This is a genomic window from Nocardia sp. NPDC046763 (assembly GCF_040645495.1).
GTDB lineage: Bacteria > Actinomycetota > Actinomycetes > Mycobacteriales > Mycobacteriaceae > Nocardia.
In genome coordinates, this window is the sequence record NZ_JBEYYI010000007.1 from 57190 (window position 1) to 170964 (window position 113775).

111 protein-coding genes, 1 tRNA gene and 1 pseudogene (2 of these 113 cut by a window edge) are annotated in these 113775 nt (G+C 68.1%); 73 read left to right on the plus strand and 40 right to left on the minus strand.

The features are described 5' to 3' along the window. The 3 genes in view from ABZ909_RS13850 to ABZ909_RS13860 are tightly spaced (at most 20 nt apart) and all read right to left on the minus strand, a layout consistent with a single transcriptional unit that may run on beyond the window. A protein-coding gene (locus tag ABZ909_RS13850; RefSeq protein WP_356998648.1) for a PfkB family carbohydrate kinase crosses the window boundary here: on the minus strand, positions 1-295 show its beginning. Its footprint begins 599 nt before the window's first position; 295 of the gene's 894 nt are visible here — the first part of the coding sequence; its start codon is at positions 293-295; the stop codon falls past the left edge of the window. 20 nt (positions 296-315) lie between these two features. After that, positions 316-1146 carry an SDR family oxidoreductase gene (locus ABZ909_RS13855; protein WP_356998651.1) on the minus strand — a complete coding sequence of 277 codons (831 nt, stop codon included), beginning with the start codon at positions 1144-1146 and terminating at the stop codon, positions 316-318. Continuing rightward, positions 1146-2801, minus strand: a complete 1656-nt coding sequence (locus ABZ909_RS13860; protein WP_356998653.1) for an aldehyde dehydrogenase family protein — start codon at positions 2799-2801, stop codon at positions 1146-1148. Before ABZ909_RS13860 ends, ABZ909_RS13855 begins: the two co-directional genes overlap by 1 nt. 158 nt (positions 2802-2959) lie before the next feature. Here ABZ909_RS13860 and ABZ909_RS13865 point away from each other — a divergent pair, with 158 nt between their 5' ends. Continuing rightward, the gene (locus tag ABZ909_RS13865; RefSeq protein WP_356998656.1) at positions 2960-4207 is read left to right on the plus strand and encodes a helix-turn-helix domain-containing protein; all 1248 of its coding nucleotides are present in this window, start codon (positions 2960-2962) and stop codon (positions 4205-4207) included. 11 nt (positions 4208-4218) lie between these two features. Here ABZ909_RS13865 and ABZ909_RS13870 read toward each other — a convergent pair whose 3' ends face one another. Beyond that, positions 4219-4488, minus strand: coding sequence for a DUF2277 family protein (locus ABZ909_RS13870; RefSeq protein ID WP_356998658.1), 270 nt, complete (start codon positions 4486-4488; stop codon positions 4219-4221). 216 nt (positions 4489-4704) lie between these two features. On the opposite strand from ABZ909_RS13870, the gene ABZ909_RS13875 reads away from it, so the two are divergent. After that, positions 4705-5529 carry a DUF1266 domain-containing protein gene (locus ABZ909_RS13875; protein ID WP_356998660.1) on the plus strand — a complete coding sequence of 275 codons (825 nt, stop codon included), beginning with the start codon at positions 4705-4707 and terminating at the stop codon, positions 5527-5529. A 56-nt stretch (positions 5530-5585) separates the two neighbouring features. On the opposite strand, the gene ABZ909_RS13880 is transcribed toward ABZ909_RS13875, so the two are convergent. Further along, on the minus strand, positions 5586-6452 hold the full coding sequence (locus ABZ909_RS13880) for a hypothetical protein (RefSeq protein WP_356998663.1): 867 nt from the start codon (positions 6450-6452) through the stop codon (positions 5586-5588). A gap of 368 nt (positions 6453-6820) precedes the next feature. Here ABZ909_RS13880 and ftsH point away from each other — a divergent pair, with 368 nt between their 5' ends. The 20 genes from ftsH (at position 6821) to ABZ909_RS13980 (ending at position 26635) form a co-directional block, all read left to right on the plus strand. Further along, the gene (ftsH, locus tag ABZ909_RS13885; RefSeq protein ID WP_356998666.1) at positions 6821-9184 is read left to right on the plus strand and encodes an ATP-dependent zinc metalloprotease FtsH; all 2364 of its coding nucleotides are present in this window, start codon (positions 6821-6823) and stop codon (positions 9182-9184) included. A gap of 177 nt (positions 9185-9361) precedes the next feature. Further along, a complete protein-coding gene (gene folE, locus ABZ909_RS13890; RefSeq protein WP_356998669.1) occupies positions 9362-9961 on the plus strand; it encodes a GTP cyclohydrolase I FolE in 600 nt (199 codons plus the stop codon). An 11-nt stretch (positions 9962-9972) separates the two neighbouring features. Further along, complete coding sequence (gene folP, locus ABZ909_RS13895) at positions 9973-10902, plus strand: dihydropteroate synthase (protein WP_356999233.1); 930 nt, start codon at positions 9973-9975, stop codon at positions 10900-10902. Beyond that, positions 10899-11315 carry a dihydroneopterin aldolase gene (gene folB, locus ABZ909_RS13900; protein WP_356998671.1) on the plus strand — a complete coding sequence of 139 codons (417 nt, stop codon included), beginning with the start codon at positions 10899-10901 and terminating at the stop codon, positions 11313-11315. The genes folP and folB overlap by 4 nt, the downstream gene beginning before the upstream one ends. Before the next feature lie 4 nt (positions 11316-11319). After that, on the plus strand, positions 11320-11853 hold the full coding sequence (folK, locus tag ABZ909_RS13905; protein ID WP_356998674.1) for a 2-amino-4-hydroxy-6-hydroxymethyldihydropteridine diphosphokinase: 534 nt from the start codon (positions 11320-11322) through the stop codon (positions 11851-11853). 16 nt (positions 11854-11869) lie between these two features. Continuing rightward, positions 11870-12340, plus strand: coding sequence for a DUF3180 domain-containing protein (locus ABZ909_RS13910; protein WP_356998676.1), 471 nt, complete (start codon positions 11870-11872; stop codon positions 12338-12340). Between the two features lie 69 nt (positions 12341-12409). Next, positions 12410-13462: a DUF6779 domain-containing protein gene (locus ABZ909_RS13915; RefSeq protein ID WP_356998679.1), complete on the plus strand. Its 1053-nt coding sequence runs from the start codon at positions 12410-12412 to the stop codon at positions 13460-13462. A gap of 123 nt (positions 13463-13585) precedes the next feature. After that, positions 13586-14590: a DUF2520 domain-containing protein gene (locus ABZ909_RS13920; RefSeq protein WP_356998682.1), complete on the plus strand. Its 1005-nt coding sequence runs from the start codon at positions 13586-13588 to the stop codon at positions 14588-14590. 5 nt (positions 14591-14595) lie between these two features. Continuing rightward, positions 14596-15522 (plus strand): pantoate--beta-alanine ligase, encoded by a 927-nt coding sequence (gene panC, locus ABZ909_RS13925; protein WP_356998685.1) that lies wholly within the window; start codon positions 14596-14598, stop codon positions 15520-15522. A 13-nt stretch (positions 15523-15535) separates the two neighbouring features. Beyond that, positions 15536-15955 (plus strand): aspartate 1-decarboxylase, encoded by a 420-nt coding sequence (gene panD, locus ABZ909_RS13930; RefSeq protein ID WP_356998689.1) that lies wholly within the window; start codon positions 15536-15538, stop codon positions 15953-15955. Between the two features lie 10 nt (positions 15956-15965). Then, the gene (locus ABZ909_RS13935; protein ID WP_356998692.1) at positions 15966-16781 is read left to right on the plus strand and encodes a type III pantothenate kinase; all 816 of its coding nucleotides are present in this window, start codon (positions 15966-15968) and stop codon (positions 16779-16781) included. 192 nt (positions 16782-16973) lie between these two features. Then, a complete protein-coding gene (locus ABZ909_RS13940; protein WP_356998695.1) occupies positions 16974-17582 on the plus strand; it encodes a cysteine dioxygenase family protein in 609 nt (202 codons plus the stop codon). A 5-nt stretch (positions 17583-17587) separates the two neighbouring features. After that, positions 17588-18010: a rhodanese-like domain-containing protein gene (locus tag ABZ909_RS13945; protein ID WP_356999236.1), complete on the plus strand. Its 423-nt coding sequence runs from the start codon at positions 17588-17590 to the stop codon at positions 18008-18010. A 159-nt stretch (positions 18011-18169) separates the two neighbouring features. Beyond that, complete coding sequence (gene lysS, locus ABZ909_RS13950) at positions 18170-19636, plus strand: lysine--tRNA ligase (protein ID WP_356999239.1); 1467 nt, start codon at positions 18170-18172, stop codon at positions 19634-19636. Between the two features lie 116 nt (positions 19637-19752). Continuing rightward, positions 19753-20115, plus strand: a complete 363-nt coding sequence (locus ABZ909_RS13955) for an Lsr2 family protein (RefSeq protein WP_354831422.1) — start codon at positions 19753-19755, stop codon at positions 20113-20115. A gap of 253 nt (positions 20116-20368) precedes the next feature. Beyond that, the gene (locus ABZ909_RS13960; RefSeq protein WP_356998697.1) at positions 20369-20929 is read left to right on the plus strand and encodes an FHA domain-containing protein; all 561 of its coding nucleotides are present in this window, start codon (positions 20369-20371) and stop codon (positions 20927-20929) included. 151 nt (positions 20930-21080) lie between these two features. Continuing rightward, the gene (locus tag ABZ909_RS13965; RefSeq protein WP_356998700.1) at positions 21081-21734 is read left to right on the plus strand and encodes an anthrone oxygenase family protein; all 654 of its coding nucleotides are present in this window, start codon (positions 21081-21083) and stop codon (positions 21732-21734) included. Positions 21735-21929: 195 nt separating this feature from the next. After that, positions 21930-22877, plus strand: a complete 948-nt coding sequence (locus tag ABZ909_RS13970) for a lipase (RefSeq protein WP_356998703.1) — start codon at positions 21930-21932, stop codon at positions 22875-22877. Positions 22878-23135: 258 nt separating this feature from the next. Next, positions 23136-25694, plus strand: coding sequence for an ATP-dependent Clp protease ATP-binding subunit (locus ABZ909_RS13975; RefSeq protein WP_356998706.1), 2559 nt, complete (start codon positions 23136-23138; stop codon positions 25692-25694). A 152-nt stretch (positions 25695-25846) separates the two neighbouring features. Further along, positions 25847-26635, plus strand: coding sequence for a phytanoyl-CoA dioxygenase family protein (locus ABZ909_RS13980; protein ID WP_356998708.1), 789 nt, complete (start codon positions 25847-25849; stop codon positions 26633-26635). Positions 26636-26733: 98 nt separating this feature from the next. Here ABZ909_RS13980 and ABZ909_RS13985 read toward each other — a convergent pair whose 3' ends face one another. Both ABZ909_RS13985 and ABZ909_RS13990 read right to left on the minus strand, forming a co-directional pair. Next, a complete protein-coding gene (locus ABZ909_RS13985; RefSeq protein WP_356998711.1) occupies positions 26734-27396 on the minus strand; it encodes a response regulator transcription factor in 663 nt (220 codons plus the stop codon). A gap of 22 nt (positions 27397-27418) precedes the next feature. Beyond that, positions 27419-28645, minus strand: coding sequence for a histidine kinase (locus ABZ909_RS13990; protein ID WP_356998714.1), 1227 nt, complete (start codon positions 28643-28645; stop codon positions 27419-27421). 125 nt (positions 28646-28770) lie between these two features. On the opposite strand from ABZ909_RS13990, the gene ABZ909_RS13995 reads away from it, so the two are divergent. After that, on the plus strand, positions 28771-29667 hold the full coding sequence (locus ABZ909_RS13995) for an ABC transporter ATP-binding protein (RefSeq protein ID WP_356998717.1): 897 nt from the start codon (positions 28771-28773) through the stop codon (positions 29665-29667). Beyond that, positions 29664-30512 (plus strand): ABC transporter permease, encoded by an 849-nt coding sequence (locus ABZ909_RS14000; RefSeq protein WP_356998720.1) that lies wholly within the window; start codon positions 29664-29666, stop codon positions 30510-30512. The genes ABZ909_RS13995 and ABZ909_RS14000 overlap by 4 nt, the downstream gene beginning before the upstream one ends. Before the next feature lie 60 nt (positions 30513-30572). Here the strand turns inward: ABZ909_RS14000 and ABZ909_RS14005 are convergent, their stop codons facing one another. Then, positions 30573-30695 (minus strand): hypothetical protein, encoded by a 123-nt coding sequence (locus tag ABZ909_RS14005; RefSeq protein WP_356998723.1) that lies wholly within the window; start codon positions 30693-30695, stop codon positions 30573-30575. A 143-nt stretch (positions 30696-30838) separates the two neighbouring features. After that, a complete protein-coding gene (locus ABZ909_RS14010; RefSeq protein WP_356998726.1) occupies positions 30839-31654 on the minus strand; it encodes a hypothetical protein in 816 nt (271 codons plus the stop codon). A 418-nt stretch (positions 31655-32072) separates the two neighbouring features. On the opposite strand from ABZ909_RS14010, the gene ABZ909_RS14015 reads away from it, so the two are divergent. The 3 genes from ABZ909_RS14015 (at position 32073) to ABZ909_RS14025 (ending at position 33419) form a co-directional block, all read left to right on the plus strand. Beyond that, positions 32073-32309 carry a hypothetical protein gene (locus tag ABZ909_RS14015; RefSeq protein ID WP_356998729.1) on the plus strand — a complete coding sequence of 79 codons (237 nt, stop codon included), beginning with the start codon at positions 32073-32075 and terminating at the stop codon, positions 32307-32309. Between the two features lie 87 nt (positions 32310-32396). Beyond that, the gene (locus tag ABZ909_RS14020) at positions 32397-32837 is read left to right on the plus strand and encodes an SRPBCC domain-containing protein (RefSeq protein WP_356998731.1); all 441 of its coding nucleotides are present in this window, start codon (positions 32397-32399) and stop codon (positions 32835-32837) included. Between the two features lie 138 nt (positions 32838-32975). Beyond that, the gene (locus ABZ909_RS14025; protein WP_356998733.1) at positions 32976-33419 is read left to right on the plus strand and encodes an OsmC family peroxiredoxin; all 444 of its coding nucleotides are present in this window, start codon (positions 32976-32978) and stop codon (positions 33417-33419) included. 98 nt (positions 33420-33517) lie between these two features. Here ABZ909_RS14025 and mhuD read toward each other — a convergent pair whose 3' ends face one another. Further along, positions 33518-33829 (minus strand): mycobilin-forming heme oxygenase MhuD, encoded by a 312-nt coding sequence (gene mhuD / locus ABZ909_RS14030; RefSeq protein ID WP_356998735.1) that lies wholly within the window; start codon positions 33827-33829, stop codon positions 33518-33520. 73 nt (positions 33830-33902) lie between these two features. On the opposite strand from mhuD, the gene ABZ909_RS14035 reads away from it, so the two are divergent. The 3 genes from ABZ909_RS14035 (at position 33903) to ABZ909_RS14045 (ending at position 36758) form a co-directional block, all read left to right on the plus strand. Continuing rightward, on the plus strand, positions 33903-34646 hold the full coding sequence (locus ABZ909_RS14035) for an alpha/beta hydrolase (RefSeq protein WP_356998737.1): 744 nt from the start codon (positions 33903-33905) through the stop codon (positions 34644-34646). A 78-nt stretch (positions 34647-34724) separates the two neighbouring features. After that, a complete protein-coding gene (locus ABZ909_RS14040; RefSeq protein WP_356998739.1) occupies positions 34725-35897 on the plus strand; it encodes an acyl-CoA dehydrogenase family protein in 1173 nt (390 codons plus the stop codon). 48 nt (positions 35898-35945) lie between these two features. Next, on the plus strand, positions 35946-36758 hold the full coding sequence (locus tag ABZ909_RS14045) for an enoyl-CoA hydratase/isomerase family protein (RefSeq protein ID WP_356998741.1): 813 nt from the start codon (positions 35946-35948) through the stop codon (positions 36756-36758). 59 nt (positions 36759-36817) lie between these two features. Here the strand turns inward: ABZ909_RS14045 and ABZ909_RS14050 are convergent, their stop codons facing one another. From ABZ909_RS14050 to carD, 6 genes are all read right to left on the minus strand, one after another. Next, entirely contained in the window at positions 36818-37096 is a 279-nt protein-coding gene (locus ABZ909_RS14050; RefSeq protein WP_356998743.1) for a DUF4190 domain-containing protein, read from the minus strand. A gap of 114 nt (positions 37097-37210) precedes the next feature. Continuing rightward, entirely contained in the window at positions 37211-38194 is a 984-nt protein-coding gene (gene rlmB / locus ABZ909_RS14055) for a 23S rRNA (guanosine(2251)-2'-O)-methyltransferase RlmB (protein ID WP_356998745.1), read from the minus strand. A 308-nt stretch (positions 38195-38502) separates the two neighbouring features. Beyond that, a complete protein-coding gene (gene cysS, locus ABZ909_RS14060) occupies positions 38503-39903 on the minus strand; it encodes a cysteine--tRNA ligase (protein ID WP_356998747.1) in 1401 nt (466 codons plus the stop codon). Positions 39904-39948: 45 nt separating this feature from the next. Further along, positions 39949-40416, minus strand: coding sequence for a 2-C-methyl-D-erythritol 2,4-cyclodiphosphate synthase (ispF, locus tag ABZ909_RS14065; protein ID WP_356999242.1), 468 nt, complete (start codon positions 40414-40416; stop codon positions 39949-39951). A gap of 14 nt (positions 40417-40430) precedes the next feature. Next, positions 40431-41177 (minus strand): 2-C-methyl-D-erythritol 4-phosphate cytidylyltransferase, encoded by a 747-nt coding sequence (gene ispD / locus ABZ909_RS14070; RefSeq protein WP_356998750.1) that lies wholly within the window; start codon positions 41175-41177, stop codon positions 40431-40433. 2 nt (positions 41178-41179) lie between these two features. After that, entirely contained in the window at positions 41180-41668 is a 489-nt protein-coding gene (gene carD / locus ABZ909_RS14075; protein WP_025346809.1) for an RNA polymerase-binding transcription factor CarD, read from the minus strand. Positions 41669-42108: 440 nt separating this feature from the next. On the opposite strand from carD, the gene ABZ909_RS14080 reads away from it, so the two are divergent. Beyond that, entirely contained in the window at positions 42109-42753 is a 645-nt protein-coding gene (locus ABZ909_RS14080; protein ID WP_356998753.1) for a hypothetical protein, read from the plus strand. 244 nt (positions 42754-42997) lie between these two features. Next, positions 42998-44398: a DNA repair protein RadA gene (gene radA / locus ABZ909_RS14085; protein ID WP_356998755.1), complete on the plus strand. Its 1401-nt coding sequence runs from the start codon at positions 42998-43000 to the stop codon at positions 44396-44398. 138 nt (positions 44399-44536) lie between these two features. On the opposite strand, the gene ABZ909_RS14090 is transcribed toward radA, so the two are convergent. Both ABZ909_RS14090 and ABZ909_RS14095 read right to left on the minus strand, forming a co-directional pair. Then, positions 44537-45199: a hypothetical protein gene (locus ABZ909_RS14090; protein ID WP_356998758.1), complete on the minus strand. Its 663-nt coding sequence runs from the start codon at positions 45197-45199 to the stop codon at positions 44537-44539. A 150-nt stretch (positions 45200-45349) separates the two neighbouring features. After that, positions 45350-45973 (minus strand): carbonic anhydrase, encoded by a 624-nt coding sequence (locus ABZ909_RS14095; protein ID WP_356998761.1) that lies wholly within the window; start codon positions 45971-45973, stop codon positions 45350-45352. Positions 45974-46167: 194 nt separating this feature from the next. On the opposite strand from ABZ909_RS14095, the gene ABZ909_RS14100 reads away from it, so the two are divergent. Beyond that, positions 46168-47034: an A/G-specific adenine glycosylase gene (locus tag ABZ909_RS14100; RefSeq protein WP_356998764.1), complete on the plus strand. Its 867-nt coding sequence runs from the start codon at positions 46168-46170 to the stop codon at positions 47032-47034. A gap of 123 nt (positions 47035-47157) precedes the next feature. Here ABZ909_RS14100 and ABZ909_RS14105 read toward each other — a convergent pair whose 3' ends face one another. From ABZ909_RS14105 to kstR, 5 genes are all read right to left on the minus strand, one after another. After that, on the minus strand, positions 47158-48036 hold the full coding sequence (locus tag ABZ909_RS14105; RefSeq protein ID WP_356998767.1) for a metal ABC transporter permease: 879 nt from the start codon (positions 48034-48036) through the stop codon (positions 47158-47160). Further along, positions 48033-48857: an ATP-binding cassette domain-containing protein gene (locus tag ABZ909_RS14110; protein ID WP_356999244.1), complete on the minus strand. Its 825-nt coding sequence runs from the start codon at positions 48855-48857 to the stop codon at positions 48033-48035. The genes ABZ909_RS14105 and ABZ909_RS14110 overlap by 4 nt, the downstream gene beginning before the upstream one ends. A 448-nt stretch (positions 48858-49305) precedes the next feature. Beyond that, entirely contained in the window at positions 49306-50253 is a 948-nt protein-coding gene (locus ABZ909_RS14115; protein WP_356998770.1) for a zinc ABC transporter substrate-binding protein, read from the minus strand. 220 nt (positions 50254-50473) lie between these two features. After that, positions 50474-53044: a trehalose-phosphatase gene (gene otsB, locus ABZ909_RS14120; RefSeq protein WP_356998773.1), complete on the minus strand. Its 2571-nt coding sequence runs from the start codon at positions 53042-53044 to the stop codon at positions 50474-50476. Between the two features lie 267 nt (positions 53045-53311). After that, positions 53312-53962, minus strand: a complete 651-nt coding sequence (gene kstR / locus ABZ909_RS14125) for a cholesterol catabolism transcriptional regulator KstR (RefSeq protein WP_040854337.1) — start codon at positions 53960-53962, stop codon at positions 53312-53314. Between the two features lie 162 nt (positions 53963-54124). Between kstR and ABZ909_RS14130 the strand changes: the two genes are divergently transcribed. The 6 genes from ABZ909_RS14130 to ABZ909_RS14155 all read left to right on the plus strand — a co-directional run bounded on the left by ABZ909_RS14130 (position 54125) and on the right by ABZ909_RS14155 (position 61373). Further along, the gene (locus tag ABZ909_RS14130; RefSeq protein WP_356998777.1) at positions 54125-56305 is read left to right on the plus strand and encodes an acyl-CoA dehydrogenase; all 2181 of its coding nucleotides are present in this window, start codon (positions 54125-54127) and stop codon (positions 56303-56305) included. Between the two features lie 26 nt (positions 56306-56331). Beyond that, the gene (locus ABZ909_RS14135; RefSeq protein WP_356998779.1) at positions 56332-57399 is read left to right on the plus strand and encodes an acyl-CoA dehydrogenase family protein; all 1068 of its coding nucleotides are present in this window, start codon (positions 56332-56334) and stop codon (positions 57397-57399) included. Beyond that, positions 57384-58553 (plus strand): acyl-CoA dehydrogenase family protein, encoded by a 1170-nt coding sequence (locus ABZ909_RS14140; RefSeq protein WP_356998781.1) that lies wholly within the window; start codon positions 57384-57386, stop codon positions 58551-58553. Before ABZ909_RS14135 ends, ABZ909_RS14140 begins: the two co-directional genes overlap by 16 nt. 221 nt (positions 58554-58774) lie before the next feature. After that, positions 58775-59740, plus strand: coding sequence for a bifunctional MaoC family dehydratase N-terminal/OB-fold nucleic acid binding domain-containing protein (locus ABZ909_RS14145; protein ID WP_356998784.1), 966 nt, complete (start codon positions 58775-58777; stop codon positions 59738-59740). After that, positions 59737-60201 carry a MaoC family dehydratase gene (locus ABZ909_RS14150; protein ID WP_356998787.1) on the plus strand — a complete coding sequence of 155 codons (465 nt, stop codon included), beginning with the start codon at positions 59737-59739 and terminating at the stop codon, positions 60199-60201. Before ABZ909_RS14145 ends, ABZ909_RS14150 begins: the two co-directional genes overlap by 4 nt. Beyond that, positions 60198-61373, plus strand: a complete 1176-nt coding sequence (locus tag ABZ909_RS14155; protein ID WP_356998790.1) for a lipid-transfer protein — start codon at positions 60198-60200, stop codon at positions 61371-61373. Before ABZ909_RS14150 ends, ABZ909_RS14155 begins: the two co-directional genes overlap by 4 nt. Here the strand turns inward: ABZ909_RS14155 and ABZ909_RS14160 are convergent. Then, positions 61370-61636 (minus strand): hypothetical protein, encoded by a 267-nt coding sequence (locus ABZ909_RS14160; RefSeq protein ID WP_356998792.1) that lies wholly within the window; start codon positions 61634-61636, stop codon positions 61370-61372. The genes ABZ909_RS14155 and ABZ909_RS14160 overlap by 4 nt on opposite strands. A 63-nt stretch (positions 61637-61699) precedes the next feature. On the opposite strand from ABZ909_RS14160, the gene ABZ909_RS14165 reads away from it, so the two are divergent. The 5 genes from ABZ909_RS14165 to ABZ909_RS14185 all read left to right on the plus strand — a co-directional run bounded on the left by ABZ909_RS14165 (position 61700) and on the right by ABZ909_RS14185 (position 65340). After that, complete coding sequence (locus ABZ909_RS14165) at positions 61700-62551, plus strand: helix-turn-helix transcriptional regulator (RefSeq protein ID WP_356998795.1); 852 nt, start codon at positions 61700-61702, stop codon at positions 62549-62551. Positions 62552-62613: 62 nt separating this feature from the next. After that, a complete protein-coding gene (locus ABZ909_RS14170; RefSeq protein ID WP_356998797.1) occupies positions 62614-63150 on the plus strand; it encodes a hypothetical protein in 537 nt (178 codons plus the stop codon). Next, complete coding sequence (locus tag ABZ909_RS14175; protein ID WP_356998799.1) at positions 63147-63998, plus strand: hypothetical protein; 852 nt, start codon at positions 63147-63149, stop codon at positions 63996-63998. Before ABZ909_RS14170 ends, ABZ909_RS14175 begins: the two co-directional genes overlap by 4 nt. Then, entirely contained in the window at positions 63995-64483 is a 489-nt protein-coding gene (locus ABZ909_RS14180) for a h domain protein (protein WP_356998801.1), read from the plus strand. Before ABZ909_RS14175 ends, ABZ909_RS14180 begins: the two co-directional genes overlap by 4 nt. 221 nt (positions 64484-64704) lie before the next feature. Then, complete coding sequence (locus ABZ909_RS14185) at positions 64705-65340, plus strand: hypothetical protein (RefSeq protein ID WP_356998804.1); 636 nt, start codon at positions 64705-64707, stop codon at positions 65338-65340. A gap of 151 nt (positions 65341-65491) precedes the next feature. On the opposite strand, the pseudogene ABZ909_RS14190 reads toward ABZ909_RS14185, so the two are convergent. Next, a pseudogene (locus ABZ909_RS14190) lies at positions 65492-66805 on the minus strand (cytochrome P450); the annotation flags it as partial. Between the two features lie 243 nt (positions 66806-67048). On the opposite strand from ABZ909_RS14190, the gene ABZ909_RS14195 reads away from it, so the two are divergent. After that, entirely contained in the window at positions 67049-68011 is a 963-nt protein-coding gene (locus ABZ909_RS14195) for an oxidoreductase (RefSeq protein WP_356998807.1), read from the plus strand. Positions 68012-68068: 57 nt separating this feature from the next. Here ABZ909_RS14195 and ABZ909_RS14200 read toward each other — a convergent pair whose 3' ends face one another. Further along, entirely contained in the window at positions 68069-69550 is a 1482-nt protein-coding gene (locus ABZ909_RS14200; protein WP_356998810.1) for a trehalose-6-phosphate synthase, read from the minus strand. A gap of 3 nt (positions 69551-69553) precedes the next feature. Then, complete coding sequence (locus tag ABZ909_RS14205; protein ID WP_162958162.1) at positions 69554-69721, minus strand: hypothetical protein; 168 nt, start codon at positions 69719-69721, stop codon at positions 69554-69556. A 241-nt stretch (positions 69722-69962) separates the two neighbouring features. On the opposite strand from ABZ909_RS14205, the gene ABZ909_RS14210 reads away from it, so the two are divergent. From ABZ909_RS14210 to ABZ909_RS14230, 5 genes are all read left to right on the plus strand, one after another. Further along, positions 69963-70796, plus strand: a complete 834-nt coding sequence (locus ABZ909_RS14210) for an alpha/beta hydrolase (protein WP_356998813.1) — start codon at positions 69963-69965, stop codon at positions 70794-70796. A gap of 138 nt (positions 70797-70934) precedes the next feature. Then, on the plus strand, positions 70935-71177 hold the full coding sequence (locus ABZ909_RS14215) for an MbtH family protein (protein ID WP_019931522.1): 243 nt from the start codon (positions 70935-70937) through the stop codon (positions 71175-71177). Positions 71178-71342: 165 nt separating this feature from the next. Next, positions 71343-71414 (plus strand) — tRNA-Thr (locus ABZ909_RS14220). Between the two features lie 160 nt (positions 71415-71574). After that, positions 71575-72312: a response regulator transcription factor gene (locus tag ABZ909_RS14225; RefSeq protein WP_354831085.1), complete on the plus strand. Its 738-nt coding sequence runs from the start codon at positions 71575-71577 to the stop codon at positions 72310-72312. Between the two features lie 11 nt (positions 72313-72323). Next, a complete protein-coding gene (locus tag ABZ909_RS14230; protein ID WP_356999246.1) occupies positions 72324-73790 on the plus strand; it encodes an ATP-binding protein in 1467 nt (488 codons plus the stop codon). A gap of 168 nt (positions 73791-73958) precedes the next feature. Here ABZ909_RS14230 and ABZ909_RS14235 read toward each other — a convergent pair whose 3' ends face one another. Further along, the gene (locus ABZ909_RS14235; protein WP_354831079.1) at positions 73959-74384 is read right to left on the minus strand and encodes an HIT family protein; all 426 of its coding nucleotides are present in this window, start codon (positions 74382-74384) and stop codon (positions 73959-73961) included. Between the two features lie 93 nt (positions 74385-74477). On the opposite strand from ABZ909_RS14235, the gene purD reads away from it, so the two are divergent. Continuing rightward, positions 74478-75761 (plus strand): phosphoribosylamine--glycine ligase, encoded by a 1284-nt coding sequence (gene purD, locus ABZ909_RS14240; protein ID WP_356998817.1) that lies wholly within the window; start codon positions 74478-74480, stop codon positions 75759-75761. A 216-nt stretch (positions 75762-75977) separates the two neighbouring features. On the opposite strand, the gene ABZ909_RS14245 is transcribed toward purD, so the two are convergent. Beyond that, positions 75978-76736 (minus strand): M23 family metallopeptidase, encoded by a 759-nt coding sequence (locus ABZ909_RS14245; RefSeq protein ID WP_356999248.1) that lies wholly within the window; start codon positions 76734-76736, stop codon positions 75978-75980. Between the two features lie 398 nt (positions 76737-77134). Between ABZ909_RS14245 and ABZ909_RS14250 the strand changes: the two genes are divergently transcribed. The 5 genes from ABZ909_RS14250 (at position 77135) to ABZ909_RS14270 (ending at position 82110) form a co-directional block, all read left to right on the plus strand. After that, on the plus strand, positions 77135-78292 hold the full coding sequence (locus tag ABZ909_RS14250) for a pyridoxal phosphate-dependent aminotransferase (protein WP_356998819.1): 1158 nt from the start codon (positions 77135-77137) through the stop codon (positions 78290-78292). A 69-nt stretch (positions 78293-78361) separates the two neighbouring features. Further along, positions 78362-78967, plus strand: a complete 606-nt coding sequence (locus tag ABZ909_RS14255) for a TetR family transcriptional regulator (protein ID WP_356998822.1) — start codon at positions 78362-78364, stop codon at positions 78965-78967. A gap of 108 nt (positions 78968-79075) precedes the next feature. After that, positions 79076-80497: an adenylosuccinate lyase gene (purB, locus tag ABZ909_RS14260; RefSeq protein WP_356998825.1), complete on the plus strand. Its 1422-nt coding sequence runs from the start codon at positions 79076-79078 to the stop codon at positions 80495-80497. Between the two features lie 87 nt (positions 80498-80584). Next, positions 80585-81019 carry an HIT family protein gene (locus ABZ909_RS14265; protein WP_356998828.1) on the plus strand — a complete coding sequence of 145 codons (435 nt, stop codon included), beginning with the start codon at positions 80585-80587 and terminating at the stop codon, positions 81017-81019. Positions 81020-81150: 131 nt separating this feature from the next. Further along, entirely contained in the window at positions 81151-82110 is a 960-nt protein-coding gene (locus ABZ909_RS14270) for an alpha/beta hydrolase family protein (protein WP_356998831.1), read from the plus strand. Between the two features lie 42 nt (positions 82111-82152). Here ABZ909_RS14270 and ABZ909_RS14275 read toward each other — a convergent pair whose 3' ends face one another. Continuing rightward, positions 82153-82425 (minus strand): DUF397 domain-containing protein, encoded by a 273-nt coding sequence (locus ABZ909_RS14275; RefSeq protein ID WP_083868551.1) that lies wholly within the window; start codon positions 82423-82425, stop codon positions 82153-82155. A gap of 384 nt (positions 82426-82809) precedes the next feature. On the opposite strand from ABZ909_RS14275, the gene ABZ909_RS14280 reads away from it, so the two are divergent. Next, on the plus strand, positions 82810-84987 hold the full coding sequence (locus ABZ909_RS14280) for a S9 family peptidase (RefSeq protein ID WP_356998834.1): 2178 nt from the start codon (positions 82810-82812) through the stop codon (positions 84985-84987). A gap of 218 nt (positions 84988-85205) precedes the next feature. Here the strand turns inward: ABZ909_RS14280 and ABZ909_RS14285 are convergent, their stop codons facing one another. Then, on the minus strand, positions 85206-86690 hold the full coding sequence (locus ABZ909_RS14285; protein ID WP_356998837.1) for a glutamate decarboxylase: 1485 nt from the start codon (positions 86688-86690) through the stop codon (positions 85206-85208). Between the two features lie 217 nt (positions 86691-86907). Between ABZ909_RS14285 and ABZ909_RS14290 the strand changes: the two genes are divergently transcribed. Together ABZ909_RS14290 and ABZ909_RS14295 are read left to right on the plus strand one after the other, a co-directional pair. Continuing rightward, positions 86908-87204: a glutaminase gene (locus ABZ909_RS14290; protein ID WP_356999250.1), complete on the plus strand. Its 297-nt coding sequence runs from the start codon at positions 86908-86910 to the stop codon at positions 87202-87204. 12 nt (positions 87205-87216) lie between these two features. Continuing rightward, complete coding sequence (locus tag ABZ909_RS14295; protein ID WP_356998840.1) at positions 87217-88599, plus strand: dipeptidase; 1383 nt, start codon at positions 87217-87219, stop codon at positions 88597-88599. A 98-nt stretch (positions 88600-88697) separates the two neighbouring features. Here the strand turns inward: ABZ909_RS14295 and ABZ909_RS14300 are convergent, their stop codons facing one another. Continuing rightward, positions 88698-89342 carry an MBL fold metallo-hydrolase gene (locus ABZ909_RS14300; protein WP_356998842.1) on the minus strand — a complete coding sequence of 215 codons (645 nt, stop codon included), beginning with the start codon at positions 89340-89342 and terminating at the stop codon, positions 88698-88700. Between the two features lie 152 nt (positions 89343-89494). On the opposite strand from ABZ909_RS14300, the gene purS reads away from it, so the two are divergent. Next, positions 89495-89728: a phosphoribosylformylglycinamidine synthase subunit PurS gene (gene purS, locus ABZ909_RS14305; RefSeq protein WP_040803258.1), complete on the plus strand. Its 234-nt coding sequence runs from the start codon at positions 89495-89497 to the stop codon at positions 89726-89728. Then, on the plus strand, positions 89725-90402 hold the full coding sequence (gene purQ, locus ABZ909_RS14310; RefSeq protein WP_356998845.1) for a phosphoribosylformylglycinamidine synthase subunit PurQ: 678 nt from the start codon (positions 89725-89727) through the stop codon (positions 90400-90402). The genes purS and purQ overlap by 4 nt, the downstream gene beginning before the upstream one ends. A gap of 25 nt (positions 90403-90427) precedes the next feature. Here purQ and ABZ909_RS14315 read toward each other — a convergent pair whose 3' ends face one another. Next, a complete protein-coding gene (locus tag ABZ909_RS14315; RefSeq protein ID WP_356998848.1) occupies positions 90428-91495 on the minus strand; it encodes a substrate-binding domain-containing protein in 1068 nt (355 codons plus the stop codon). A gap of 47 nt (positions 91496-91542) precedes the next feature. On the opposite strand from ABZ909_RS14315, the gene ABZ909_RS14320 reads away from it, so the two are divergent. Next, positions 91543-91980 (plus strand): MarR family transcriptional regulator, encoded by a 438-nt coding sequence (locus tag ABZ909_RS14320; RefSeq protein WP_356998850.1) that lies wholly within the window; start codon positions 91543-91545, stop codon positions 91978-91980. A gap of 35 nt (positions 91981-92015) precedes the next feature. Then, positions 92016-93329, plus strand: coding sequence for a M18 family aminopeptidase (locus ABZ909_RS14325; RefSeq protein ID WP_356998853.1), 1314 nt, complete (start codon positions 92016-92018; stop codon positions 93327-93329). A 132-nt stretch (positions 93330-93461) separates the two neighbouring features. On the opposite strand, the gene ABZ909_RS14330 is transcribed toward ABZ909_RS14325, so the two are convergent. Continuing rightward, complete coding sequence (locus ABZ909_RS14330) at positions 93462-94718, minus strand: glycosyltransferase 87 family protein (RefSeq protein ID WP_356998856.1); 1257 nt, start codon at positions 94716-94718, stop codon at positions 93462-93464. A 190-nt stretch (positions 94719-94908) separates the two neighbouring features. Between ABZ909_RS14330 and purL the strand changes: the two genes are divergently transcribed. Then, complete coding sequence (gene purL / locus ABZ909_RS14335) at positions 94909-97203, plus strand: phosphoribosylformylglycinamidine synthase subunit PurL (protein ID WP_356998859.1); 2295 nt, start codon at positions 94909-94911, stop codon at positions 97201-97203. A gap of 91 nt (positions 97204-97294) precedes the next feature. Here purL and ABZ909_RS14340 read toward each other — a convergent pair whose 3' ends face one another. Next, positions 97295-97777, minus strand: coding sequence for a hypothetical protein (locus ABZ909_RS14340; protein WP_356998862.1), 483 nt, complete (start codon positions 97775-97777; stop codon positions 97295-97297). A 253-nt stretch (positions 97778-98030) separates the two neighbouring features. Next, the gene (locus ABZ909_RS14345; protein WP_356998865.1) at positions 98031-98318 is read right to left on the minus strand and encodes a YiaA/YiaB family inner membrane protein; all 288 of its coding nucleotides are present in this window, start codon (positions 98316-98318) and stop codon (positions 98031-98033) included. 151 nt (positions 98319-98469) lie between these two features. On the opposite strand from ABZ909_RS14345, the gene ABZ909_RS14350 reads away from it, so the two are divergent. From ABZ909_RS14350 to ABZ909_RS14360, 3 genes are read left to right on the plus strand one after another with little or no spacing between them, the layout of a single operon-like run. Further along, positions 98470-100272, plus strand: coding sequence for an alpha/beta hydrolase (locus tag ABZ909_RS14350; protein ID WP_356998867.1), 1803 nt, complete (start codon positions 98470-98472; stop codon positions 100270-100272). Positions 100273-100274: 2 nt separating this feature from the next. After that, complete coding sequence (locus tag ABZ909_RS14355; RefSeq protein WP_356998870.1) at positions 100275-100919, plus strand: CPBP family intramembrane glutamic endopeptidase; 645 nt, start codon at positions 100275-100277, stop codon at positions 100917-100919. Between the two features lie 9 nt (positions 100920-100928). Next, complete coding sequence (locus tag ABZ909_RS14360; RefSeq protein ID WP_356998872.1) at positions 100929-101315, plus strand: sterol carrier family protein; 387 nt, start codon at positions 100929-100931, stop codon at positions 101313-101315. Here ABZ909_RS14360 and ABZ909_RS14365 read toward each other — a convergent pair. After that, complete coding sequence (locus ABZ909_RS14365) at positions 101312-102610, minus strand: ABC transporter permease (protein WP_356999253.1); 1299 nt, start codon at positions 102608-102610, stop codon at positions 101312-101314. The two genes, ABZ909_RS14360 and ABZ909_RS14365, sit on opposite strands and share 4 nt — an antisense overlap. A gap of 128 nt (positions 102611-102738) precedes the next feature. On the opposite strand from ABZ909_RS14365, the gene purF reads away from it, so the two are divergent. From purF to purM, 6 genes are all read left to right on the plus strand, one after another. After that, a complete protein-coding gene (gene purF / locus ABZ909_RS14370) occupies positions 102739-104343 on the plus strand; it encodes an amidophosphoribosyltransferase (protein WP_356998874.1) in 1605 nt (534 codons plus the stop codon). 303 nt (positions 104344-104646) lie between these two features. Then, the gene (locus ABZ909_RS14375) at positions 104647-106233 is read left to right on the plus strand and encodes an ABC transporter substrate-binding protein (protein ID WP_356998877.1); all 1587 of its coding nucleotides are present in this window, start codon (positions 104647-104649) and stop codon (positions 106231-106233) included. Between the two features lie 118 nt (positions 106234-106351). Further along, positions 106352-107362 (plus strand): ABC transporter permease, encoded by a 1011-nt coding sequence (locus ABZ909_RS14380; protein WP_356999255.1) that lies wholly within the window; start codon positions 106352-106354, stop codon positions 107360-107362. Further along, positions 107362-108429, plus strand: coding sequence for an ABC transporter permease (locus ABZ909_RS14385; RefSeq protein WP_356998880.1), 1068 nt, complete (start codon positions 107362-107364; stop codon positions 108427-108429). Before ABZ909_RS14380 ends, ABZ909_RS14385 begins: the two co-directional genes overlap by 1 nt. After that, on the plus strand, positions 108422-110158 hold the full coding sequence (locus ABZ909_RS14390; RefSeq protein ID WP_356998882.1) for an ABC transporter ATP-binding protein: 1737 nt from the start codon (positions 108422-108424) through the stop codon (positions 110156-110158). Before ABZ909_RS14385 ends, ABZ909_RS14390 begins: the two co-directional genes overlap by 8 nt. A 212-nt stretch (positions 110159-110370) precedes the next feature. Next, the gene (purM, locus tag ABZ909_RS14395) at positions 110371-111450 is read left to right on the plus strand and encodes a phosphoribosylformylglycinamidine cyclo-ligase (RefSeq protein ID WP_356998884.1); all 1080 of its coding nucleotides are present in this window, start codon (positions 110371-110373) and stop codon (positions 111448-111450) included. Between the two features lie 346 nt (positions 111451-111796). On the opposite strand, the gene ABZ909_RS14400 is transcribed toward purM, so the two are convergent. The 3 genes from ABZ909_RS14400 to ABZ909_RS14410 all read right to left on the minus strand — a co-directional run. After that, a complete protein-coding gene (locus ABZ909_RS14400) occupies positions 111797-112009 on the minus strand; it encodes a DUF3073 domain-containing protein (protein ID WP_083868555.1) in 213 nt (70 codons plus the stop codon). Between the two features lie 186 nt (positions 112010-112195). Next, entirely contained in the window at positions 112196-113158 is a 963-nt protein-coding gene (locus ABZ909_RS14405; RefSeq protein WP_356998886.1) for an asparaginase, read from the minus strand. A 26-nt stretch (positions 113159-113184) separates the two neighbouring features. Beyond that, positions 113185-113775: the 3' portion of an MOSC domain-containing protein gene (locus ABZ909_RS14410; protein ID WP_356998889.1), read on the minus strand. 81 nt of this gene lie beyond the right edge of the window; the window shows 591 of its 672 coding nt (coding positions 82-672); the start codon falls outside the window, past its right edge; it ends in the stop codon at positions 113185-113187.

Sequence of the window (113775 nt, forward strand, 5' to 3'; positions counted from 1 at the left end):
AGGACACCGGCGGCTGCTGATCGCCGTCGGGCGTGAGGTCCACGGCGGTGACCCCGTTCCGCTGCAGATCACCGCGAATCAGTTCCGCCAGTGGATGTTTGCCCAGCGCGGTCACCAGGGCCGGTGTCGCGCCGGACAGGAAGGCGTAGGTCACCGCCGCATTGGCGGCCGGTCCGCCCGCGCCGAGAAACAGGTCGGCGGCCTGGATCTTGGAGTCCTCGGCGGGATACCGGTCGACGGCATAGGCGAGATCCAGTGTCGACAATCCAGCGAAAACCGCACTCCTGCTACCCATGCCGCCGACCCTACGGCGAACTACTCGCGCACTCGGTGCTCGTAGGCCTTGCGCGCGTCGGAGTCGACATCGTCCAGGAAGGCGCTCTGCGCGCCCAGCGCGCGCCCGATGGCATCGCCCACCGACTGCGGCAGCAGACCCACCATCTGCGAGATGATGCCCGCCATCGTGGTGACCCGGACCTTGGAGCGCGGCTCCACGATCAGCTTGGTGATGGCGTCGGCGATCTCCTCCGGTTCGGCCGGGCGCAGCAGCTTGGGCGCCGTAACCCCGGATCCCAGTTCGGTTTTGGTGAGCGTCGGCAGCACCGAGGAGAAGCGCAGCCCGGTGCCCCGGTACTCCTCGCGTAGGGTGTCGGTGAAGCCCAGCACCGCGTGCTTGCTGGCGTTGTAGGTGGCCAGGCCCGGAATGTGGGTCTCGCCGGCGAGCGAGGCGATATTGATGACGTGTCCGCGCCCGCGCGGCAGCATGCGCCCGATGGCCAGCTTGGAGCCGAGGATCACGCCGTACACATTGATGTCGAGAATGCGGCGGGTGATCTGATCCGGTTCGTCCACCACGCGGCCTGTGGGCATGATCCCGGCATTGTTGATGAGCACGTCGATCGGGCCGAGGCGGCGCTCCACCTCGTCGAGGAAGGCGTCGAAGGACTGGTGGTCGGTGACGTCCAGCCGGTCGTAGACGTCGAAACCCCGTGCGGCGCCGGACTCCTTGACGGTGGTCTCGTCGATATCGCCGATGGCGATCTTGGCGCCGAGGGCCTGCAGGGCGGTCGCGGTGGCCAGGCCGATGCCGCGTGCACCGCCGGTGATCACCACGACCTTGCCGGCGATCGTTCCGAAGTCGGTCATCACATCCCCCGTACGGTCTTGATGATGGCGGGCAGGTTGATCCGCCGCAGTCCGCGGGTGCCGGCGGCCCGCATGGCGCCCATGGCGACGGTCAGCTTGGCCGGCGAATACGGGAACCACAGCGGCTCTTTGGTCTGGGTGGGCAGGATCGGCTTGGTGATGGCCTGCTGACGGCAGTACTTGCGCACGCCGTTGGCCCCGCCCCAGCGCGCACCGGTGCCGGACAGGCCCCAGCCGCCCATGGGTAGCGCGAAGCTGAACATATTCGCGAACACGTCGTTGATGTTCACCGCGCCCGCGTTCAGCTGGCGCGCAACGCGTTCCGCGCGATCCTTGTCGCCGGACCACACCGAGGCGGACAGGCCGTAGATCGAATCATTGGCCATGCGAATCGCTTCGGCCTCGTCGGCCACCTTCATGACCGGCAGCGTCGGCCCGAAGGTCTCCTCGGTCATGCAGGTCATGGTGTGGTCCACGTCGGCGAGCACGGTCGGCTCGAAGAGGGTGCCGACGCCGGTCCGCTTGCCGCCGGTCGTGACGCGCGCACCCGCCTTGACGGCCTCCTCGACGTGCCGCTGCACGATCTGCGCCTGATTCTCGTTGGCGAGCGCGCCCATGTCGTACTCGGGCCGGCGGCCGTCCACGCCCTGGCGGACCTCTTTGACGGCGGCGGTCAGCTTCGCCAGGAACTCGTCGTAGACAGGCGCTTCCACGTACACGCGCTCGACCGAGATACACACCTGCCCGGCGTTGAAGAGCCCGCCGAAGGCGATGCCGTGCGCGGCGCGATCCAGGTCGGCGTCGGCCAGCACGATGGCCGGGTCCTTGCCGCCGAGTTCCAGGCTGTACGGGATCATCCGCTCGGTGCAGGCCGCGGCGATCTTGCGGCCGGTGGCGGTGGAACCGGTGAACTGGATGTAGTCGGCGGTGCCGACCACGGCCGCGCCCGTCTCGCCCGCGCCGGTGACCACCTCGAACACCGGCGGCGCGCCGATCTCGCGCCAGCCGCGCGCCAGCTCGACCGCCGAAAGCGGTGTCACCTCGGAGGGTTTCAGGATGACCGCAGCGCCCGCGGCCAGCGCCGGGATCACATCGATGACCGGCATGGCCAGCGGGAAGTTCCACGGCGTGATCACACCGACCACCTGGTAGGGCCGGAACACGGTGGTCAGCTGCTTGACCCGGGCCAGCGGGCTGTGCGGCGAAGGGTGTTCGTCGGCAAGGAATTTCGCGGCGCGGCGGGCGTAGTAGCCGGTCAGGTCGACCGAGAACGCCGGGTCGATGAGCGAGTCCACGCGGGCCTTGCCGGTCTCGGACTGCAGCACGTCGGCCAGGCGATCGGTGTTGTCCACCAGCCAGTCCTGCAGCTCGAGCAGCCATTTCTTGCGTCCGTCGGGGCCCAGGGCCTCCCAGGCGGGCTGATGCGCGCGCAGGGCGGCGACCTTGGTGGCGACCGTCTCGGCCGAATCGATCGGCACCGTGCCCGCGAGTGCGCCGGTCGCCGGATTGCGGACCTCGAGTTCGGTGGCGGGTGCCGGGGCCGCCTCCGGTTTCGGGGCGGCTCCCGGTTTCGGGGCGGCCTTGACGGCGGTCCCGGCCGGCTTGCGGGTCCCGGTCTTGCGAGCGGTGCCCGCGGCGGGTTCGGTATTGGTCACGATGTGCCTCTCCCCACGTGCGCTACGTTGCGACGGCGAGCTGTGCCCCAGCTCACTGGACTATGATCGTGACACAATTTCGTGAGCCCATGCTTGGCCAATCGGGTCAATTGTTCCGGCCGGTTTTGTGCTCTGAGTACAACCTCGGAGGAGTACCCGTGGCGACGCCCGCGAACCCGGCGGAGATCCGGCTCTGGATCGCCGATTTCGTCGCGGAAACCCTCCCGGCCGACACCCTGGAACAGGTCGTCACCCGGCTCGACGACGCCATCATCGCCCGCATCCCGGAGATGCGGGACCGCGATATGCGCCGCGACCTGGCCGCCAGCAGCCGAGCCCACGCGGTCGCCGTACTCAGCGGCCTCACCCAGGACCTGTTCGAATACCCGGTCCCGCAGGAGGCGCACGCCTTCGCCCGCACCGTCGCCCGCCGCGGCTACGACGTGCGGCTGCTGCTGCGCGTCTACCACCTCGGCCAGGAGGCGGTCATCGACTACATGACCGAGGTGCTCGAACAGCGGCAGCTGCCGCAGGACATCGAAAGATCGGTGCTGCTACGGCTTTTCGACCGCACCACGCGCTGGGTCAGCACCTCGGTCGAGGCCCTCACCGACACCTACATGGCCGAGCGGGAACGGGGTTTGCGCGCCGCGCTCACCCAGCGTGCCGAGATCGTGCGCGCTCTGCTGGACGGCGCCGAGGTGGACATCGAAACCGCTTCGGGCAGGCTCGGATACCGGCTGTCGCAGCGGCATCTGGCGCTGGTGCTGTGGACGGACGAGGATGCCGCGCCGCTGCCGCCGGACGGCGCCGGCGAGGCCGTCGGCCGGCTCGACCGGATCGTGGCCCGCTACGCGGGCGCGCTCGGCAACGGCAGCCTGCTGACCGTGCCCTCGGGTGCGACCGCGCTGTGGGCGTGGATCGGCGTCGACGACGCGCTGCCCGAGCCCGGCGATCCGGTGTGGTCGGTGGACCCGCCCGTGCGGGTGGCGATCGGTGTGCCCGCCGCGCACGCCGCCGGCTTCCGGGCCGGCCACCGCGAGGCGGTCGCCGCCCGGCAGGTCGCCGAGCGCGCCCGCCCAGGCATGTCGCGGGCAGTGCACTACTCGGAGGTGGAGGTCGCCTACCTGGCGGGATCCGACGAGACCGCCATGCGGTCGCTGATCGACCGGGAGCTGGGCGCACTCGTCGCACCCGACGCGCAGTCGGCGCGACTGCGGGAAACCTTGCATGCCTACCTGCGGGCCCGCCGCAGCCCGGACGCGGCCGCGAAACTGCTCGGCGTGCACAAGAACACGGTGCGATACCGGATTCAGCGCATAGAAGAACTACTCGGTCACTCTCTCGACCAGCGTGGTACGCGACTGGAGGTCGCGCTCGACTGCGTGGCGGTCTACGGCGTATGAGTTCGCGAGCGTCAGCTCGCTTCCTCCGCGACGGTGTCCCGGGCGGCGCGTCGCCGGGTGGGCGGCTCGCCTTCGGAGGCCCGGCGCTCCGGTAATTCCGCCAGCAATTGTGTGGTGGCCGCGGCAATGGCGGCCACTGCCTTGTCCACCGCGGCCTTGGTGGCCGTCGTCAATCCCGACACCCCGCCGACTTTGCGCACGTATTCCTGTGCGGCGGCGTAGATTTCCTGCTCCGTGGCGGCCGGACTCAGCCCGCGGAGGAGGGTGATGTTCCCACTCATGCCCCCAGAGGTTAGCGCTCGATTACCCGCTGTGACAGGGCAAAATTCAGACAATTGCGCGAGTGCGTCGCGTGGCGCCGGCGGGAATGTCGCACAGTGGCCGCCGGAATTCCGAACCGAATGGTTTGCCGATTATTCGCGCCCGACGCGGCCGGTGTGGCACACGTGATCGGCGAATAGTGGGCCACTCCAAGATCGATGGGGAACAATCGGGGTATGTCTGCCCGCGACGTGCCCACGCTGACGACTTTTCCATACCCGGAGCTCGACCAGCGCGAGGACGATCACTGGTCCGGTGCGCAGGTCTCCGACGACGAACTGCGCGCCCTCGCGCTCGGCGGCTTCTACTCCTCCCGCTGGGACGCCTTCCACGACGCCCTGCTGCTCGGCCCCGAACGCGACCATCCCCTCGGTGATCGCCGCGAACTTGCCATCGATACCCTCACCGGCGCCTGGGGCATCACCGACGGCACCGAGGCCATGGCCTCGATGGAACAACTGCTGGACGGCATGCACGGCCCGCTCTACGCGCTCGTGCATCCACTTGTCATGGCGGCAATCAACTCCCCTGAACGGGATCGCTTCGGCGAGCGCGCCGACCGGCACCGCGCGTTCCTGCGGCAGGTCGGCTCATTCCGCGGCATGGAGAATCCGGAGGCGCTGGTCCGCGATTACGACATCTGGTCGCAGGCCATCAAACTCGGGCTCACCGACCATCTGGTCCGCCCGCTGCCCACCGATATCCAGGCCTGGGATCTGGCCCGCGTCGTCGCCGTCGCCCGCATGGCCTACACCGCGGGCTACCTCGACGCCGATGTCGCCTGGGATTACCTCATGCGCGCGCTGCCCCCGGCTCAGCGGAAATACCGGAACTGGCGGCAATTCGGCGACGCCTACCTGGCCGGGTGGACCTACTGGCAGGCGTGCGAGGACCTCGCGGAACTGAAATCCGGTGGCGTGGACCGGCGGATGGAATTGCTGCGGCTGTGGATGCGTCCCACCAGCCCGTGGCGGCGCATCGCTCTGCAGCCGGACGAATGAGCCGGTCGGGTTTGGGGGCTCGACCCCCAAACCTTTTCACTCGATCTGCCCGGTGCTCAATCGGGCAGGGACCGGAGAATTCCGCGTCCGTACCGCTGGAACTGCGCGTCGTCGACCATGCCGAGCGAATGCCGCTCGACCAGCAATTCCCATTCGGAGTACAGCTTCGCCACACCGGGATCCGCGGGCCCGGCGGCGCCGTCGGCCACCTCGCGCTGGATGGCGAAATTCAAAGCGCCCGTTACCCGATCGGTGTCGGCCCGGTCGGTGCCGGTGAAATGCCAGGTCAGATTGCCGTCGCTGACCTCGACGCCGTACTCGGCGGGCGCGACGCCCGGTCCCTCGGCGTCGTCGGTCGTGCGTGCCCACAGCAGGGTCGCCACCGGTAGCTCATGGGCGAAACGCTTGCCCGAGCTCAGCGAGACGAAGATCATCCGGGTGGTGGTGATCGCGAGCAATCCGGTGGCCCGGGGCGCTGGCGCCTGCGCGGTGACGAGGGCGGTCTCCAGTACGTATTCACCGGGGGTGACATAGCGCTGCAGCGCGGCGACGGCCGGCTTGGCGTCGCGCTTGGGCGCCATCCGGCGCACCGCACGATCCACGTCCGCGCGGGCCGGCCCGCTGCGTCCCCAGGAGGGTGCGGGCGGGGTGAGGTCGGGGGCGGCCACGTCCAGTCGCTGGGTGGCCAGGATCTGATTGTTGATGCGCTCGACGATGACGGTGGCGGCGGGCACATCGTGCTCGGCGATGAGCACCGGCAGCGGGGTCCGGTCGGCGGGGACGCCGGTCAGGACGGGGGTCGGGTAGCGCAAATATATTTCGATGACGACGGCGTCATCGGCGCGCCGGTTCAAACGCACCTTGAGCAGGTCGCTTACCGGCACGTCGAGCACGCGCTCGCCGTCGGTTCCGGGTCGCAGCACCGTCAAACGCCCGTTGCCATGACGCACAATCGCTGTGGGTGTCCGTAGCTCGACTATGTCCATACCCCCTGCGCTCTGTTGTGTCGTCACTCACGATGAGACGACCATGCCATGATTGTGACCACTCGGTCCGACACCAGGGGGTGATCGACCCAGTGTGTTGCCGCAGATGGTCGGGGAACCACCCGCGTTCTCCAGCCGTTTACCTGTTGAACTGCACTAGCTGCCGAACTACGCGATGTAACGACTAGACCGTACGCGGTAACGTGGCATGTCCGCATCCGTTCGCCGGAACGGGCGTGCCACGCAAGCATCGCAGGCAAACCGGATACACCCCCCGGAAAGGACTGGCCGCCGGCCGACGCTCTATGAACCGCAAGACTGTGTTCCGCAACCTGGCCATAGTCGCGGGCTTCCTGCTCGTGATCTGGTTGGTCAGCTATTTCAGCAACGACACGCGCGGCTGGCATAGCGTCGATACCTCGGTGGCGCTTTCCCAGCTCCAGGACAAGTCGAATGTCGATTCGGTCCAGATCGACGACAAAGAACAGCAACTGCGCATCACGCTGAAGAACGGCAATGATGCCACCAAGGGCGAGACCAAGCTCATCGCCAAGTATCCGGGCGGCGGCGAGGTGTCCGCGCAGGTCTTCAAGGCCGCGCAGGATTCGGGCGCCAAGGTCAACACCACCGTCAAGCAGGATTCCTGGCTGAGCCAGATTCTGCTGTTCATGCTGCCCATGGTGATTCTGCTGGGCCTGTTCATCTTCGTGATGGCGCGCATGCAGGGCGGCGGCCGCGGCGGCATGATGGGCTTCGGCAAGTCGAAGGCCAAGCTGCTGTCGAAGGACATGCCCAAGACCACGTTCCAGGATGTGGCGGGCGCCGACGAGGCCATCGAAGAGCTCTACGAGATCAAGGACTTCCTGCAGAGCCCGGCGCGGTATCAGGCGCTGGGCGCGAAGATCCCGAAGGGCGTGCTGCTCTACGGCCCGCCGGGTACCGGTAAAACGTTGCTGGCCAAGGCCGTTGCCGGTGAGGCCGGGGTGCCGTTCTTCACCATCTCGGGTTCGGACTTCGTCGAGATGTTCGTCGGTGTCGGCGCCTCCCGGGTGCGCGACCTGTTCGATCAGGCCAAACAGAACAGCCCCTGCATCATCTTCGTGGACGAGATCGACGCGGTCGGCCGCCAGCGTGGCGCCGGCCTGGGCGGTGGCCACGACGAGCGCGAGCAGACCCTGAACCAGCTGCTGGTGGAGATGGACGGCTTCGGTGAGCGCACCGGCGTCATCATCATGGCGGCCACCAACCGGCCCGACATCCTGGATCCGGCGCTGCTGCGCCCGGGCCGTTTCGACCGGCAGATCCCGGTCGGCAACCCGGACCTGAACGGCCGTCGTGCGATTCTGCAGGTGCACTCCAAGGGCAAGCCGATCGCGACCGACGCCGACCTGGAGGGTCTGGCCAAGCGGACCGTCGGTATGTCGGGTGCGGATCTGGCCAATGTGATCAACGAGGCCGCGCTGCTCACCGCGCGTGAGCACGGCAACGTGATCACCGGTGCGGCCCTGGAGGAGTCGGTCGACCGTGTCATCGGCGGTCCCCGCCGCAAGTCGCGGGTGATCAGCGAGCACGAGAAGAAGATCACCGCCTACCACGAGGCCGGTCACACCCTGGCCGCCTGGGCGATGCCCGATATCGAGCCCGTCTACAAGGTCACCATCCTGGCTCGCGGCCGCACCGGCGGTCACGCCATGACGGTGCCCGAGGACGACAAGGGCCTGATGACCCGCTCGGAGATGATCGCCCGCCTGGTCATGGCCATGGGTGGTCGCGCGGCCGAGGAGCTGGTGTTCCACGAGCCGACCACGGGCGCCTCGTCCGATATCGACCAGGCCACCAAGATCGCGCGCGCCATGGTCACCGAGTACGGCATGAGCGCCCGCCTGGGCGCGGTCCGCTACGGCGAGGAGCAGGGCGACCCGTTCCTGGGCCGGTCCATGGGCATGGCCTCGAGCTACTCGCACGAGGTGGCCCGCGAGATCGACGAGGAGGTGCGCAACCTCATCGAGGCCGCGCACACCGAGGCGTGGGCGGTGCTCAACGAGTACCGCGACGAGCTGGACTCCCTGGCCACCGCGCTGCTGGAACGCGAGACCCTGCACCGCAAGGATCTCGAGGAAGTGCTGACGACGGTCGAAAAGCGGCCGCGCATCACGGCTTTCAACGATTTCGGTGACCGCACCCCGTCCGATCGCCCGCCGGTGAAGACCCCGCGCGAGCTGGCTGCCGAGCGCGGTGAGCCGTGGCCGGAGGAGAACTCGCGGCCGTCGCATCCGGTGGTGCAGCCCGCCAACGGCTATCCGGAACCGGTCTACGGCACCGCGCAGCCGCAGTACGGCGGCTATCCGGCGCCCGCGCCGCAGGGCTATCCGCTGCCGCAGGCTCCGGCTTATCCGCGGCACGGTGCGCCGACGCACGGTTCGCGTCCGGACTACGGCGCTCCGGCCGGTTGGTCGGCGCCGGGCTGGCCGCCGCAGGAGGACGAGGCTCCGGCGCCGCAGCCGCGCGGCACGTACGGCGGCTGGGCACCCGCGGGCAACCAGCGGTATCAGCCGGGCGGCCAGTATCAGCCGGGCTACTCGCAGCCGGAGCATCCGGCCGCGCAGCCGGCGTCCGGGAATGACGAGGACGAGAAGAACGGTTGGGACGGACCGAACGGTCGTCGCTGACCGCGGTCCCGATAGGCTCAATGGGTTCGCGGCCCGCCTCGGGCGGGGTTCGGACGCTGGGGGAACGCCCCGCGGCCGGATCCGCCCGAGTGGTTCGGCGACCGCGTCCAGGCCGCGTGTGCATGTGCGGCAAGTCAACACAGGAGGTGTCGATTGTCGGCCACCAACAATCGTGTCGTGTCCGGCCTGATCGCGCTCGACACCGGTCGACCGTTCGATCAGGACCGTGCGGAGGCTGCCGTGCGGGAACTGCTGATCGCGGTCGGCGAGGATCCGGATCGTCCCGGGCTCGCCGACACCCCGGCCCGGGTGGCGCGGGCCTATCGGGAGATGTTCGCCGGACTGTTCACCGATCCGTCCGAGGTGCTCAACACCACCTTCGAGGAGGGGCACCAGGAGCTGGTGCTGGTTCGCGACATCCCCATGTACTCGACTTGTGAGCACCACCTGGTGGCGTTCCACGGTGTCGCGCACGTCGGCTACATTCCGGGCCCGCACGGCCGGGTGACCGGACTGTCCAAGTTGGCTCGCCTGGTCGATCTGTACGCCAAGCGCCCGCAGGTGCAGGAGCGGCTGACCAGCCAGATCGCCGACGCGGTGATGGAGAAGCTGGATCCGCGCGGCGCCATCGTGGTGATCGAGGCCGAGCATCTGTGCATGGCGATGCGCGGTATCCGTAAACCGGGCGCCTCCACCACCACCTCGGCGGTGCGCGGCATGCTGCAGACCAATGCCGCCTCTCGCGCGGAGGCCCTGGATCTCATTCTGCGAAAGTGAGCGCACCGACCATGGCCGAGAGCGGTACACGGGGGGCCAACCTGGTTGTTCCTCGTGGGGGCCGCTCATGCGTGGTGATGGGCGTCGTGAACGTCACCAGCGACTCGTTCTCCGATGGCGGCCGCTACCTGGATCCGGGTCTGGCGGTGGCGCACGGTCTCGACCTGTACGAGATGGGCGCGGACATCATCGATGTGGGAGGTGAGTCCACCCGGCCCGGCGCGGTTCGTATCGACCCGGAAACCGAAGCGGCGCGGGTGGTTCCGGTGATCCGGCAGCTGGCCGCGGCCGGGGTGCCGACAAGCGTGGACACCATGCGGGCGAGCGTGGCCGAGGCCGCCATCGCGGCGGGTGTGTCCATGGTCAATGACGTCTCGGGCGGCCGTGCCGACTCGAACATGGTGAAAGTCGTTGCGGCGACCAAGATCCCGTGGATCCTCATGCACTGGCGGGCCGAGGCGGACTACCGCCACGCCGGTCCCGCCGAGCAGTACGACGATGTGGTGTCCAAGGTCTGGGAGGAGCTGAACGCGCAGGTCGAGTTCGCCCTCGCCGGCGGTGTCGACTTCGGGCAGCTGGTGCTGGACCCGGGCCTGGGCTTCGCCAAGAACGCCGACCACAACTGGGAGTTGCTGGGCGGCCTGTTCTATCGCATGACCGAGATGATGGACGCGGGCCTGCCGATCCTGATCGGGGCCTCCCGCAAGCGTTTTCTGGGCGGCCTGCTGGCCGATGCCGAGGGCCCGCGCTCGCCGGACGGCCGCGAGGTCGCCACGGCCACGATTTCCGCCCTGGCCGCCGAGCACGGTGCCTGGGGTGTGCGGGTGCACGATGTCCGATCGTCGCTGGACGCCATCGCGGTGGTCGACGCGACCACCAATGCGGCCCGGCGCCTGCGGGATCGGTATGTGCGGGAACGGGAGACAGGGGAGCGGCTGTGAGCATCGATCGCGCCGGATCGCCGGGCGACCGGATCGAATTGCCCGGTGACCGTATCGAATTGCGCGGGTTGCGCGTGTTCGGCCATCACGGTGTCTTCGACTTCGAGAAACGCGACGGCCAGGAGTTCGTCGTGGATCTGACGCTGTGGACGGATTTCACCGCCGCCGCGAAGTCGGACGACATCACCGATACCGTGCACTATGGCGAGCTGGCCGAGCAGGTGGTGCAGATCGTGGCCGGGGAGCCGAAGGATCTGATCGAGACGGTGGTCTCGAGCATCGCCGACGAGGTGATGGCCGATCCGCGTATCCAGGCCGTGGAAGTGGTGCTGCACAAGCCTTTCGCGCCGATTCCGCATACCTTCGAAGACGTCCGTGTAGTTACGTCCCGTCGTCGCGAACCGGAGGAGTAGAGCGGTGACCCGCGTTGTCCTGTCGATCGGATCCAATCTCGGTGACCGGCTGGCGCATCTGCGCAGTGTCGTGGAGGCGCTGGGCCCGCGCGTGGTGGCGGTCTCGTCGGTGTACTCGACCCCGCCGTGGGGCGGGGTGCCGCAGCAGGACTATCTGAATGCCGTGCTGGTGGCCGAGGATCCGGCCATGGAGCCCTCGGACTGGCTTCGCCTGGGTCAGGAGCTGGAGCAGGCCGCGGGCCGGATCCGGGAAGTCCGGTGGGGCGCGCGCACTCTCGATGTGGACGTGGTGCAGGCCGAGTCGCGCCGCCGCGACGGCCGGGTGGTGGTGCGCAGCCTGGATCCGGTGCTGACGCTGCCGCATCCGCAGGCCCACCATCGCGCGTTCGTGCTGGTGCCGTGGCTGGAGATCGATCCCGACGCGGAGCTGGAGGCGACCGGCGCGCTGCGCACGCTGCGGGAGTGGTTGTCCGCCTTGGATTCTGCCGAGGTGAGCGGGGTGCGCCGCACCGAGCTGACATTGGGCTGGACGCCGTGACGACGGAGCTGCCGCGGTGAAGCCGACCCGCATTCTCGATCTGTGTGCGAATGTCCTGCTGGCGGCGATCGTGGCCTGGGTCGCCACCAATATGGCGTATTCGAGCTTCCCGCCGATATCGGTGTTCTCGGGCGCCTCGCTATTGCCGGTGGCGCTGCTGGAGGCGGTGCTGGCCTTCGTGATTCGGCAGCGTAAGGACAATCACGGGATAGGTCCCGGTCCGGGGCAGCTGCATGCGATCACGGCGGCCCGGGCTGTGGCGCTGGCGAAGGCGTCGGCGCAGGTGGGGTCGCTGGTGGGCGGGATCTGGCTGGGTTTCCTGGTGTGGCTGCTCATGCAGCGCTCGGATCTGCGTGCGGCGGCGTCGGATACGCCGGGCGCGGTGGTGGGTCTGCTGGGCGGGGTGGCCCTGGTGGCCGCGGCCCTGTGGCTGGAGTATTGCTGCCGCGCTCCCATTGAGCCGCCTGATGAGGCGGCTACTTCATAGCTAACAGATTGGCACTGATCATCGTCAAGGTGGGGACCACACTCCCGAGATCAAGCTACGCTGGCGGACATGGTTTCACCCTCCCGTAGCAGTGCTTCCCGTCGCCGCCGGGAGGATGCGGGAAAGTTCTTCACCGGCTTTCTGCTTCTCCTCGGACTGGTTGCCAGCGTTTTCCTGGTCTTCAGTGACAACCTCCACCTGATCCGGGTGGGCCTGGTCGCGGCCCTCTGGGCGGCCGCCATCGGCGCGCTCGCGGCCACCCGTTATCGCAGGGAAGCGGCCGTCGACAAGGCGAAAGTGGGTGACCTCCAGAAGGTCTACCAACTCCAGCTGGAGCGCGAGGTTGCTGCCCGCCGCGAATACGAGCTCGGCGTCGAGACCAGGGTCCGCCACGAGGTCGGCGCCGACGCCGCGGAGATGGCCGCGCTGCGTGCCGAACTCACGGTCCTGCGCGAGAGCCTGCAGCGTCTGTTCGATGGCGATCTGCCCTCCGAGCGCCCGGCCCTGCGCGCGGATGCCGTTCGGGTCCAAGAACTTCCGAGTAGCGAGTCCCGCCCGGCCCCCGAGGCGGCGAACGATAACTGGGCGGACGCGGATCCCTGGGACCCGTGGTCGTCCCCCGACCAGGCCGAGGACGACGACGACCCCCGCGCCCGCATGGCCCCGAAGTTCGATCCCGAGCATCCCGAACCGCCGGCCTTCGCCACCCCCTTCGACGACCCGGTCACCGCCGAGACGTCGATCATCACCGACGCCATGCGTCAAGACTACGAGGCCGAACGTACCGCCGCCGAACCGGATTCGCCCGTCCCGCCCCCGAACCCGGAGGCCGCCAACGAATCCGGCGACGTCCCCGCGGCCAACGGCCATACCGGCGCCAACGGCAATGCGCCCGCCAATGGCGGTACTGCCACCAGTACCCATGCCGCTGCCAATGGCGCCGCCACCAACGGCCCTGTCCCCGTCCCGCGCCTGACCCCCGACCCCGCCTCCGCGGCCCCGGTCGGCCGCGCCACCGCCCGCCGTCGCCGCCGGTCCGAAGACGACACCGACGCCGAAGGCACCCACCGCCTCTCGGTCGCCGAAATCATGGCCAACCTGAAGTCCGAGAACAGCAACTGACCCTCACCCGCCAGAGTTGCCTATCCCACAGTGGGTAGCTCTGGCGAATCGGCGGCGATATCCTCGCACGAGTAACGTCCGGTACCCGCAAGGCGGGACTGGAACGACTTTCGAGAGGACAAAGTGACCTCGGACAAGGATGTCTGCGGGACCGATCCTGCGCCTGCACGCTTGACGGTGGGAATCGTCTCGGCGGGACGCGTCGGATCCGCGCTGGGTGTGGCACTGGAGCGTGCCGGTCATGTCGTATTCGGGGTGTCCGCGATTTCGGATGCCTCGGTGCGTCGTGCCGCCACGCGCCTGCCGGATTCCCGCATCCTGCCCGCCGAGGAGGTGGCCGCCCGCAGTGAGCTGCTGATTCTAGCGGTGCCGGACAGTGAATTGCCGGGTCTGGTCGCGGGTTTGGCGGTTGCGAACACGGTGCGCGCGGGCACCATCGTGGTGCACACGTCCGGTGCGAACGGGGTCGGCGTGCTGGCGCCGCTGACCGCGCTGGGCACGCTGCCGCTGGCGATTCATCCGGCCATGACGTTCACGGGACACGACGAGGATGTGGCCCGCCTGGCCAATGCCTGCTTCGGCGTGACCGCCGCGGACGACATCGGCTATGCCATCGGGCAGTCGCTGGTGATCGAGATGGGCGGCGAGCCGGTGCGGGTCGCGGAGGAGAATCGCACCCTCTATCACGCGGCTCTCGCCCACGGCAGCAACCATCTGGTGACCTTGATCGTGGATGCGGTCGAGGCGTTGCGCGCCGCGCTGTCCGGTCCGGGTCTGCTGGGTCAGCAGACGGTCGACGATCAGCCGAACGGCCTGGCCGAGCGCATGCTCGCGCCGCTGGCCTCGGCCGCCCTCGACAATGCCCTGCGCCGCGGTCCGGCCGCGTTGACCGGCCCGGTGGCGCGCGGCGATGTGGCCGCGGTGGCCGCGCATCTGGACGCTCTCCAAGCCCTGAATCCACAGCTGGCCGCGGGCTACCGCGCCCTGTCGCTGCGTTCGGCCGAGCGCGCCGGGACCAATCCCGCCCTGATCGATCTGCTGGAAGGACCCCGGTCGGGCGGTCAGGCGCGGAGGCGGCAGCGAAGCGTAACCACGGAGGGCCCCGACCGGCCGGAGAAAGGACACTGACGCCCATGGACCCCAAGCTGATTGGCACCTACAAGCGCGGCGAGCTGACCGTGCTGCACGATCCGGCCGTCATGACCAAGGTCGTGAAGGCGCTGCGGTCGGTGGGCCGCCGGGTCGCGCTGGTACCGACCATGGGCGCGCTGCACGAGGGCCACCTGGAGCTGGTGCGGCTGGCCAAGCTGACCAATACCACCGTCATCGTGTCGATCTTCGTGAACCCGCTGCAGTTCGGCGCGAACGAGGATCTCGACAAGTACCCGCGCACCCTGGACGCGGATGTGGAACTGCTGCGCGGCGAGGGCGTGGAGCTGGTGTTCGCGCCCAGCGCCCAGGACATGTACCCGTTCGGCACCCGCACCACGGTGCAGGCCGGTCCCGACGGCGACATCCTGGAGGGCGCTACCCGCCCGGGCCACTTCTCCGGTGTGCTGACCGTGGTCTCGAAGCTCTTCAATATCTGCCAGCCGCACGAGGCGTTCTTCGGCGAGAAGGACTACCAGCAGCTGGCGCTGATCCGCCAGATGGTCGTCGACCTGAACATGGACGTGAAGATCGTGCCGGCGGCGACCGTCCGCGAGGCGGACGGTCTGGCCAAGTCCTCCCGCAACCGCTACCTGAGCGCGGAGGAGCGCGAGCTGGCAACGACCCTGTCGGCGGCGCTGCTGGCCGGCCGGCACGCGGCGGGCCGGGGTCCGGAGGCCGTGCTGGAGACCGCGCAGTCCGTGCTGGATCTCGCACCGGACATCCAGGTCGACTATCTGGCCCTGCGGGGTGCGGACTTCTCCGAGCAGTGGCCGACCGGCAATGCCCGGCTGCTGGTCGCGGCGCGGGTCGGCACCACCCGCCTGATCGACAACATGCCCGTCTCCATCGGCAAGCCGCTCGATGGCCACCCCACTGCCCCCGATCAGCCTGCCCAGGCAGCTCTCTAGGAAGACGACGACGATGTTGCGCACCATGATGACGTCGAAGATCCACCGCGCCACGGTGACTCACGCCGATCTGCACTACGTGGGTTCGGTGACCGTGGACCAGGACTTGCTCGATGCCGCCGACCTGCTCGAGGGCGAGAAGGTCAGCATTGTCGACATCACCAACGGGGCCCGCCTCGAGACCTATGTGATCGCCGGCGAGCGCGGTTCCGGCGTGATCGGAATCAACGGCGCCGCAGCGCATCTCGTACATCCCGGCGACCTGGTCATCCTGATCGCCTACGGCATGATGGACGAGGCCGAGCTGAAGAACTATGCCCCGCATGTGGTCTTCGTCGACGAGCGCAATCGCCCGGTCGAGCGGGGCACCGATCCGGCGCACGCCCCGGAGGGGTCCGACCTGATCTCGCCGCGTTCGCTCTCGCTGGCCTGAGCGGCGGGCCATGCTGCTGACCATCGATGTCCGCAACACCAGCATCGAGCTGGGCCTGTTCTCCGGCAGCGGAGATCACGCGAAGCTGGTGCGGCACTGGCGGATGCACACCAATCCGCTGCTGACCGCGGACGAATTCGCGCTGCAGGTGCGCGGTCTGATCGGCGCGGACGCCGATCAGGTGGTGGGCGTCGCGGCGCTGTCCACGGTGCCGCCGGTGCTGCGCGAGCTGCGCGAAATGCTGTCCCGCTATTGGGTTGATGTCCCGCACGTGCTCGTGGAACCCGGTGTGCGCACGGGTATTCCGCTGCTGGTCGACAATCCCAAGGAGGTCGGCGCGGACCGCATCGTGAATTGTCTTGCGGCATATCACCGTTTCCACTCGCCGGCCATCGTGGTGGATTTCGGGACGGCCATCTGTGTGGATCTGGTGTCGGCCAAGGGGGAATTCCTCGGCGGCAGTATCGCGCCCGGTGTGGAGATTTCCACCGAGGCGCTGATCGCCCGCAGTGCGCTGCGCCGCGCGGAGCTGACCCGCCCGCGGTCCGTGGTGGGCAAGAACAGCATGGAGTGCCTGCAGTCGGGCGCCATTTTCGGTTTCGCGGGCCTGGTGGACGGCCTGATCGATCGCATTCGCGATATCGACGCCTTCTCCGGCGACGATGTGGCCGTGGTGGCCACGGGCGCGACCGCGCCGCTGATCGTGCCGGAGTCGGAGACCATCGAGCATCACGAGCCGCATCTGACGCTGGACGGCCTGCGCCTGGTCTACGAGCGCAATCAGCAGCGTCGGGCCCGGCCCGAGCCCGGCACCGCCCGACCCTGAACAGACCGGCTGGAATAAAAGTGACGCAGTCGTCGCCGGGAGCCCTGGTGGTTCTCGGCGAACCGCTGTTAGACTCGCCGACGTGTATTTCCGCGTGAGCATCCAGGAGTGTTGTCGAGGCTGATTCGCCTCGACGGTCGTCGAGGCTTCGTATAGCCCCCGACCACAAACACACTTCTTGGAGTTTCGCTCATGCGTTCCTCTGTTCTTTCCCTCCCGCTCGACACCCGTGCCGCCTCGCCGCTCCTGCCCGAGGTCACCGAGCGGGCCACCGCCTCGGCCCTGCCGACCCGGCTGCGTCCGGCCGATCTGCTGCGCCTGACCGATGAGGGCGCCCAGGACGTGCTGGAGGGCCGCTACGACCACCTGCTGCCCGACGACGGTCTCTGGCCCACCGAAAACCGCTGGGCCACAAGGCTCGTCGCCGATGACGAGGTGGACATCTGGCTGATCAGCTGGGTCGAGGGCAAATACACCGAACTGCACGACCACGCCGGCTCGCTGGGAGCGCTGACCGTGCTCTCCGGCGCGCTGTCGGAATATCGCTGGAACGGCCGGGATCTGCGCCGCCGCACTCTCACCGCGGGTGATCAAGCCTCTTTCCCGCTCGGCTGGGTGCACGACGTGGTGCGTGCCCCCGAGGCGGAGGCCGGCATCACCGGCCCGCTGAATCCGACTCTGAGCGTGCACGCCTATTCCCCGCCGCTGACGGCCATGTCCTATTACGAGGTCACCGGCCACGGCACCCTGCGGCGCACCCGTTCCGTCCTTACAGACCAGCCCGAAGGCGAACTCGAATGACCCACATGACGATCGACGGCATGCTCGCCCAGGCCCGCGGGCAGCTGCGCCGCCTGCTCCCGATCGAATTGCCGCAGGCCATCGCCCGGGGCGCGATCCTGGTGGATATTCGCCCGCAGGCGCAGCGGATGCGCGAGGGCACCCTGCCGGGCGCGCTGGTGATCGAGCGAAATGTCCTGGAATGGCGTTTGGATCCGTCGAGTTCCGCGCGTCTGGCGATGGCCGAGCATCACGATATGGAATGGATCATCGTCTGCTCGGAGGGATACACCTCGAGCCTGGCCGCCGCCTCGCTGCAACAGCTGGGCCTGCGCCGTGCCACCGACCTCGAGGGCGGATATCAGGCCTTGAAAGCGGCGGGCCTGCTGACCGCCGCGGCCAGTGCCCCGCACTTCGAACGCGAGGTTGCGACCCTCGCCTGGCTGTAGCCGAACCGGCGGGGAGGCGGCGGAAAAAAGGAATTCCGCCGCAGGATAGTCTTGGGACCCGTGAGCACCTCCACTCCCTCTTCTCCTTCGAGCAACCCCGTTCCTGCTGTGCAAAAGCGTGCCGCGGCGGCCCCCGTGGAGCATGACGTTCCCGAGCAGATGCGGATTCGCCGCGAGAAGCGCGAGCGGTTGCTGGAGGAGGGTCGTGAGGCCTATCCGGTGGTGGTGAACCGCACCCACACCCTCGGTGAAATTCGTGCGGCGTACCCGGATCTGGCGGCCGATACCCAGACCGGTCAGACGGTCGGGATTGCGGGGCGCGTCATTTTCGTCCGAAATACCGGCAAACTGTGTTTCGCCACCCTGCAGGAGGGCGACGGCACCAAGCTGCAGGCGATGATCAGCCTCAATGGCGTCGGCGCGGAGTCGCTGGCGGCCTGGAAGTCCGATGTCGATCTGGGTGACTTCGTGTACGTGCACGGCGAGGTGATTGCCTCGCGCACGGGCGAATTGAGTGTGATGGCCGATACATGGGAGATGGCGGCCAAGTCGCTGCGCCCGCTGCCGGTGGCCCACAAGGAGATGGGCGAGGAGTCGCGTGTCCGCCAGCGCTATGTCGACCTGGTCGTGCGCCCGGAGGCCCGCGAGATGGCCCGCACCCGCGTCGCGGCCGTGCGCGCGTTGCGAAATGCGTTGGAGCGCAGGGGGTTCCTCGAGGTCGAGACCCCGATGCTGCAGACCATTCACGGCGGTGCCGCGGCCCGTCCGTTCGTCACGCACTCGAACGCGCTCGACATGGAGCTGTTCCTGCGCATCGCTCCGGAGCTGTTCCTGAAGCGTTGCGTGGTGGGCGGCATCGAGAAGGTCTTCGAGATCAACCGGAACTTCCGCAACGAGGGCGCGGACTCGACCCATTCGCCCGAGTTCGCAATGCTGGAAACCTACGAGGCGTACGGCACCTACGACGATTCCGCCAGGATGATGCGGGAATTGATCCAGGAAGTCGCGCAGGAAGTCTACGGCACGCAGGTCGTGACGCTCGCCGACGGCACCGAATACGATCTGTCCGGTGAGTGGGCGACGGTGGAGATGTACCCGTCGCTGTCGGAGTCGATCGGCACCGAGGTCACCCCGGAAACGTCGGTCGAGGAATTGCTGGCGCTCGCGGATCGGGTCGGTCTGGAAATTCCGGAGGGCAAGGGCTACGGTCACGGCAAACTGGTCGAGGAACTGTGGGAGCACGTCTACGGCGACAAGCTCTACGCGCCGACTTTCGTGCGGGACTTCCCGGTTGAGACATCGCCGCTGACGCGCCAGCATCGGAGCAAGCCCGGGGTTACCGAGAAGTGGGACCTGTACGTGCGCGGCTTCGAACTGGCCACCGGCTATTCCGAACTGGTCGATCCGGTGATCCAGCGGGACCGTTTCATGGATCAGGCGCGTTTGGCCGCGGCCGGTGACGATGAGGCCATGCGCCTGGACGAGGACTTCCTCACCGCGATGGAGCACGGTATGCCTCCCACCACCGGAACGGGTATGGGTATCGATCGTTTGCTGATGGCCCTGACTGGCCTGGGAATCCGGGAAACGATACTCTTTCCAATTGTGCGTCCGGTAGCCCGATAGTTCTCCGGATTGCATTTCCGGGGCCTGTTCTGGGACTATCGGAATTAGCGGTATTCTGGCGTCGGGTAATCGGCCTGACTATGCGGGTCGCACGATTTCGAGAGGACGTTCATCTCATGGCAAAGAAGGTCACCGTTAGCTTGATCGACGATGTCGACGGTGAGTCCATCGCGGACGAGACCATCGAGTTCGCAATCGATGGCGTCTCGTACGAGATCGACTTGTCGACGGAGAATGCGGCCAAGCTGCGGGAGGGTCTGGACAGTTGGGTTTCGGCCGCTCGGCGCGTGAGTGGCCGACGTCGTACCAAGGTGGCCGGTGCTCCGGCCGCGGGCCCGAAGAACCGGGTGTCGATCGATCGCGAACAAAGCGCGGCCATTCGCGAATGGGCGCGCCGGAATGGTCACAAGGTGTCCGCTCGTGGTCGTATCTCCGCTGACATCACCGAGGCTTACAACAAGGCCGCTGCTAAGAACTAGTTGTCCGACTAGTCGCCGATTCGACTGCCGTCCGGGTGTTTCGTGCGTGCCCGGGCGGCAGTGGTTTTTTCATACGCTTTGCGTATAACCGGAGGATCGGCTGCGATCTTGCTAGTGCCGGGGAGGCCAGGCACCATTGAATCGTGCGGACGATGTCACTGGCTGGATGTAGAGAAGAGGTATCGGCGCAGTGACCGCTTTTCACGGTTCCTTCCTCCGGGTCAAGGATCAAGAGGGACGTCAGCATGAGTTGATGCTGACCCCTGACCAGCAGCGAATCACCATCGGGCGATCGCCGCAGGCCGACCTGTCTCTGTTCTGGGACGTCGAGGTGTCGCGGCTGCACGCCACCGCCGAGTACCTGGGCGCGCACTGGACCATCGTCGACGACGGCCTTTCCCGCAACGGCACTTTCGTCAACGGGGATCGTCTGGTCGGCCGCCACCGGCTGCAGCCGGGGGACGTCATCCGGATGGGTACGTCGCGGGTCACCTTCCACGATTTCAGCGGCGCCGCAGGCGATGTCACGCAGACCTCTACCGGCGGGCTGCCGACGCTGCGCTCGCTCACCGAAACTCAGCGGTCGGTATTGATCGCGCTCTGCCGGCCGCTGCGGAGCAATGACGGGTTCGCCTCACCCGCCTCCAACCAGCAGATCGCGGCGGAACTCTTCCTCAGCGTCGACGCCATCAAGACTCATCTCCGCGCGCTGTTCGCGAAGTTCGGTGTCGAGGACCTCCCGCAGAACCAGAAGCGGGTTCGCCTCGCCAACCTGGCCATGCAGTCCGGCGTCATCTCCGAACGCGACCTCTGATTCGTCGATCCTGGTACTGCCCGTGCCTGTTGGACCCCTGCGCATGCGTGCGAGCTTCTGAGCCATGGGTTTCCGTGCCCGCCGGCGATTGACTGGATGTAGTCGATCACCCGGGACGAACACGGGTGGCAGATCCAGTCAGGAGAGAACGATGTTCGCATTTCGCACCGCCGCGCTGGTGGCGGCGACGCTGACCACCGGACTGATCGCCGGGGTGTTCTACGCCTACGCGACCTCGGTGATGACGGCCCTGGGCCAGTCCGACGACCGCACCTTCATCGACGTCATGCAGAAGATCAACGTGGTCATCATCAATCCGTGGTTCATGCTCGGATTCATGGGCACGGTCGGCTTCACCGTGCTGGCCGCGGCCCTGCACCTGGGCAGGGACAACCGGACCGCGCTTATCTGGATCGGCGTCGCGCTGGCCCTCAATGTGATCGCCTTCTGCGTCACCTCGGGCCTGAACGTGCCGCTCAACAACCAGCTGGCCAATGCCGGTGACGTCGGGCAGATCCAGGATCTGGCGGCGGTGCGCTCGCAGTTCGAAAGCTCATGGGTGGCTTGGAATATCGTCCGCGCGGTGCTGCACACGCTGGCGTTCCTGGTGCTGACGGGCGCGCTGTTCGTGGCCGGCGTGCAGCACGCCAAGGCGAGCACGGCCGCCACGGTCGCCACCGTCACGCCCGCCGCGCAGCCGGGCTTCCCGCCGGCGCCGGGTGCGTACTCGGCTCCGGCGGCGTGGTCCGCTCCGGCTCAGCAGGTTTTCCCGGCCCAGCCCGGATTCGCCTCCGGGCAGCAGTAGTTCGGTCCGATTCCGGCGGTCGCCGGGACCCAGGGCGTGGCCTCGCAAGCCGCCTGCGGGTCCCGGTCGCCGCCGTTTTCCTGTACTGAAACGGGTTTCAGAACTTACCCGCCAGTAATCCATCCCGCGTGCTTGTTTCCTGATTAGGTTTGCGGAACGCGTTCTAATTTGGGAGGGAACATGAGAAGGATGCCCATGCCTGGAACGCCGGGATCACTGCTGATCATGGCGGTTCTGGCGGTCTTGTGGATCGGTGCGAGCGGTACCGCCCGAGCGGAATACCCGGTCACTTTCAACTTCTTCGCGGGCATCCCCAACGAGCTCACGAATCCCGGTGGCTCGCTGCCCGGCGCCAATGACTGGTCCTGCAAACCCAGTGCGGCGCACCCGGATCCGGTGGTCCTCGTCCACGGCACCGCGGGCGGTGCGCAGACCAACTGGGGCGCCTACGCGCCACTGCTCGCCAACCAGGGGTACTGCGTCTACGCGCTGACTTACGGCGCCCTCGACGTGCCGTGGCCGCTGTCCGCGCTGGGCGGTATGAAGCCGATCCCCGAGAGTGCCGCTCAGCTGGACGCTTTCGTGAGCCGCGTGCTGTCCGCGACCGGTGCGGCTCAGGTCGACTTCGTCGCCCACTCGCAGGGCAATACGGTCGGTGAGTACTACATCAAGCGGCTCGGCGGCTCGGGCAAGGTCAACCGCTTCGTGGCCATCGCGCCCCCGTGGCTGGGTATCTTCGGCGACCAGATGAACGTCGTGCGCGCCTTCGGGCGGCAGCTCGGCGCGAGCGCCGACCAGGTGGACAACCTGGCCGCGATGGGTGTCGTCTGCCAGGCGTGCCCGGAGTTGCTCCGCAATTCCTCGTTCATCAACGCCCTGAACGCCGACGGCGTGTACGACCCGTCGGTCACCTACACCAACCTGGCCTCCAACTTCGACGAGGCGGTGTGGCCCGCCATCGCGCTGGTCCCGGCCCCGAACGTCACCAATGATCTGATGCAGGACGGTTGCCCTGTCGACTTCTCCGATCACATGGCCATCGCCGGCAGTCATCGCGCGGCCATGATGGCCCTCAACGCGCTCGATCCGGAGCATGCCCAGCCGGTGCCGTGCGAGTTCGTCCCGCCCGTCACCGGGGACTGAGGAGCCCCGAACGCGACTGTTCGCTGTGGGCGTAGCCGATTCGGAAACGGGCCGCGCAACTGCCCCGTTATGACTGAATGAGTCGTACTGTCGCCGGTTCGCAATAGGGTGGACGGACGACGTGCGTGACCCCCGGCAACTAGAGTGGAGTCGGGGGATGCAACCCCAGGGCTTCATGGCAGGCTGGCGACCAGAAGGGCAGCACAGGGTCTGAAGCGCCGGATGCCAGTGATGGCGGAGCAGGAGAGTGAGGGAGCGATGTTCGAGAGGTTCACCGACCGCGCGCGGCGGGTCGTTGTCCTGGCCCAAGAAGAGGCCCGGATGCTCAACCACAACTACATCGGCACCGAGCACATCCTGCTGGGCCTGATCCATGAGGGCGAGGGCGTCGCGGCGAAGTCGCTGGAGTCCCTTGGCATCTCGCTGGAGGGTGTGCGTTCGCAGGTCGAGGAGATCATCGGCCAGGGCCAGCAGGCCCCGTCCGGTCACATTCCGTTCACCCCGCGCGCCAAGAAGGTGCTGGAGCTGTCGCTACGCGAGGCGCTGCAGCTCGGCCACAACTACATCGGCACCGAGCACATTCTGCTCGGCCTGATCCGCGAGGGTGAGGGCGTCGCGGCGCAGGTGCTGGTCAAGCTGGGCGCGGACCTCAACCGGGTGCGCCAGCAGGTCATCCAGCTGCTGTCGGGTTACCAGGGCAAGGAGCCGGTCGAGGGTTCCGGTTCGCGCGGCGAGCAGGGCACCCCGTCCACCTCGCTGGTGCTGGACCAGTTCGGCCGCAACCTGACCCAGGCCGCCCTCGAGGGCAAGCTCGACCCGGTCATCGGCCGCTCGAAGGAAATCGAGCGCGTGATGCAGGTGCTGAGCCGCCGTACCAAGAACAACCCGGTCCTGATCGGTGAGCCCGGCGTCGGTAAAACCGCCGTCGTGGAGGGTCTCGCCCAGGCCATCGTCAACGGCGAGGTGCCGGAGACGCTCAAGGACAAGCAGCTGTACACCCTCGACCTGGGTTCCCTGGTCGCGGGCAGCCGCTACCGCGGTGATTTCGAGGAGCGCCTGAAGAAGGTGCTCAAGGAGATCAACACCCGCGGCGACATCATCCTGTTCATCGACGAGCTGCACACCCTGGTGGGTGCGGGCGCGGCCGAGGGCGCGATCGACGCGGCCTCGATCCTGAAGCCCAAGCTGGCTCGCGGTGAGCTGCAGACCATCGGTGCCACCACCCTCGACGAGTACCGCAAGTACATCGAGAAGGACGCCGCCCTGGAGCGCCGGTTCCAGCCGGTCCAGGTGGGCGAGCCGACGGTCGAGCACACCATCAACATCCTCAAGGGTCTGCGCGACCGCTACGAGGCGCACCACCGGGTTTCGATCACCGATGGCGCTCTCGTCGCCGCGGCCACGCTGGCCGACCGCTACATCAACGACCGCTTCCTGCCGGACAAGGCGATCGACCTCATCGACGAGGCGGGCGCGCGCATGCGCATCCGCCGGATGACCGCGCCGCCGGACCTGCGCGAGTTCGACGACAAGATCGCCGAGGCGCGCCGGGAGAAGGAGTCCGCGATCGACGCGCAGGACTTCGAGAAGGCCGCGCGCCTGCGCGACAAGGAGAAGCAGCTCGTCGCCAAGCGGGCCGAGCGCGAAAAGCAGTGGCGCTCCGGCGATCTGGATGTCGTGGCCGAGGTCGACGACGAGCAGATCGCAGAGGTGCTGGCCAACTGGACCGGTATCCCGGTGTTCAAGCTCACCGAGGAGGAGACCACCCGTCTGCTCCGCATGGAGGACGAGCTGCACAAGCGGATCATCGGCCAGGAGGACGCGGTCAAGGCCGTGTCCAAGGCCATCCGCCGCACCCGCGCCGGTCTGAAGGACCCGAAGCGTCCGTCGGGCTCGTTCATCTTCGCCGGTCCGTCCGGTGTCGGTAAGACCGAGCTGTCGAAGGCCCTCGCGAACTTCCTGTTCGGCGAGGACGACGCGCTCATCCAGATCGACATGGGCGAGTTCCACGACCGCTTCACCGCCTCGCGTCTGTTCGGTGCCCCTCCGGGCTACGTGGGTTACGAGGAGGGCGGCCAGCTCACCGAGAAGGTGCGCCGGAAGCCGTTCTCGGTGGTGCTGTTCGACGAGATCGAGAAGGCGCACCAGGAGATCTACAACACCCTGTTGCAGGTCCTCGAGGACGGCCGCCTGACCGATGGTCAGGGTCGCACGGTCGACTTCAAGAACACGGTGCTGATCTTCACCTCGAACCTCGGTACCTCGGACATCTCGAAGGCCGTGGGTCTGGGCTTCGCGCAGTCGAACAACGAGGGCTCGAACTACGAGCGGATGAAGCTCAAGGTCAACGACGAGCTGAAGAAGCACTTCCGGCCCGAGTTCCTCAACCGTATCGACGACGTGATCGTGTTCCACCAGCTCACCCAGGACCAGATCATCCAGATGGTCGACCTGATGATCGGCCGCGTCGCCAACCAGCTGAAGAACAAGGACATGGAGATCGAGCTGGGCGAACAGGCCAAGAGCCTGCTGGCCAAGCGCGGTTTCGACCCGGTCCTGGGCGCCCGCCCGCTGCGTCGCACCATTCAGCGCGAGATCGAGGACCAGCTGTCGGAGAAGATCCTCTTCGGCGAACTGGGCCCCGGCCAGGTCGTGGTGGTGGACGTCGAGGGCTGGGACGGCGAAGGCCAGGGCGAGAACGCCAAGTTCACCTTCAGCCCGAAGGCCAAGCTGACCAAGAAGTCGGACGAGTCCGTCGAGGACAAGCCGGTTGCCGCCCTCGCTGGTGACGCCCCGTCCTCGGCCTCGGGCGAGTAACGCTCCGCCTCGGGCTGGCAAGCTTCAGCGACACAACGAAAGCCCCGTCCTCCTTCGGGAGGGCGGGGCTTTCCGCTTGTCTGCGACGGAAATTCGGTGGCGGCGCGATCCCGGTATAGCCGATGCTCGGATAGCCGACCAGAAGGGAACGCATGCTCACCGACGCTCAGCTCGCCGCCTTCACCACCGAAGGGTTCGTGAAGGTCGAGGGGGCCTTCTCCGTCGAGACCGCTGCCGCGGGCCGCGAGATCCTGTGGCGTGCAACCGGTTGCGATCCCGACGACCCGTCGACCTGGCACAGCCCGGTCGTCCGGCTCTGGGACCACGCCGAGGAGCCCTTCGCCCGTGCGGTCACCGCCCCGCCCCTGCTCGAAGCCTTCGATCAATTGGTAGGTCCCGGCCGCTGGCTGCCCCGGAAGACCCTGGGCAGCTGGCCTATTCGCTTCCCCGGTCCGGAGTCGCCAGGCGACGACGGCTGGCATGTCGATGTGAGCTTCCCGGGTGATGCCGCCCGCGACGACTACCTGAGCTGGCGCGTGAACATCCACTCCAAGGGCCGGGCCCTGCTCATGCTGTTCCTGTTCTCCGATATCGGCGCCGAGGACGCTCCGACCCGCATCCGTGTCGGCTCGCATCTGCGCCTGGCCCCGGTGTTGGAGCCGTTGGGTGACGAGGGCGCCACCATGTTCGACCTCCACGACTTCTATTCCGCCACGGCCGATCTGCCCGAGGCGCTCGCGACCGGCAGGGCCGGCGATGTCTATCTCTGCCACCCGTTCCTGGTGCACGCCGCCCAGCCCAATCGCACCGGCCGCCCCAGATTCATGGCCCAGCCTCCGCTGCTGTTGCGCGAACCGTGCGTGCTGAACCGCCCGGACGGCGCGTACTCACCGGTGGAGCAGGCTATTCGGCGGGGTCTGGAGCTGGGTGCGGCACGGTGACCACGCACCGGGACGTACACCGGATGTGTTCTCCGGAAGGATGATTCGCGTTGTCGCGGGGCGGAAGGTGAGAGTCATGGAACTCGCCGAGTTCGGTGCTACTGCCAGCCCGGGCGGACCAGACCGGATTCGTAGGCCATGACGACGAGCTGGGTGCGATCGCGCGCACCCAGTTTCACCAGAATCCTGCTGACGTGGGTGCGGGCGGTGGCGGGGCTCATGTAGAGGCGGTCGGCGATCTCGGCATTGGTGAGGCCCTCGGCGACCGCGGTCATGACCTCGCGTTCGCGGCCGGTGAGTTCGGAGAATGCCGCAGCGGGGGCGGGTTTGGCGTGCGAGGCGAATTCGGCGACCAGGCGTCTGGTGACGCTGGGGGAGAGCAGGGCGTCACCGCTCGCGACCACCCGCACGGCCTTGATGAGGTCGGCGGGCTCGGTGTGCTTGACGAGGAAGCCGGTGGCGCCCGAACGCATGGCCTCGAAGACATATTCGTCGAGTTCGAAGGTGGTCAGCACCACGACCTTCACCGTGGCCAGTGCCGGATCGGCGGCAATGGCGCGGGTGGCGGCCAGGCCGTCCATTTCGGGCATGCGGATGTCCATCAGCACGACGTCGGGGAGGAGTTCGCGGGCCAGGCCGAGGGCCAGGGCGCCGGTGTCGGCCTCGCCCACCACCTCGATATCGTTCTGGGCGCCGAGCAGCGCGGCGAAGCCCGCTCGCACCAGCGCCTGATCATCGGCGATCACCACCCGGATCGGCATCGCACCTCCTCGAATTCCGAACCTACGCAACCGGTTCGGGTCGCGCCAGGTGGGTGGGCAGCCTGGCCGCGACCCGGAAGCCGCCGTCGGCCTTGGGTTCCGCGGACAGCTGCCCGCCCAGGGCGTGGGCGCGCTCGGTCATACCGGTGATGCCGTGGCCACCGGCCGGCGACTGCGGGGCGGGCTGCCGGGTGGGCCGGGTGTTGTCGATGGTGAGCTGCAGCCGCTCGGTCGCGTAGTGCACGGTGACGAGCACGCTCGCGCCGGGCGCATGCCGCACCACATTGGTGAGCGACTCCTGCACGATGCGGGCGGCGGCCACGTCGACCACGGCCGGCAGCCGCCGCGGCCCGCCGGTCACCATGGTGTGCACCACCAGTCCGGCGGCGCGGGCCGGTCCGGTGAGCTTGTCGAGGTCGGTGATGCCGATGGTGGGTGTGGTCGGCGCGGTCACGGTGGCGGTGCCGCCGCGAATGGAGCGCAGCAGCGCGTTCACCTCACCGAGCGCGTCCTTGCTGGCGGATTTGATGGCGGCCAGCGCGGTGGCTGCCTGCTCGGGCTTGCGGTCGAGCAGTTCCAGCGCGACCGAGGACTGCACATTGATCAGGGACAGGCTGTGCGCGAGCACGTCGTGCAGTTCGCGCGCGATGGCCAGGCGCTCCTCGGTGACCCGTTGTTCCCGCTCGGCCGATTCCAGTGCGCGCTGGGCCTGTTCGCGTTCGCGCTCGGCCTGTTCCTCGCGGCGGGCCGCCTCGCCGCGCTGCCGCCGCGCGATGACGGCGGCGCGCCGCTGCCGGATACCCTCGGCCGCCGCGGCGAGTACGAAAAGCCAGGCGAGTAAACCGAATTCCTGCCAGGCGCCGGTGTGGTACCCGCGCCAGCCGGGCACCGGCCATACCATGAGCAGGTAGCCCGCGGCCACGAACGGGTAGGTGTACCAACGGGATCCGAGGACGGCGGCGGTCAGGAAGGCGACGATGAGCGAGACGAAGATCGGCCCGTAACCGTAACCGAGCAGTAGGTATGCGACCGCCACGGTCAGCGTCGCGTAGAACACTTCCAGCGGGCGGCGCCGGCGCAGTATCAGCAGTGCTGGACCGGCGATGAGCAGCGCGTATCCGTACACATCGAGCTGGCGCATCACCGTCTGGTGATGATTGGCCAAGGTTCCGAAGCCGAGTTGTAACGCCCCCACCACCAGTGCCGGGAGCACGTCGCGCCGCCCGAGCCTTCCCCCGCGTGTGTCCATAGCTGCACCGTAGCGCCGTATCCGGGCAGCGGCACTGTGTCGCGGCCAAATACGTCCAGATACGTACGCCGGATCGCGCGCTGCGACGGATTCTTTCCCGTCCGCAGCGGCGGATCGTTGAGCCCATGAACGAAGCGATCGTCGTCACCGATCGGCTGACCAAGCGCTACGGCTCCCACACCGCCGTGGACGCCGTGAGCATGAGCGTCCGCCGCGGTGAGATCTACGGTTTCCTGGGTCCCAATGGCGCGGGCAAGACCACCACATTGCGCATGCTGGTCGGTCTCATCCGTCCGTCGTCGGGCGGCGCGACCGTGCTCGGGCGGCAGCCCGGCGACCCCGAAACACTGTGCCGCACGGGCGTTCTCATCGAGGGCCCCGGCTTCTATCCCTACCTGTCGGGCCGGGACAACCTGCGCGTCCTGGCCCGTTACCGGGGTGTCGGCGACGACGCGGTCGCCGACGCTCTGGACCGGGTGGCCCTCAGCGCCCGCGGCAAGGACCGGTTCCGCACCTATTCGCTCGGCATGAAGCAGCGCCTCGGCGTCGCGGCCGCCCTGCTCGGCCGCCCCGACCTGCTGATTCTCGACGAACCCACCAATGGCCTGGATCCGGCGGGCATGGCCGAGATGCGGGCGCTCATCACCGGACTCGCCGCCGACGGGCACACCGTCGTGCTGTCCAGCCACCTGCTGAGCGAGGTACAGGAGATCTGTGATCGCGTCGGCGTCATCTCCGGCGGGCGTCTGCTGGTCGAGTCGACCGTGCGCGAATTGCGTGGCACGGCCTCGCTTCTGGTGCGTGCGGAGCCACTGGAGGTGGCCTTCCCCGCGGTGCGTGCCGTGGTGGGGGAGCGGTCGGCGCTGGTGACCGCCAACGGTATTCGCATCGACGCCGGGGCCGCGAACGCTCCCGCGGTGGCGCGCGCGGTCATCGAGGCGGGCGCGGAGCTGCTCGAGCTGCGCACCGACGAAAAGTCCTTGGAGGAAGTCTTTTTCGAGATGACGGAGACGTCGAAATGACCGACCTACTGGCCAGCACCCGGGCCGAACTGCTGCGGCTGCGCAAGTGGCCCGCCTTCTGGATCGTGCTCGGCACCTGGATCCTTTTGAATCTCACCTTCGCCTACCTGTTCAACTATCTGGCCTACACCACCGGCAGCACCACCCGCATGTCCAACGGGCTGCCGCGTGAGTTGCTCCTGCAGCAGATGCTGCCCGCGGCCGTGTCGGAGGTGTTCACGCAGGGCATGGCCATGTTCGGCGGGGCGCTCATGCTGGTGCTGGGCGCGCTCGCGGTGGGCAGCGGCTACGGCTGGGGCAGCTGGAAAACCGCACTCACACAGGGACCTTCGCGGGTGCACGTGATCGGTGCGGTGGTGCTGAGTCTGGCGGTGACGGTGGTCGCGCTGGTGCTGGCCGCCTTCGTGATCGACACCGGCGTGGCCGAGCTCATCGCCGGCACCCAGGGCCAGTCCCCGGCGTTGCCCTCGGCGGGCCGGATGCTGCTCGGAATCGGTTCCGGCGCCGCCATTCTGGGCATGTGGACGCTGGCGGGCGCGCTGATCGGGGCGGTTGCCCGGGGTCCTGCGCTGGCGGTGGGCCTGGGCCTGGTGTGGGTGCTGGTGGTGGAGAACCTGCTGCGCGGCGTTGCGGCGATCTTCTCGCCCATCCGGGCCGTCACCGACCACCTGCCCGGCACGGCGGCCGGCTCCCTGGCGGGTTCCCTGCGCACGGTGGGCGGCCCGGCCACCCCCGGCGTGCTGGATGTCCTGAGCCGCGGCGAGTCCCTGCTGGTGCTGGCCGCGTACGTCGTCGTCTTCGCGGCCGGAACGATCTGGCTGATTCGACGCCGTGACATGGTGTGAGACAAGCGAACACCGCGCGATCGACCGTTCACCCGCCCGGTGAGCGGTCGTGTCGTCGTGTCAGCCCGCCGGATCCAGGACGCCGTGTGCGAGTTTCACCGGGCCCGCGGCGATCTGCCCGGACCCGAGCACGCGTTCATGCTGATGCCGGTACACCTCGGCGGCGAGCGGTGCGAGCAGCACAGGGGAGGGCCTCGGCCGCTCCCACACAGAAGTCGCTCGCACCATCCCCGCCACCGACTACGCGACCCGACGAGGCAGACGCCCTGGCCGGTCTGAGCCTGATGACCCTTCGCTACCGGCCCACTGAACGCTGGTCGGCGCGGCTAGGGCTCGACGGTGATCGGCAGCGCGGTCGGTTTGCCCGTCACCGGCTTCTTGGTAGCGGCATCGACGATCGTCACGTGAATGGCGGACTGGCCTTCGTGGACCGCGAAATTCTGTTTGGCGTCGAGCTGCATCTCCAGCTGATACGTGGCGATCTTGCCGTGCTCGAGGGCGAAGGGCGGGACCAGGGTCTGCGATTGGTAGTCGGTGCCGGTGCCTTCGTGCACGTAGCGCACCGACTGCCAGGTGTTGGTGGCGGTGTCCAGCATCTGCATGGTCCCGGAGGGCATGGGCGAGGCCATGCCCGAACTGCACGTGCAGTGACCCAGCGACACCACCATGGCCACCTGCGGAATATCGCCATCGGTGGAGTTGGTCAATGTCACCGTGAAACGCATGGGCGCACCGCCCACGTGGACCGTCGTCGGATCCTGTGCCGTGATGGTGACATCGATGCCCTCGGCCGAACCTGTGGCACTGCCGGCCGGGCTCGTGGCCTGCGCGGCCGAGGTGGTCGCGGCCGCCGACGCGCTAGCGGCGGGTGTGGACGACTGCGCGGTCGAGGCCGTATTGGAATTCGTGCACGCGGCGAGGGTCAGAATGACTGCTGCGCAGCCGAGTACGGCGCCGAGTCGGGGCGAGGTAGGGATGACGGCCTCCGATATTGTTCGCGGCCGCGACTCGGCCGTTCCGTACGATAGCTGTTCAAGATCGTGAGCGCGTGCCGGAAATTTCGTGAGCGCGCCCGAGTAACGTTCCAGCACTGCGAATTTGATCGACTGCTGGGATGCCGCCACCACCGCCAACTCGCTCACCGTACTGGAACTGCATGGTGGCGATCGGGGTCCATGAGCTCCAGTGGTCGGCTTGGGTTTTCATTATTTCCCAGGGAACAGCTGCGGGTGTGTCGATGGTGGGCCTTCCGACCCACCGCCGCGCTGAGATCAACCGTGAAAGATCGTGTGTGAAAATATAACCGGCATTCGATCGTGCCCCGAAAACTGTGGTCTGGCGCGGGTCGAAATTTGTGTCTTCGGCTCGTCGTGACGATCGGACACCGTTGGCACATCGGCCTCGGTGAGGATTTCGGCCATCGTTTTCCGGCCGGTTGCGCCACTACCCCCTTATCGATGCCGCGTTTGCGGCCGGACTTCCCGCGAATATTGCTGGCCCCCACGCGATTCGTGGTCTTTTACCGCGTGCGGCGGCGCGTACTCGCCGGGCGCGCCGAAGGTGATCCACGACTATCAGGAGCGCTATCTCCGCGACTTCTTCCCGGGCCATTTCGCCGTCGACGACACGGTTTTCGTCAATGCAGAACTGGTCAACTCGCGCCAGGATCCGGCGCTGGCCCACCTGCGCGCCGAGCACGACGCCTCCTACGCCATCTGCACCGGCATCGGCGCGGTGGGCGCGATCGGGCTGGGCGTCGCGGTGCAAAGGGACTCGCTGAGCGCGGGCCGGGTGTAGGCGCTGTCCATGATCGGCGGCGGCATTGTGCTGGCTCGGGTCACCAATCCCGAGTGAGCGGGGGCCGGGACGGTATCGTCGCGCCCCATGGACGTTGCGCCCCTGCGGCCACCCGACCTCGCCGCGCGACCGTTCTTCCTGGTCGCGGAACGCATCATGGTCGCTTCGCCCGCAGAGCTCTACCGCCAATGCACCCGGCAGTTCGGACTCTGGTTCGCCGATCCGGGTTCGATCCTCATGCGTCCGGCGGTGAACGAGCCGTTCTTCTTCACCGCGGGCGGCGGCCACCCGCACTACGGCAGATTTCTGCGCCTGGAACCCGACCGCCTGGTCGAGCTGACCTGGGTCACCGGCGGCACCGAGGGTGCGGAAACCGTGGTCACCCTGGAACTTTCGGCGCACGGCGCGGGCACCGCCCTGCTCCTCACCCACGCCGGCTTCCCGAACGCCGTGACCCGGGACCGGCATGAGAGGTCGTGGCCGCGGGTGCTCGAGCACTGGGACCACCGCACGGCCGCGGCGGTCTGAGGGATGAACACCGAATGATCATGAGCCCGCCACGCTTTCGAGCGGAGTAGGTTCGACCAGTACCGATTTTTTGGCGGTTCGGGGGCGTAGCCCCTGAGAGCCCCGAGAGTTGAGTTCCCCCTCCACGAAAGGATAGTGATGCCCACACGTAGCGCGCGCACCGCCTGGGTCGGCGGCCTGCAGGACGGTTCCGGTCAGGTCGAGCTGGTCAGCTCGGGCGTCGGCAAGTACGACGTCTCGTTCCCGAAGCGCACCGCCGACGAGGCCGACGGCACCACCAGCCCCGAAGAGCTCATCGCGGCCGCGCACTCCTCCTGCTACGCCATGGCGCTGTCGGGTCAGATCGGCAATGCCGGTGGCACCGTGCAGAGCCTGGACATCACCGCCGATGTGACCCTGGGCCCGGACCCGGCCGGTGGCTTCCGCATCTCCAAGATCAAGCTGACCCTGGTCGGCAAGGCGTCGGGCATCGACGAGGCCGGCTTCCTGGCCGCCGCCGAGGCCGCCAAGGCGGGCTGCCCGGTGTCCAAGGCGCTGGCCGGCGTCGACACCATCGAACTGGATGCCACCTTCGAGGCGTAGTTCGCGAGTTCCCGGCTGGCGCTGTCGTCAGCCGGGAACCACCGGTTCGAAGAGTGACATTCCCGTTGGCACTGTCAACACGTGCCCACCCGCGTTGATCAGGCGTTCTTGCCCGCCACGTCCAGGACGACCTCGAACTCCAGCAGCGAAGCACCGGTGGAGACCGGCTTGCGCGCCTCGCCCGCGTGCGCCTCGCGTGCCGGGCCGTCCCGCCATGCCGCGAAGGACTCCTCCGAATCCCACTGCGTGACAACGAAATACCGGTTGTCACCGGAGACCGGGCGGAGCAGCTGGAAACCCAGGAAGCCCGGCGAGTTCTCCACCGCGTGCGCGCGGTGCGCGAAGCGCTTCTCCAGCTCGGGGCCGGCGCCCTCGGGAACCTCGATTGCGTTGATCTTGACGACTGCCATGGGTGCGAATGTACTCCGCGTCGCGCACGTATCGTTCGAGGCAATAACCAACTCGGAACACATGGTCGAGGCGATGTTGTACGACGAAGGCGGCGCCGGCGCGCCGATCCTGCTGCTGCACGGATTGATGGGCAGCGCCCGGACCTGGCGGGCCCAGCTGCCCTGGCTGCGCGAATTCGGGCACGTGTACACGTTCGATGCCGCCGGGCACGGGCGTCCCGCGCCCGACCGGCTCACCACCGAGGCGTTCGTGGCCGATCTGGCCGAGGCGACCTCGGACATCGCCGAACCCATGGTGGTGATCGGGCATTCGATGGGCGGTCTGCACGGGTGGATGTTCACCGCGGCGCATCCGGCGCGGGTGCGGGCGCTGGTGGTCGAGGACATGGCGCCGGACTTCCAGGGACGGACCGCGGAGAACTGGGCGGCCGTGATTTCAGCTTGGCCACAACCGTTTCCGGACGAGCGGGCCGTACTGGAATTCTTCGGCCCGGTCGCGGGACGCTACTTCCTCGACTCGTTCCGGCACGGCCCCGACGGCTATCGCCTGCACGGTGAGATCCCGACCTTCCGGGACATCTCCGAGGAATGGGGCACGCGCGATTTCTGGGCGCAGTGGAAATCCATCACCGTCCCGGTACTGCTGATCGAGGGCGAGCACACCATCACCCCGCCGGGGCAGATGCGCGAGATGGCCGAGCTCCACCCCGATGCCCGCCACGTCGTCATCCCCGATGCCGGCCACCTCGTCCATGACGATCAACCCGCCGCCTACCGGGCCGAAGTCGAGGATTTCCTGCGCCGCGTACTCGTTTGATGGCGGGTGCCTTCAGTCGGGCGGGGTGGTCGTCGTATGCTCGGCTCGACCGCGACTCCCGACGGATGGTGACAAACGATGATCGACTTCTCGATTCCCGCCGACCTTGCTGCCGAACGCGATCGGGTTCGCCGGTTCGTCATCGACAAGATCGTGCCCTTCGAGCGTGATCCGCGCCTGACCGCACACGGTCCCGACGACGAGCTGCGGCAGGAACTGGTCGAGCTGGCCCGCGCCGAGAAGCTGCTCACCATCCAGGCACCGGTGGAGTTGGGCGGGCGCGGCCTGACCCACATCGAGCAGGCCGTGCTGTACGAGGCGGCCGGCTGGTCCACCCTCGGCCCTGTCGCCATGAACTGCGCCGCGCCCGACGAGGGCAATATGTTCCTGCTCTCCAAGATCGCGAATCCGGAACAGACGCAACGCTTCCTGCAGCCGGTGATCGACGGCCACCAGCGCAGCGTCTTCGCCATGACCGAGCCGGGCGGCGCGGGATCCGACCCCAGTCAGCTCGCCACCGAGGCCACCTTCGACGGCGAGAACTTCACCATCAACGGCCGCAAGTGGCTGATCACCGGCGCCGACGGCGCCAAGACCTGGATCATCATGGCGCGCTTGGCCGCCAACCCGCACCTGCCCGAGGGCCCCACCCTGTTCCTCTGCGAGGGCGACGCGCCCGGGATCGTAATCGAACGCGTTATGAACACCATGGACCGCAACTACGTCGGCGGCCACGCGGTGGTGCGCTTCGACAACCTGGTGCTGCCCAGGGAATCCGTGCTCGGCGAGACCGGCCAGGCGCTGCGCTACGCCCAGTTGCGGCTGGCCCCGGCCCGCCTCACCCACTGCATGCGCTGGCTGGGCGCGGCCGAGCGGGCGCAGGCCATCGCGGTCGACTACGCCAAGACCCGTACCGCCTTCGGCAAGCCCATCGGCGAGCATCAGGGCGTCTCGTTCATGTTGGCGGACAACGAGATTGCGCTGCACCAGTGCCGGCTCACCATCTGGCACGCCTGCTGGTTGATGGACCAGGGCCACAAGGCCCGCCACGAATCCTCCATCGCCAAGTCCTACGTTTCCGAGGAGCTGTTCAAGGTCACCGACCGCTGCGTCCAGGTGCTCGGGGGCATCGGCATCTCCGACGAGACGGTGGTCGAGATGATCTTCCGCGACATGCGAGCCTTCCGGCTCTACGACGGACCGACCGAGGTGCACAAGTACGCCATCGGGCGGCAGATCCTGCGGGGATGATGCCAGCTCTCGGGCGTGCCGTCGCGGGGATGACTAGGATTCTGGCGCATGAGTTCGGAATTGCACGTGGACGTCTCCGGCGGCGTCGCCGTGCTCACGCTCAATCGGCCCGCCCAGCAGAACGCACTGACCCCGGCCATGGCGTCGGAACTCGGTGCATCGCTACGCCGCTGCGACAATGACGACGCCATCGGCGCGGTCGTCATCACCGGGACCCCGCCCGCGTTCTGCGCGGGCGCGGACCTGTCGCTGAAGGTCGGCGAGGTCAACGGCCTCATCGATCCGCCACCGTTCCGGATCCGGAAACCGGTCATCGCGGCGGTGAACGGGCACGCGGTGGGCATCGGCCTGGAGATCGCGCTGCAGTGCGACCTGCGCTATGTCGCCCGCGACGCGGTGTACGCGCTCAACCAGGTTCGCCGCGGCGCGCTCGCCGACGGGTTCGCGCACTGGACCCTGCCCCGGCTGATCGGCAGCGCCCGCGCCGCCGACCTGCTGCTCACCGGCCGCACCTTCGACGGCGACGAGGCGTACACCCTGGGCATCGCCAATTCCTGCCTGCATGCCGCCGAGGTGCTGCCCACCGCCCTCGAGGTGGCCCACGACATCGCCCACGGTTCGGCCCCGCTCCCGGTGGCGCTTTCCAAGCGCCTGCTGTGGGAGGCCCCCACCATGACCCCGGAAACCGTGGGCCGCTTGGAAACCGAGCTCAACGACTACGTCGCCAAGAGCACCGACGGCGGTGAGGGCGTCGCGGCCCTCAAGGACCGCCGCCCGCCCAAGTGGACCGGCAGCGTCAGCGGCGAATGGCCCGCCTGGGATGCCGTGACAGGTGGCGAGCGCCGGCCCGGTCTGGACTGACCGGGCCGTTCGGCCGGGCCTGATCGGGCCGTTCGGCCGGGCCTGATCGGGCTGTTCGGCTAGGCGCGCCCGCTGATGACCATCAGCAGGAAGATGCAGGCGAAGACCACCATCAGGCAGGTCCCGATGACGCCGAGGGTATAGCCCACCAGGACCTGCACCCGGCCGCCGAACCGGCCCCCGCCCTCCTCGATCTCGTTCAGCGCCCGCCGTCCGAGCGCCCAGGCGATCGGACCCAGCGCGCCGCAACAGAACACGCTGAGCGCTCCCAGCAGCAAGACGGCCGTCGCATGCTCGTGCTCGACGGGGGACCCGATGGGCGGCTGATCGAATACCACCGCACGAGTTTACGGGCGGAAGCCCCGCGGCGGCAGGCTGACGCGCGGTGTTCGCTTGCGCCACTTGGATATCGAGGCCCACGAGCCTCGATATGTGGTGGTCGAGTGACCGAATCAGGCCCGGCGCTGCCGCGCCACCTCGGCCAGCACCACACCAGCCGCCACCGAGGCATTGAGCGACTCGACCGGACCCGCCATCGGAATGCTCAGGATGGCGTCGCAGGTCTCGCGCACCAGGCGCGACAAGCCCTTGCCCTCCGAGCCGACCACGATGACCGTCGGTGCGCTGCCGTCGAATTCGTCGAGGGTGGTGTCGCCGCCCGCGTCGAGGCCGACGATCTGGTAACCCTTGTTCGCCCAATCCTTCAGCGTGCGAGTCAGATTCGTGGCTCGCGCAACCGGAAGTCGCGCTGCCGCACCCGCACTGGTGCGCCACGCCACCGCGGTGACACTGGCGCTGCGCCGCTGCGGGATCACCACACCCTGCCCGCCGAAGGCCGCCACCGAGCGGATGACCGCACCCAGATTGCGCGGATCGGAGATATTGTCCAGCGCCACCAGCAGCGCCGGCTCGCCCGAATTGTGCACCCGGTCGACCAGATCGTCCGGGTGGGCGTAGCGATACGGCGGCACCTGCAGCGCCATGCCCTGATGCATGCCGTTGTGGCTCATCTTGTCCAGATCGGTCCGCGGCACCTCCAGGATCGAGATACCGATCTCCGCGGCCGTCTTCACCGCCTCGCTGAGCCGGTCGTCGTTCTCGGCGCCATTGGCGATATAGAGCGCGGTGGCGGGAACACCCGCGCGCAGGCACTCCACCACCGGGTTCCGGCCGAGCACCAGTTCCGGACCCTCGTTGTCCTTGCGGCCCGCGATCGGCCGGGCGGCATTGCGCGACCGGGTGGTGGCGGCCGTCGCCTGCGCCTTGGCCTTCGCCTTGGCGCGCTTCGCGGCCGGGTGGTAGGTGCGGTCCTCGGCCTTGGGGGTTGCGCCCTTGCCCTCGAGCCCGCGCCGGCGCTGCCCGCCGGAGCCGACGGTCTGCCCCTTCTTGGTGCCGGACTTGCGCGTCGCCCCGCGTCGCTGGGAATTGCCTGCCATCACTTCGCCTTCCGTATCACGCGGGTATCCCGCCTCGGCCCGGCCGCGGGACGAACCCGCTCACGGTCGATCGTGCGGGAAACCTGCCTCCGGTCGGCGCAGCGAACGGCTGCGCCCCTGTCTGAACTTTCGCGCTGCCCCAGGAGCAGCGCCTCCGGACGGCCGCGAGCCGCGCGGCATTGCCGGAGGGACGCTACGAATTGTGCCCCACGCTGGGCCGCCACCCCGAATTCGGTGCGCTCCGCCACACCGCGCGGGCTAGCCCACGCGGTATTCGGGTGACCCGGGTTCCACCTATGCGGAACCGCTCACTTCTTCTCCTTGGCCAGGGACCACTCCGCGCCCTGCGGCGTGTCGGTGACCTCGACGCCCGCGGCCGCGAGCCGGTCGCGAACCGCGTCAGCGGTCGCCCAGTCCTTGTCGGCGCGCGCCTGCTGTCGCCGCTGCAGTTCTGCGCCGATGAGCACATCGAGCGCGGCGATGGCGGCGGAATTGTCCTCGGGCGCAGCCCAGTGCTCGTCGAACGGATCCACACCGAGAATGCCCAGCATGGTCCGGACCTGCCCGGCCAGCATCCGCGCACCCGAGAAGTCACCCGCATCGAGTGCCTTGTTGCCCTCGGTCACTACGCCGTGAATCGCGGCCAGCGCCTGCGGAACTCCGAGATCGTCGTTCAGCGCGTCCGCGAAGGCCGGGGTCCAGGTGCCGACCGGAACCTCGCCCGTGCGCTCGGCCACCCGCAGCACGAAGGCCTCCAGCCGCTGGTACCCGGCGGCCGCCTCGGTCAGCGCCTGATCGGAATACTCGATCATGGACCGGTAGCTCACGCTGCCCAGGTAGTAGCGCAGCTCGACCGCGCGCACCCCGACCCGTTCCAGCACGTTCGGAATGGACAGCACATTGCCCAGCGACTTGGACATCTTCTCGCCGCCCATGGTCACCCAGCCGTTGTGCAGCCAGTAGCGGGCGAATCCGTCCCCGGCCGCGCGCGACTGCGCGATTTCGTTCTCGTGGTGCGGGAAAACCAGATCCATTCCGCCGCAATGAATATCGAATTCCGGTCCGAGATAGAACTCGGCCATGGCGGAGCATTCCAGATGCCAGCCCGGGCGACCCGGACCCCACGGCGACGGCCAGCTGGGCTCACCCGGCTTGGCGGCCTTCCACAGCGTGAAATCGCGCGGATCCTTCTTACCCTGGCCCGCGCTCTCACCCTGGTGCACGTCATCGAGCTTGTGCCCGGACAGCTTTCCGTAATCCGGGAAGCTCAGCACGTCGAAATAGACATTGCCCTCGGAGGCGTAGGCGTGGCCGCGCTCGATGAGCCGCTCCATCATCCCCACCATCTGGGTGATGTGCCCGGTGGCGCGCGGCTCGCCGGACGGCGGCAGCACGCCCAGCGTCTCGTAGGCGCGGTCGAAGGCACGCTCGTGGGTCGCGGCCCACTCCCACCACGGGCGGCCGTGATCGGCGGCTTTGTTCAGAATCTTGTCGTCGATATCGGTGACATTGCGAATGAAGGCGACGTCGAAATCATTGGCGGCCAGCCACCGTCGCAGCACATCGAAGGCGACGCCGCTGCGCACGTGCCCGATGTGGGGTTCCCCCTGAACGGTCGCGCCGCACAGGTACACCGAGGCTTTGCCAGGGACCAGCGGCGTGAATTCACGCAGGGTCCGCGTCTCGGTGTCGAAAAGGCGCAGAGTCACGACAGAGCATCCTAGCTGTTGGGAAATGGGCGGATGACGGGTGCGTCAGGCGCGACAACACAGCAGCGCGGTGGCGACCGCCGCCACGCCCTCGCCGCGGCCGGTGAGGCCCAATCCGTCGGTCGTGGTGCCGGACACCGAGACCGGCGCGCCCAGAAGCTCGCCCAGCACCTGCTGCGCCTCGGCCCGTCGCGGGCCGATTTTCGGGCGATTCCCGATTACCTGTACAGCCGCATTGACAATTGTGAATCCGGCCTCGTCGAGCAGACGCCGGACTTCTTTCAACATGGCCGCGCCGGACACGCCCGCCCATTCCGGGCGACCCGTGCCGAAAACCGCGCCCACATCGCCGAGCCCGGCGGCCGACAACAGCGCGTCGCACAGCGCGTGCGCCGCGACATCACCGTCGGAATGTCCCGCGCACCCGTTGTCACTCTCGAACAGCAGGCCCGCCATCCAGCAGGGCCGGCCGGATTCGACGGGGTGCACATCGCTGCCGATGCCGGTGCGCAGCGCCATGGGATCCATCACGGGGCGATCACCGCTTCGCGTGTCGCGTCCAGCCCACCTGCGGTGTCGGCCGTATCACGGCGGGCGGCAAGCATATTGGCGAGGACCAGGTCCAACGGCGTGGTGATCTTGAAGGCCAGGGCGTCACCGAGCACCGTATGAACGGTCGCACCGTGCATTTCCACCAATCCCGCGTCGTCTGTCGCCTGTGTACCCACAGCGTAGGCGGCCCGCAGCAGCGCGGCATCGAAGCCCTGCGGAGTCTGGATGGCGCGCAGCCCGGATCGATCCGGGGTACCCGTCACGGCGCCGGTTTCGTCCACGGATTTGATGGTGTCGGTCACCGGCAGCGCGGGCACCACGGCCCGCTCACCAGCGCGCAGCGCGTCGACCACCCGGGTGATGAGCGCCGGGGGAGTCAGGGCCCGGGCGGCATCGTGCACCAGCACCAGGGTGGCATCGGGCGCGGCCGCGAGACCGGCCCGCACCGAATCGGTGCGCTCCGCCCCGCCCGCCACGACCTGCACGTGCACGGCGGAAACGGGCAGCAGGGCGCGGGTCTCGGCGACGAGTTCGGCGGGCACCATAACCACAACGTCGTCGACCGATCCGGAATCGATCAGCCCCTGGACCGCCCGAGTGAGCATGGGACTGCCGCCGATGTGGACGAACGCCTTCGGCTTGTTCTCACCGAGACGCACGCCCATGCCGGCGGCAGGGACCAAGGCGACGACACGACTGCCGTCGCCGGGTGTAGTTTTCACGGTCAGGAGGCCGCTGCGAGAACCTCGTCGAGCAGGGTCTCGGCCTTGACGTCGTCGGTACCTTCCGCGAGCGCGAGCTCACCGACGAGAATCTGCCGGGCCTTGGCCAGCATCCGCTTCTCACCAGCGGACAGGCCGCGGTCCTGCTCACGACGCCACAGGTCGCGGACGACCTCGGCCACCTTGTTCACATCGCCGGAGGCGAGCTTCTCGAGGTTGGCCTTGTAGCGGCGGGACCAGTTGGTCGGCTCCTCGGTGTGCGGAGCTCGCAGTACCTGGAAGACCTTGTCGAGGCCTTCCTGGCCGACGACGTCGCGGACGCCGACATACTCTGCGTTCTCTGCGGGAACCCGAACGGTCAGGTCGCCCTGTGCGACCTTCAGGACCAGATACTCCTTTTGTACACCCTTGATGGTGCGGGTTTCGATAGCTTCGATCAGCGCCGCTCCGTGGTGGGGGTAAACGACGGTGTCTCCGACCTTAAAAATCATGTGTCCCGTGCCCCTTTCGATGTTCACAGTTTAACATGCGACTCGGTAACGGCGCGATCAACGGCGCAGGTCAGGGCCACAACGGAGCGGCGGCGGGGGTTGACAGAACGCAAAACGTGTGCATCCTGTTGTGGCATAAGGGGATAGCGCATCGCGGAGTTCGCGTGCATATGCGAGTGCGTACTTCGCATACGCGGCCGAGCGCCCTCTTATAAAGATCAATGCATCACTCGAGAAGTCGTCTCCGAATCTCTGTCAGGGCCCCTGACACATCCCGCCCGGTCGTTCTGTGAGATGTCGCGCCCGCGCCGGGCCGCCGCGGCGGGCGCACGCCACGCGCATGCGACACCGCCCGCGTGTAGAGCGGGGGGAGGGACGCATTACTCTCTTTGACTACTACTCTCCATAGTGGAGTTAGCCCGGTCGACATGGAGGACCCCGTGACTGCCCTGAAAGCCACCACTGCGTCGAAGTCGCGGCGGCGTGCCGTGACAGTTGCTGCACTCGCTGCGGGTGCGGTGCTCGCGCTGTCGGGTTGCGGCGCCGGCCAGGTCTCGCAGACCGCCACCCAGGTCGCCGCCGTCAACGGCAACGCCGCCAATGCCGGCTCCATCGCGCTGCGCGACGTGCGCTTCCTGCTCCCGCAGACCGAGGAGTACAACAACGCCAAGGGCGGCAAGGCCGTGCTGGCCTTCAGCGCCGTCAACCTCAGCGACAGCACGACCGACGAACTGGTCAGCATCAGCACCGATCTGGGCCAGGTCAAGATGGCCGACAAGATCGAGATCAAGCCGTCCACCACCGTCGTCGCCGACAAGCCGACCGCCAAGGACGCGGCCGCCGCGGCCGCCATGCACGAGCAGAACGCCGGCGAGCCGGCCTCCGACAAGGCCACCGACCCGAACGCCAAGCCCGTCCTGATCGAGGTCACCGGCCTCACCAAGGACGTCACCCCGGGCCTGACCTACCCGCTGACCTTCGTCTTCAAGGAGGGCGGCACCGTCGTCGTCAACACTCCCGTCGACGCCGGCGCGAACAACCCGCGCCAGGAGCCCGCGAAGCAGGAGAAGGGCGGCGAGCACTGAGCTCCCGTTAGAAGCCGGACAGCGCCCGCCCTGAGTCATCAGGGCGGGCGCTGTTGTTCGGGGCCGTCTCGATTCTGGGACTGCGGCTGGAATAGACCTCCGCCTTGGAGCGGGGGAGCGAAGCGGAGGAGGGAAGAATCGAGACCGCGGCTCCATAGACCTGCGCCGTGGCCGCGAACCCGCCCGGAGCGAAGCGGAGGGCAAATAAAGCACAGTGTCGGGGGCGCTGGCTAGGCTGCCCGGCGTGGCCAAGGTGAAATCGCTGTACCGGTGCGCGGACTGCTCGCACGAGGTCGCCAAATGGGTTGGGCGCTGCCCGGATTGCAACGCGTGGGGGACCATCGAGGAGATGGCGGCGTCCGCGTCGGTGGTCGCGGTGGGGCGGCGGGCGATGCTGCCGAGCACGGCGGCCGCTCCGATCTCGAGCATCGACTCCAACAAGACCCAGGCTCGGTCGACGGGGGTGTCCGAGCTGGATCGAGTGCTGGGCGGCGGGATCATTCCCGGGTCGGTGGTGCTGCTGTCCGGGGAGCCCGGGGTGGGCAAGTCGACGCTGCTGCTCGAGGTGGCGCACCGGTGGGCACGGGCGCGCGACGAGATCGCGCTGTACGTGACCGCGGAGGAGTCGGCGGGGCAGGTGCGGCTGCGGGCCGACCGCACGGGCGCGGTGCACGACAAGGTCTACCTGGCCGCGGAATCGGATCTGGCGACCATTCTCGGGCACGTGGAGCAGGTGAAACCCTCACTGCTGGTGGTGGACTCGGTGCAGACCATGCTGGCCGCCGACGCGGACGGCGTGATCGGCGGTGTCACCCAGGTGCGGTCGGTGACGGCGGCGCTCACCTCGCTGGCCAAGGCGAGCGGGATCGCGGTGCTGCTGGTCGGGCACGTCACCAAGGACGGCGCGGTGGCCGGTCCGCGCACGCTCGAGCACCTGGTGGACGTGGTGCTGCAGTTCGAGGGCGACAAGCACTCCTCGCTGCGCATGGTGCGCGGCATCAAGAACCGCTTCGGCAGCACCGACGAGGTGGGCTGCTTCGAGATGCGGGAGGCCGGAATCCATTGCGTGGACGACCCTTCGGGGCTGTTCCTGCACCATCGGGGCGACGCGGTGCCCGGAACCGCGGTGACGGTCGCCATGGACGGCAAGCGGCCCATGCTGGGCGAGGTGCAGGGGCTGACGGTGGACACCCAGGCGCCCGCGCCGCGGCGCGCGGTGAGCGGGCTGGACTACAACCGCGTTTCCATGGTCCTGGCTGTCCTGCAGAGCCGCGGCGGCGTCTTCGTGGGCAAGCAGGACGTCTACGCGGCCACCGTGGGCGGTATGCGGCTCACAGAGCCCGCCGCGGATCTGGCTGTCGCGCTTGCCATTGCGAGCGCCAGCCAGGATCTGGCGCTGCCCAGCGGCCTGGTGGTGCTGGGCGAGGTGGGGCTGGCGGGCGAGGTACGCCAGGTGACCGGGCTGACCCGCCGGCTGGCGGAGGCGGAGCGGCTGGGCTTCACCGAGGCCCTGGTACCGCCGGGCGCGGAACGCACCGGCCGCAGCATGACCGTGCGTGAGGTCGCCGATATCCGTGCCGCCCTTGCCGTTACGGGGTTGCGCCGGCGGCGCGGTGCGCAGGCCCCGGCGGAAATGGCGGAATGACAGCCGAAATCGAATGAGGTCGCGGAATCGAATTCGATCCGGACCGGAATTCGGTTCGCGATTACCGGAATTCTCGAAAGACGGCGGAGGCCGGGATCCGATCGATCGGATCCCGGCCTCCGCCGCAGTGTGCTGAATTCAGGCGAGATTGAAGGGCTCGGGGGCGCTGCGGACCGAACCGAGTTGCGCCACAACGGTGTAGGGGCCCGCCGGGACGGGAACGCGGTCGCCCGCGCAGTTGGGCTGAGAGGTGGCGCCGGACCAGGTGACGGTGAAGGCGGCCTGCTGGCCGGGCGCCAGGGTGCGTATTTCGGCGGTGCCGTCCGGGTAGCAGTCGGTGCTGGACCACAGCCTGCGCTGGCCGTCCAGGGACTGGACCTGGACCAGCTGCAGGCCCGACCCCATGTCGCGTTCGCAGGCGGCGCTGGAGATATTGGTGATGACGATGCCGAACTGCGGCTGCTCGCCGACCTTGTAGGTGGGCTGCCCGACGGTCACCTTCACGGCGAGCGACTGGTCGGGGCACTGACCCAGCGCGGCCGGGGCGGCGGCGCTCGGGATGGCGCCGGAGGGCTTGGCCGAGCTCGGGTCCGGGGCGCTCGAGGGACTGCTCGCGGGCTTGGCGGTGGCCGCGGCGCTCGAGGTGGTGGCCTTGGCGTCCGTCTTGTGGTCGCCGCCGCCCTTCAACAGCGCGAAGGCCACCCAGATCACCAGCGCGAGGCCGAGCACCATCGCGCCGATCGCGACCGCGCGACGGCGCCAGTAGATTTCGGGTGGCAGTGGTCCGTTCGGTTCCAGCACGGTGACAACGGTAAGGGCACCGTCCGGGTCATCCCGAGCAGGGTGTCGGCGTGTCGGAGGTGAAAGCGCCTACGGGGGCGGTAAATTCCGCCGCCCGCGGGGGCGGAACGCGCATCCACCGCCGAAACGACGCCACCCCGGTCGAGCGGGCTAGACCACTTCGCCGATGTTGCCGATGACGCGGTGCAGCTTGATCTCGCCGTCGCCGAGGTTGTAGGTGACGCACACGATGGCGCACTCGCCGGTGGCCACCCGCTGGGAGATGATCATCGACCGCTGCATGAGCAGGCGGGCGGTCTCCTCGACGTGGCGGGCCTCGAGCTCGTCGACCGATTCCAGGCCCTCGCGGCGGCCGATGAGGATGGACGGGGTGACACGCTCGACGACCGAGCGGATGAACCCGCCGGGGACGTTGCCGTGGTCGAGGGCGTCGATGGTGGCGCGGACCGCGCCGCAGCTGTCGTGGCCGAGCACGATGATCAGCGGCACCGACAGCACCTGCACGCCGTATTCGATGGAGCCCAGCACCGAGGCGTCGATGACGTGACCGGCGGTGCGGACCACGAACATGTCGCCGAGACCCTGATCGAAGATGATCTCGGCGGCGACGCGAGAGTCGCCGCAGCCGAACAGAACTGCCGAGGGCTGTTGCCCGGCGACGAGCTTGGCCCGGTCGGCCGCGCCCTGGCTAGGGTGCTGCAACGCGCCGTTGACGAAGCGCGCGTTGCCTTCACGCAAGGCTTTCCAGGCACTGATCGGGTTGTTATGCGGCATGCGTCCTATTTTCCATAGCCCTCTGGTTACCGGCGAGTCCTCAGCGTTACGGTCCGGCAAAGACGCGCCGATCGGATCGCCGCGCGCTCGGTGAGCCGCCGGGTGGGCGGAAACCGGCCTCGCCGAAATGGATACCATCGCGCGTGGCGGCGTGCGGGATTTCCCGCCTCCGAAACGGCCGGGAGGAGGCGAAGGTGGACAGCGACGCGCTCATCGACTGGTATGGCGAGACCGCGCGGGACCTGCCGTGGCGACGGCCCGGCGTCACGGCGTGGCAGATCCTCATGAGCGAGATCATGCTGCAGCAGACGCCCGTGGTGCGGGTCGAACCCATCTGGCGCGAGTGGGTGGCCCGCTGGCCGGTGCCCTCCGCCATGGCCGCCGCACCACAGGGGGACGTCCTGCGCGCCTGGGGCAAACTCGGCTATCCGCGGCGCGCGCTGCGGTTGCACGAGTGCGCCCGGGTGCTGGCCGAGGAGCACGGCGACGAGGTGCCGACCGACGTGGACGTGCTGCTGAGCCTGCCCGGGATCGGGGCGTACACCGCCCGCGCCGTGGCCTGTTTCGCGTACGGGCAGCGTGTTCCGGTGGTGGACACCAATGTTCGCCGCGTGGTGGCCCGCGCTGTGCACGGCCGCGCCGAGGCGGGCAATCCGGCGAACCGCGATCTCGCGGAAACCGAGGCCCTGCTGCCCGCGCGGGTCGACCGGGCCGCCGTCATGTCGGCCGCCCTGATGGAACTGGGCGCGCTGATCTGCACCGCGCGGACCCCGGATTGCGAGCGTTGTCCACTTCCCGCGTGCGCCTGGGTCACCGCGGGCCGCCCGGCCTCCGAGGTGGTGCGGCGCGTGCAGAAGTACGAAGGCACCGACCGGCAGGCACGGGGCCGCCTGCTCGACGTCCTGCGCGGGGCGTCGGGTCCGGTGGAGCGGGTTCGCCTGGACCTGGCCTGGACTCGCGATCCGGGCCAGCGGGATCGGGCGCTGGACTCGCTGCTGGTCGACGGTCTCATCGAGCAGACCCCCGACGGCCTGTTCGCGCTGGCGGGCGAGGGCAGCTGACCCGCGGACGGCCCGCCCGGGCCGAGGGGTTGTTGTCCGGGAGAGGCGGGTGGGGGCGATCTGCCGCCCCCCATGCGATAGATCGCGGTGTCGCATCCGGTTTCGCCGGATCCGGCCCGAAACTCAGGCGGCGACGAGGATTCTGCGGCGGTTGCGGGTACGGCTGCCGACCACCCGGCAGATCAGGTAGATCGTGAACGAGATGGTGGTGACGAACGTCGAGATCGGGACACCGGGTGCCAGCGACAGCAGAATGCCTCCGACGGCGGCGATCTCGGCGAACACGATCGACAGGATCGCCACCCGGGCCGGGCTGGCGGTGAGCTGGGCGGCCGCGGCGGCGGGAGTGATCAGCAGCGAGAGCACCAGCAGCGCGCCGACGATCTGGACGCCGAAGGCCGCGGTCACGCCGAGCAGCACCGCGAACACGATGGACAGCGCCCGCACCGGAACACCCCGCGCCACCGCCACTTCCGGATCCGCGCTGGCGAACAGCAGCGGGCGGTAGACGGCGGCCAGCACCACCAGCACGGCGGCGGTGCAGGTGGCCAGCAGGCCGAGCCCGGAGTTCCCGACGCTGACCACCTGACCGGTCAGCAGCGAGAACTTGGAGCCCGCCCGTTCCGGGCCGAGCCACAGGAACAGCACCGACAGGCCGAGGCCGAAGGACAGCACCACGGCGATGACCGAATCACGTTCGCGGGCACGGGAACCCAGCACGCCGAACAGCACGGCCGCCACCACCGAACCGATGATGGCGCCCAGGCCGACGCCGATGCCGGCCAGCAGCGCGGCCGCCGCGCCGGTCAGCGAGAGCTCGCTGGTGCCGTGCACGGCGAAGGACATCTGGCGGCTGATGATGAGCGGGCCGATGGCCCCGGCCAGCAGGCCGAGCAGGGCGGCGGCGAGCACCGCCTGCTGCACGAAGTCGTAGGACAGCAGATGGGCGGTGGTGGAGACGTCGAACATCTGCGAGAACAGCTTGGACAGCTTGTCGATCATGCCCGGGCCTCCTGTGCCTGCTCACCGTGGTCGTGGGCCGCACCGGATTCCCCGAGGGCGTCCATGGCGTCGCCGGTGCCGACGACCACCAGGCGGCCGCGCACCCGCAGCACGTCCACCTCGGTTCCGTAGAGCTCGGACAGGGTCTCGGAGGTCATGACCTCGTCGGGCGTGCCGATCCGGAACTGCCCGTCGACCAGGTACAGCACCCGATCCACCAGCGGCAGAATGGGATTGATCTCGTGCGTCACGAACAGCACCGCGGTGTCGTGGGTGCGCCGCCGCCGGTCGATGAGCTCGGAGACCAGCCGCTGATTCGCCAGATCCAGCGACAGCAGTGGTTCGTCGCACAGCAGCACCCGCGGATCACCGGCCAGCGCCTGCGCCACCCGCAGCCGCTGTTGCTCGCCGCCCGACAGTGCGTCCAGCGGCGCGTAGGCGAATCTCTCCGCCCCCACGGCCGAGATCGCCGCCGCCACTTTCCGTTTGCGTTCCTTGCGCCCGCGCAGCCCGAGCCCCCACCTATGCCCGTCCACCCCGAGCCCGACGAGATCGACTCCGCGCAGCTGCGCCCCGCCCTCGATGGTCTTCTGCTGCGGCACATACCCGATATCCGGATTTCCCACCCGCACCGGCGATCCCGCGACCTCCGCGGTCCCCGCGGTCAGCCCCAGCTGTCCCAGCAGCATCCGCATCAACGAGGTCTTCCCGGACCCATTGGGCCCCAGCACCGCAATGAATTCCCCCGGCGCAACCTCGAGATCCAGCCCCTGCCACAACGTCCGCTCTCCGAACGAGAGCCGCGCATTCGAGAGCCGCACGGCCGGTGCGCCCCGGCCGCCGTGCGTGTTGCCAGCGCCCGTGGCCGGCGCGCCGGCGGTAGCGTTCGCCGTCGTTTCGGCCTGCGCCGCAATGGTGTTCGTGTCGGCGACGGCAACGGAGTCGGTCGCCGGAGGAGGAGTCTCGGCGCAGGTCGAGCGGCCGGAGGGAGTGCGGGGGCGGGCTCCGGTGAGGGCGCAACCGCCTTTGGGTGTCGTCACGCCGGTGTCGGGTGCCTGCGCGAGGTTCGTGGTGGCCTGCGCGGGGTTCGCGGTCATGGTGGTACTCCCGGATGCGGCGGTGGTGCTGGTGCGTACGGGGTCGGCGTCGAGGGTTGTGGCCGAACGGGTTTCGGGCACGGCTGAGTCGCCGGGTGCGGGGTGAGCGCTCGGCGACTGCGGTGTGCTCCGGTGGTTCAGCGGGCTGTCCTCTGCTCGGTGGGGTGGTCGGTCAGGACAGGGCCTTAGCTAGGGACTGGGCGTTGTTCGTCATCCAGGTGACGTAGTCCAGGCCCCGGGGGAGGGTTTCGGTGACCTCGACGACGGGAACGCCGGACTTGTCGGCGGTGGCGCGCAGGTCCTTGGTGAGTTTGTCCTCGGTCTGGATGTTGTAGACGAGGGCGCGGACCTGCTTGGCGCTCAGCAGGTCTCGCACGGTGGCCACGTCCTGGGGTGCGGGGTCGGTGCCCTGTTCGACGGCCTCCTGGAAGGCGTGCGGGGTCTTGTCGTCGGCCTTGGCGGCGGTGAGCAGGTAGGCGGCCAGCGGCTCGGTCTGCAGGACCGGCTGGTTCGGATGCTCGGCGGCGATCTTGGCGGTCACGGCCTCGATGGGGGCCAGCTGTGCGGCGAAGGCGGCGGCGCGGTCGGTGAAGGCCTGCTTGTGGCCGGGGTCGATCTCGCCGAGGGCGTCGGCGATGTGCTGGGCGATGTGGCCGACCTGGTGCAGGTCGTACCAGACGTGCTCATTGGCCTCGTGGTCGTGACCGGCGGCCTCGGTCTGCGCGGAAGTCGGTGCGGCCGAACCGCTCTCGTGTGCGTGGTCGCCCTCGGTGGCGATGTCGAAGGCGTTGACCGTCTTCGTGTTCCGGCCCGCTATGGCCTTGTCGATGAACTCGTCGTAGCGCCCGCCGTTGTAGACGACCAGCTTGGCGTCGGTGATCTTGGCGGCGTCGGCGGGGGAGACCTCGAACGAGTGCGGGTCCACCGTGGGGTCGTTGATGATCGATTCGACGGTCACGTCCGGCCCGGCGACGGCCCGGGTGATATCGCCCCAGACATTGGTGGAGGCGACGACGGTCGGCTGATCGGAGCTCTTGGAACTGCCGCAGGCGGTCACGGTGGCGACCGTCGCAAGTCCGGCGGCGAACACGGCGAATCCTCGGGCGAAGCTGGTGGTCACGCGGGGTACTCCTGGCACAGCGGCGTACTAGTAACGAAAACGATTGCCATTTGAATGTAGCGCAAACGACCGTCAGGTCCCTAGCCCCGGGTTGGGAGATGTGGCCCGCAACACCCGCGGCCTACCTCCGCCACGCAGAAACGCACCTCGGCCGCACAGGAAGCGGCCCCCGCGAACGGATGTTCGCGGGGGCCGCTTCGGTCGTGCGGTGCGGTCCGGCCTAGGTCATCGCCGCGACCGGCAGGCTCAGCAGTTGCGCGCAGCGCAGCAGGCCGAGGTGGCTGTAGGCCTGCGGGTGGTTGCCGAGCGAGCGTTCGGCGACCGGGTCGTACTCCTCGGAGAGCAGACCGGTCGGTCCCGCCACATCCACCAGCTGAGCGAACAACGCCTCGGCGTCCTCCCGCTTGCCGATGAGCAGATACGCCTCCACCAGCCAGGCGGCGCACAGGTGGAACCCGCCCTCGCCGCCGGGCAGCCCGTCGTCGTGGTGGTACCGGTACACCGTCGATCCGCTGCGCAGCTCGGCCTCGGTGGCCACCACGGTGGCCGCGAACCGCGGATCCGAGGGCTCGATCAGCCCGCTGAGGCCGATGTGCAGCGTGGCGGCGTCGAGGTCGGTGCCGTCGTAAGCCGCTGTGAAGGACTGGACTTCGTCGTTCCAGCCCTCGGTGCGGACCTCGTCGGCAATGGCGTCGCGCAGCGGCTCCCACTCGGGGTCCGCCGGCCGCCCGAACTGCCGGGACAGGGTGAGCGCCCGATCCACGGTGAGCCAGCCCATGACCTTGGAGTACACGTGGTGGCGCGGATTGCCGCGGATCTCCCAGATGCCGTGGTCGGCCTCGCGCCAGCGGCGCTGCACCGCGGACACCATGGCGTGCACCAGTTCCCAGTCCGGGTCCGGCAGCGCCTTCGCAGGATCGTTGATGCCCTTGCGTTCCCGCGCGTGCGCGAGCTGGGAGATGAGATCCACGATGGGCCCGAACACGTCCAATTGAACCTGCATGTTCGCCGCGTTGCCGACGCGCACCGGCCGCGAACCGGCGTAGCCGGGCAGCTGGTCGATGACGGCCTCGGGGGGCAGCGTCTCGCCGTAGAGCGTGTACAGCGGGTGCAGTCGCTCGGGTCCGGGCAGGGTCTCGAGCACCCGGTGCACCCAGGCCAGCAGATCCTCGGCCTCGCCGAGCGAGCCCAGCGAGACCAGCGCGGCCGCGGTGAGCGAGGCGTCGCGCAGCCAGCAGTAGCGGTAGTCCCAGTTGCGCACGCCGCCGATGTCCTCGGGCAGCGAGCTGGTGGCCGCGGCCAGGATGGATCCGGATGGCGCGTGCACCAGCCCGCGCAGGGTGAGCGCGGAGCGCTTCATCAGATCCGGCTTGAGCGGCGGCAGTTCGAGCGTGCCGACCCATTCGGCCCAGTAGCGCTCGGCCTCCCGGCGCCGGTCCGACTCGGCCCGCATGGCGGGTGCGAGATCGGAGGTGCCGCACCGCATTTCGAGCACGATCGGTCCCTGGCGCGGGTCGACCACGGCGCGGGCGGTGTGGTGGTTGCCGTCGTCGGTGATCTCCCATTCCACGCCGGGGGAGCGCAGCACGATCGGATCGTTGGGGCCCTCCACCTTGAGCCCGCCGGTGGCGTGCAGCAGCCGCACCGGCACCTGCCCGAATTCGGGGCGCGGCGCGAAGGTGATGACCGCTTTGGCGTCACCGGTGATGACGCGGGTCAGGTCGGTGCGCTCGGGTACCACGTCGTGCGGCAGGTAGTCGACGACCTGCAAACTGGACCAACGGGTTTCGACGGTCATGGTGCCGTCGACATAACGCTGCGACAGCGGCAGGCTCGCGCGCTCGGGCTGAATGGTGAAGTGGCCCGCGCCCGGTCCGCCCAGCAGATGGGCGAAGACGGCGGCGGAATCGGGTTCGGGGTGGCACAGCCAGGTGACGGTGCCGTCCGGTGTGACAAGGGCTTTGGAGCGCGGGCTGGCCAGCATGGTCAGCCGCTCGATTCGAGGGGCGGAGGCACCCGCCAACCACGTGCGGCGTTCCTCGAGTAGGAACGCCAGCGCCTTCGACACCTCCTCGGTGCTGGCGACCCGGTGTTCGGCCATGGAATCGCCGTCGCCGACCTTGATACCGACGTCCGGTCCGGAGAGGCGTTTGAAGGCCTTCTCGTCGGTGACGTCGTCGCCGATGAACAGTGCCGCCGAGGCGCCCTGCTGATGCCGGACGATATCGAGTGCCGCGCCCTTGTCGGTCTCGACCACCGCCAGTTCGATGACCTCCTTGCCCTCGGTGGTCTGCACGCCGACCCAGCTGGCCGGGCCCTGGCGCACCGCAAAGACTGCGCGACGGCCGATTTCGGGGCTGGTGTTGCGGACGTGCAGGGCCACGCTGGCCGGTTTGATCTCGACGGAAGCGCCCGGATTATCCTGAGCGATCTGTGTCAGGGTCGTGGTGACCTCCTGCAGCAGCTGTTTGGCGTCGTTGTCGATGGCATGCACGAAGCCGACATCGAATTCCGAACCGTGACTACCGATCAGCTGCACCTCGACGGGCAGCCGGGACAGGGCCGCGAGATCGCGCAGGGCGCGACCGGATATCACGGCGGCGGTGGTTCCGGTGAGTCCGGCGAGAGCGCGCAAGGCGCTCACCGACTCCCGATGGGGATAGGCCTTCGTCGGGTCGGAGACGATGGGCGCGATCGTCCCGTCGTAGTCCGAAGCGACCAGCAACCGTGGCACGCGGGCGATGGCCGACAGGGCACGGCGAAGTTCCAGTGACAAATCCTGTGCGCTCACGCATCCAACCTAGTGATCGGAGGAGATTTTTCAGGGCGCGAGTGATGCTACTGGGTCTTGATTGCTCACTCGTGTGTGCGGTGATACATAGCGTTTACAAGACACCTCCGGGTCGTTCACGCCTTTTGTGAGACACGCGCGGGTTGCTCCGCGTTCACCCCCGCTGACCAGGAGGGTTCCAGCAAACACACAACGGGCTGCCCGGTTCTCCGGACCGGGCAGCCCGTTGTGCATCGAGCGAACGCAAGCGTGCGTTCGTGCTACTCGCTATTCGTTGCCACTGCCGATGAGCAGATCGACGGTGAGCTCCAGGCGCTCGGTCACATCGGTGGCCGAGGCCCGGCGGGTCAGCCACGCAACCAGATTCGACAGCCACACATCGGAGATGACGCGGGCGATGGCGAGCTGGCGGTCGCTGGGAACCTCGTCGGAGAGGGCACGGGCGAAGAACCGGTCCATCACCTTGCCGACCCGATCGACCTCGGCGGCCGCGGAAGCGTCGGCGAACATGAAGGCGCGGGTCATGGCCTCGGTGAGCAGTGGGTCGCGCTGCATGGCCCGGGTGACCTGGGTGAGCAGCAGGTGCATGCGCTCCTGCGGGGTGGCCCCGGCGAGGGGCTTGCGGCGGCCCTCGAACTGCTCGAATTCCCGGGCCAGGGCGGATACCAGCAGGTGCACCTTGGACGGGAAGTACCGGTAGAGCGTGCCGACGGCGACATCCGCGCGTTCGGCGACCGCTCGCATCTGGACCGCGTCGTAGCCACCCTTGGATGCCAGCGCGAGCGTGGCGTCGAGGATGCGCTTGCGTCGGTCGCGCTGCGCCGCCGAGCTCAGATCCTCCTCGCTGAGGGTGGTGACGGGCGCGGTGCGTCCACCGGGCACCCCGTCGGCGGCCTGCGATCGGGAGGGACTGGCCATCGGTTGAGAGTCCTTTCCTGCACGAATCGTTCGGTTCATCTCACCCAGCGTCGGCTGGGCACGAGTTCGTACCGCGACCGGGACGGCGCTTGACTTCCGCCCGGCTCGAACATTAGAACATGTTCTAGGAGCTGAAGTCACGCCGGAAAGGCGGTATGGAGTGTGACCATAGCCACCACTGACGAGCATAAAGCCGTCCAGGAGTCGATGCGCGGATGGGCAACCGCCGTGCGCCCAATTGCAACAATGCGTTCAAGAGCACAGGCGGAACTGCGTTCCGGCGCGCCCGATTTCTGGCGCGAGTACTGGCCGCGCCTGGCCGATCTCGGAATTTTCCGGGTCGCGGTGCCGGAGGAGGCCGGAGGCGCGGGTGGAACCGTCGGAGATCTGGCCGTGCTGGTGGAGCAGGCGGCACATGACCTGGTCGGCGGACCGGTGCTCTCGACGGCGCTGGCGGGGCTCGTCGCCGGCGAGGCGCTCGACGAGAGTACGCCATGCGGCGTCGCGCTCGCGGGCGAAATCGCGATATCCGTGGGTGAATCGGGCGCTACGGTGTCCGGTGAGTGGGACTCGGTTCCGGGTGCCGCACCGGGGACGGCGGTGCTGGTCCCGGTGCGCGACGGTGACCGTCACCTGTGGGCGTTGATCGACGCCGACGCCGCCGGGCTGACCGTGGAGCCGCTGGCCGGCATCGACAAGACCGTGCCGCTGGCGCGCGTGGTGTGCGCGGACGTCGCGGTGGCCGTGGATCGCCTCTTCGAGCCCGGCTTCTCGGTGCTGGACCTGGCCGCCACCCTGGTCGCCGCCGAGGCCGCGGGCATCGCGGGCTGGTGCCTGGAGACCGCCACCGAATATGCGAAGGTGCGCGAACAATTCGGGCGCAAGATCGGCGAATTCCAAGCGGTCAAACACATTTGCGCGTGGATGCTGTGCCGGGCCGAACAGATTCGAGCCGTCGCCGCCGATGCGGCCGCCGCGGTGGACAGTGGTAGTGCGGAACTGCAATTGGCCGCCGCCGTCGCCCTGTCCATGTCGCTGGATGCCGCGGTGGAGAATGCCAAGGATTGCATTCAGGTTCTGGGTGGAATCGGTTTCACATGGGAACATGACGCGCATCTGTATCTGCGCCGAGCCACCGCGCTGCGGCAGCTGCTGGGCGGCACCGCGCGCTGGCGGGCCCGGGTCGCCGAGCTGACCCTGGCCGGCATGCGTCGCACGGTCGGCGTCGACCTGGGCGCCGACGGCGAGCCCGGATCCGACTGGGAGACAGCCGGTCTGGATGCCGCCGAGGCGGCCGTGCTGGCGGCGGACCTGGCCAAGATCGCGGCGCTGCCGGAGCCTGAGCAGCGGGTCGCGCTGGCCGAGGCCGGACTGCTGGCCTCGCACTGGCCCGCGCCCTACGGTCGCGGCGCCGGACCCCTGCTGCGCACGCGCCTCGACGATCAGATCCGCCAGGCGGGTATCGCGCTGCCGGACATCGCGATTGCCAACTGGGCGATCCCGACGCTGCTGCAGTGGGGCACCCCCGAGCAGATCGAGCGCTACGCCATGCCGACGTTGACCGGTGAGGTCATCTGGTGCCAGCTGTTCTCCGAGCCGGGCGCCGGGTCGGATCTGGCGGCGCTGCGCACGGTGGCCGAGCGGGTCGAGGGCGGCTGGAAGCTGCGCGGCCAGAAGGTATGGACCTCGCTGGCGGATCGCGCCACCTGGGGCATCTGCCTGGCGCGCACCGACGCGTCCGCGCCGAAGCACAAGGGCATCAGTTACTTCCTGGTCGATATGAAGAGCGCGGGGCTGGATATCCGGCCGCTGGTGGAGATCACCGGTGAGGCGCGCTTCAACGAGGTGTTCCTCGACGACGTCTTCGTTCCGGACGACTGCCTGGTCGGCGAACTCGGCAATGGCTGGAAGATCGCGCGTTCCACCCTGTCGGCGGAGCGGGTCGCCATGGGCGGCAAGGGAATCGGGGACGAGCTGGAGGCGCTGATCGCCGCCGCGCCGGCCTCGGGCCCGGGTGCGGAGCTGGTCGCGGACCGGCTCGGCGGGCTCGTTGCGGAATCGGTTGCCGGAACATTGTTGGAAGCTCGTGCGGCGCAGAAGCTGCTGTCCGGCGGGGACCCTGCCGCGCAGAGCAGCGTGCGCAAACTGGTCGGTGTGAGACACCGGCAGGCGGTCGCGGAATTCGCCGTCGAACTGTCTGGTGCGGCGGGCGCGCTGGAAACCGCCGCGGTGAAAGAATTCCTGCTCACACGCTGTTTGTCGATTGCCGGCGGTACCGAGCAGATCCTGTTGACCGTCGCCGGTGAACGGATCCTCGGGTTGCCCCGCGAGTCGCACGGCTAGTCCACACCTGAACCGGGAGCATTGCATTGGACTTCACCAGGGACGAGAGCCAGGACGCTGTCGCCGAGGTTGTCGTAAGTTTGCTGGAACGCGACAGCGCGCGTGATATCGCGCTGTGGCCGATCATCGCGGACAGTGGCCTGCTGGCCGTGCCGCTACCCGAACGTTTCGGCGGCGACGAGATGGGCCTGCTCGAGGTCGGGGCCATGCTCACCGAGCTGGCCCGCGCCGCCGCGCAGGCGCCCGCACTGGTCACCCTCGGCTTCGGCGTGCTGCCGCTGAAGGCGATCGGCCTGCCGGATGCCCTGGCGGAAAAGGTGTTTCCGGCCGTGGCCGAGGGCGCGGTACTGACCGCCGCCCTGCATGAGACCGGCTCGCCGTTCACCGTGAAGCCGGAGACCACCGCGGTGACCGACGGCGCCACCGTGCGTGTCACCGGCCGCAAGGTGGCGGTGCCCTACGCCGACACCGCGCGCTGGATCCTGGTGCCCACCGACAACGGCATCGCCGTGGTGGACGGTGACGCCGCGGGCATCACCCGCACCGCGAGCCCGACTTCCGATGGCGTGCCGGAGTTTTCGCTCCAGTTCGACCAGGTCGTGATTCCGGCCGAGCAGCTGCTCCCCGGCGGGCTGACCGAACTGCACCGGTTCGCGCTGGCGAGCCTCGGCGCGGTGGCCGACGGCCTGCTCGCGGGCGTGGTGTCATTGACCGCCGAGCACGTGCGCACCCGTCAGCAGTTCGGCCGCCCGCTGGCCGAATTCCAGGCTGTCGCACAGCAGATCGCGGATGTCTACGTGGCCTCGCGGACGCTGCACGCGGCCGCCTGCTCGGCCACCTGGGCGCTGGCCCAGGACGAACACGGCGCCGAGCACCTGGAGCGCATCGACGACGATCTCGACGTGCTGGCGTACACGGTGGCGGCGGAACTGCCCGCGGCCATGCAGAAGTGCCACCACCTGCACGGTGGTCTCGGGGTGGATATCACCCATCCGCTGCACCGCTACTACTCACAGGCCAAGGACATCGCCCGCTGGCTCGGCGGCGAATCGTTCCGGCTGGACCGTTTGGGAGCCAGATGTTCATCGAACTGACCGCGGAGCAGCGCAAGCTGCGCGACGAACTGCGCACGTACTTCACCGGTCTCGTGACTCCCGAAGAGGAGGCCGAGATGCTGGTGAACCGGCACGGTGACGCCTACCGCGCGGTGGTCAAGCGCATGGGCCGCGACGGCAAGCTCGGCGTCGGCTGGCCCAAGGAGTACGGCGGGCAGGGCTTCGGTCCGCTGGAACAGCAGATCTTCTACAACGAGGCGGTCCGTGCCGACGTGCCGGTGCCCCTGGTCACGCTGCTGACCGTCGGCCCGGCGCTGCAGTCGTTCGGCACCGAGCAGCAGAAGCAGAAGTTCCTGCCCGGAATCCTCACCGGCGACGTGCATTTCGCCATCGGCTACTCCGAGCCGGACGCCGGCACCGACCTGGCCGCCCTGCGCACCTCCGCGGTGCGCGACGCCAACGGCGACTGGATCGTCAACGGGCAGAAGATCTTCACCACCGGTGCGCACGAGGCCGACTACGTCTGGCTGGCCTGCCGCACCGGTTCCGCGGAGTCCCGGCACAAGGGCATCACGATCCTGATCGTGGACACCAGGGACCCGGGCTACTCGTGGACGCCGATCATCACCGCCGACGGCGCGCACCACACCAACGCCACCTACTTCGACAATGTCCGCGTGCCCGCGGACATGATGGTCGGCGAGGAGAACGGCGGCTGGAAGCTGATCACCACCCAGCTCAATCACGAGCGGGTGAGCCTGGGCCCGTCCGGCAAGATCGAGCAGCTCTATCACCGGGTGCACGACTGGGCGCAGGCCCAGGGCGTGCTCGGCGAGGCCGACGTGCGGCGCTCGCTGGGCCGCCTGCACGCCATGACGCGGCTGAACGAGCTGCTGAACTGGCAGGTGGCCTCCAATATGGAACGCCCCGACGCCGATCAGCGCGATGTCATCGCCGACGCCTCGGCGACCAAGGTGTTCTCCACCGAAGCGCTGCAGCAGGCGGGCCGCCTGGCCGAGGAGATCGTGGGCCGCTTCGGCGATCCCGCCGACTCGGCCACCGCGGAACTGCTGGTCTGGCTGGACAAGCGGACCAAGCAGAACCTGGTGGTGACCTTCGGCGGCGGCGTCAACGAGATCATGCGTGAGCTGATCGCCCAAATGGGCCTGCGCCTGCCCAGGGTCCCCAGATAGGAGCCACCCACCGTGGAGAAGACGTACCCCAGGCGGACGAGATCATGCGTGCTGTGCCCGATGGCCCAGATGGGCCTGCGCCTGCCCAGGGTCCCCAGATAGGAGCCACCCATCGTGGAGAAGACGTATCCCAGGCGGACGAGATCATGCGTGCTGTGCCCGATGGCCCGGATGGGCCTGCGCCTGCCGCGGGTTTCGCGCTAGATCGCAGAGGAGAGAGCGTGACGAAGAGTTTCACGGCCGACGAGATCCGCGAGGGCCTGGAGAAGATCAAGGCGGACGGTGAGTCCGCGGCGCGCACGGGGCGCGATCAGATCAACCAGCCCATGATCAACAACTGGGTCGAGGCCCTCGGCGATGCCAACCCGATCTACGTGGACGAGGCCGCCGCCAAGGCGGCCGGGCACCCCGGTATCGTGGCCCCGCCCGCCATGGCGCAGGTGTGGACCATGCTGGGACTGGGCGGCGTCCGCGCTGCCGACGACCCGATGACCCGCACCAACGACCTGTTCGACGCGGCCGGCTTCACCTCGGTGGTCGCCACCAACTGCGAGCAGGTCTATCACCGCTACCTGCAGCTCGGCGAGCAGGTGACGGTCCGGTCCAGCATCGGCGACATCGTGGGCCCCAAGCGGACCGGGCTCGGCGAGGGCTGGTTCACCACCTACCTCACCAACTGGTACGTGGGTGACGAGCTGGTCACCGAGATGAAGTTCCGCATGCTGAAGTTCGCGCCCGGCACCGGAAAGAAGGCCGCTCCCAAGGAGTCCGGCGAGGTGTCCGCCGAAGACCTGGCCAAGCGCGTGCGGCCGACCGTCTCCAAGGACACCGAGTTCTTCTGGGACGGAATCAAACTCGGTGAGCTGCGGATCCAGCAGCGGCCCGACGGCTCGCTGCAGCACCCGCCGGTTCCGGCGCTGTGGAAGGACCACTCGGAGCAGACCGACTATGTGGTCGCCTCCGGTCGCGGCACCGTCTTCAGCTTCGTGGTGCACCACGCGCCCAAGGTGCCCGGACGGCAGCTGCCGTACGTGATCGCCCTGGTCGAGCTGGAGGAGGGCGTGCGCATGCTCGGTGAGCTGCGCGGCATCGAGCCGGGTGAGGTCGAGGTCGGCCTGCCGGTCGAGGTGGGCTTCCTGAAGCTCGACGACGACAACACCGTGCCCTACTGGGAGGCCGTGCAATGACTACAGCATCGCGGAGCGATTCCATCAGCGGTGGCGGTGGGGCGACGGGTGGGCCCGTGGAGCTCTCGGCCGTGCAGGTCGGAACCGTGTTGCCGGAGTTGGTGATTCACGCCGACACCACGTTCATCGTCTCGACGGCGCTGGCGACCCGGGACTTCCAGGACGTGCACCACGACCGTGACAAGGCGGTCGAGCGCGGGTCCAAGGACATCTTCGTCAACATCCTCACCGACACCGGTCTGGTGCAGCGGTTCGTGACGGACTGGGCGGGGCCGCGGGCCATCGTCAAGTCGATCGCGCTGCGGCTGGGCGTGCCGCTGTACGCGGGTGACACCCTCACTCTGAGCGGCACCGTGGCGGCAGTGGACGGCGCGGACATCACCATCGACGTGGTCGGCAAGGACTCGCTCGGCGACCACATCACGGCGAAAGCCGTCATTTCCCTGCAGGAGGCACAGTGAGTGGGCTGAGCCGTAGCGCCGCCATCGTCGGCATCGGCGCGACCGACTTCTCCAAGGACTCCGGCCGCAGCGAACTGCGCCTGGCCGCCGAGGCCGTCACCGCCGCGCTGGCCGACGCGGGGCTCACGCCCGCCGATGTGGACGGCCTGACGACCTTCACCATGGACACCAATACCCAGGCCGCCGTGGCGCGCGCCGCCGGTATCCCGTCCCTGAAGTTCTTCAGCAACATCCCCTTCGGCGGTGGCGCGGCCGCCGCGACCGTGCAGCAGGCCGCCATGGCGGTCGCGACCGGTGTCGCGGATGTCGTTGTGGCCTACCGGGCTTTCAACGAGCGTTCCGGAAACCGCTTCGGGCAGTTCGCGACTCACCTCGCGACCGGCAACCCGAGCTCCTCCGGTGTGGACAACGCGTTCTCCTACACCCACGGCCTGGGCACCCCGGCCGCGCAGGTGGCCATGGTGGCGCGCCGCTACATGCACGTATACGGCGCGCGCAGTGAGGATTTCGGCCGGGTGGCCGTCGCCGATCGCAAGCACGCGGCCGTGAATCCGGCGGCGCACTTCTACGGCAAGCCCATCACCCTCGAGGAGCACCAGGCCTCGCGCTGGATCGCGGAGCCGCTGCACCTGCTGGACTGCTGCCAGGAGACCGACGGCGGCGTGGCCATCGTGGTCACCAGCGCCGAGCGGGCCAAGGATCTGCCCAACAAGCCCGCGCTGATCGCCGGCGCCGCACAGGGTTCCGGGGCCGACCAGTACGTCATGACCAGCTACTACCGCGACGCCATGACCGGGCTGCCCGAGATGGGCCTGGTCGGCGACCAGCTGTGGGCGCAGAGCGGGCTGCGGCCGGAGGATATGCAGGCCGGCATCCTCTACGACCACTTCACCCCCTTCGTCCTCATGCAGCTGGAGGAGCTCGGTTTCTGCGGCCGCGGCGAGGCCAAGGACTTCATCGCCGACGGCGCCATCGAGATCGGCGGCCGCCTGCCGCTGAACACCCACGGCGGCCAGCTCGGCGAGGCCTACATCCACGGCATGAACGGCATCGCCGAGGGCGTCCGCCAGATCCGCGGCACCTCCGTGAATCAGGTCCAGGGCCTGGAGAACATCGTGGTCACCGCCGGCACCGGCGTCCCGACCTCGGGTCTGGTCCTCACCACCAACTAGTTCCCGGCGCGGGGCACCTGTCGAAAACAGGTGCCCCGTTGGGATAGATCTCGGGCGTGCCGAGACTGTGACCTACCTACGCGCGGCAGACACCGAGGAAACCCGCCGATGCCGGTGGGGTCTTTGAGCAGTCGCTCGATGCGTTCTTTGCGCTGGGCGACGAACCACAGCGCGGCGTTCACGGTGTCGTCGACGGTCGTGGTGCCGAGTTCAGCGGCCGCGGGGGCAAGTGATATTTCCTCCAGCTCGATCATTGTTCGCATCTGTCCTCTCCTTTCGTCTTGCTCATGGGTAATGGTGTCCGCTCTCGCCCTAGACTTGGCACGGTGTCCGACAAGTCTGAAATGGGCGAGTTTCTCCGATCGCGCCGGGCGCGATTGCGGCCCGAGGACATCGGCTTGCCGGTGTGGGGGCGGCGACGGGTGCCCGGGTTGCGGCGCGAGGAGGTCGCGCATCTTGCCGGGGTAAGTGTCGAGTACTACGTGCGGCTGGAACAGGGTCGGGCCGAGGCGGTTTCGGAGGGGATCGTAGACGCCATCGCCAACGCGCTGCGGTTGAGCGAGGATGAGCGGCGGCACCTGCGCAATCTGGCCCGGCCGCCGCGGTCGCTGTCCCGGGCGGGCACGCCGTTGCGGGCCGGGCTGCAACAGTTGCTCGACTCCATGGTCCGCACGCCCGCCTATATCGTGGGGCACCGCACCGACATTCTGGGCTGGAACGCCGCGGCCGTGGCGCTGTTCGACATCGATTTCGCGGAACTGCCGGAGCGGGAACGCACCTGGCTGCACCTGGTCTTCTTCGATCCGGGTATCCGCGCGCTCACCGCGGGCAGCTGGCCGATGATCGCCGGGGAGATCGCCGCCGATATGCGGCTGCGCGCCAGTCATCGGCCCGACGACCCCGAGCTGCGGGCCCAGCTGCGGGACATGACCGAGCGCAGCGCGGAGTTCCGCGAACTCTGGGAGACGCACGAGGTCAACGACTTTCAGTACGGTCGCTACATCCTGTGTCACCCCCGTGCCGGAGATCTGCATCTGGACTACGAATTGCTGGACATCCCGGCCGATCCCGGCGTGCGGGCCATCGTCGCCTTCACCGCCGTGCCCGGCACCGATACAGCGGGCGCGCTCGACGCCCTCTTGGTGTCGAGCACCTCCGAAGTCGAGCGCTCGACCTGATCGCCGAGGCGGCGGGGCGGGAGTAGCTTGGTGGGCGGACCGACGTGGGGAAGGGGATCGGAATGACGGTGCGGGAACGCCTGGGGTTGCCGGTGTTCGGAGGCGGGCTCAATTATGGGGAGCCGCACGAGACCTCGGATGGCACAACGATCATCACTGTCACCGGAACCGGCGGGCTGCTGGGCCCCCGGCCGCTGGGCATCTTCGTGGTGCGGGGTGAGACCGTGAAATGGGAACCCGCCGATGGCGGCACCGCCGCCGCGACAAATGGCGCCGTGCGCGGTATCCGCAACACCCCGTGTGTCGATGTGCCGGGCAAGCGCGCGCCGACTCCCGAGCTCTGCCACGATCCCAACGGCTACCAGCCCGAGGGCGACAACCCACCGTTCGGTCCGCCGAACAAGGTGGACAACAACGGGCAGCCGCTGGACAAGCTGCTCGGCAACCAGAACGCACCGTTCATCGCACACGTGGATCCGGGCACCGGTACCTTCGTCGGACCTGATGGTCACGTGTACCGTCGGGGAGACGTCAATGCAGATGGTTCCACCAAGGTGCCGTCGAGCTGGCAACAGCTGCTTCAGGAGCCAACGCCATGAGCGAAACCCCAGCAAATCCAACCCGCACGCGGCGACGCGTCGTCCGGCAGGCGGGCCCGCCCGTCGAGGATGATCGCGCGGGCATCGAGGTCGAGGAGACCTCGGTCGCCGCGGCGAGCCCGGAAACGGCAGCGGCCGTGGCCGCGAGCCCGGCCGCCGAGCCCGCCGCCGAATCCGTCACCGCCGAGCCGGAATTCGTGGTCGCGGTGGTCGAGGACGCGGCGCCGACCGAGTCCGCTGGGGTGCAAGCCAAGCGTTCTGCCGAGACCGAGGCCGAGGATGCCGTGGCGCCGGACGCCGACGGGGCGGCTGAATCCGAAGGCCGTGAACCGAAGTCGAGGTTCCAACGGGCGCGGGCCTCGCTCGGCTGGGCGGGCTCGATCGCCGCGGTGGTCGCCCTGATCTCCACGCTGGTTCTGATCGGTTCGGGCGGCGCTTTCTTCTACCACCAGAAGCATGCCGACGACCTGAGCGCGCGGCGCGCCGAATACATCCAGGTCGCCAAGCAGGCGTACCTGGACATGGTCACCGTCAAAGCCGACACCGCCGGGCCCGACCTGGACCGGCTGTTCGCGGTCGCGGGCGGCGGCCTCAAGGACGACCTCGCCGCCAACAAAGAGGACTACAAGAAGGTCTTCGAGCAGATGAAGGTGCAGTCCTCCGGCAAGATCATCTCTGCCGCCATCGAGAGCGACGACGCCGATTCGGCCAAGGTGCTGCTGCTGGCCCAGCAGACCGTGTCCAATGCCGCGTCCAACGGTCCGATGCAGAAGGACTACCGCTTCCGAGTGACCGTGAACCGCACCGGCGGCACCGTGACCGCCTCGTCCTGGGAGCTGGTGCCGTGAAGATCAATGCCCGTTCCATCATGATCGGCGTCGCCGGCGTGCTCCTCGTCGCCGCCGTCGCGGTGGGATCGCTCGTCGCCGACCGCTTCTGGTCCGACCGTACCGCTGAACGAAACCGCACTTCCGCAGCCGCTTTCGCACAGGACACGGTCGAGGACCTCTTCACCTACAACTACGATTCCGCCGACAAGGAGCTGCCGAAGGTCGCCGACCGGCTCTCGGGCGCCTACCGCGATTCCTATATGAAGGTGATCAACGAGCAGGCCATCCCCGCGGCCAAGGAGAAGAAGCTCAACGTCCAGACCCTGGTCTCGGCGACCGGCATTATCGCGTCGTCCCGCGATCACGTGACCATCCTGGTGATCGCGGATCAGCGCTTCTCGAGCTCGGATTCGGCTCAGCAAACGCTGGCCAGCGACCGTTTGCAGGTCGAGCTCACCAAACACGACGACAGTTGGCTGGTCACCGACATCAAGACGATCTGAGTCGATCCTCCCGATCTACCGCGCGCGTACGGCCCCGGACTGTTCCGGGGCCGTACGCGTTTTCTACCGCTGCGCCCTCCACTTCGTCAGAGCGGTTAGCCAAGCAGGGTTATCGAGCGTATCTCCGACGGGTCATCGACGACCCCGAAACGGCCGCCGCACTGACACCCGACTACGGACCCATGGCGAAGCGCCTCACCATGTCGACCGGATATCCGGCGGTGTTCAATCGCGACAATGTTCGCCTGGTCACCGACGACATCGAGCGGTTCACCGAGCAGGGCATCCTGACCAGCGACGGCACCGAACGTCAATACGACGTCATCGTGCTGGCAACCGGCTACGAGATGCACACCGAGCCGGAAAGTTACGTCGAAGGTGCCGTTGTCGGGCGGGACGGATTCGATCTCGCTCAGTTCTTCAGCGCCAATGGAGTACAGGCCTATGAGGGTGTGGCCGTAGCCGGCCTGCCGAACCGCTGGATGCTGGTCGGACCGTACTCGTTGTCCGATATCGGATGGCATGGGATGGTGGAAACGACTGCGTCACATGCTATTCGAGCGATAGTGGAGGCGCGTCGCCGCCGGGCGTCGACTGTCGAGGTGAGCGAACAGGCGCACGCCGCTCACCACGCCGAGTTCTACAGGCGCGGTCGGGTCCTCCGGCGCTACATCGAGACGCAAAACAAGGGCACTCGAACCTACTACCGCAACTCGCACGGCGACACGCCATATTTCCGGCCTGCCGGCGCCCTCGAAACGCGTTGGCGCGACAGACATTTCCCGTTCACCGACTATCACTTCGACGCGGAGCATCAGCTTCCGGATCGTCGTGTGGACGCACCCAGTCTCCCATAATCGGTATCCGAGGCGTGTCGAGTGGGCCGGCGCTGGCGGCTGATCAGCTCGACTTACGTTCTGGCCCAGGCTGATCCCCATGACAGCGTTGTCATGGGGATCGTCGACAACCTGGTCCGTCGGCCTCATCGGCCCGGTGGGGTTACGACCTTCAGCTGATACCGCGTGGGCGCAGCGTCCCACGTTCCCTCATGGCCAGTGGCGTGCCGTCGGTACTCAATTCGAACGCGGACAGGATGCGGGCGATCAGCAGCGTGGCTTCGTGGAGCGCGAACTGACGACCGATGCAGCTGCGCGGACCGGTGCCCCACGGCTCGAAGAACCGGTCGGGATGGCTGCGCAAACGGTCGGCTTCGAAGCGAGTCGGATCGAAGATGTCGGCGTCGGGACCCCATACGTCTTTGTCCCGCTGTGCGGCCAGGGCGAGGATGAAAACCATTTGCTCGGCCGGGATCAGATACCCGCCTAGATTCTGGTCGGTGCGGGCTCTCCGGAAGTATCCCGGTGCCGGCGGCCATAATCTCAGGCACTCGTTGAGAAGATGCCGGATCATGCGCATCCCGGTTATCGCGTTGTAATCGAACTCGCCACGTGCCGATATTTCGGTGCGGAGTCGTTCTTGCAGTGTTCGGTCGGCGGCGATGTAGTGCAGTGCCACCTCGAGCAGTGCGGCTGTGGTTTCATATCCTCCTGCCATGAAGGTCAACACCTGCTCGCGCACATTGTCCGACGGCAACCGTTGTCCGGTTTCCGGGTCGGTGGCCGTGAGCATGAGGTTGAGCAGATCCTCGTCATCAGTCGGATGAGCGATACGTTCAGCGACAATTCTGTCGGAAAAGCTGTGCATCGCCTCGATATTGCGGCGAACCCTGGGTTCGAGCAGTCGCCGCCGGATCGGTCCGACGATAGGCAGTGAATTTCCGGCGTCCGATGCCATGCGCAGTGTGTCCGAGAGCGAGCCGATGAATGCCTGAGAATCGGCGCTGCCGGGCGCATCATGGAAAAGCCCGAGATCCCTGGTGAATCCGGCACGGCCGATCGCTTCCCCCGCGGCTCGCGTCATGGCCGAGTGCGTGTCGACCACGCCGTCACTGGCGGACCATTCCGCAACGAGATCGTCGGCGACCCATTGCATAGCCCGGTGATAGCTGCGCATTGCCTTCTGCGCGAATGCCGGAGTGAGAATGCGGCGCGCCTGGCCCCACAGCGGATTGTCGGAATCCGCCACGAACAGACTTTCCGGTATGAATCGTCGGAACTCGAGCACGGGCCCGTACATTGCACGCTCCCAATGCTGTTCATCCGAACATTGGGCCGCGAGTCGAGCGCCTGCCACGTAGATGAAGTGCAGGCCGAGAGCTCTGCGTTCGAAAATGGGACCGAGCGACGCGGACAGGGCCATTTCATTCTGAACGGGGCTATAGCGGTCGAGATGGGTGATATCGCCCAAGAGGGGAACACGTCCAGGGGGTGTGGGAGGTCTCGACGAATCAGGGACGCTGTCATGTGCTCATCCTCCGGGCCTAGCTGTACGAAACCGCCTGAATATAAACGGTGTTCACTAACTGAGCTGTCGAATCTTAACCGCACTGCCCTGGTATCGGTGCCCGCCTGGTGACAGCGCCACCGGGTAACACTGGTACCCACGTACAACTCGACTTACGCTGATTGACGGGAACGCAGACTTGTCAGAAGGCAGGTTCGCACCGTGGGTAACAAGAAGGCACCGTGGACCGCCGCCGACGTCCCGAATCTGCAGGGGCGCACCGCCATTGTGACCGGGGCCAGTGCCGGGCTGAGGTTGGAGACCGCGCTGCGGCTCGCCGAACACGGCGCCCGGGTGGTCCTTGCATGCCGCGATGCCGACAAGGCCGTGGCCGCGGCGGAAACCATCCGCCGGACCGCGCCGGACGCCGAATTGCCGTTCGTGGAGCTGGATCTGACGTCGCTGAAATCGGTCCACCGGGCCGCGGCACGGCTGCACGACGACTTCGGGCAGATCGACCTGCTGGTGAACAATGCGGGCACGCTGAGCCGGGAGCGGACCGTCACCGAGGACAGGTTCGAAACCACCTTCGGCACGAACCATCTGGGCCCGTTCGCCTTCACCGGACTCCTGCTCGATCTGCTGCACGCGGCGCCGCAGGCCCGCGTCGTCACGGTGACCAGCGGGGTCCCCGCGCAGAAGGGCACCTGGCTCGACCTCGACGACCTCACCTACGAGCGGCGCACCTACAAGGCCTACCCCGCCTACGCGCAGTCCAAGCAGGCCAACGCCAGCTTCGCATTCGAACTGCAGCGGCAGCTCAACGACACCGGCAGCCGGCTGATCTCGGTGCTGGTCCACCCGGGCGCCGCCGAATCCGACTTCGCCCAGAACTTCGGTCCCGCAGTCGCCTTCCTGGCCCGGCCCTCGCTGCGCTGGGTGTTCCAGATCGTCATGCAGACCGTCGAGATGGGTGCGCTGCCGAGCCTGCGCGCCGCCACCGACCCCGGCGTGCGCGGCGGTGACTTCTACGGCCCGACCGGCTCGACCAAGGGCTACCCGGTGCCGAACGCGGCCGGAGAACGCACCCGCGATCCCGAGTTGGCGGCCCGGCTGTGGGCCGAATCCGAACGGCTCACCGGAGTCACCTACCGGTTCGACCAACTCGACGACGCGGCGGACTAGGCCCGACACGCCGAACGCCCCCTGAAATCCTCAGGGGGCGTTCACCTTACGATCGGGTCAGCGGCTCAGGTCCGGATCCACGTCGTCGTCGGTCAGCAGCGCGCTGCCCGCGACGCGATCGGTGGCCAGGGCGTCGAGGAAGGCACGCGCCCACCGGTCGACGTCATGGGTGAGGACCTGGCGCCGCAGCGAACGCATCCGGCGGCGTCGGGTGTCGCGATCGTCGTCGATCGCGCCGATCAGGGCGTCCTTGACGCTGTCGAGATCGTGCGGATTGCACAGGTAGGCCTGCCGCAATTCCGCTGCCGCACCGGTGAATTCGCTCAGTACCAGCGCACCGTTGAGGCTGCCCTGACACGCCACGTACTCCTTGGCGACCAGGTTCATGCCGTCACGCAGCGGTGTCACCACCATGACGTCGGCGGCCACGAAGAACGCGATCAGCTCCTCGCGCGGGATGGGCCGGTGCAGGTAGTGCACCACCGGATAACCCACCCGGGCGAACTCGCCGTTGATCCGGCCCACCTGGCGTTCGATATCGCCGCGCATCTGCTTGTAGGACTCGACCCGTTCCCGGCTCGGCGTGGCCAGCTGCACCATCACCGTGTCCGCCGGATCGATCCGGCGGTCGTGCAGCAGCTCCTCCAGTGCGGCCAGCCGGATGTCGATGCCCTTGGTGTAGTCCAGGCGGTCCACACCCAGCAGGATCGTCTTCGGGTTGCCCAGCTCCGCACGGATTTTCGCGGCCCGCTCCCGCACCCCGCGGCGGCGCGAATACTCGTCCAGCTCGGTGGAGGTGATGGAGATCGGGAACGCGCCCACCCGCACGGTGCGGAAACCCACCTGCACCACACCGAGTTTCGAGCGCACACCCACATTGCCGCGCGAGGTCGGCTGCCCGGCCAGTCTTCTGGCCAGATACAGGAAGTTCTGTGCGCCGCCCGGCAGATGGAAGCCGATCAGGTCGGCGCCCAGCAGACCCTCGACGATCTCGGTACGCCACGGCATCTGCATGAACAGTTCCACCGGCGGGAACGGAATGTGCAGGAAGAAGCCGATGGTCAGATCCGGGCGCAGCATGCGCAGCATCTTCGGCACCAGCTGCAGCTGGTAGTCCTGCACCCACACCGTCGCGCCCTCGGCGGCCACCTTGGCGGTGTACTCGGCGAACCGGCGGTTCACCTGGACGTACGCCTGCCACCACCGGCGGTCGTAGACCGGCCGCACGATCACGTCGTGATACAGCGGCCACAGCGTCGCGTTGGAGAAGCCCTCGTAGTAGTCGGCGACCTCGTCGCTGGACAGCGGCACCGGGTGCAGTTCCAGACCGTCCTCGACGATCGGATCCAGATCCACATCCGGGACGCCGGCCCAGCCGACCCAGGCGCCCTTGTTGTTGCGCAGTACCGGTTCCAGCGCGGTCACCAGGCCGCCGGGGCTGCGCTTCCAGCGAGTGGTTCCATCGGGTAGTCGCTCCAGGTCGACCGGAAGCCGGTTGGCGACGACGACGAAACCGGAGCCGGAGCTATCCGGGTGCACGGGTCATTCGCCTCGCGTCGGACCGATGCCCAGCATGGACAGCAGCATGCGGCACTCGTCGGCATCGGTGGCATAGGCGGCCACGACGCGCTGGGCCTGTCGAGCGGTTTCGTCGGCGAGCGGTTCCAGATCGTCGTCCGCGATGTCGTTTGCGCCGGTCTTCGCGGCCATCTCATGTCCTCTCGGGGAAGTCTGCTCGGTGCGAGGAGTCCATCGTATCTGCCAGGAAAGTCGGGACCCTGCGCTGCGTGCATTGCGAGCCCTAACCGCAATGGTCGTGCTCACCAGACCGCGCGGGGCAGGCTCGCACCAGACCGCACGGTCGGCGACACCGGGCGAAACGTTCCGGGCCCCGATGCCTATACGGTCTACGAACCGTAGGAATCGAGAACGTGGCGAAGGGGTCGAAAGCATGCCGTTGGCGACGGTGAACGGAATCTCGCTGAACTACCAGGTCAAGGGAGACCGGTCCAAGGGCACCGACGTCAAGGGGTCCGCGCCGCTGGTCGTCATGATCATGGGCACCGGCAGCGGCGGCCGGGTGTGGGAACTGCACCAGGTGCCCGCGCTGGTCGCCGCCGGATTCCGGGTCTGCACCTTCGACAACCGTGGCATCGCACCGTCCTTCGAGTCGCCCGCCGGGATCACCATCGACGACCTGGTGCGCGACACCGCCGCTCTCATCGAATTCCTCGACGAGGGACCGGCCCTGGTGGTCGGCCAGTCCATGGGCGCGCGGGTCGCGCAGGAACTCGCGCTGGCCCGGCCGGACCTGGTCCGCAAGGCCATCTTCATGGCCGGGCACGCTCGCCTCGACCAGTTCCAGAAGACGCTCTCGTTCGGCGAGCACGAACTCGACGCCTCCGGCACGCGGCTGCCCGCCAAATACGAGGCCGCCATGACCGCGATCATGAACCTCTCGCCGGCCACCATGGCCGACCCGCACGCCGCCCGTGACTGGCTCGACCTGTTCGAATTCACCGGCGGCCCGGCCTCGCCCGGCGTACGCGCCCAGCGGCGCATGGACCACGATTTCGACCGCACCCAGGCCTACCGGGCCATCACCGTGCCCTGCCTGTCCATGGGCTTCGCGGACGACCGGATGATCCCGCCCTACCTTTCCCGCGAGGTCGCCGATATCATTCCGGGAGCCCGTTACCAGGAGGTCCCCGACGCCGGACACTTCGGCTACCTGGAACAACCGGAGGCCGTCAACAAGATCCTGCTCGAATTCTTCGCGGCCTGAACGAAGTGCAGGTAACCGCCCAGCGGTAACGCCTGCCTTGCTAGGGTCGAATCAACGTCGGGGGCTCGTTCCAGCACTGCGGTGACTGGACGATCCGTCTACGTTCCCGTACACAGCGCCAGTATCCAGTGAGGTGAAATGAGCACCAACCCCTTCGATGACGAAGACGGCCGGTTCTTCGTCCTGGTCAACGATGAGGAACAGCACTCCCTGTGGCCCGCCTTCGCCGAGGTTCCGGCGGGTTGGCGAGTCGTTTTCGGCGAGGACAGCCGCGCCGCGTGCGTCGAGTACGTCGAGAAGAACTGGACCGATATGCGTCCGAAGAGCCTGCGTGACGCCATGGCGGCGGACGACGCGGCTCGTCAGGCGGCCCAGTCCTGACACCCTGCGGTTAGTCCGATACTGCGCGAACGGCTTCCGAACGCGGCCGGTCGATGCCACAAGCGTCGCCCGGTCGCGCTCCGGTCTTCCACGCAGCATCGTTCCGACTGGGACGCCGGCTTTTCCGCGCAGCCGGCCACCCCGGTTATGATGGCACCGCTTTCCGCCTCCTTAGCTCAGTGGTAGAGCACCGCTCTTGTAAAGCGAAGGTCGTCAGTTCAATCCTGACAGGGGGCTCAGCAGGCAGATCAGGGCGAGGACCTCAGGGTCCTCGCCCTGCTGTCGTTCGAGGTCGGGGGCCCAGCCCCGCAGCGTCACCCGGAGTTCGCGCACTCCTCGCAGGAAACTCTCAGGGAAGGGTCAGGTTCTTCGCGGGGGAAGCGCAGAATATGACCTCATGACAGGTGTGCCCGTTCAGCCGCGCGAACCGGAGGCGAGGGTGCTCGTCGTTGACGACGAGCCGATGATCGTCGAGCTACTGTCGGTGAGCCTGCGGTATCAGGGGTTCGAGGTCGCGAGTGCCGCGAGCGGCACCGAGGGGCTGGACAAGGCGAAGACCTTCCGGCCGGATGCACTGATCATCGATGTGATGATGCCCGGGATGGACGGCTTCGGACTGCTACGGCGGCTCCGGGCCGACGGGATCGACGCACCGGTACTGTTCCTGACCGCACGCGACGACGTGGACGACAAGATCACCGGGCTGACGCTCGGGGCCGACGACTACGTCACCAAGCCGTTCAGCCTCGAAGAGGTGGTCGCGCGGCTGCGGGTGATCCTGCGACGGTCCGGGCGCTCGGCGCCGGAGACCAAGACGTCGCGGCTGCGGTTCGCCGATATCGAACTCGACGACGACACCCACGAGGTCTGGAAGGCGGGCGAACCGGTTGCCCTGTCGCCGACCGAGTTCACGCTGCTGCGGTACTTCCTGGTCAATGCCGGCACGGTGCTGAGCAAGCCGCGGATCCTGGACCACGTGTGGCGCTACGACTTCGGCGGCGAGGTCGGTGTGGTCGAAACCTATGTGTCCTACCTGCGCAAGAAGGTCGACACCGGACCGGATCGGCTCATCCACACCCTGCGCGGGGTCGGCTACGTCATGCGGGAGCCGCGCGGCAAGACGGCCAACGCGTGAGCGCTGCCACCGTGGTTGATGGCAACGGCACGACTCGCAGTCTTCGACGCAGGGTCGCCGACCGGCTCGCCGCGGTGCCGCTGCGCACCACCCTGGTACTCGCGCTGGTATCCCTGGTGGGATTCGGGCTACTGGTCTCGGGTATCGCGGTCACCTCGCTCATGCGCAACGTGCTGGTCGAACGGATCGACCGGCAGCTCTACGACGCCGCCCACAGCTGGGCCGCGCCCGGCGCGCAACGCCCCGAACCACTGCCCACCGTGCGCGGGCGGGAACGGCCGCCGCACTTGTACTGGGTGCAGGTACGGGATTCGACGGGCCAGGTCACGCTGAGTCTGTCGGCGGGCGTGCAGCAGCCCGAGGTGCCCGCGGACCTGGGCAATCGGCCGGAGACCGTCGGCTCGGTCGGCGCGTCCACCGAGGAGTGGCGGGTGCTGCGGACCGTCAACGAGTACGGCACCAGCACCATCGCCCTGCGCATGGACGAGACGAACTCGCTGCTGGACAAGCTGATCGTGCTGCAACTGGTGATCGGCGCGCTGGTACTGGCGGCGCTGGCGGCGGTGGCACGCATCGTGATCCGGCGCAGTCTGCGGCCATTGCGGGAGGTCGAGCGCACCGCGGCCGCCATCGCGGGCGGTGACCTGCATCAGCGAGTTCCGGTGCGCGGCACCGACACCGAGGTCGATCACCTCTCACAGTCGCTGAACACGATGCTGACCCAGATCCAGCAGGCCTTCGCCGCCACCGAGGCCTCCGAGGAGGCGGCGCGGCGCTCCGAGGCCAAGATGCGGCGCTTCGTCGCCGACGCCAGCCACGAACTCCGCACCCCGCTCACCACCATCAAGGGTTTCTCCGAGCTGTACCGGCAGGGCGCGATCACCGATCCGAACATGCTGATGGACCGCATCGAGCGCGAGTCCAAGCGGATGGGGCTGCTGATCGAGGACCTGCTCATGCTGGCCCGGCTGGACGCACAGCGACCGATCGAACGGCGGCCGCTGGACCTGCTCATGATGGCCAGCGATGCCGTGCACAGTGCGCGCGCCCTGGCGGCGGCCCAGCACCCGGAGGGGCCCGAACGCAAGATCGACCTCGAAATCCGGCCTGGGCCCGGCACTCTGGAGATGCTCGGTGACGAGACGCGGCTGCGGCAGGTGCTGGCCAACCTGATCAACAACGCGCTGGTGCACACCCCGCCCGAGGCGGAGGTGACGGTGCGGCTCACCCCGGCCGCCGACGAGGTGCTCATCGAGGTCGCCGACACCGGGCCGGGACTGGCGGCCGAACAGGCGGAGCGGGTCTTCGAACGCTTCTATCGCACCGATGTGTCCCGCAGCCGGGACAGCGGCGGTACGGGACTGGGGCTTTCCATCGTGCATGCGCTGGTCGACGCGCATGGCGGCAAGGTGTCGGTGACCAGCGCGCCGGGGGAAGGCACCACCTTCACCGTGCAGCTGCCGCGCGAGGTGCGCTGACGCCGGGGGTTTTCGCCCCCGGCTCCGAACGGGACAACTGATTCGGCCAGGATCCGGGTAACTCAGCGGGTACGTCCAAAATTGGTTCGGCTCCCGACCGCCGGCACGCGTGCTCGTCCGTCAACAGCTCCGAGCTGTGCGCTCGAGTTCCGGGGAGGCGGGGGAGCGCTATGCGGGGACGTTCGCGCCGTAGCCGAGGTCGCGCAGGGCCTGCTTGATCATGGCCTGCGCCTCGTCGAGGGATTCCTTGCTGGGTTCCGGGTCCGCCCCGCTGATGTCGAAGTCACCCAGGTGGAAGGCCGGGAAGACGTGCATGTGCAGGTGCGGCACCTCGAGACCCGCGATGAGCAGGCCCGCCCGCGGGGCGTCCCAGGCGGCCCGCACGGCCTGGCCGATCTTCTGGGCGACCGCGGTCAGGCGCGCGAAGGTGCCCGGATCGACGTCCTGCCACTGGTCGATCTCCTTGCGCGGCACCACAAGCGTGTGCCCCTGGGTCACCGGGGCGATCGTGAGGAAGCCGACGAATTCGTCGTCCTCCCAGACGAACCGGCCCGGCAGCTGACCGTCGATGATTGCGGAGAAAACAGAAGCCATGCCCCGGACCTTACGCGGGGAAGAACACCCCCCGCGCGAACGCACGACAGACCGCCACCGGTTGCGTCTGCCCAGCCCTTTAAGCTGTCTGCCGTGCGCGTACTCGTCATTGGTTCCGGAGCCCGTGAACATGCCCTCGTCCTGGCACTGCGCAAGGACCCGGCGGTGTCCGCGGTGTATGCGGCGCCCGGCAATGCCGGCATCGCCCAGCACGCCGAGGTGCGTGCGGTGGACGCCACCTCCGGGGCGGAGGTGACCGCACTCGCCCAGGACCTCGGCGTCGATCTGGTGGTGGTCGGACCCGAGGTGCCGCTGGTGCTCGGCGTGGCCGACGCGGTGCGGGCCGCCGGGATCCCGGCGTTCGGCCCGTCCGCCGCCGCCGCGCGGATCGAGGGCTCGAAGGCCTTCGCCAAGGACGTCATGAACGCGGCCGGGGTGCGCACCGCGCACAGCGAGATCGTCGATCATCCGGGCGAATTGGATGCGGCGCTGGATCGTTTCGGTCCGACCTGGGTGGTCAAGGACGACGGCCTGGCCGCCGGCAAGGGCGTTGTGGTGACCCCGGACCGGTCGGTGGCCCGCGAGCACGGCGCCGAACTGCTCGAGCAGGGTCACCCGGTGCTGCTGGAGTCGTTCCTCGACGGCCCGGAGGTGTCGCTGTTCTGCCTGGTCGACGGCGAGACCGTGGTGCCGCTGCTGCCCGCCCAGGACCACAAGCGGGTCGGTGACGGCGACACCGGGCCGAACACCGGCGGCATGGGCGCGTACACGCCGCTGCCGTGGCTGCCGGCGGAGACGCTGCAGGCCATCGTCGATGATGTGGTGAAACCCGTTGCGGCCGAGATGGTTCGCCGCGGCGTGCCGTTCAGCGGCCTGCTGTACGCCGGTCTCGCCGTCGGGCAGGCCGGGCCGGCCGTGGTCGAATTCAACTGCCGCTTCGGCGATCCCGAGACCCAGGCCGTGCTGGCCATGCTGGACAGCCCGCTGGGCGAGCTGCTGTACGCCACCGCGACCGGCACCCTGGACCAGGTGCCCGCGCCGCGCTGGAAGGCCGGCGCCGCCGTCACCGTGGTGCTGGCCGCCGAGAACTACCCGTCCCGTCCGCGCAGCGGCGATGTCATCACCGGGGCAGAATCCGCCGGCACCGGAACCGAATCCGAGGTGCTGCACGCCGGCACCGCGCAGCGTGAGGACGGCGCGCTGGTGTCCGCGGGCGGCCGCGTGCTCGCCATCGTCGGCCAGGGCGCGGATCTGACCGAGGCCCGCAAGAACGCCTACGACCGCCTCGCCGGAATCAAGCTGCCGGGCGGCCACTTCCGCACCGACATCGCCCTGGCCGCCACCGAGGGCCGCATCACCGTCCCGACCTCCGCCTGAAGGCCGCCGCCCCGAAGTCCGAATCCGCGCCTGAACAATCCGCGCCTGAACTTCGAATGCCAGCGCGACAACTGATTTCGTACCGATCGGGGTAACTCGCCGGGTACGTCCGAAATTGTTTCGGCCCTGAACCGCCGGCACGCGTCGCCAACGGTCAACGGCTCCCAAGCCGTGCGCTGAAGTTTCGGGGAGGCGGGGGAGCGGAGGCGGGGGAGCTCAGCCGACGATGATGCCGTGCTGGGCCAGCCAGGGCTGCGGGTCCACGTGCTGGCCGTTGATGACGATCTCGAAGTGGAGGTGCGGTCCGGTCGAGTCGCCGCGGTTGCCGATGCGCGCGATCTGCAGGCCCGCCGGGACGCGCTCGCCGACCGACACCGAGAAGTCGTACATGTGCCCGTAAACGGAGATGGTGCCGTCGTCGTGGCGGATGCGCACCCACAGCCCGAAGCCCTGGGCCGGGCCCGCGTCGATGACGGTGCCCGCCGCCACCGCGTAGATCGGTGAGCCGAGTGGCGCCGCGATGTCGATGCCCGCGTGAAAGGTGCCCCAGCGCGCCCCGAATCCGGAAGTGAACACACCCTTCGCGGGCAGCGCGAACCCGCCGGCGCCGGGAATCACGAAGCCGGGCGGCAGCGAACTGTCCGGCGACGGCGTCATCCACGGCTGCGGCTGCCCGGCGACGGCCGCCGCGGCCTCCGCCTTGGCCCGCTCCAGCGTGGCCGCCGCGGCCGCCGAGACCACCGCCTGCTCGCGCAGATGCTCACCGTTGTTGATGGCGTCCAGATACCGCTTCGACGTCTCCGGGATGGCCTGCACCTGTAGCGGATACTGCACCGGAACCCGCAGTGCCACACCGGGACCCACCTCGGCGTCGGTGGGCAGCAGACCCAGCGCGCCGTCCGCGCTCGCGAACACCAGCACCGCGACCACGCCGCCGATCAGCACCCGGTGCCGAATGCTCCACGCGCGCACCACCGGCCACTGCCGCCGCGCTTCGGCCCGGCCTCGCCGCACCAGCTCGACGGTCTCGGCCCACGAGCGCGGCCGCCGGACCCACAGCTCGATGACGCGTTCCCATGCGATCGGCGCGTACACCCGCAGCCAGGCGACCGCCTGCCCCGCGAGCCGGACCACCGACCGCCAGACCCGTTCCAGCGCCTCCTGACCCCGCGACGGCTCGTCTTGAAATGCCAGCTGCGACCGCACACCCGGCGTATAGCTGTCTGTCCGCGGTGGCGCGGATTCGGGTGGGTGTGGGTCGGCCTCCGGGGTGGTCCCGGTGGTTGCTGGTCCCCCCTGCACAGCCGCCTCCTCAGGCATTCGGGTGGCAGTTCCCGGACAAGTGGGGGAGCGGGTGCTCTACCGTCTGTCGAGTGCGTATCGAATCTCGCCGGTCGGCCATCCCACCTTTTTACGTGATGGACGTCTGGAAAGCAGCAGCTGAACGGGCCCGGACACGCGGAGATGTGCTGGTGCTGGCCGCGGGGCAGCCGTCCACGCCCGCTCCGGCGGCGGTTTTGCGTGCCACCAAGGCGGCCATGGATTCCGAATTGCTGGGCTATACCGAGACATTCGGGATGCTGGCGCTGCGGGAGGCCATCGCGGAGCATCATCGCAGCACCTACGGGGTGCGCGTGGACGCGGACGATGTCGTGGTGACCACCGGTTCCTCCGGCGCGTTCACCCTCATCTTCCTGGCGGCCTTCGATCCCGGCGACACCGTGGTGGTGGCCCGGCCGGGCTATCCGGCCTACCGGAACACGCTGACCGCGCTGGGCTGCGATGTGGTCGAACTGGACTGCGGGCCGGAGACCCGGTTTCAGCCGACCGTGGCCATGCTGGAGGCGCTGCCGGAGCCGCCCGCGGGCCTGATCGTGGCGAGCCCGGCCAATCCGACCGGGACCATGATCGCGCCGGAGGAGCTGGCGGCGCTGGCCCGCTGGTGCGACGAGCACGGGACGTTGCTCATCTCCGATGAGATCTACCACGGCATCGTCTACGCCGACACCGAGCCGACTTCCTCGGCCTGGGAGACCTCACGCGAGTCGGTCGTCATCGGCTCGGTGTCCAAATACTTCTCCATGACCGGCTGGCGGCTGGGCTGGATGCTGGTGCCGGAGTCGCTGCGCCCGGCGCTGCAGCGACTGGCCTCCAATATGACCGTGTGCCCCCCGGCTATTTCTCAGTTCGCGGCGGTGCACGCGTTCGGCGCGGAGGCCAAAGCCGAACTGGACGGTCATGTCCGGCGCTATGCGGTGAATCGCCAGCTGCTGCTGTCGGGTCTGCCCAAGCTCGGCATCACCGACCTCGCCCCCGCCGACGGTGCGTTCTATGCCTACGCGGATATCGCTCACCTGACCGATGATTCGATGCGCTGGTGCACCGAGGTGCTCGACGCCACCGGTGTGGCGCTGGCTCCGGGCATCGACTTCGACACTCGCAACGGCCATCACACGGTTCGCTTCTCGTTCGCCGGAGCCGGCGCCGACATCGAAGAGGCACTGGACCGGTTGGAACGGTATTTGGCCTGATCTGCCAAGGAGATTGAGCGCAGTGGGCAAAATGAACACAGCGCCGGTGATGACTGGCACGATTGCACCGTGACCACTGCGACGACTCCGAAAGGCGAACGGCGTCGCCAAGCGCTGGTTTGTGCCGCCGCCGAGCTCCTGCTCGAAGGCGGCTTCGAAGCGGTTCGGCACCGCTCGGTGGCAACCCGGGCGGATCTGCCGCTCGCGTCGACCACCTACTACTTCGAATCGCTCGAGGATCTGATCGCGCGGGCGGTGGAATTCTCCGGCAATGCCGAACTCGAGGCCATGCGCCGTCGCGTCGGTGAGGTGACGCACCGTCGGCGGGGCGCGGAGGCCACCGTGGAATTGGTGCTGGACCTGTTGGTGGGTCCGGAGATTCAGGACCTGGACGCGCGGGGCCAGCTGATCGCCCGCTACGAGCGCTCGGTCGCCTCCGCCCGGCACCCGGAACTACGAGAGGTCCAGCTGCGACTACGCGCCCAGTTGGACGAGCTGCTGACCGACGTGCTGCGCCGCTCCGACCGCGTGGTGCGCACCGAACAGACCCGCCGCCTGGTGGCGGTCGTCGATGGGGCGGTGGTGACCGCGCTCGGTGAACTCGACCCGCAGCCCCGGCGCATGGCGCGGGGCGCGCTCCTCGAGATCATCGACATCGTCGCCCCACCGGCATAACTCGGCCCCAACTCTCGGGGACTCTCGGGACGCTCCGGCCGGGGCGAACTTCCGCCGCGGTGATGGCGGGGCAAACCGGTGGGAAACCCACCGGTAAACTGGGACAACGTGAGTCTTGTGCCGAACGTCCTTGCCACCCGCTATGCCAGCCCCGAGCTGGTTCATCTCTGGTCGCCCGAGAACAAGATCGTGCTCGAGCGGCGGTTGTGGCTGGAGGTGTTGCGGGCCCAGGCCGAGTTGGGGGTGGATGTTCCGGCGGGGGTGGTCGAGGACTACGAGCGGGTCATCGATCGGGTGGATCTGAAGTCGATCGCGGAGCGCGAGCGGGTCACCCGGCACGACGTGAAGGCCCGGATCGAGGAGTTCAACGCGCTCGCCGGGCACGAGCACGTGCACAAGGGCATGACCTCGCGGGATCTCACCGAGAACGTGGAGCAGCTGCAGATCCGGCTGTCGCTCGAGCACGTGTACGGCCACGGCGTGGCCATCGCGGCCCGGCTGGCGGAGCGGGCCGCCCAGTATCAGACGCTGGTGATGGCGGGCCGCTCGCACAACGTGGCGGCGCAGGCCACCACCCTCGGCAAGCGATTCGCTTCCGCCGCAGACGAATTGCTCATCGCGCTGACCCGGCTGCGGGAGCTGATCGACCGATACCCGTTGCGCGGTATCAAGGGTCCGATGGGCACCGCGCAGGACATGCTGGATCTGCTCGGCGGGGACGGGGCCAAGCTGGCACAGCTGGAGCAGAAGGTGGCCGGCCACCTGGGTTTCGCGAATGTGTTCACCAGCGTGGGCCAGATCTACCCGCGCTCGTTGGACCACGATGTGCTCTCCGCGCTGGTGCAGGTCGGCGCGGGCCCGTCCTCGTTCGCGCACACCATTCGCCTGATGGCGGGCCACGAGCTGGTCACCGAGGGCTTCCAGCCCGGCCAGGTGGGCTCCTCGGCCATGCCACACAAGATGAATACCCGCTCGTGTGAGCGTGTCAACGGCCTGCAGGTGGTGCTGCGCGGCTACGGCTCGATGGCGGCCGAGCTGGCGGGCGCGCAGTGGAACGAGGGCGACGTGTTCTGCTCGGTGGTGCGCCGGGTCGCGCTGCCGGACGCCTTTTTCGCCATCGACGGGATGATGGAGACCTTCCTGACCGTCCTGGCCGAATTCGGCGCGTACCCGGCCGTGGTCGACCGCGAGCTCAACCGCTACCTGCCGTTCCTGGCCACCACCCGCATCCTGATGGCGGCGGTGCGCGCGGGCGTGGGCCGCGAGACCGCCCACGAGGTCATCAAGGAGCACGCGGTGGCGGTGGCGCTGGCCATGCGTGAGCAGGGCCGCGAACCCGATCTGCTGGACCGCCTGGCCGCCGACGACCGCATGCCGCTGGATCGGGCCGCCCTGGACGCGGCCCTGGCCGACCGCTCCGCCTTCATCGGCGCGGCCGAGGCGCAGGCCGCCGAGGTGATCGCTCAGGTCCAGAAGCTGGTCGACGCGAACCCGGAGGCCGCCCGCTACACGCCGTCGCCGATCCTCTAGGGATACAACGACTCTCGAATCTCGCCCCCGGCTCCGGAATGGAGCCGGGGGCGATCGCGTTGCCGGGTGGCTCTAGGCTCTGCGGGCATGAACCCTTACACGATCTTCTCCGACATCGTTGCCGGGCGGGCACCCTCGTCCAAGGTGTACGAGGACGAGGATTGTCTGGCGTTCATGGATATTCGGCCGGTGACGCCCGGGCATGTGCTGGTGATTCCGAAGACGCCCGCCCGAAGCCTGGCGGAGCTGGATCCGGCGTTGGGCGGCAAGCTGTTTCAGGTGGGGCAGCGCATCGCGGCGGGCCTGCGGGAGTCCGAGGTGAACTGTGACGGCGTGAATTTCTTCCTGGCCGACGGGGTCACCGCGGGGCAGGAGGTGTTCCATGTGCATCTGCACGTGATTCCCCGCACCTCGGGCGACGGGTTCGGGCTGCGGGCGCGGCCGACCAGTCCGGCGCGTGCCGACCTGGATTACCTGGCGGGATCGATTCGGGGCGCATTGTCCCGAATTGCCGCCGACTGATAGCCGATTCGCATTACCATATTCGAACCGCGTCGTTAGCCAACGACACGCTAAACCCCATTCCTGCACGTCGCAGTAGCCACTCGAGTTACGTTTGATGGCGATTGTGGTGGGCTGATGAAGGTGGGGACATGCGTCGAAGAGCCGTTGCCGCAGCTGTTTTGACGATCGCTGCAGGTTTGCTATATCCGGTGGCCGCGTCACCGGCAATCGCGCACGCGGACCAGGTCGTCCGCGTCGACCAGCTGAGCGCCACCCGCTCGGCGATCTTCATCGACTCCGCGGCCATGGGCCGCACCATCCAGGTGCAGGTGCTGCATCCGGCCGGCGGCGGCGACCGCCCCACCTACTACCTCCTCGACGGCCTGGATCCCGGTGCGACACAGAGCACCTGGACCAATGCCACCGACGCCGAACCCTTCTTCCAGGGCAGGGACGTGAACGTGGTGCTGCCCATGGGCGGCCAGGCCAGCTACTACACCGACTGGGCGTCCGACGACCCGCGCTTCGGCCGCTACAAGTGGGAAACCTTTCTGACACAAGAGCTTCCGCCCATCATCGACGGATACTTCGCCGGTAACGGGGTGAACGCCATCGGTGGTCTCTCGATGGGCGGTATCGCGGCCTTCGTGCTGGCGGTGCGGCATCCGGAGCTGTACCGGGCGGTGGCGGGCTTCAGCGCCTGCCCGGACACCACGATCGCGCAGGGCGCCATGATGTTCTCGGTTGCCAATCGGGGTGGCAATCCGCTCAATATGTGGGGCGCGCCGGGCAGTCAGGCGTGGACGGAGCACAATCCGGCGGTGCTGGCCGAGGCGCTGCGCGGCAAGACCATTTTCCTGTCCACCGGCACCGGCCTGCCCGGCCCGCACGAACTGGAGATCAAGCCGCAGCTGCCGGAGAACATCTTCTTCGGCGGCCCCATCGAATTCGGGGTGGACGCCTGTGTCACCGCGTTCGAGCAGCGGTTGCGCGCGATGAACATCCCGGCGCGGGTGGAGCACTCGCCGGTGGGCACGCATTCGTGGTCGTACTGGCAGGACACCCTGCACGAGTCATGGCCGACCATCGGCGCGGCGATAGGGGCCTGAACAGTGTTGTGCCCGGCTCATTTCGAGCCGGGCATGCCCGAATCAGGCTCCGGGCCGGTTGAATTCGCCGTCCTTGGCCCCGGCTACGAAGGCTTCCCATTCGCCGGGGGTGAAGATCAGTACTGGCCCGTCCGGATTGCGGGAGTCCCGTAATCCGATGTTTCCGCTGGCCAGAAAGGCGATCTCGACGCCGTCGGCAGTGTCGTCTCCGCGCCGCCACACCGCATCGGCCTCGATGACGCGGTTCTTCGCTTCCACTGTCGGCCTCCCCTGTGCACACCAGCAGTACTGGTCGGTGATGTAGATCGCACTCATAATGCCAGGGTTTGTGAGGGCTTCGGATCGGATATTCCATCTTCTGTCAGCGGAAGGAGGTATGTGATGCGCACGCCATGGTCCCCGCAACGAGCTGCCCCGGTCTCCGACAGCTGTGCGGTGGTTCCCGAGCGCTTCACTGCGGAATTGGCCCACAGCATTCTTCGGATCCACCGAAGTTGCCCGACCGACCAATGTGCTCGTCGCAAGGCCGCCGTCTTCTACCTCTACGAGCAGCATCAGCACGCCAACGGGACGCGGCAGCGACGGATGCGTTGACGGCAACCGTGCGGCTCTTGCGCTCGACCGGCGCGGGAGCCGCATCACGCCCGATACCGCCGGGTCGGAGGTTCGCGGTGGGGGATCGCTACTAACGTGGAGCCCATGGCTTTGGACAGTGGTAGCGCGATCTCAGTTGACAGCGCGGTGGTGGCGCCGATCGCCAAGCGGGTGCCGAAGGAGCGCGTGCACCACGGGGACGTCTTCATCGACGAGTACGAGTGGCTGCGGGAGAAGACGGATCCCGAGGTCATCGCATATCTGGAGGCGGAGAACGCCTATACCGACGCGCAGACCGCGAAGCTGGGCCCGCTGCGGGAAAAGATCTTCGAGGAGATCAAGTCGCGGATCCAGGAGACCGATCTGTCGCTCCCGACCCGGATGGGCGAGTTCTGGTATTACTCGCGCACCTTCGAGGGCAAACAGCACGGCGTGCACTGCCGTTGCCCGATCGCCGGTCCGGACGACTGGACCCCGCCCAAGCTGGAGGCGTCGGCCACCATGTCCGGCGAGGTGGTCCTGCTGGACTCCAACGAGCTGGCCGAGGGCCACGACTATTTCGCGCTCGGCGCGTTCTCCATCAGTCACGCCGGTGACATGCTGGCCTACTCGGAGGACACCTCGGGTGACGAGCGCTATGTCCTGCGCTTCAAGAACCTGACCACCGGTGAGCTGCTGCCCGACGAGATCACCGGTGTCACCCAGGGCGCGACCTGGTCACTCGACGGCTCGTACATCTTCTACTCGACCTACGACGACGCGTGGCGGTCCGACACCGTGTGGCGGCACAAGCTGGGCACCCCGATGTCGGCCGATGTCCAGGTCCTCCATGAGCCGGATGCCCACTACTCGGTGGGTGTGACGGCGACCAATTCGGAGAAGTACCTGCTGCTCTACGTCGAATCCAAGATCACCACCGAGAACTGGATCCTGGAGGCCGACAACCCGGAGGGCGAATTCCGGCTCGTCATGCCCCGGCGCGAGGGCGTCGAGTACTCGGTCGATCACGCGGTGGTGGGCGGCGAGGACAAACTGCTCATCCTGCACAACGATGTGGTCGACGGGGTCAAGGCCGAGAATTTCGTGCTCGCCGAGGCGCCGCTGCACGATCCCACGAACCAGACCATCCTGATTCCGCACCGCGACGATGTCCGCCTCAACGGCCTGGAGTCCTTCTCCGACAAGCTGGCGGTCAGCTACCGGCGCGATGCGATGCAGCGGGCCGCGATCTGGCCGCTGACCGAGACCGGGTACGGCGAACTGCACGAGATCGATTTCGGTCTCGAGCTGTTCGACTCCGGCTTCGGCGCCAACCCGGAGTGGGAGCAGCCGATGCTGCGGGTCGGGGTCACCTCCTACATCACCCCGATGAAGATCTTCGACTACGTGCCCGACACCGACGAGCTGCTGCTGCGCAAGGAGCAGGTGGTGCTCGGCGACTACAACCCCGGCGACTATGTGCAGCACCGGGATTGGGCGGTGGCCGCCGACGGCACCCGGGTGCCGATCTCGGTGGTCATGCGCAAGGACGCCGAGGGTGGGTCCGGGGGCGAGGGCGCCGGTCCGAAACCGTTGCTGCTCTACGGCTATGGCTCCTACGAGGCGCCGATGGATCCGTACTTCTCGGTGGGGCGGTTGTCACTGCTGGATCGCGGCATGGTCTACGCGGTCGCGCATGTCCGCGGTGGCGGCGAGATGGGTCGGCGCTGGTACGAGGAGGGCAAGAAGCTCGAGAAGCAGAACACCTTCACCGACTTCGTGGCCTGCGCCCGGCATCTGGTGGATTCCGGTGTGACCGCGCCGGACCGCATGCTCGCCGAGGGCGGCAGCGCGGGCGGGCTGCTGATGGGCGCGGTGGCGAACCTCGCGCCCGAGCTGTTCGCGGGCATCCTGACCAATGTGCCCTTCGTGGACCCGCTGACGTCCATCCTGGACGAGTCGCTGCCGCTGACCGTCACCGAGTGGGACGAGTGGGGTAATCCCCTGGCGGACAAGGAAGTCTACGAGTACATGAAGTCCTACGCGCCCTACGAGAACGTCGAGGCGAAGGACTATCCGGCGATCCTGGCCATCACCGGGCTCAACGACACCCGCGTGCTGTACGTGGAGCCGGCCAAGTGGGTGGCCAAACTCCGCGCCACCAAGACCGGCGATGCGCAGCTGCTGCTCAAGACGGAGATGAGCGCGGGCCACGGCGGAGTGAGCGGCCGCTACGAGAAGTGGAAGGAGGCGGCCTTCGAGCTCGCCTGGCTCCTCGACACCGTGGACCTGGCCGGCGCATAGGCTGCGAGTCCGAAACAGGAAGTGGCGGTGGGGAACTCCCGCCGCCACTCGCCGTTCCGGACCTTACTCGAAAATTCCCGCAGTTCGCTGCTCGGCCCGTGTGATTTCACCTTCTCGTGATCCGGTGCGGCCCAGTGCCGAGATATTTCTTCTGTCCTACAGCGCTTTTCGCCGTGGGGTGGTGGAAATCCCGGCGGCGGCGGAACTCTCGGCCGCGCTCACTTCTTGCCGGCTTTGGACTTGGTGGTCTTGGCCTTCGCGCGGTCCTTCGTGCCGTTGGCCGCGGTCTTGCCATCGGCCTTGGCCCGTACCGGTTTCGCCTTGGGGGCGGGGACGGCCGCGCGCGCGTTGTGCGGGAAGCCGCCCGCCTCCTCGCGGGTGAGCGAGGTCTTCATCGGGTGCTTGTCGAGCACCTTCAGGCTGCGGTGCAGGTCGGCGAGCAGCAGGTCGGCCATGTCGATGGTGAAGCCGTGGCGCAGCACCGCACGCATGATGATCTCGTTCTCGCGGTCGGCGGGCAGCGGGTAGGCGGCGATGAGCCAGCCGCGGGTGCGCAGCCGATCGGACAGGTCGTAGAGGTTGTAGTCGGCGCCGTCGGCCAGTTTCCAGGAGACCGCGGTGATGCCACGCCGCGGATCGGCATCATGGATGAGCTCGAACGGCCCGGCCTCGGCGATGCCCTTGGCCAGGTGCTGGCTTGCGGTGTAGATGGCGGTCTGCACATTGCGGTAGCCGGTGCGGCCCAGCCGGATGAACTCGTAGTACTGGGTGACGGCCTGCCCGCCCGGCCGGGAGAAGTTCAGGTTGAAGGTGGGCATATTGCCGCCGAGATAGTCGACGTTGAAGATGAGCTCTGCGGGCAGATCCTCCTTGGTCCGCCAGATGGCCCAGCCCGCGCCCAGCGGCGCGAGACCGGTCTTGTGGCCGGAGGCGTTGATGGACTTGACCCGCGGAAGCCGGAAATCCCAACAGATTTCGGGTGCGCAGAACGGGGCGAGGAAGCCGCCGCTGGCCGCGTCGACGTGAATGGGGATGTCGAGTCCGGTCCTGGCCTGCAGCGCGTCGAGCGCCTTGCTGATGCCCTCCACGTCCTCGAACAGGCCGGTGAAGGTCTGGCCGAAGGTGGGCACCACCATGATGGTGTTCTCGTCGCAGTAGGCGGCGACGTCGTCTGGGTGCATGGTGTAGCCCTCGCCGCGCAGCGGGATCTGGCGAATCTCGACGTCGAAGTAGCGCGCGAACTTCTCCCAGCACACCTGGACCGGGCCGCACACGAAGTTGGGGGTGCCGGTGCCGCCGCGCTTGCGCCAGCGGAATTTGGCGGCCAGGCCGCCCAGCATGGCGGCCTCGCTGGACCCGGTGGTGGAGGTGCCCAGCGTGCCCAGCGGATCTGGGGAGTTCCACAGGTCGGCGAGCATGTGCACGCCGCGCTGTTCGAGTTCAGCGGTCTGCGGGTACTCGTCCTTGTCGACGATGTTCTTGTCAAGGCATTCGTTCATCAGCCGCCTGGCCTGGTCGTCGACCCAGGTGGTGCAGAAGGTGGCCAGGTTCATCCGGGAGACGCCGTCGAGCAGCAGTTCGTCGTGGACGATCTGGTAGGCGACCTGTGGGAAGATCTCATGCTCCGGGAAGCCGCGGTGCGGAGCGGCGCGTTTGATGCCGGGCATCGCGAAGACGTCGTCGGGTTCCGTGGTACCGGTCATGTGGCCTCCGATCGAGATTCGGCAGGGGTTTGCCGAGATGATGGTAGCCAGCCCGTCATGATCGAAACTGGTTCAGCGAGCTACCGTTTCGTAATCAAGAGAAAGTTGCGGAACGGTTACTATTCGGCACTATGGGCTATCAGCATGTCATAGCGCAGGTGATGTCCGCCACGCACCCGCACCTCGGGACGGTGCGGTCGCCGATTGCCTTCCCGGCCTGGCCCAGGTCGATCCCGCCGGCACGGCCTTCAGCGACCTGATCGAACTGCAACTGGAGCACGGGATTCCGCGCAACCCCTTCGTCAATGCCGGGGCCAGCGTGGTTGCCGATCAGCTGCTGACCGACACCGGCGAAGCCGTGAACGCGCTGCGAGTTCTGCTACGAGCGGAAACCGGCAACCCGGCCCGACCGCGCCGGCCATCGAGACCACTGCTCGACAAGCTGGCGTCCTACCTGGGAACAACCGGTCACCTGGAGAAAGGTGAGACCGTGAAACCCGATACCGCCAAGTGATCAGGAGGATTCATGACCACAACCGCAGGGGTGCAGGAGGATTCGGAGGTGGCCGCGCTGCGCGCCGCCGTCAAGGAGCTCATGCCGCGTGCGAAAAGCGATCTCGCGCAGCTCGTCTCGTTCAAATCGGTGTACGACCCCCGGCAGTTCCCGATCGAGGAGTGCGAGAAGGCCGCGCGGTGGGTGGCCGACGCGTTCGAGGCGGAGGGACTCACCGAGGTCGGTCTGCACGAGACCCCGGACGGCAGCAATGCCGTGGTGGCCCGCAGCCGGGGCCCGCAGGGCGCGCAGACCATCATGCTGTACTGCCACTACGACGTGCAGCCGCCGCTGGACGACGCCGCCTGGAAGACGCCGGTCTGGCAGCTCACCGAGCAGGACGGCCGCTGGTACGGGCGCGGCGCGGCCGACTGCAAGGGCAATATCGTCGTGCACCTGACCGCGCTGCGGGCGCTGCGCAAGGTGTACGGCGACGACTATCCGGTCGGGCTGGTGCTGGTCTCCGAGGGCTCCGAGGAGCAGGGCACCGGCGGCCTGGAGGAGTTCGTGCCCGGTAATGCCGACCTGCTGCGCGCCGACACCCTGCTCATCTGCGACTGCGGCAATTTCGCGGTCGGCGTGCCCACTTTCACCCAGACCTTGCGCGGCAATGTGAATGTGGTCGTCACCGTCGAAACCCTCTCCGGCCCCATGCATTCCGGCATGTTCGGCGGTCCCGCGCCCGACGCGCTGGCCGCCATGATCCACCTGCTCGGCACCCTGCGCGACGTCGACGGCAACACCACTATCGACGGCTTGCGCAATGACCAGGTCTGGCCGGGGCACGAATATCCGGTGAACCAATTCCGTTCCGACGCGGGCGTTCTCGACGGCGTCCAGCTGCTGGGCGATGGCGAGGTCGCCGACATGCTGTGGGCCCGTCCGGCGCTCACGGTGCTCGGTATGGACGTCCCGCCCGTGGTCGGCTCCTCGGCGGCCATCCAGCCCAGGGCCCGGGCTCGACTCAACCTGCGCATCCCGCCGGGCACCAAGCCGGAGGATGCGCTGAAAGCCCTGACCGCGCACCTGAAGTCACACGTGCCGTGGCATGCGAAGGTGACGGTCGAGACCGAGGCGACCGGTTCGCCGTTCGTCGGCAGCACGGACGGCCCGGCGCGGCGGGCCATGTCGGCGGCCATGGAGGCGGCCTACGGCCGTCCCGCCACCACCGAGGGGCAGGGCGGGTCGATCCCGCTGTGCAATGTCTTCGCCGACACCTATCCGCAGGCGGAGATCATGCTCATGGGCGTGGAGGAACCGAAGTGCCTGATCCACGCGCCCAATGAGAGCGTCGATCCGACGGAGATCGAGCACATGGCCCTGGCCGAGGCGCTGTTCCTGGCCTCCTACCGGTGACGTCGGTGAGGCGGATTCGCCACGAGTCCGCCTCGGCCGCACTGGGTTACACAGCTCGTGCCGCCGGGCGGTGGCCGCTCCTGTCCGGCGGTGCGGCATCAGAATTCCGCGTGATCCTCGGGTTCGATGATCTTGAATTCGGTATTGGCGGGACTCATTTCGTTCAGCCGACCGAAATAGATGCCCTGTGCTTCGGGGGCGATGATGCCGTAGTGGATCGGGAACGCGACACGCGGATTTACCGCACGCAGGTAGTCCACGGCTTCACTGATGCGCATCCACGGAGCGACCGCGGGAATGGCGAGAACACCGACCGGAGTCGGCGGAACCCAGAGTGAATCACCGGGATGGACGAGTTGTGCGGGATCGTCCGGAGTGCCGAGTTGGAAGACAGTGTTGTCGATAACAGGGATCTCCGGATGGATGACCGCGTGCCGGCCACCACCGCCGGTAATTTGGACATCACCGACCTCGAGAACATTTCCGGCGTGAACCGGCTCCCACGGCTCGCCCCGCAGCAGTGCGGTCTGTGGATCGGAAAGCAGCCTGGCCTGCGGATTTGCCTCGATCAGCGCGTCGATCCGATTCGGGCAGATGTGATCGGGATGCTGATGCGTCACCGCAATGGCATCCAGACCGGTGAGGCCTTCGAATCCGTGCGAGAAATTGCCCGGATCGAACAGGATCTTGCTGCCGTTGAGCTCCACGAGAATGCAGGAATGTCCGAAATGGGCTATGCGCATGAATCAACGGTAGCCCGCGAGGCTGTGGTGTAGACCACGGACGGCACGACCCGGCGGTATGTCCGCCGCCCCCGCCAACTACGCTGATCAGCGATACCCCCGCCCGGCAGGCATGTATGCCGGGCGCCGCCCCACCAGCTGAGGAGCAACGCGTGGCACGTGTCGTGGTCGAGGTGATGCCGAAGGCCGAGATCCTGGATCCGCAGGGACAAGCCATTGTCGGCGCGCTGGGGCGTCTCGGGCACCCCGGCATCTCGGATGTGCGGCAGGGCAAGCGATTCGAGCTCGACGTCGATGACAATGTCACCGACGCCGACCTGGAGCAGATCGCCGAATCGCTGCTGGCCAATGTCGTGATCGAGGACTGGAAGGTCGTCCGGCTGTGAGCGCCCGCATCGGTGTCATCACCTTCCCGGGCACGCTCGACGACGTCGACGCCGCCCGGGCGGTGAAACTGGCCGGTTCCGAGCCCGTTTCGCTGTGGCATGCCGATGCCGACCTCAAGCAGGTCGACGCGGTCGTCGTCCCCGGCGGCTTCTCCTACGGCGACTACCTGCGCGCCGGCGCCATCGCGTCCATGGCCCCGGTCATGGGCGAGGTCATCAAGGCCGCCGAGCAGGGCATGCCGATCCTGGGCATCTGCAACGGTTTCCAGATCCTCTGCGAGGCGGGCCTGCTGCCCGGCGCGCTGACCCGCAACGAGGGCCTGCACTTCGTCTGCCGCGACCAGTGGCTGACCGTCGAGCAGACCGACACCGCCTGGACCACCCGCTACGAGCCGGGCGCCCAGATCCTCATCCCCGTCAAGAACGCCGAGGGCCGCTACCAGGCGTCCACCGCCGTGCTCGACCAGCTGGAAGGCGAGGGCCGCGTGGTGTTCCGCTACGCGGGCGGCAACCCCAACGGCTCGCAGCGCGACATCGCCGGCATCACCTCGGCCGATCGCCGGGTCGTCGGCCTGATGCCGCACCCCGAGCACGCCACCGAGCCGCTCACCGGCCCCAGCGACGACGGCCTGGGCCTGTTCCTCTCGGTGCTGGACAGCCTCGTCAAGGCGTAGCCGAACAGCTCCACGCCAGGCGGGACTAGATCCCGTCCAGAATTTCGAAGTCGACTCCGCCCGCCCTGGCCAGCCAGGTCGGGCGGATTGCTTGTACTCCCTCGAAAGCGACCTCACCCCACGGGGTCTCGACGGCCCGCCGGTCCGCCACCGCGGCCTGGATGCGCCGCACCTCGAGCGATCCGGCCAGCTCGGCCATGCCGCGCAGGGTGTGGATGGCCTCGTAGCTGGTATTGCTGAAATTGGTGAGCGTGGGCGCGAACCAGCCGTGCAGCCGGTGATAGCGGTCCAGCCGCTCCCGATCGTGCGGTCCGTTCACGAAGAAGCCCGACGGCACGAACAGATTGTGGTTCGCGCCGCCGCCCGCGGCCAGCAGCACGTTCTCGTCCACGGCCGGGCTCACCCGCACCTGCTGGCCGGACCGCCCGGTCCGGGAGAACTGCAGGTTGAAGCGGGCGACATCGGCGCCCACCAGCAGCACGATGATCCCGTCGGCCCGATCGAGCCGCGGATCGTCGAGGAACCGGCCGAAATCCCGGGTGCCCATGGGCATGAACATCTCCAGCGGAATCAGCTCCGGATCCTGCAGCGCCGCGCGCACGGCCTGCGCGGTGCGCCGCGGCCACACGTAGTCGTTGCCGATGATCGCCCAGCGCCGGGCCTCGAAGGACCGCCGCAGCCAGTCCAGCGCGGGCACGATCTGGTGTTCGGGATCCGCACCGATCATGAACAGCCCGTCCGGGACCGACTCCACGCCCTCGTGATCGGTGGCGAACAGATACGGCACCCGCCCGCCCGTCACCCGCTCCACCGCGCGGCGCACCGCCGAGGTGTGCCAGCCGGTGACCGCGTGCACCATGCCGGTGGCCAGCAGCGCCGCCACCTCTCCGGCCACCAGGTGGGGTTCGCGCCCGCCGTCAATGTGGGTGACGCGCAATTCCCTTCCCAGAATTCCGGAACCGGAGTTGATTTCTTCCAATGCCAGAGAAATGGCGGCCTCACAGGATGGCGCGAAGATACCGCCGGGTCCCTGCTGCGGAACTATGTTGATGATCTCGATGATGTTCTCGGGATTCCCGCCGAACGGGGACATGGGCTACCCTTCCCCTCGTTCAAGCGGTTTTCTGACGGGCGGGAAATATGGCGACAATTCTAGGTGGATTTTCCACCTTGCATGGAGCCCTCCGAGCGGCCGAGCGGAGTTGGCTTCGTCACCTGGACGCCGCATTGTGTGCGAGGCGACTCACCGCCGACCAGTGGTGCATGCTCACCAATCTGTCCGCTGACATCGGCATCACCATGAGTGAGCTGGCGTCGCGGGCGCAGCTGCCGCCGTCCTCGGCCACCCGGCACGCCGACCATCTCGCCGAGCGCGGGCTCATCTTCCGGGTCGCGGCGGCCGACGATCGCCGGCGTATCCTGATCGGATTGAGCCGCCGCGGTGAGGAATTGGTCGAGGAGGTGCGCGCCGAGGAGGCGCGAGCCGAGGCCGAAATGCGCCGCAGTCTCGGAAGTGACGACTATCTGGAGCTGGTGCGGCTGCTGGGCCGCGTCGCCGAGGCACCGCTACCGGACTAGCACGGCGCTGATCATGGTTGCCTAGGATCGAGCCCATGCCCGTTGCCGAGACCACCGCGACCGCCACAGGCCTGTGCGCATTCATCGATGCCTCCCCCTCGCCGTTCCACGTCTGCCGAACTGTCGCAGCCGAACTCGACGCGCACGGCTTCACCCGGCTGTCCGAATCGTCGCCCTGGCCCGCGGGCGGCGCGGGCCGCTACTACGTGGTGCGCGCCGGTTCCCTGGTGGCCTGGGCCGACGGCGGCGCGGACGCGCCCACCGGCGCCGGGCCGGCCGCCCCCTTTCGGGTGGTCGGCGCCCACACCGACAGCCCCAATCTGCGGGTCAAGCAGCATCCGGACACCGCCGTGGCGGGCTGGCAGATGGTCGGGCTGGAGCCCTACGGCGGCGCCTGGCTGAACTCGTGGCTGGACCGCGATCTCGGCATCTCCGGGCGACTTTCGGTGCGCGACGGAAATACGGTGCGGGAGCAGCTGATTCGCATCGACGAACCGATTCTGCGGGTGCCGCAGCTGGCCATCCACCTCTCCGACGACCGGCGCGGCGTGCAGCTGGATCCGCAACGGCACGTGAATGCGGTGTGGGGGATCGGCGGCGAGCCGCGCTCGTTCCTGGCGTTCGTCGCCGAACGCTCCGGCATCGATCCGGGCGCGGTACTGGGCTGGGAGCTGATGACCCATGATCTGGTGCCCTCCAGGCTGATCGGGCGCGACCTGGACCTGATCAGCGCGCCCCGGCTGGACAATCAGGGCACCTGCTACGCCGGGCTGCATGCCTTCCTGGCCGCCGTCGCCGCACCCGGCGCGGCGACGCCGGTGCTGGCCATGTTCGACCACGAGGAGGTCGGCAGCCAGTCCGACCGCGGTGCCCAATCCGGGCTGCTTTCCACGGTGCTGGAGCGCATCGTGCTGGCCCGCGGCGGCGGACGCGCGGAATACCTGGCGGCCCTGGCGGATTCGGTGTGCGCCTCCGGCGACATGGCGCACGCGACGCACCCCAACTACCCGGACCGGCACGAGCCCTCGCACCGCATCGAGGTGAACGGCGGGCCGGTGCTCAAGGTCAACCAGAACCTGCGCTACGCCACGGATGCCGCCGGCGCGGGCGCCTTCGCCCTCGCCTGCGCGCAGGCGAACGTCCCGCTGCAGCGCTACGTGCACCGGGCCGATCTGCCCTGCGGCTCCACCATCGGACCGATGACCGCGGCCCGCACCGGCATGTCCACCGTGGATGTCGGCGCGGCCCAGCTCGCCATGCACTCGGCGCGCGAAATGATGGGCGCCGCAGACGTTCCCGCATACGCCGCTGCTCTCGCGGCGTTCCTCACCGCCTCTCCGGGCCTTTAGCGCGCGGCCTGGGAGCCGTCGCGGCTTTCGCGCGCGTGCCGGCGGTCGGGTGCCGAACCGATTTCGGGCGTACCCGGGGAGTTACCCGACCCTTGCGAGATCAGTTGTCGCTTTGGGGATCCCGCACGGGATCTATGCGTTCAGCGCTTCGGCTCTGGCCGGGTCGGGCTTCGCGTGGTAACTCAGCGCGGCCACCACGAAGATGGCGAAGGTGAAGATGACGTAGCTGTTGCCGACGATCTGCTGCCACCAGTTCCAGGTGAGTTCGCGGTCGTGGTTGTGGGGGAGCAGCCACATCGGCCCGATGGCGAACATGACCACCGCCAGGCCGACCGCGCCGAGGAACGAGGGGTTGCGGCGGCCGCGGGCGACGGCGTCGGCGGCCACGAGCAGCGCGGGCGCGATCCACACCCAGTGGTGCGACCAGGAGACCGGGGAAACCAGCAGCACCGCAGCGGCATTCACCATCAGGGCCGCGACCGTCGCACCGGCATCGAGCAGGCGCTTCATCCACAGGGCGGCCAGCGCCACCGCGGCCACCGACAGCGTCAGCCAGATCAGCGTCGAGATCGAGGTCGAGTAGCCGAGCCGGAACACGAAGCCCTTGATGGACTGGTTGCCCGCATACCAGGGCGGGCCGATGCGGCCGGTATCGGACAGGGTGTGGAACCAGTACTGCGGCGAATCCTTCGGGAACAGTACGAATCCCACCGCCACCGCGCCGATCGCGGACAGCACCAGCGTGATCGCGCCCTTCCAATCCTTGCGCAGCAGGAAGTAGAGGAGGTAGCCGCCCGGGGTCAACTTCACCGACACGGCGATGCCGATCAGCATGCCGCGCGGCCAGAAGGGCTTGCGCACCAGGCAATCCAGCGCCACCGCGGCCATCAGCACCAGGTTGATCTGCCCGAACCCGTAGGTCTCGCGGATCGGCTCCATCAGCTGCAGCAATCCGACCGCGCCGATGACGACGGCCAGCCGGGTCTGCCGCGCCAGGCTCGGCCGGATCCGGTCCAGCACCACCCACAGTGTCGCGCCCAGCGAGGCGATGGAGACCGCGAGCACCGCCCACTCCGCGACGGCCAGCGGCATGATGGCCAGCGGCGCGAAGAACAGCGCGGCCAGCGGGGGATACGTGAACGGCAACCCGATCCCGTACACCGCCGGCATCGGCCCGTACAGATCCTTGCCGTCGAGCCAGGCCCGCGCGCCGTTCCGATACACCTGCAGGTCGATGAACCCGTGCCACAGGGTCGCGAAACTGATCACCGCGGATATCGCGAACAGCGCGACCGCGATTGCCAGCAGTTGCCTCTGCCGCCGTGTCAGCCCTCCAGGCGTGGTCACGGGCTTCTCGGTCGGATCCGCGACCCCGGATCGATCGTTCACCCGGACAGAGTAGCGGGCAGCGGTCGTGACTTCGGTTCTCGGCTCACGCCGAGGTGTGCTCCCGAACACAGCGACAGGCGGCGCAAGTGTGAGATTTCCCGGCAATTAGACTCGGCCTGTATCTCGCCGACATCCAGCAACGCCGGCTTTCGCTTCCGACCTGCCCGGCCGAAAGGACTCTGGTATTCCCGTGACCAGCCACGTCGATACCGTCAGCAACGCCGCGGCCACCTCGGACCACCCGCAGCCCTACAAGGAACTCGGCCTCAAGGACGATGAGTACGCCCGGATCAAGGAGATCCTGGGCCGGCGTCCCACCGATGCCGAGCTCGCCATGTACTCGGTGATGTGGTCGGAGCACTGCTCCTACAAGTCTTCCAAGGTGCACCTGCGCTACTTCGGTGAGACCACCACCGAAGAGATGAAGAAGTCGATGCTCGCGGGCATCGGCGAGAACGCGGGTGTGGTGGACATCGGCGGCGGCTGGGCGGTGACCTTCAAGGTCGAGTCGCACAACCACCCCTCGTATGTGGAGCCCTACCAGGGCGCGGCCACCGGCGTCGGCGGCATCGTGCGCGACATCATGGCCATGGGCGCCCGCCCGATCGCGGTGATGGACCAGCTGCGCTTCGGTGCGGCCGATCACCCGGACACCCGGCGCGTGGTCGACGGTGTGGTGCGCGGCGTCGGCGGTTACGGCAACTCGCTGGGCCTGCCGAATGTGGGCGGCGAGACCGTGTTCGACTCGTCCTACCAGGGCAATCCGCTGGTGAACGCGCTGTGCGCGGGCGTCATGCGGGTCGAGGACCTGCACCTGGCCTTCGCCTCCGGCCAGGGCAACAAGATCATCCTGTTCGGCGCGCGGACCGGTCTCGACGGCATCGGCGGCGTGTCCGTGCTGGCCTCGGACACCTTCTCCGGCGACGAATCCGGTTCCGGCCGTAAGAAGCTCCCGAGCGTCCAGGTCGGCGACCCGTTCGCCGAGAAGGTCCTCATCGAGTGCTGTCTCGAGCTGTACCACGCCGGACTGGTGGTCGGCATCCAGGACCTCGGCGGCGCCGGACTGTCCTGCGCCACCTCGGAACTCGCGGCGGCCGGCGACGGCGGCATGCACATCGAACTGGACCAGGTGCCGCTGCGCGCCGCCAATATGACTCCCGCCGAGATCCTTTCGAGCGAGTCGCAGGAGCGCATGTGCGCGGTCGTCACCCCCGAGAACGTGGACGCCTTCATGGCCGTCTGCAAGAAGTGGGACGTCACCGCCACCGTCATCGGTGAGGTCACCGACGGCGAGCGACTGATCATCACCTGGCACGGCGAGACCGTGGTGGACGTGCCGCCGCGCACCGTCGCCCACCAGGGCCCGGTCTACGAGCGCCCGGTCGAGCGTCCCGCGGATCAGGATGCGCTGAACGCGGATTCAGCCGCGCGCCTGAACCGGCCCAAGACCGGCGACGAGCTGCGTGACACCCTGCTGAAGATGCTGGCCAGCCCGCAGCTGTGCTCGCGCAAGTGGATCACCGAGCAGTACGACCGCTACGTGCGCGGCAACACCGTGCTCGCCGAGCACGCCGACGCCGGTGTCATCCGCATCGACGAGGAGACCGGTCGCGGCATCGCGCTGGCCACCGACGCCTCGGGCCGCTACACCAAGCTGGACCCGTACACCGGCGCACAGCTGGCACTGGCCGAGGCCTTCCGCAATGTCGCCGTCACCGGCGCCACCCCGAAGGCCGTCACCAACTGCCTCAACTTCGGCTCCCCGGAGGACCCGGGTGTCATGTGGCAGTTCCAGCAGGCCGTGCGCGGCCTCGCGGACGGCTGTGCGGCCCTGGGCATTCCGGTCACCGGCGGCAATGTGTCCTTCTACAACCAGACCGGCCAGACCGCCATCCTGCCGACCCCGGTGGTGGGTGTGCTCGGCGTCATCGACGACGTGCACCGCCGCATCCCGACCGGCCTGGGCACCGAGCCGGGCGAGACCCTCATCCTGCTCGGCGAGACCCGCGACGAGCTGGACGGCTCCATTTGGGCGCAGGTCGAGCACGACCACCTCGGCGGTCTGCCGCCCCAGGTCGACCTGGCCCGCGAGCAGCTGATCTCCGAGATCCTCGTCTCGGGTTCCCGCGATGGCATGGTCTCCGCCGCCCACGACGTCTCCGAGGGCGGCCTGATCCAGACCGTCGTGGAGGCCGCGCTGGCCGGCGAAACCGCCTGCCGCATCATTATTCCCGAGGGCGCCGACCCGTTCGTCACCCTCTTCTCCGAGTCCGCGGGCCGCGTCCTGGTGGCCGTGCCGCGCTCGGAGGAGACCCGCTTCACCAAGATGTGCGACGCCCGCGGCCTGCCGTGGGCCCGCATCGGCGTGGTCGACGACGGCTCGGACTCGGTGGAGGTCCAGGGCCAGTTCAGCGTGAAGCTCGACGACCTGCGCGCCGCCCACGAGGGCACCCTCCCGGCCCTGTTCGGCACCTCCGACCACTGATCCGGCGGCTCGCCAGAGACAACGACGCCCGCCGAATCCGGTACTCCTCGTACCGGATTCGGCGGGCGTTCTCGTTCTCAGCGCCGCGCGATTACTGGGACAGGCTGCTCAGCAGCGGGCCGATGACCGGAATCGAGTTCGCGCTACCCGTTCCGCCGGAGGCCGGGGTCGGTGTGCAGCTGGCTCCAGTGGGAGCGGTCTGAACGACGTTGATGTTGGGAAGCATGTCATCGATGATGGCGTTGGGCCCGAGCGTCGGGTCGTAGGCGTACGCCACGAGGGTTGTGGCTCCTACATAGGTAGGCGTCCATTTCACGGTCATACCCTGGCCTGCGACGTATGGCAGAGTGGCGATTTGGGTGTTGGTACCCTGCGGATACGGCGCCCACTGGAACGTGATGTCCTGGTAGCCCGACGCCTGGGCCATGAGGGCCGTGGCATCGGCGGCGGCCAGCGTGATGGTGTACGTGGTGCCGACGCAGTAGGCCTGTGAGGCCTGAAGCTGCAAGGTGGAGACCACCCCCGCGGACGCGGTCGCGGCTGTCACGATCGTGGCCACCCCTGCCGCTGCCATGGCAGCGAACCCGACACTCGATCGACCGAGGACCGACATTTTCATACTTCGTTTCTCCACTTGTGAAAGCCCCCTGTTTATCAAGAGGAACGGTGCAGCTTATCCAGGGCGGTGAACCTTCCGTCGGAAAACAGACAGTCGTATCGTGCTCGCGCGCAGTGATTTTCGACATAATCGCCCGCAGCCCGTGGACATGACGAGAGACCGCCGGACCCCTCGTTCGGCGGGCTCTCGTCGTCCTGGGCCGGACGGGTCAGTTGATTTTGAAGGGGTCGTGCTCGGCCATCAGTTTTTCCATGCGGGCCTCGTCGATGCGGTGGTGGACCTTCGAGGATTCGTGTTGGTCGCGGATCACCTTTGCGAGGGTGAAGCAGCTGCTCACCAGGAACAGGGTTGCCATCAACAGGAATCCGCGCTGCCAGATGTCGAGGGGGAGATAGGCGATGCCGATGACCAAGGCGGAGAAGCTGATTCCGAAGGCGATCATGGCCTGAGCCAGAAACGCGGTGGTGCTCTTGGTTTGTGCGCTCGGGGTGCTCATGGTGTGTGAGTCTGTCGGGGTTCGCGGCGGATCGACCGAGTACTACTACTCGAGGGAGCTGGGTAGATGCCGTGCCCGACACGCCGGTGCGATGGTCCCTCTCACACCCGGGGGTCCTCGGATTCCGGCCGGTTGCGTCCATACTTGACGGGTGCCGGACTCCGTCGACGCCTTCACGCGGTTGCGCACGCGCGGCACCGTGCTGTATTTGCGCGGGGTGGTGGCGTACCGGAAACGGTTCCGGCGCGGCTGGGGTCGCAAGGTCGCGGTGTTCGCGCGCCGGGTCGAGGACATCATCGATCTCAATCACACCGGCCTCGTGGTGGCCACCCTCTTCTTCGCGTGGTCGGTGACGCCGTCGCTGGTGCCGCGCGACTGGCTGTTCCAGGGTTTGATCTCCGGCCTCAATGCCGCCATCGGTTACGGCGTGGGTTGTGTGCTGCAGTGGTTGTTCCGCAAGTGGATTCGGCCGCGCATCAAGATCGCCACCCCACCCGAGTGGGCGCGCTACGTGATCAAGGTCGCCGTCGTGGTCGTCTGCATTTTGGTCGCGGGCTACATGCTCGTGCTGTCCGCCGACTGGCAGCGCGAGATCACCACCCTCATGGGGATGGAGGGCACCACCCGGGCCGCGTATCTGCGTACGGGCGGGCTGAGTTTCGCGGTCGGCGCGCTGGTGGTGGCGGTCTACCGCACGCTGCGCGAGGTCGTGCGATTCCTGGCGCGGCTGCTCAGCCGCTGGGTGCGGGTGCCGCCCACGTTCGCGCCCGCCACCGGCGCGCTGCTGCTCACCGTGCTCATCGTGACGCTGTTCAACGGGGTCGCCACCCGCGCCTTCTTCGCGGTCGCCAACTCGGCGTTCAGCGTTCGCAATGACAAGGTGACCGAATACGCGGTGCAACCGGCCGAACCCGAGCGTTCGGGCAGTCCGGCCTCGCTGGCCAAGTGGGAGACGCTGGGGTCGGAGGGCCGCTGGTTCGTCTCGCACGGACCCGATCCCATGCTGATCAGCGCCGTCACGGGAAAGCCCGCGCGCGTACCGATCCGGGTGTACGTCGGGTTGCAGTCGGCGGGCAAGGACACCGCCGAGGAGGACCTGGCGGTCGCCGAACTCGAGCGCACCGGGGCCTTCGACCGCAAGGTGCTGGTGCTGGCCACCACCACCGGCACCGGCTGGGTGAACGGGGAGGCGGCGTCCGCCATCGAGTACATGTGGGGCGGGGACACCGCCATCGTGGCCTCGCAGTACTCGTATCTGCCGAGCGTGCTGTCGTTCCTGGCGGACCGGCAGAAGGTCGCGATCAACGGTCGGAAGATGTTCGACGCGGTGTACCAGCGCTGGTCGCAGCGGCCGCCCGAGCATCGGCCCAAGCTGCTGGTGTACGGGGAGAGCCTCGGCTCCCAGGGCTCCGAATCCGCCTTCGACGGCCTGGCCGACCTGCGCTCCAAGGTGGACGGCGCGCTGTGGGTGGGCCCGCCCAACTCGAATCGCCTGTGGCAGCAGTTCGTTCAGCGCCGTGATCCGGGTACCCGCCAGGTGGATCCCATCTACGCCGACGGCCTGGTGGTCCGATTCGCCGCCACCGCCGCCGATCTGGGCAAACCCTCGGCCGACTGGCGCAAACCGCGCATCGCCTATCTTCAGCACCCGTCCGACCCCATCGTCTGGTGGTCCTCGGATCTCATCTTCTCCCAACCGGATTGGCTCTCGGAGCCGCGCGGCGCGGACGTCTCGCCCCAGATGCGCTGGTGGCCCTTCGTCACCTTCTGGCAGGTCGTCGCCGATCTCACCAATGCCCAGGGCGTCAGCGACGGTCACGGCCACAACTACGGCTCCCTGGTACTGGACGGCTGGGCCGCCGTCGCCGCCCCACCCGACTGGGACCAGGATCTCGGCGAACGTATCCGCACCCAGATCGAACTCGCGGAGGCGTACGAGCGGGCGGTGAAATAGCCGTGCTCGCCACGGCCCGCGCCCTGCTGCGCCCGAAACCCCTTGCCGCGGCGGCGCTCCCGCTGCTGTGGAGCAACCGTGCACTGCCCGCGCTCGACCTGGACATTCGCGGCCGCACCGTCGCCAACACCGTCTTCGCCGCCGCGTACGCCCTCGCCTTCCGCGGCGATCCGAACTGGCTGTCCCCGCGCGGCCTGCGCACCGGCGCCCTCGCGGCCGGGCTGGTCCTCTCCGGATACGCGGCGGCCCTGGCCATGCCCGCGACCCGCCGCCACCTCGCCGAACTCGCCGACCGCGGCCCGGGGGTCTCCACCGTCGAATGGACCGCCCTGCACATCCCGGGCGGCACCGTTCTCACCGAGGAGCTCATCTACCGGGCCACCCTCACGCCGCTCCTGGAGCGGGCGTCCGGGCGTCCGGGAATCGCCCTCGGCGCATTGACCTTCGGCCTCTCCCACATCCAGCCCGCCCGTGCCGCAGCCGATCCCGTCCCCGCCACCGTTGCGCTCACCACCGCCGCCGGTCTGCTCTTCGATCGACTCCGCCGCCGCACCGGCAGTGCCAGCGCCCCGGCCCTGCTGCACCTGGCGCTCAACGCCGGAGGAGCCCTCGCCCCGGAAGCCGCCCGACGTCTCGGGCGGCGGTAGCCTCGCGGCATGGCGCGACGAGGTGCGGTGGATCCGGCGGAGGTGCGGGCGGCGGTAGCGGTGGTGGGGGAGTGGCTGCGCGATGAATCCACCGCGGCCCCGGCCCGAGCCGAGCTCGCGGCGGCGGTGCGGGGGACGGCGCGGGCGCTGGCGGCGGATGCGCCGGGGCATTCGGTCGAGGTGCGGGTGCCGCCGTTCGTGGCCGTGCAGTGCATCGAGGGGCCGCGGCACACCCGGGGGACGCCGCCGAATGTTGTCGAAACCGACGCGCGCACTTGGCTTCTGCTGGCCACGGGGCTGCTGGGTTTCGATGCCGCGCGCGAGTCCGGGGCGCTGTCCGCCTCCGGCAACCGGGCGGCCGAAGTCGCGCGGTGGCTACCGGTGACCGGCGTCTAGGCGTCCGCGGGCCTGGCGTGCTTGCCGTTGCCGGCAGTCTCCACCGGCTTGCGCTCCAAGCCCTTCCGGTCGTAGAAGCGGGTGATGAACAGGCCGCCGACGACGCCGATGGTCAGGCCGAGCACCGCCATCCATGCGCCGCGGGTGAGCCCGGCCTGGCCGTTGCCGTAGAAGTACAGGATCGAGCGGGTGCCCAGGAAGACCTGGTGCATCGGCTCGAACTTGGCCAGCCAGCCGAAGTATTTGGGTGTCGCCTCGATCGGAATGGTGCCGCCGGAGGAGGGCAGGCCCAGGATGATGAAAATGATCAGATTGATGATCAGGCCCGCCGTGCCGACCGCGGCCAGCATCGAGGTGCAGGTGAAGCCGACCGCGACGATCACCAGCGTGCCGTAGATGAACAGCAGCAGCGGTCTGTCGATCGGCATGCCGAGCGCGGCCGCGATGCCCATCAGCGCACCCGAGACCGCCAGCGCCATCACCACCACCGCCGACCATTTGATGAGCAGCGTCCTCACCCGGGAGATCGATGCGCGTGGATAGTGCACGTACCACGGACCCCACTCGGTCGGCAGGAATCCGAGGGCCGAATCGATGAGCTGGTGGATGATCATCGCCCCGACCATGCCGACCAGCAGGAGCAGCAGGCTGTAGAAGAACGCGGTCAGGCCTTCGCCGGAACCGCCGGGCAGCGGCCGGAATTGGTCGACGACGATGTTCAGGGGCTGCGCCAGCACCAGTCGGGTGGCCGCGGTGAGCTCGGTCGGGGGCGCGCCCGGGGGCGGCGTCAGCTGCGCCTTCACCTGGTCGGTCAGCTGCTGCCCGACCAGAGCGTTCACCTGGGTGAGAGCTCGGTCACCGAATTTCTGCACCACCGCGGTGGCGAACGCGCCGGTGCGCGGATTGGTCTGCAGCGTGATCACCGGTTTGGCGATGTCGCCGGGCACCACGCTGCCGACACCCAGAATGCCGAGCCGCTTGGAGAAGTCGGACGGAATGATGATCGTGCCGTACACCCGAGCGGACTGCATCTGCAGCTGCGCCTCGTTGATGCCGAGCACCCGCAGATCGATCTGGTCCGACGGCACCGCCTGCTGCAGACCGTCGGAGACCTGATCGCCGAAGTTGACGTGCTTGCCGCCGATATCGTCGCCGACATCCTGATTCACCAGGGCGATCGGAAAGTCGTGCAGATTCTTCTCCGGATCGACCACGTAATCGAGGTACATGACGCCCAGCAGCGAGGCGAGCAGGGTGACCACCACAATGGGAAACACCCACCTGAACGGGCTCAGATGCCTGCGTCGTGGAGCGGTTTCCGTACTGCCGGTGTTCTCGGTGCTCGCCACGGTCGAACGCTAACAGCAATCCGCCTGCCACCCCCGTTATCCCAACGGTGGGTTGCCTTGCGGTTACCCGTAGAATGGCGAACGCCCCCCGCCCGCCGAACAGGGAGCAAACGGTGAATCTCCCCTCCGCCACCACCACCTCCGACCAGGACGAGAACGAACCGCGCGAAGAGTGCGGTGTCTTCGGTGTCTGGGCACCGGGCGAAGATGTGGCAAAGCTCACTTATTACGGACTTTATGCATTGCAGCACCGCGGTCAGGAGGCGGCGGGCATCGCCGTCGCCGACGGCTCACAGGTGCTGGTTTTCAAGGATCTCGGCCTGGTCAGCCAGGTCTTCGACGAACAGACCCTGGCCGCTATGCCCGGCCACGTGGCCGTCGGCCACTGTCGTTACTCCACCACGGGTTCCACCACCTGGGAGAACGCGCAGCCGATCTTCCGCACCACCGCGGTCGGTACCGGAATCGCGCTGGGCCACAATGGAAATCTGGTCAATACCGCCGAATTGAGTACGCGGGCACGGGAACTCGGACTGGTCACCGGCCGCCTGGCGGGCAATGTGGCCGCCACCTCCGACTCCGATGTGATGACCGCGCTGCTGGCGCACGCGGCCGCCGACAAGAGCATCGAGCAGGCGGCCATGGAGTTGCTGCCGACGCTGCAGGGTGCCTTCTGTCTCACCTTCATGGACGAGCACACCCTCTACGCCGCCCGTGACCCGCACGGGGTGCGCCCGCTGTGCCTGGGCCGGCTGGACCGTGGCTGGGTCGTAGCCAGTGAGACCGCCGCCCTCGACATCGTCGGCGCGTCCTTCGTGCGCGAGATCGAACCGGGCGAGCTGCTCGCCATCGACGCCGACGGGGTCCGCTCGCTGCGCTTCGCCAATCCGACGCCCAAGGGCTGCGTCTTCGAATTCGTGTACCTGGCCCGGCCCGACTCCACCATCTCCGGCCGATCGGTGCACGCCACCCGCGTGGACATCGGCCGCCGCCTGGCCGCCGAGCATCCGATCGACGCCGACCTGGTCATCCCGGTGCCGGAGTCCGGCACCCCGGCCGCCGTCGGCTACGCGCAGGGCTCCGGCGTGCCCTACGGCCAGGGCCTGATGAAGAACGCCTACGTGGGCCGCACCTTCATCCAGCCCAGCCAGACCATCCGCCAGCTCGGCATCCGGTTGAAGCTCAATCCACTACGCGAGGTGATCCGCGGTAAGCGGCTCGTCGTGGTGGACGACTCCATCGTGCGCGGCAACACCCAGCGGGCCCTGATCCGCATGCTCCGCGAGGCGGGCGCGTTGGAGATCCACGTGCGCATCGCCTCCCCGCCGGTCAAGTGGCCCTGCTTCTACGGCATCGACTTCGCCTCGCGCGCGGAGCTGATCGCCAATGGCGCGGGCCCCGAGGGCATCGAGGGCGAGAGCCTCGACGACATGGTGGAGGGCGTGCGCCGCTCCATCGGCGCGGACAGCCTCGGCTACATCTCGCTCGAGGGCATGGTCGCCGCCACCGAGCAGCCGCGCTCGCGGCTGTGCTGCGCCTGCTTCGACGGCGACTACCCGATCGCGCTGCCGGCGGAGAACGCCATCGGCAAGAACGTGCTCGAGGGCATGCTGTCCGGCGCGACCGAGACCGAGCTGCTGGCGGACAATGTCAATGCCTCGGCGCTGAGTCGCCCGTAGGCACAAGCGCTGAGTCGCCCATAGGCACAAGCGCTGAGTCGCCCGTAAGCACAAGCATTCACGGTGCCCGTTCGCGTAATTGCGAACGGGCACCGTATTTTTTTCCGCTCCGAACAGGGAAATCCGGTGGCGCAGTTGCGACATGGGCGTCCTGGGGCGGATGGCTCGATTTGTGTACTGATTGTTCCGAAACGCAACACGCCGGTTATAACCGGTCGATACTGTGCCCAGCCAAAGGATGTCCACCGCGGCGCGGCGGGACCGTGACCCGGCCGCTGCGCTGCGCTTCGAGAGCAGGGCAGTATGCGCGCGAGAAGAGTTGCGGCAGTGGGATTTGCGGGACTAGCGGTGCTGGCGGTCGCCGGCTGCGGTTCGGGAAAGACGTCGGACAGCGGTGGGGGAGCGGGAATCCTGGTCGGCACCACCGACAAGGTCACCTCACTGGATCCGGCCCGGGCCTACGACAACGGCTCACTGCTGGCGGAAACTCAGGTCTACCAATTCCTGATGAACTTCCCGGCGGGCGAGGCGGTGCCGAAACCCGATGCCGCCGACAAGTGCGAGTTCACCTCGCCGACCGTCTACTCCTGCACGCTCAAACCCGGATTGAAATTCGCCAACGGTGATCCGCTCACCGCGCAGAGCGTGAAGTTCTCCTTCGACCGCATGGTGAAGATCGACGACCCGCAGGGCCCGAAGGCGCTGCTGGACAACCTCGATCACACCGACGCCCCCGACGACAAGACCGTCGCCTTCACCCTCAAGAAGGGCAACGACCAGACCTTCCCGGCCATCCTGCCCACCCAGGCGGCGGCCATCGTGGACGAGAAGGTCTTCCCCGCCGACAAGGTGCTCGCCGACGAGGACATCGTGAAGGCGAAGCCGTTCTCCGGTCCGTACACCATCACCAGCTACGACAAGAACAAGCTGGTCGAGTTCAAGTCCAACCCGGACTACAACGGGCTGTTCGGCAAACCCAAGACCGACGCGGTCACGGTGAAGTACTACGCCGAGGCGGCGAACCTGAAACTCGATGTGCAGCAGGGCAATATCGACGTCGCCTGGCACACCCTCACCCCGACCGACCTGGATTCGCTGAAGACCAGCGACAAGGTGACCGTGCACCAGTCGCCCGGTGGTGACACCCGCTACATCGTGTTCAACCTCAATACCCAGCCCGGCGGCAATCCGGCTCAGAAGCTGGCCGTGCGCAAGGCCGTCGCCGTCTCCGTCGACCGCGAGGCGCTGGCCACCAGTGTGTTCAAGGGCACCTGGGCCCCGCTGTATTCGCCGGTGCCCAAGGGCGTTCCGGGCGGCACCGAGGCCCTGAAGGACATCTACGGCGCGTTGCCGAACAAGGACGCGGCCGCCAAGCTCCTCGCCGACGCGGGCGTGGCCACGCCGGTCGAACTGAACCTGCAGTACACCACCGAGCACTACGGGACCGTTAGCTCCGAGGAGTACGCCGCCGTCAAGAGCCAGCTCGAGGCCACCGGGCTGTTCAAGGTGAATCTGCAGTCCACCGAATGGGTCGCCTACCAGAAGGCCCGCTCCACCGACGGCTACCCGGTCTTCCAGTTCGGCTGGTTCCCGGACTACCCGGACGCCGACGACTACCTGCGCCCCTTCTTCACCGAGGACAACTTCCTGCGCAACCACTTCGGCGATCCGAAGATCACCGCCGAGCTGAACGCCGAACTGACCGAACCGGATCCGGCCAAGCGGACCGCCGCGCTCGCCACCGTGCAGCACGACCTGATGGCCGACTTCCTGCCCATCGTGCCGCTGCTCACCGGCAACCAGATCGCGGTGGCGGGCAAGAACATCCAGGGCGTGGACAACACCCTGGACCCCTCCTCCAAGTTCCGCTTCGGCGTGCTGAGCAAGTAGTCGGATGGTGACGACCACCGAACCCGAGGGCGGGCCGGCGATCCCGGCCCGCCCGGCGGGTACACGAACGCACCGCAGGTTCTTCCCGGCCCGCCGCGGCGACACCCGCTACGGCGCGCTGGCGCGGTACCTCGGGGTGCGAGCCCTGCTCATCATCCCCACCACCTGGATCCTGGTGACCCTGGTCTTCTTCCTGATGCGGGTGATCGGCGATCCCATCACCGCCGCGCAGGGTGGGCGGCTCACGCCCGAGGAATTGCAGCGGCGCAAGGAGGCCGCCGGACTCACCCGGCCCATCCTCACCCAGTACCGGGACTACCTGTCCGGCCTGCTGCGCGGGGATTTCGGCCGCTCCCAGGACAATCGGGCGATCAGCGACGTCATCGTCACCTATGGTGCGGCCACGCTGGAACTGGTGTTCTGGGCGCTCCTGGTCGCCTTCGCGGTGGGTGTGCCGCTGGGCAGATACGCGGCCACCAAACGGGATTCGGCCGCCGACGTGAGCCTGCGGTTGTTCGCGATCCTGGTGTACGCGGCCCCGGTGTTCTTCGTGGGCCTGCTGTTGAAGCTGATCTTCGCGGTCAAGCTGGGCTGGCTGCCCGTGGCCGGGCGGGCGAGTACAACCGTTGAGCTGCAGCTGCAGCACGTGTCGCCCAGGACCAACATCATGATCGTCGACGCGATCCTCTACGGCGACCCCGGGAACATCGTCGACGTGCTGAAACACGCGGTGCTGCCGGCGATCGCGCTGGGCCTGCTCACCGCGGGAGTATTCCTGCGGCTGGTGCGGATCAACCTGATCCAGACCCTGCGCTCGGGCTACGTGGAGGCCGCCCGGGCCCGCGGCCTGTCCGACCGCGTCGTCACCGGACGGCACGCCTTCCGCAATGCCCTCATCCCGGTGGTCACCGTCATGGGCATGCAGATCGCCATGATGCTGGGCGGCGCGGTGCTCACCGAAACCACCTTCGAATGGAAGGGATTGGGCTACCAGCTCGCCACCTACCTGCAGGCGCGCGACTTCGTGGCGGTACAGGGCATCGTCGCGTTCATCGCCATCGTGGTGGCCGTCATGAGCTTCCTGGTGGACCTGATCGTGGCGCTGATCGACCCGAGGGTGAGGTTCTGATGACCGTCATCGAAACCGGCGTGCGGGCGCCGGTCCCGCCGACCCGCTCCCGGCTGCGGATCCCCGGAACGGCCCTGGTGCGCATGACCTCCGGGCTACAGCGGGCCACGCTGCTGCTCGGGCTGGCTCTGGTCGCGGGGTTCATCCTGGTGGCCGTCTTCGCGCCCCTGCTGGCGCCCTACGGATTCGCGCAGAACGCCTCCGGCGGCGTCGATTTCGCGCGGCAGCAGGCGCCGTCGGCCGCGCACTGGTTCGGCACCTCGGTACGCGGCGAGGACGTGCTCTCCCGGGTCATCTTCGGGGCGCGCACCGCGCTGTCGGTGATCGCGGTATCGCTGGTGCTGTCGCTCATCGTCGGCGTGCCGCTGGGCCTGGTGTCCGGCTACCTCGGGCGCTGGGTGGACCGTGTGCTGGTGCTGTTCATGGACGCCATGTACGCGTTCCCGTCGCTGCTGCTGGCCATCGTGGTGTCGATCGTGGTGTCCGGCGGGCAGTCCAGCAGCTTCGGCGGCATCCTGTCGGCGGCCATCGCCATCACCGTCATCTTCGTGCCGCAGTACTTCCGGGTGGTGCGCAACGCCACCATCTCGGTGAAACAGGAACCGTACGTGGACGCCGCGCGCGTCACCGGTGCGTCCACGCTGCGAATCCTGTTCCGGCACATTCTCGCCAATGTCACCCAGTCGCTGCCGGTGCTCATCACCCTCAATGGCGCGGAGGCCATCCTCACGCTGGCCGGGCTGGGCTTCCTCGGCTTCGGCATCGAACCCACCCAGGCCGCCGAATGGGGTTACGACCTCAACAAGGCGCTGGCCGATGTCTCCAACGGCATCTGGTGGACCGGCGTGTTCCCCGGCGCCGCCATCGTGATCGTGGTGCTCGGCATGACCCTGGTCGGCGAGAGCCTCAACGAGGTGCTCAACCCGCTGCTGCGCACCCGCCGCGCCGCCACCGCGGCCGCCACCGAGACCGAGCCCGAGCCCGCGGCCACCGAGCCCGCGGCCACCGAGCCTGCGGCCGCCGAATCCGCGGCCACCGAACCCGCGCAGGAGGCGGCCGATGCCTGAACCCGTCCTGTCCTTCGACTCCCTCACCGTCACCTTCGCCACCGACGCGGGTGCCGTCACGGCCGTGAAAAACGTGTCCTACCAGGTGTATCCGGGTGAGGTGCTGGCCGTGGTCGGCGAATCCGGCTCCGGTAAATCGGTCAGCTCGCGCACCGCCATGGGACTGCTGCCGCCCACCGCCGACGTCCGCGGGCACGTCCTGCTGGGCGCCAAAGCGATCACCAGGATGAGCGAGAAGGAACTCACCGCGGTGCGCGGCGGAGCCGTCTCCATGATCTTCCAGGAGCCCGGCGCGGCCCTGGACCCGCTGTTCACTGTCGGCTTCCAGATCGGTGAGGCGCTGCGGGCGCACTCCGGCATGAAGCGGAAACCGGCCCGCGCCAAGGCGATCGAACTGCTGCGCGCCGTCGGGCTGCCCGACCCCGAGGCGCGGGTGGACTACTACCCGCACCAGCTCTCCGGCGGCCAGAAACAGCGTGTGGTGATCGCCATCGCCATCGCCTGCGAGCCCCGGGTGATCATCGCCGATGAACCCACCACCGCCCTCGACGTCACCGTCCAAGCCGAAATCCTGGAACTACTCCGGGATCTGCGCGACCGCATCGGCGCGGCCATCGTGCTCATCACCCACAATATGGGCGTCGTCGCCGACCTCGCCGACCGCGTGGTGGTGATGCGCGAGGGGCGCATCGTCGAAGAGGCTCCAGTGGAAAAGCTGTTCGCCGAACCCGAACACGAATACACCCGTGCCCTCCTGGCCGCGGTACCGAAACTGCATGTGCTGCCGGACAACTGGGAAGCTGCGGAGTATCCCGGTGACAGCGCATCGGCCGCTGGGGTCGAGGCCAGAACCGACTCCACACCCGTAGCCGGGGCGGCGCTGGCGAGAACGATTGTCCGCGAACCCATCCCGGCCGATGCCGCCACCGTGCTCGAGGTCTCCGGCCTGGTGGTGGAGTTCCCGGCCCCACTCGGCCGCCCGTCCTTCCGGGCCGTGAACGAGGTCGGCCTCACCCTGCGCCGCGGCGAAACCCTCGGCCTGGTTGGAGAATCCGGCTCCGGCAAGTCCACCATCGGCCGCTGCGTGGCCGGTCTGCAGCGGCCCACCGCGGGCAGTGTCCGGGTGCTCGGCACCGATATCGCGGGCCTCTCCGAACGCCGGCTGCGGCCCATCCGCCGCCGCTTCGGCTTCGTCTTCCAGGACCCGGCCACTTCCCTCAACCCGCGCCTCACCATCGGCGACTGTGTGGCCGAACCGCTGCTGGTGCACAAACAGGCCAAGGGCGCGCCCGCCCGCGACCGCGTCCGCCGCCTCCTCGACGACGTGCAGCTCCCGGCCGGGGTGGAAAAGCGCTACCCGCACGAGCTTTCCGGAGGCCAGCGCCAGCGCGTCAGCCTGGCCCGGGCCCTGGTGCTCAATCCCGACCTGCTGGTCGCCGACGAACCCACCAGCGCCCTGGACGTCTCGGTGCAGGCCCGGGTGCTCGAGCTGTTCGCCGGTCTCCAGCGCGAGTTCGGCTGGGCCTGCCTGTTCATCAGCCACGACCTCGCCGTGGTGGATCAGCTGGCCGATCGGATCGTGGTGCTGCGCAACGGCACCGTCATCGAACAGGGCACCAACGACGACATCCTCCGCAACCCGCGCGAGTACTACACCCGCCGACTGGTCGCTGCCGTCCCGGTTCCCGACCCGGTGGAGCAACGGCGTCGGCATCGTTACGAAACGTGACAACGAATCTCGTAGCGCTATGGGTAACTCACCGGGTACGTCCAAAATAGATTTGGCACCCAGCCGCCGGCACGGGTGCTGGAGTCCGACGGCTCTTTGTCTCCCGCTGAATTCTCGGGGAGGCGGGTGATCCCGCTGAGTTCTCGAGGAGGCGGGTGAGCTAGCGTGAGCAGGCATCATTCCATCGATTCGGCTTGGAGCTCTCTCCGACAATGACTGAACAGATCCCCAGCGGTGCCGGTGCCTCGTACGCGGCGGCCGGCGTCGATATCGAAGCCGGTGACCGCGCAGTCGAGCTGTTCGCTCCCCTGGCCAAGAAGGCCAGCCGCCCCGAAGTACAGGGCGGACTCGGCGGCTTCGCGGGACTGTTCGCACTGAAGGGCGGCTACAAGGAGCCCCTGCTCGCCGCCTCCACTGACGGCGTCGGCACCAAGATCGCGGTCGCCCAGGCCCTCGACAAGCACGACACCGTCGGCCTCGACCTGGTCGCCATGGTCGTCGACGACCTGGTGGTCTGCGGCGCCGAACCGCTGTTCCTGCAGGACTACATCGCCGTCGGCAAGGTGGTCCCGGAACGCGTCGCGCAGATCGTCTCCGGTATCGCCGAGGGCTGCGTCATCGCTGGCTGCGCCCTGCTGGGCGGCGAGACCGCCGAGCACCCGGGCCTGATGGGCGTCGACGACTACGACCTGTCCGCCACCGGCGTCGGCGTGGTCGAGGCCGACGCCGTGCTCGGCCCGGACCGCGTCCGCCCCGGCGACGTGGTGATCGGCATGGGCGCCTCCGGGCTGCACTCCAACGGCTACTCGTTGGCCCGCAAGGTGCTGCTCGACATCGACCGGATGTCCCTCACCGGGCACGTGGAGGAATTCGGCCGCACCCTCGGCGAGGAACTGCTCGAGCCGACCAAGATCTACGCCAAGGACTGCCTGGCCCTGATCGCCGAGACCGACGTCCGCACCTTCTGCCACGTGACGGGTGGCGGCCTGGCTGCCAACCTGGCCCGCGTGCTCCCCGCCGGCCTGGTCGCCGAGCTGGATCGCGGCACCTGGAACCCGGCCCCGGTCTTCAAGATGATCGCCCAGCGCGGCCGTGTCGAGCGGGCCGAGATGGAGAAGACCTTCAACATGGGCGTGGGCATGGTCGCCGTCGTCGCCCCCGAGGACGCCGACCGAGCCCTCGCTGTCCTCACCGCCCGCCACATCGACTGCTGGACCCTCGGCACGGTGAAGAAGGCCAAGGACGCCGACGCCGCCCGCGCCGTCCTGGTGGGAGACCACCCGCGCTTCTGAGCGCCGGACAGCAACACAAACGAAGGGCCCCGGCCACTCTGGAGAGTGGCCGGGGCCTTCGCTATATCCGGCGGCTAGCCAAATCGCCCGTCTCCCAACGTGACAACTGAATTCGTTTCGGTGAGGGTAACTCGTCGGGTACGTCCAGAGTCGGATCGGCACTCGACCGGCGGCACGCGTGCCGAATTAGCTACGGCTCCCCAGCCGTGCGCCAAAGGCGCGGAGCGGCGGGGGAGCCGTCAGTGCTGCTGGCAAATCGTCAGCGCAGCGTGCTTCTCGACTCAAAACGACGTGCTAAAGGGGGAAGCCCATCGGCCTCCCCCTGCAGTACGTCGAAATATCCGAGTCAGCGACGCCAGTCGTCGTAGCTGTCTTCTTCTTCCCAGCTCGACCGCGATTCGCTCGCGTCATGCTCTTCGGAAAGCACACCACTCCGCTGTGTGTCGGAGGCACTCCCCGACAGCTCGCGCTGAAGGCTCGTGAAGTCGGTCGACGGCGAGCTGTACTTGAGCTCCCGTGCAACCTTGGTCTGCTTTGCCTTAGCCCGGCCACGGCCCATGGCTGACCCCCTCGCGTCACTGCGGGGCGGCCTGGGGTGGGTTTGGCGGCCCCGTTCGAATTAATACTCTTCCTGACGAACACTTTAGCGTGTGTCCGGCGGTCGCGCTTCCAGGAGTGGGGGATAAACGTCCCGGGGCCGGGCCCGGTGGTCTCCGGGCCCGCGCGAAAAGGTTGCCGACCGGGGCTACAGCACCCCGGGAATCGCTCTGACGATGCCCACCCGGGCTCCGCCGCCGAGCACGGCGGGGGCCGCCAGCTCGGCGTGCTCGTCGGTCCACGGCACCCCCATACGCTGGAGAATGGCCAGCGTCAGGGGAAGTCGCGCGCGATCGGCGCCGTCATCGATCTTGTAGGCGAAGGCCGAACCGTCCGGTAGCGCGCCGGCGTGCACCCCGTCCGCGCCGATCTTGCACACCAGGCCGGGGGTCGCGGTCATCACCCGGAAATCGGGACCATCCGTGCCGGAAATCACTCGCGGATGCGCGCGAATCGCGTCCGCGAGACGGCGTTCCGGGCTGCCCTCGGGCGCGGTGGCGAAGGTCGCGTAGGCGCGCGCCAGATTCACCAGCGACACCGGCACGATCGGCAGACCGCAGCCGTCGATGCCCAGATCGCTCTCCGGTTCACCGGTCACCTCGCCGACCGTCTCCAGCACGGCCCGCTGCAGCGGGTGCCCGACCTCGAGATAGCCGCGGGTGGGCCAGTCGTTGATCCGGCAGGTCGCGAGCATGGCGGCATGCTTGCCGGAGCAGTTCATGTAGACGCGGCGGGACGCCTTCGCACGGTCACGCCCGGCCAGTGCCTGCGCCCGGGCGTGCTCCTCGAACGGCAGATCGGGCGGGCACTCGAGATCGTCCTCGGTGAAGCCGAAGCGCTCCAGCAAACGCTGCACCAGCTTCACGTGATCGGCCTCGCCGAAGTGCGAGGCGGTGACGATGGCCAGCTCGGCATCGTCCACCGGCTCGAAACCGTTGCGCAGCAGGGTGAGTGCCTGCATCGGCTTGTTGGTGGAGCGCGGGAAGATCGGGCCGTGTACCGCGCCCACCGCGACCAGCGGCTCGCCGTCCGGGCGCAGCACCACCGCCGATCCGCGGTGCACGCACTCCCGGAACCCGGACCGCACCACCTCGACCAGATCGACGCTCATGGTGGGGCTCCCCTCGGAAGTCGGTGTCATCGGGCGGCCGCTCCGGCGTGACGGCGGCGGTGGCGATCGATCTGCATGCGGACGTCGTCGGAGATGGTGGGTTCGGCCTCGGCCAGCAGCTCCAGGCGGGCCGGGTCGGCACCGGTGAACAGGTCACGGACGGTGATCCCGTGCTCGGGCACGTACACCACCCGCACCTCGTCGCCCGCGCCGATCGCGCCCTCGGTGAGCACGCGCAGATAGGCGCCCGTATTCGCCTGTGCGGTGAAGCGTTTCACCCACTGCGGTTCGCCGGAGCGCCACTGGAAGGTGGAGCACGGGACGCGCGGGGCGGACACCTCGAGCAGGGTGTCGCCGATGGCCCAGCGTTCGCCGATGACCGCGTCGCTCACGGGCAGGCCGGTCAGGCGCAGGTTCTCACCGAACCAGCCCGCGTCCAGGTCCCGGCCGAGCTCGGTGGCCCAGCGCCGCGCGTCCTCCTCCGCGTAGGCGTAGACGGCCTGGTCCACGCCGCCGTGATGTTTGGTGTCGCACACGTGATCGCCGTCCAGCCCCAGCGCCCGGACCGGAACCCGGTGCGGCAGCGGACGTTTGTCGATGGCGGTGCGGCCCACCTT

Excerpts from the sequence above, each read along its gene's own strand:
- ABZ909_RS13855 (WP_356998651.1), bottom strand. The coding sequence starts at position 1,146 with ATGACCGACTTCGGAACGATCGCCGGCAAGGTCGTGGTGATCACCGGC.
- ABZ909_RS13870 (WP_356998658.1), bottom strand. The coding sequence starts at position 4,488 with ATGAGTGGGAACATCACCCTCCTCCGCGGGCTGAGTCCGGCCGCCACG.
- ABZ909_RS13875 (WP_356998660.1), top strand. The coding sequence starts at position 4,705 with ATGTCTGCCCGCGACGTGCCCACGCTGACGACTTTTCCATACCCGGAG.
- ftsH (WP_356998666.1), top strand. The coding sequence starts at position 6,821 with ATGAACCGCAAGACTGTGTTCCGCAACCTGGCCATAGTCGCGGGCTTC.
- folP (WP_356999233.1), top strand. The coding sequence starts at position 9,973 with ATGGCCGAGAGCGGTACACGGGGGGCCAACCTGGTTGTTCCTCGTGGG.
- ABZ909_RS13915 (WP_356998679.1), top strand. The coding sequence starts at position 12,410 with ATGGTTTCACCCTCCCGTAGCAGTGCTTCCCGTCGCCGCCGGGAGGAT.
- panC (WP_356998685.1), top strand. The coding sequence starts at position 14,596 with ATGGACCCCAAGCTGATTGGCACCTACAAGCGCGGCGAGCTGACCGTG.
- panD (WP_356998689.1), top strand. The coding sequence starts at position 15,536 with ATGTTGCGCACCATGATGACGTCGAAGATCCACCGCGCCACGGTGACT.
- ABZ909_RS13935 (WP_356998692.1), top strand. The coding sequence starts at position 15,966 with ATGCTGCTGACCATCGATGTCCGCAACACCAGCATCGAGCTGGGCCTG.
- ABZ909_RS13940 (WP_356998695.1), top strand. The coding sequence starts at position 16,974 with ATGCGTTCCTCTGTTCTTTCCCTCCCGCTCGACACCCGTGCCGCCTCG.
- ABZ909_RS13945 (WP_356999236.1), top strand. The coding sequence starts at position 17,588 with ATGACGATCGACGGCATGCTCGCCCAGGCCCGCGGGCAGCTGCGCCGC.
- lysS (WP_356999239.1), top strand. The coding sequence starts at position 18,170 with ATGCGGATTCGCCGCGAGAAGCGCGAGCGGTTGCTGGAGGAGGGTCGT.
- ABZ909_RS13955 (WP_354831422.1), top strand. The coding sequence starts at position 19,753 with ATGGCAAAGAAGGTCACCGTTAGCTTGATCGACGATGTCGACGGTGAG.
- ABZ909_RS13960 (WP_356998697.1), top strand. The coding sequence starts at position 20,369 with ATGCTGACCCCTGACCAGCAGCGAATCACCATCGGGCGATCGCCGCAG.
- ABZ909_RS13965 (WP_356998700.1), top strand. The coding sequence starts at position 21,081 with ATGTTCGCATTTCGCACCGCCGCGCTGGTGGCGGCGACGCTGACCACC.
- ABZ909_RS13970 (WP_356998703.1), top strand. The coding sequence starts at position 21,930 with ATGCCTGGAACGCCGGGATCACTGCTGATCATGGCGGTTCTGGCGGTC.
- ABZ909_RS13975 (WP_356998706.1), top strand. The coding sequence starts at position 23,136 with ATGTTCGAGAGGTTCACCGACCGCGCGCGGCGGGTCGTTGTCCTGGCC.
- ABZ909_RS13980 (WP_356998708.1), top strand. The coding sequence starts at position 25,847 with ATGCTCACCGACGCTCAGCTCGCCGCCTTCACCACCGAAGGGTTCGTG.
- ABZ909_RS13985 (WP_356998711.1), bottom strand. The coding sequence starts at position 27,396 with ATGCCGATCCGGGTGGTGATCGCCGATGATCAGGCGCTGGTGCGAGCG.
- ABZ909_RS13990 (WP_356998714.1), bottom strand. The coding sequence starts at position 28,645 with ATGGACACACGCGGGGGAAGGCTCGGGCGGCGCGACGTGCTCCCGGCA.
- ABZ909_RS13995 (WP_356998717.1), top strand. The coding sequence starts at position 28,771 with ATGAACGAAGCGATCGTCGTCACCGATCGGCTGACCAAGCGCTACGGC.
- ABZ909_RS14000 (WP_356998720.1), top strand. The coding sequence starts at position 29,664 with ATGACCGACCTACTGGCCAGCACCCGGGCCGAACTGCTGCGGCTGCGC.
- ABZ909_RS14020 (WP_356998731.1), top strand. The coding sequence starts at position 32,397 with ATGGACGTTGCGCCCCTGCGGCCACCCGACCTCGCCGCGCGACCGTTC.
- ABZ909_RS14025 (WP_356998733.1), top strand. The coding sequence starts at position 32,976 with ATGCCCACACGTAGCGCGCGCACCGCCTGGGTCGGCGGCCTGCAGGAC.
- mhuD (WP_356998735.1), bottom strand. The coding sequence starts at position 33,829 with ATGGCAGTCGTCAAGATCAACGCAATCGAGGTTCCCGAGGGCGCCGGC.
- ABZ909_RS14035 (WP_356998737.1), top strand. The coding sequence starts at position 33,903 with ATGTTGTACGACGAAGGCGGCGCCGGCGCGCCGATCCTGCTGCTGCAC.
- ABZ909_RS14040 (WP_356998739.1), top strand. The coding sequence starts at position 34,725 with ATGATCGACTTCTCGATTCCCGCCGACCTTGCTGCCGAACGCGATCGG.
- ABZ909_RS14045 (WP_356998741.1), top strand. The coding sequence starts at position 35,946 with ATGAGTTCGGAATTGCACGTGGACGTCTCCGGCGGCGTCGCCGTGCTC.
- rlmB (WP_356998745.1), bottom strand. The coding sequence starts at position 38,194 with ATGGCAGGCAATTCCCAGCGACGCGGGGCGACGCGCAAGTCCGGCACC.
- carD (WP_025346809.1), bottom strand. The coding sequence starts at position 41,668 with ATGATTTTTAAGGTCGGAGACACCGTCGTTTACCCCCACCACGGAGCG.
- ABZ909_RS14095 (WP_356998761.1), bottom strand. The coding sequence starts at position 45,973 with ATGCCGCATAACAACCCGATCAGTGCCTGGAAAGCCTTGCGTGAAGGC.
- ABZ909_RS14105 (WP_356998767.1), bottom strand. The coding sequence starts at position 48,036 with ATGATCGACAAGCTGTCCAAGCTGTTCTCGCAGATGTTCGACGTCTCC.
- kstR (WP_040854337.1), bottom strand. The coding sequence starts at position 53,962 with ATGGCCAGTCCCTCCCGATCGCAGGCCGCCGACGGGGTGCCCGGTGGA.
- ABZ909_RS14140 (WP_356998781.1), top strand. The coding sequence starts at position 57,384 with ATGTTCATCGAACTGACCGCGGAGCAGCGCAAGCTGCGCGACGAACTG.
- ABZ909_RS14150 (WP_356998787.1), top strand. The coding sequence starts at position 59,737 with ATGACTACAGCATCGCGGAGCGATTCCATCAGCGGTGGCGGTGGGGCG.
- ABZ909_RS14160 (WP_356998792.1), bottom strand. The coding sequence starts at position 61,636 with ATGCGAACAATGATCGAGCTGGAGGAAATATCACTTGCCCCCGCGGCC.
- ABZ909_RS14170 (WP_356998797.1), top strand. The coding sequence starts at position 62,614 with ATGACGGTGCGGGAACGCCTGGGGTTGCCGGTGTTCGGAGGCGGGCTC.
- ABZ909_RS14175 (WP_356998799.1), top strand. The coding sequence starts at position 63,147 with ATGAGCGAAACCCCAGCAAATCCAACCCGCACGCGGCGACGCGTCGTC.
- ABZ909_RS14205 (WP_162958162.1), bottom strand. The coding sequence starts at position 69,721 with ATGGCCGCGAAGACCGGCGCAAACGACATCGCGGACGACGATCTGGAA.
- ABZ909_RS14210 (WP_356998813.1), top strand. The coding sequence starts at position 69,963 with ATGCCGTTGGCGACGGTGAACGGAATCTCGCTGAACTACCAGGTCAAG.
- ABZ909_RS14215 (WP_019931522.1), top strand. The coding sequence starts at position 70,935 with ATGAGCACCAACCCCTTCGATGACGAAGACGGCCGGTTCTTCGTCCTG.
- ABZ909_RS14225 (WP_354831085.1), top strand. The coding sequence starts at position 71,575 with ATGACAGGTGTGCCCGTTCAGCCGCGCGAACCGGAGGCGAGGGTGCTC.
- ABZ909_RS14235 (WP_354831079.1), bottom strand. The coding sequence starts at position 74,384 with ATGGCTTCTGTTTTCTCCGCAATCATCGACGGTCAGCTGCCGGGCCGG.
- ABZ909_RS14265 (WP_356998828.1), top strand. The coding sequence starts at position 80,585 with ATGAACCCTTACACGATCTTCTCCGACATCGTTGCCGGGCGGGCACCC.
- ABZ909_RS14270 (WP_356998831.1), top strand. The coding sequence starts at position 81,151 with ATGCGTCGAAGAGCCGTTGCCGCAGCTGTTTTGACGATCGCTGCAGGT.
- ABZ909_RS14275 (WP_083868551.1), bottom strand. The coding sequence starts at position 82,425 with ATGAGTGCGATCTACATCACCGACCAGTACTGCTGGTGTGCACAGGGG.
- ABZ909_RS14280 (WP_356998834.1), top strand. The coding sequence starts at position 82,810 with ATGGCTTTGGACAGTGGTAGCGCGATCTCAGTTGACAGCGCGGTGGTG.
- ABZ909_RS14285 (WP_356998837.1), bottom strand. The coding sequence starts at position 86,690 with ATGACCGGTACCACGGAACCCGACGACGTCTTCGCGATGCCCGGCATC.
- ABZ909_RS14295 (WP_356998840.1), top strand. The coding sequence starts at position 87,217 with ATGACCACAACCGCAGGGGTGCAGGAGGATTCGGAGGTGGCCGCGCTG.
- ABZ909_RS14300 (WP_356998842.1), bottom strand. The coding sequence starts at position 89,342 with ATGCGCATAGCCCATTTCGGACATTCCTGCATTCTCGTGGAGCTCAAC.
- ABZ909_RS14315 (WP_356998848.1), bottom strand. The coding sequence starts at position 91,495 with ATGTCCCCGTTCGGCGGGAATCCCGAGAACATCATCGAGATCATCAAC.
- ABZ909_RS14320 (WP_356998850.1), top strand. The coding sequence starts at position 91,543 with ATGGCGACAATTCTAGGTGGATTTTCCACCTTGCATGGAGCCCTCCGA.
- ABZ909_RS14325 (WP_356998853.1), top strand. The coding sequence starts at position 92,016 with ATGCCCGTTGCCGAGACCACCGCGACCGCCACAGGCCTGTGCGCATTC.
- ABZ909_RS14340 (WP_356998862.1), bottom strand. The coding sequence starts at position 97,777 with ATGGCAGCGGCAGGGGTGGCCACGATCGTGACAGCCGCGACCGCGTCC.
- ABZ909_RS14345 (WP_356998865.1), bottom strand. The coding sequence starts at position 98,318 with ATGAGCACCCCGAGCGCACAAACCAAGAGCACCACCGCGTTTCTGGCT.
- ABZ909_RS14360 (WP_356998872.1), top strand. The coding sequence starts at position 100,929 with ATGGCGCGACGAGGTGCGGTGGATCCGGCGGAGGTGCGGGCGGCGGTA.
- purF (WP_356998874.1), top strand. The coding sequence starts at position 102,739 with ATGGCGAACGCCCCCCGCCCGCCGAACAGGGAGCAAACGGTGAATCTC.
- ABZ909_RS14375 (WP_356998877.1), top strand. The coding sequence starts at position 104,647 with ATGCGCGCGAGAAGAGTTGCGGCAGTGGGATTTGCGGGACTAGCGGTG.
- ABZ909_RS14385 (WP_356998880.1), top strand. The coding sequence starts at position 107,362 with ATGACCGTCATCGAAACCGGCGTGCGGGCGCCGGTCCCGCCGACCCGC.
- ABZ909_RS14390 (WP_356998882.1), top strand. The coding sequence starts at position 108,422 with ATGCCTGAACCCGTCCTGTCCTTCGACTCCCTCACCGTCACCTTCGCC.
- purM (WP_356998884.1), top strand. The coding sequence starts at position 110,371 with ATGACTGAACAGATCCCCAGCGGTGCCGGTGCCTCGTACGCGGCGGCC.
- ABZ909_RS14400 (WP_083868555.1), bottom strand. The coding sequence starts at position 112,009 with ATGGGCCGTGGCCGGGCTAAGGCAAAGCAGACCAAGGTTGCACGGGAG.
- ABZ909_RS14405 (WP_356998886.1), bottom strand. The coding sequence starts at position 113,158 with ATGAGCGTCGATCTGGTCGAGGTGGTGCGGTCCGGGTTCCGGGAGTGC.